Source organism: Lactiplantibacillus sp. C232 (genome assembly GCF_023806725.1).
Lineage (GTDB): Bacteria > Bacillota > Bacilli > Lactobacillales > Lactobacillaceae > Lactiplantibacillus > Lactiplantibacillus plantarum.
Window position 1 is genome coordinate 57,672 of record NZ_JAMSKZ010000007.1, and the last position, 115,343, is coordinate 173,014.

Sequence of the window (115,343 nt, forward strand, 5' to 3'; positions counted from 1 at the left end):
GCGGTTGTGCTGCTCGACGTGTGCGGATAACGAATCCCACAAGACCAATCATACCGACCACTAGCCAAGCCACAAAAATCAGTGGTTGCGTGGTAATCGTGGCTAACTTGCTAAATCCAATTGTAAAGCCAACGAATAAGAGGACGATCATCAGCCAACCGACCACATCAAATCCAACTTTAACTGTCGGCTGGGCTTGTCGAATCGCATATAGCCCTAACACAAGTGAAATCACGAGTACCGGGATTAGCAGTACGAAAATCCAATGCCAATCCATCCAACTAACGATCAAGCCCCCAAAAGTCGGCCCCAGTGCTGGGGCGATTGCGGTAATCAGCGTGCCAATTCCCATCAAGGTCCCTTTCTGCCGTGCTGGTGCCCAATCAATAATAATATTAAACATCAACGGTAAAGCAATCCCAGTTCCCATTCCCTGAATGATTCGTCCAGTGACTAAAACGGGAAAACTGGTCGCGGCCGCGTCAACGACCAATCCCAGTATAAATAATAAATTGGCAGTCACAAACAACGTTTTAGTGCGAAAGCGGCGTTTCAGAAACGCCGAAATTGGTACAATAATTGCGACTACTAACAAGTAAGCCGTGGTCATCCACTGGACCGTCGCCGTATTGAGTGCAAATTCTCGCATCAACTTAGGGAAAGTGATATTCATCGCAGTCTCCACGATCACCCCGCAAAATGAAAGTAATCCGGCAGCCACGATAGCGAGAATCAATTTGAGGTCAACACGTTTTTCCATACTTAAAATCAGCTCCTTAACCTATAGTTCGAATACGAACTAATTAACTATTTTAGCATACTATTCTAAAATTCAAAGTCCTATTTTAATTGACTTTTTAACAATTAGTTCTTATAATTCACTTTAGTTAGAACGAACCATAGCATCATTAAGGAGCCTACCCATGCAAGATTCATTAGGAATCATGATTAAGAAAGCGAACAATGCATTAGCCAGGGACTCAGACCATTATGCAAAATCACTGGGACTAACTGGCATGCAAATCAGTACGATCAACTTTATTGCCAACAATGAACAGCATCACGACCTCTTCCAACGGGACTTAGAATTAGAGTTCAATATTCGTAAAGCAACCTGTTCCAGCCTCGTTTCCAAAATGGAAGCCGCTGATTTACTCATTCGCGTGCCAGCAAAGGACGATGGTCGCTACAAACGACTACTCCTAACACCCAAGGCCCGCCAATTAGCCACCAAGATCGAACGTTTCTTTGAAACCAGTGAACAACGAATGGCGACAATTTTAGGGGTAAATACCGCCGAAACTTACGAAGCCCTGCGACAAATTGCCGTTGCTTTTTCAACACCGACCCATGCACCTGAAAATTGGTACTAACCATTCAAAGACCCGCTGACAGTCACTGACTGCTAGCGGGTCTTTGATTTTACGATCAATCAACACCGATTACTCGGCCAAAAAACGTGTAAACAGCTGTTGATAAATTGCAATAAAGTCATAAAACATCTGTTTTGGTAAACTTTCATTGACCTGATGTTGGGTCATATTACCCGGTCCATAAACCGCAAAGGGAAAATCGGCTGGTTGACGCTTAGCCAAATTAGAAGCATCGGTAATTCCCGGACTTGAGGCAACGACAACATCGCGGCCAGCATAGGGCTTGCCAATGGCCTGCACTAACTTTACTAACCGATTATCAGCCGTGGTTGCAATTGGTGACTCATTCATGATAGCGGTCATCTTAATGTCAGCACCTTGCTGATTATACGCTGCGATCAGGTCCGTTAATTTTTGGGTCACTTGGTCATTATCGTATTCCGGAATCGTCCGCACATTAACGAGTGCAGTCGCTAAATCGGGTAACGAATTTACTTGGTCCCCACCGTTTAACACGTCAATGTTAAATCTGACCGGTCCCATCTCGCCTGCCGGAATCGTTTCAAAATAGTCATTGGCTTCATTGAGTAATTTAATCAGCGGGACTAAAGCATTATAGCCGCGTTCGGGTGTCGAACTGTGTACCGCCTTACCCTTAGACGTCAATTTTAAGTCATAAGACCCCTTCTGCTCAGCCGCTGTTCCATAAACCGTTGAAGGTTCAGCAATCAGTAAACCAGCTGCATCTTGCATCGCCCCTTGTTGATAAAAGGCAGCTGAGCCAGCTTCACCAACTTCTTCGCCCATTGTCGCCAACAAGCGAATGGTGCCATGTTTAGGGCCACCTTGCTGCTGAATATTGATCATCGCAGCGACTAATGCGACTAAACCAGCCTTCATATCCGTGACGCCCCGACCAAATAACTGACCGGATTTTTCTACTAAGGTGAAAGGATCGGTGTCCCACGCCGCCAGGTCACCTGCCGCAACCACATCCATATGACCGGAAACCGCTAAAACAGGCTGCCCATGACCAATCTCTGCAACTAGATTTGCACGATCACCGGTAATGGGGTAAATCTTAGCTGAAATATCATACTTCGCCAACAGGGCTTGCAAATATTTTGCGACCGTCAACTCATGGTCGTTAACTGATGGAATCTTAATCACATCCGCTAGAATCTTAAGCGCTGCATCGTCTTCAATCGTTCGCATATTTTGCCACCAACTTTCTTATGATAATTTCAGTCTAACACTTCTGAACCTTCTATTTTACCCAATAGCCTCTGCTACGTTATCAAATTTTGTTGAAATTAATATCTTAGTTATCAATCATCATGTTCGTGTCAAAATTGAGGTTCGCCCCGTTGTCTGATCATTAAAATATTCATACTGAACTAGTTCGGCATACGACCCAGCAATGTTGACCACATTCGTATAGCCGCGCTGAAGTAACGCGCGGACCATATTGTAACTTCGCTGTCCAGTCTGGCAATGAATATAAACTGGCTGATTGGTCGGAATTTCCACTAAGCGCTGCCGAAACTGACTCAGTGGAATATTATGAGCGCCCTTGATGTGCCCATCAGCGTACTCTTGTGGTTCACGGGCATCGATGATAAACGCCCCCGCCAAGACCAGCTGTCGAACCTGCGTCACCGCAACCTGCTTAAATTCATCATTCAGGACGTTTTCCGCCACCAAGCCAACCATGTTGACGACATTTTTGGCGGTACTGACCCATGGCGAATAACATAATTCAACATCTGTCAGGTCACTGACTCGACCGTGCATCGTGATTAGACTAGCGATAATATCAATCGTTTTGTCAACGTCCGATTGACCAATGGCCTGCGCGCCCAAAATCTCACCGGTCGGATAACTGAATATCAACTTAAGAAAGACGGCTGTTGTCCCTGGCATCACGCTGACCCGATTCTGTGGTGCCACCGTTGCGAACCGATAATCAAGTTGCTGGTGCTCACACTCAGTAGCGTTCAGGCCCGTTGACGCCACGTTTAACGTAAAGACGTGAAGAACCTGCGATCCGATCACACCCTGATACTGTGGCGTCCGCCCGTATAAATGATCCACCATGTGTCGGGCCTGCATTTGTGCAGGAAATGCCAATGCTAGCCGCGTAGATTGACGTGTAAGCCGATTAGTCACTTCAATGGCATCACCCACCGCATAAATGTCGGCCACGGACGTCTGGTAACGATGATCAACCTTGATACCACCGGTCACGCCTAACGCACAACCCGCTTGAACCGCTAATTCAGTTACTGGTGTAACCCCGATTGCCACAATCACTAACTGGCTGGTCACGGCGCGTCCCGAGGCGAGCTGCACTTGTGTTGCATCAATGGCCGTCACTTGTTCTTGCAGTATCACCTGCACACCGTGATCGTATAGTTCCTTGTGTACTAGCTGAGCAAACTCGTCATCCAAAGTGCCCAAGACGTGTTCGGCAGCCTCAATGATTGTGATCTGATAGCCAGCCTGTTGTAAATTCTCAGCCATCTCTAGTCCGATAAAGCCGCCGCCAACAATCGTCACATCATGAACGTGTTGTTCAGTCAGATACGCTTGAATCGTTCGGACATCTTGAACATTGCGGACCGTTTTAACATTGGGCCGGTCGATTCCCGCAATCACTGCGGGTAATATCGGTCGAGCACCAGGTGAAAGAATCAGTGTATCATATGGGACGATCGTCGTTGCTACCTGTCCTTGCCGTTTGATCATCACTGTCTTAGTCTGCGCATCAATGGCGACAACCGTTGTATTCACTTGAACGTCAATATTGTACTGTTGCTCGAATTGCATCGGTGTCTTTAAAATCACGTCATCGGGCTGGTCAATCACATCACTGAATGTGTACGGTAAGGCACAATTGGAAAATGAGACATCCGGCCCCTTTTCAAAAATTGTAATCTGGGCGAACTCGTCCAATCGACGCACGCGGGCCGCCGCTGAAGCACCACCACCAACGCCACCAACAATGACCACTTTTTTCACTTTCATCTGAACCATCCTTTCGTAGGTATGCTGTAGCCCTGCCACTAATTAGCTTAATTTTAAGGGTTTCAAGGCGTAACCACAACATCAACGCCGATTAATTCAACCGTTTTCATTAATTGACGTCATTGGCTTTCTATTTAAGCTAAAATAAGTTAGTATGTGTTTAACACTTAAAAAAGCTTAAGGTGATCAATTATGAACCAAAAAACACGCTTAACATTGATTCTTGATGAATTAAAAAACCACCCATCACTGAGTTTAAAAGACATTATGCAATTAACGGGGACTTCACGCGACACTGCCCGGCGCGATATTGTCAAACTCGCAGCTCATAATTTGGCTGAACGAAACTACGGCGGCATTAGTCGGCCGAATACGTTTAATAAGCTAGATCAATACCTGGACCGGGATGATGACTTACTGCAAACTAAACGAGCCCTGGCCCACACTGCCAGTTCGTATTTACTAAATGATGCGTTATTATTTCTAGATATCTCAACCACCGTTGCCTGTCTACCACAATATCTCCAGTCCAAGCACCCCGGCATGATCGTTACGAATTCCCTTGACATTGCTGACCAGGCATTACGACATAGCAATTTTCAAACGCGTATCCTGGGTGGCACATTAGATGCACAACAACGGTGTGTTCAAGGCGCTGACAGCATTCTAGCACTACACAAATTTCGATTTACGACCACGGTCTTGAGTTGCGCTGGGTTGACCGCAGACGGCGTTTATTACGCTTACGAATCTGATATCGCTTTAAAGGAAACGTTACGCGCCCAAAGCGACCGGCTAGTGCTGTTGTTTGACCACACCAAGGTGAACGTCAGCCACAACTTCAACTTGCTAGCTCTCAGTGATTTTGATTACTTTGTGACTGATCAGCCACTACCGGATAACCTAGCTACTAAAATTGCACCTGATAAACTTATTTACCTTTAGAGGAGGATCATTAACATGCCATCTTCACTATTAACTACTCAACGAGCAATGTTAGCCCTGATTCAAAGCGGATTAGCCTACACGACTGACCCGTTCGACAAAGATCGCTATCAAAAGTTACAAACCTTATTGATTCAACAAATGGCCGCCGCTGCCAACGTCGCCACTGCTGACCTGACGGCTGCTCTAACTCAGGACTCTGGCTACATTACCCCCAAAATCGACGTTCGCGGCTTGATACGCCATGGTAATCAGCTACTACTCGTTCAAGATATTAAAACGAAACTATGGGCCTTACCAGGCGGCTTTGCTGACGTGGGCTACACGCCGACTGAAAATGTGCAACGCGAGGTGTGGGAAGAGACTGGCCGTCACGTCGCGGTTCAGGGGCTCATCACCGTTTTTGATACTGCTCTACGTGTCGATATTCCCCAACCATTTCAGTATTATAAATTGGTCTTTGCTTGTGAAATTACTGATGGCCAATTTGAGCCTAACATTGAGGTCGCCCAAACAGCCTACTTTACGCTCGACAACTTGCCACCGTTGTCCCAAAACCGGACAACCGAAGAACAGTTGGCACAGCTAATGGCATCTTCCACTACCATCACAGTCGACTAAATGACTGCTGAAGCGCCAAAAACATCCCGACTAGCCTGTCTGCTAGCCGGGATGTTTTTGTTTCTTTATGACGTCTTTCAATCAAGTTAGGCCGCTATTGGCATCAACAATTATGAAAAAGAGCGTCGGATTAACATTAATTTACATCAACCTAGTAATTACCATTTTCACAATATGGTGGACTTTAAGTCCCCTATCATTACATATCCACCAATCCAACTAAGGTTTGTTGAAAATTCAGTCGCCGAATATGCCGGGGAATGAATTGGCGAATATCATCATCATTAAAGCCTACTTGCAATTTATTACGACCAACAATAATTGGCCGCCGCAACAACTGGGGTTGTTCGCATAACAGCCGGAGCGTCTCATTGAATGACATATCTGGCAGCTTATCAGCAATTGCGGGATAACTTTGTGAACGGGTAGAAATAATATCTTCCAATCCATTCTCAGTTAGGCACAGAATTTGTTTTAACTCACTAACAGTAGGGGCTGCGCTACTAAAGTTCTTCTCCTCAAATGCAATATCATGATCCCGGAACCATTGGCGGGCCTTTCGCGATGAGTTACATCCTGCTTGCGTAAACAATTTAATCATAATTATTTCGCCTCCTTGATTAGTGTTTTTATTATGATAATTATAACTTGTTTATTATTGTATCAGGTTATTCATAACTTTGTAAAGACCTGAACGAAGTAATCGTAAAAAATTCATTGTTTTTTCATATTTATTATTGTTTAAATAATATAAATGTTATACGAATCACCGTTGATTTTCATGCTGATCAAACGCGCGCAGCAAGCGTGACGCCAGCAAATAAGCCACTTCGTACTTCACCGTCAACTGCCACAAGAACGGCCCAAGCTGATCGTGTGCCGGGGTTAAATTCGTTAGTAAATTCAAGTAACGTTGCTTCTCGGCCAGCGTACACTGCTTTTTAAAATAGCCCCAGACGTGCTGATAAGCCGTTGTCAACGTGGCTTTAGTTGGCGTAATTTGTTCGGCTTCTGCTAATAATTGTTGGTAGCGTTCCTGTTTTGCAGCTGACCAATCATTGTGCCGAGCTAATTGTCGGATGGCATTATAATGCTGCTGTGAGTGTGCCATGACCCAGTACTTTTGGTAAGCCCAATCTTGTTGCCATTGTGACATTGCTCCCATCTCCTCAATCTTTTGATGAATTTACAAATATTGTACCGTCTGGCTCAGAAAAATAGAACCAATTTACATTAGTACACTGGTAACAGTCGTAAGTTTTGAAACTTAGCACAAAAATGGCGATAGCCCAGTTACCCGTTGGTGCAACTTAGCTATCGCCATCAAAACTTATATTTTATGAGTACTACTGTTGTCAATTAAAGTTGATCAGCCAGAACTGATGTTACTTTTCGCCTGGCCGAGCTGAGATCATGAGCTCACGTTGCGGATAATCTTGTGGATGTTCCAACATATCGGTGATCAATGTCGCCAATGAGAATAGACTAAGTGGCCCACCGCTAACAGCATTTCCAGCTGGTTCAACAATTAATTGATCCGCTTCATCATTGTACTTGAAAAAATGACAGGCTAGCAATGTATAGTCCAAATCACTATTCCTGATGACTGCGGCCCCGGCCTTTTGCCCCGCCACATAGGTCGTCTCAACTTCACGACTAAACCCAAACTCGCGGTGGGCTAAGGTGTACATTGCTTCTGAAATCTGATCATAGTTGATTTGAAACTGGGTCGTCCAAAATAGCCGTTTGACCCCAACTGCATCCATCGCTTGCACCAATGCCGTGGCAAACTGCGCCGCGTGGGTAATGCCCACCGTTGAGAATACGACGTCAATCCCTCGCAGCGCACGTTTTAAATCATCAACATTGCTCGCATCCCCGATTAACTGCGTGGCTAACGAGACATCATGCTCATGTCGGTGATGATCCAACAAAGTCACGTGGTGCTGCGGCATCACGGCCACTCGACGATACACTTCATACCCCAATTTACCCGTTCCAATAATCAAAATATTCATTACTGATCACGTCCTCACATCACTCGCTAATTTATTCGTAGCAACGGCCGAACCACAAATGACGCCAACAGCGCATATCCACACCCTATGGTTAATCAGTTCGGTCGCTTAAGGCTTATTATACCGGTTCCAAGATGATAATTCGGTCATTATTTAAACTTAATTGTGATTCGATGACTGATTAGCCTTATTTTGAATAACAGGGTCAATGACAGCCACCGGTCAGCCCTGAGTACGGATAGCTATTAATAACTTTGAAATAAACTAATGTCCTACCATTTTATCTTGGCCAGGATGACCAAGGCCCAAAGACAATTTATTATGCCCGCAGTTGGCTATGAAAAAAGCACCGCTAAGTTTGGGGTAGGAACCGATCCTAAACTTAGCGATGCGACTTAACTCTGTTCGCGATTGCTGCGCCAACTAACGATCAATTACCAGTTTAGCCGCGAAAGCTCATCCATCATTGCTGAACGCCGCGGATATTGTTGCTGCCAATCATGTACAATCGCCTGCACGGTCGATTTACCAGCCGGGTAAGCAAGCATCCGTTTCAATATGCCAACTAATTGTTGATACTTTCGCCGAGTTCCAGTAGTAGTAGCCATTTTCCGCACTTCATGATCATATTTCGCTAATAGCAGATCTGAAAAACGTGGTTTCAATAACGGCTCATAGATCCGTAAATCCCAGAGTCCGTCTGCGGCCACGACCGCTTTTAATAGCGGGTTCAATAAGTTTTCTTGCACGTACAGTGGTTTCAATTCTTCGCGATCGCTGTCAACAGTTGCTCGCGAACCGCCGGCCAATCCGTGGTCGGGTAACTCTGCTTCAACTCTGAAAATAGCATCTCCTCCGCTGGCGCATATTCAGTCAGCAATTGCCATAATTCCTGACGATACAGTTGCTGTTCACCTAATTGCTGATAAGCGTCCTTTAGTTGGCGACTAAGTTTCGCTAACATGCTGGGATCGTCCGTGACCAACTTTTTACCATCCTTTAGCAATTGGACCGCGTGCGCCTCATCTTGATGTTGAAGACAGAACTGGCTATAAAACAAGCGAACTTGCGGTATCGCCAAGTTAGCGCCACAAAATTTAATAATTTGCTTATCAGGCACATGAGCCGCAGACATCATTTGTAAATAGTGCTTTAGCCATTTTTTTATCTGCCAGTCATAGTCCCAGAGATCCGGGTGTTTTTGCACCGCACGGAACCGCTTAGCGGTATACACCAGCTTTGCATCAATAAACGCTGGCGTCTTGAAATATGTGAATAATAAATCGTCAAGCGTATCTTCAATAATATTCAACGACTTCGTTAATTGTTTGCATAACCAATCAAACACCTGCTGCTGCACATCCGCGTCGGCTTTTGTTAAGACAGCTTCCCACAAGTCGTCACTAGCACTCATGATCATCATGATCTCACCATCGGAATCATCAATGTCGACGTGGTCGATTTTAAGCATCAGATGCGCTAAGATTTGAAATACCAAACCATACTCGCCGTGATCGACCAACGGTTGCACCTCTTCTTTTAGGAGAGTTAAGGCCTCATCACCGAAGTCCGTCGCCGCGTCATAATCGATAAAACCACCGCCATCCGCGTTTGTGTCAAATAAATCATCAACACTCGCGAGATATTCAGGTAAATCTGTCACAACATTAGTCTCACCCATGACCGTCCGGAACAGCTGGACGAGATGCTTGTCATGGGCCAACACCACACTCAAAAAGTCCCGGACTTGCCGATCAGTAGCCCGCTCAACCAGCTTAGTGGCAGTCTGTTCAAGACTGTCGAAACTAGTTGGTGCTTTGGAAACTTGCTGTTGACTGGCAGGTTTATCAGCCGCCATCGCTTGGTACAAAACGGCCGCCATGTGCTTGCAGTACGGATGACTATTGTCATACGGACACTCACACGCGCCACCGTGAAAGTCACCATTAGCGAGATCAATCACCACGCCATAGTCCTGCGTGCCCGTAACCATTGCCGTAATTTGTGTTTTGGTCCGTTTTAAATCAGTGACATACCCCTGTAAGTAATAATCGTACCCACGTTCAGCGATTGCCGTTGGAAAATAGTCTTCCCAGTCCATATTGTCACTCCCGTTAACTCGTTTGTCCTAACCATACTGCGGTATGGCGGATTGGGCAAGACCCGGCAAGCAATTTCTCACCATATCACTCAATACCGACCCTCATTTAGCATACGCCGTGTCATAACTTTATCTGTTGACACTAAAAAGCTTGTTTTTTCACCGTGGTTTGTGGCTCATTGGCCGCACCAATCCATGACCAAGTCGCCGTTGCAAGTAGACCCACAACTGCTCGAGCGAAGTAAACACGATCTGATCGCTGGCTTCAACAATTGGCTGATTAGGATCCCACGCCGCCGTCAAACATTGCACCCCGGCCGTATCAGCTGCTTCAAAATCTGAGCGAGTATCGCCAACGTACAAGAGTTCCGCGGCGTCTAACGACTTAGTGCGCATCAATTGTCGCAGATTGTCAGCTTTATTAGGTCGACACTCAGAACCATACAACCGCGTGGGGAAATAGGACGTCAGGCCAGTCACGTCCAAGGAAATTTGACAACTCTTAGCCGCCTTACCCGTAATCAGAGCTAGCGCCATCCCTTGCTGCTGCAACAGTTCTAAAAGTGTGACGATTCCCGGATACGGTGCTGACACCCGTAAATGTGCGCGAGCGTATTCTTGATAAAAGGCGGCCAAAGCGACCGGCCACCGTTGACCAGCCACTGCTTTGACCATCCCAACCTCATTTAGCCCAAACGTCTGGACGATAGCTTGCTTGGTCAGTTCGTGCTCAACGTACGGTGCAACGCTACGACGAAAGACGTCAATCACCATTGGAATCGTCGGCGCGAGCGTGCCGTCAAAGTCAAAGGCGATCATCTTAAGCATGCGGTTCACCTTGATTAATCTGCCGAATCACACGACAAGGATTGCCTACCGCCAACGAATTAGCTGGAATGTCTTTGACGACCACACTACCGGCACCAATCACGGATCCCCGACCAATTGTCACGCCGGGAATAATAATCACGCCACCGCCAATCCAACAGCCATCCTCGATTGTGACTGGCCGCGCTAACGTCTGGCAAAAATACTGATCACTATCTGGCTGCCAGTCCGCACGTAAACGTTCATGCAGTTCGACCGGATGGGTAGCCGTATAAATTTGAACATTTGAGGCAATCAAGACATTATTGCCAATGGTAATCCGATTACAGTCGATCAAGGTACAGTTCATATTGATTGAAACATTCTGACCAATCGAAATATTACACCCGTAGTCACAAATAAATGGGCTCCCCACCGAAACATTCGATCCAATCTTGGCAAACATAGCCTGCAATATCGTACGTTTCTCACTTTTTTGGTCATAGGCGAGCTGGTTATACTGGCTTAAAAGTTGCCGTGTACGCCGTTTTAGCTCTAAAAATACTGGTGCGTGTGCATCATAGGTCTGACCGCTCAAACTCCGCTGTCGTTCATCCATCATTAAGCACCCTTTCACTTCCAAGCTTAAAAAACGAATCGTTACTATTCAAGTCACGATTCGTTTCTTTAGTTATAGTCGTTTCGCTAAGGTCTCAATCACATAGACCACGGGGACCTGGGTCGTTATATTATAATTACCATTAATTCTCTGGTGAGCCAATTGATATGAAAAATTCCAATCGGAAAGCTTCGCTAGCGTGGATTGGGACTGGTTAGTAATGCTTAAGACTGCGCACCGGCGTTGTTGAAAATGCTGAACAAGTGCAATTAGTTCTGGGGTTTCGCCACTCTCAGATAACGCAAAAACGACCGTATCGTGAATCTCAAAAGTATTCACTGGATAATTACTATCCTCAAGTCCAAACGCAACCTTACCAGCGTTGGTAAAACAGCGCGCGGCATAGCGGGCCAAACTTCCTGAGGAACCAATGCCGACAAAAATAACCAGCGTGGCTCGACGCAAATACGTGAGCGCTGGCATCAACTTACGTTCATACGCGCTAGAATTAGTTTTTGCAAAAAAGTGTGCTAGCTCACTGACGTCGCTCTTGGGCTCGTAGGTGGACAACTGTTGTTGTTCACTTTTAAGAGCCCGTTTAAAATCACGATAACCTTCGAACCCATTTTTAAGACAAAAACGCAAAATCGTCGAGGTCGACACGTGCAACTCGTGAGCTAACTCACGAATGCTCATGTAGCCGACCCTATCCATATTATTAATAACGTACCTGTAAATTTCCACATCAGTTTCATTATATTTTTCGAGCTGCTCATAACTAAACATCCGCCACTACCCCCCACTCCAATAATCCGTTGCTTGGTCACCATAATGACCTGGTTTGTTCGACCCTCATTAGTCATACAATCGATTGGACGCGCGACTACTATCAATAGCCTACTATAATCAGCCACTCTGATCGCGCTAGCAAACGACCAACACCGTTACCAGTAATCAGTCTTTATCTATTTAAGCGCGAATACCCCGTCATTACAAGTTGGTAGCAACCAAAAAACTAGGCTAATCACTGACAAACGTCAGCTGACTACCCCAGTTTCTTTAACGTCAATTTTAAAAATGCGAACTCGCCAGTGCCTGTCCATCAGACTGCCCCACTTTAATGTGTGGGCCATAAAAAATCAATCAGTAACCGGTCGACCTGCGCATTTTCATGTAACTGGCTGTGTTGCGCATGTTTCCCAGTAATCTTAACCTCGCGATAAGAACGCGCACGCGCCGCAACTAAGTACCGTAAAGAGCGTGATGAAGCGTTACTGACGGACCCATCCGAATGCGTCCCATCGCCCTTATCGCCATAAATATTAAGGACTCGTACTTGCTGACGTGGATAAACCCGCCGCAATCCTAATAACTGGCGGTAGGCCGGTCGCAATTTATTCGGTCGTCCCGCAGCATTCAACGTCATCTGGTTAGGGCTGTCGTCCATGCCTAAAATACCATTGAAATGTCCAGCAATTGCGACTTGTTGCCTAAGCTGCGGCAACCGCTCATTTTGCGCATTCGCCAATAGATAATAGGTAATCGCCATATTACCCATGGAATGACCAACCATGTTAAACGACGTGATGCCATAAGTTCGTTGGAGCGCCACCACCACATTTTTTGCCCAGCGGCCCACGGTTGGATAATCTGAAGACCGGTTATTAGCAAAGTTCACTTCGACAATTGGTCGATAATCACCTGATCTAAAGTGGCCTTTCAAAGTCACCGTCCCGTTTTTAGCAACCATTGCGCGTACAATAGTTTGTGTTTTGCCGGCTTTAACGATGGCATCTGCCATGTGCGTCTCAGCATGGTAACTACTGCCCCACCCATGGAAAAACAGTGTTGGAATGTAGCGATGCCCCTGAGTCGTAACCGGTTTAGTCACCCCGGTCGTCTCTGCACGACCACAACCAACTAATAATAGCAACAGGCCTGCTATCAGCCCCCATAATCGTATTCTTTTCAATAACTTTCCCCTGAATTCTATTTAATAATCTATTCACTGTTAGTTCGTCATTTAAATTTGTGCTACCTCGCATCGGAAGGCGTTGTCGTCTGAGCGTTAACGCCTATTTTAGCATTCAATCAAGGCTCATGACAGGAATTACAACCAACTAGGCCGGTCACCCACCGTACCAGGTTTATCGACCCCTAAACTGACACGCTGATAATTTTCAGGATGCGCCATTAATTTAAAGACTAAATCGGCAACACTTGCTCGTGATACCTCAGTTCCTTTAAAAGGTTCTGCGCCAGTCGTCAATTCATAATCAATTTCGGCAACATCCGTTAGCCAGGCTGGTCGGATCTCCGTATAAACCAGTTTGGAAGCACTAAGCAACCTCGCTGCTTCTCGAAAACCGGGTAGGAAATCGGCAATGGCTTGTTCGTTCCACGCGCCAAATTTTCCTGGCACCTCATGATGGGCGCCGAGTGCGCTAATGAAGATCAACCGTTGCCGCTGAGTTCGGGCCATTGCGGCCAAAATGCTCTTCGTCTGGGTTGCTAGATCAGTCCCACCAACATTGGAATAGACTATGTCCACCGGTGCCATTGCTGTGGCAAGTTCATCCGTATCAAGCACGTTGCCATCAATCAGCGTGACCCGTGGTTGCTCCCGATACTGGGCTAAACGTTCCGCTCGACGTAAGAACAATACCAGTTCATCGTCAGTTTCTGCTAATAACCGTTGCGTCAGCTTCCTGGCAATCCCACCATTAGCACCAATAATCATTATTTTAGTCATTTCTATTCACCTTTCTTAGATATTCGTGGCATCACTTGGACCGTCGCCTGCCACGGCCCACTTGCCAACATCGGCATTAAATACGGACTACCGGCATATTTTTGTCGATAAGCTTGGTCAATCTGGTTATTTAACTGCTCATCACAAATGGGCACAAAATTCACCAGATAATTGCTCTCGGCCAAGTGAATCCGACCAGCCCTTTGGGTTACGGCCGATCGATACCAGCGTGAGCGCGGACCGTTCCAAGCACGGATAAATAGTTGCTGCCCTACCACGACCGACCAAATCCAGGTCGGCGTCCCGTATGTCTGCCCATCACTGTAAAATGGGGAGACTTGGAAATCATCCGCCGTGCTAAAAGCGGCTAACTGTGCTCTGGACCACTGTATCGTGGTTGCAGTGGTTGACACTACGGGCTGATTACTTTTGTTCATCGTTAACATTCCTCCATTCCGGCAAAATAGTGGTGCTTAATTCAGAGCATTTCGGTTAAATGGTGCACTACCTTGATGCTTTACACGTTGTTCTCTGAAAACCAACTATTCTGCACTAACCTCAAGCTTCATCTTAAAGCTTGACAGTGACCATGTCGAATGCTTATATGGTATCTGGAATTATACTTAATTGTAATAGAAAGAAGTGTTTTAGATGGAATTACGAGTTCTACGTTATTTTCAAGCAGTGGTCGCCGAGTTAAATATCAGCCGGGCTGCTGAACGCTTACACGTCTCGCAGCCAACAATTTCACGACAATTAAAGGATTTAGAGGATGAACTGGGCGTGACCCTATTTGAACGCAATGGCCGTCATATCAGTCTCACGAGTAGTGGCGAATACTTTGCCACGCAGGCGAACCAAATCATCGCCTTAGCCGATAAGACGCTTGCCAACATTAATACAGCCAAAGAAATCAGTGGCACGATTGAATTAGGGAGTGCCGAGATGCGCAGTTTTTTGACGATTGCTCAGTCAATTAAGAAACTACAACAACAGTATCCGAAAATCAGGATCAACGTGACGAGTAGTAACGCGAATCAGATTCGAACCAACCTCAAAACCGGGAACTTTGACTTTGGAATCGTCACGGAACCAACTGACAAACACGACTTAAACTTTATCCATCTGCCTGGAGAAAGTCGCTGGGGATTACTGGTTCCGCGGCATTCGCCGCTAGCTGACCATGATCACATTAGCTTAGCTGATCTTGAAGGCCAAAAGATCATTGTTTCTGCACAACACGGCACGATCAATCAACTTCAGGATTGGTATGGTGAAAGCACGCCCAAATTCACCATCGTCGCCACTTATAATTTACTCTACAATGCCTCGTTATTAGTTTCTGCGGGCGTCGGGTACGCGCTGGGGATTGATGGCATCATCAATACGAACCAATCCGATTTGATTTTCATCCCACTAACACCTCGAATAACTGCCCGCACTAGCCTAGTCTGGACTAAGGGCCAACGCTTGTCGGAAGCCGCCAAGACTTTTTTAACGCAACTGGCGACAGACCTGGAGCAACCAGTGCCTACTGACTGACGGTATTGTCATCAGCAACGACTCAGCTTGCACCAATAACCACAACACACTTCCCAATTGATGGCTGCTGAAGACGACGCACATCTATTTCACGCTAGTTCGAACTAAATAATTGAATTGAGCACAACTAAAATGCTAAGCTAGGTTATTCAGTTTCAGGGAGGAATTATTTAAAATGAAAGCAGTCATTATTAATCAGTACGGTGGGCCGGAAGAACTCCAGATGGCCACTATCGAACGTCCCAGCATTGATCAGGACGAGGTCTTAGTCGCTGTTCAGGCAACGAGTATCAACCCCATCGATTGGAAAGCTCGTCAAGGGTTGCTTAAGAGCATGTTTGACTGGCAAATGCCAGTTGTCCTTGGTTGGGACGTCGCTGGGACCATTATTGAGGCTGGCGCGGCCGTGACCAACTTTAAGGTTGGTGATGAAGTCTTTGCCCGCCCAGACATTTATGCGGATGGCCGGCGCGGGACCTACGCTGAATATGCCGCAGTCAAAGAAGACAAGTTAGCACTAAAACCAGCTAGTCTGTCCTTTGAACAAGCCGCTGCCTTGCCGTTAGCGGGGCTAACTGCTTACCAAGTCATACATGACCAATTAAAGATTCAAGCTGACGAGAAAGTCTTAATTCAAGCCGGTGCCGGCGGAGTTGGTTTAAATGCCATCCAGATTGCTAAGTACCTCGGTGCCGAGGTTGCGACCACTGCGAGCGCCAACCACCATGCGCTGTTGAAACAAATCGGCGCTGACCACGTCATTGATTATCACACGACGGCTATTCAAGATGTCCTTACAGACTACGATGCCGTCTTTGATACCATTGACGCCATTGATGAGGGCTTGGCAATCTTAAAGCCCACTGGCCGACTCGTGACGATTGACGGGCAACCAACGGCGGCTCAAAAGTCCCAAGGCCCCACTGTCTCCAGCTGGTGGTTACAACCCAACGGCCGGGAGTTAGCCATCTTGGGGCAGCTCGCCGTTAAAGGACACTTACAAGTCATCATCGACCAAGTCTTTCCGTTTAGCACAGCTGGTCTCCAAGCCGCCCACCGGTATAGCGAAAACAGCCATAGTGCTGGCAAGCTCATCATCAACGTCGGCACTGAAGCTTAATACGGTATCGGCTCCAGCCTCAGCCAATTGACCAATCGCCATATTGACTGTCAAACGACGCATTAAAACCTTAAAAGGGCGCTTCAAGAATCCACTACGAATTCTTGAAGCGCCCTTTTTTAAGCCCCATCGCCCGAATAACGCTAGTTGTCACCCCTGCATTTTCAGCCGCTTGTACCATATGTTCCTCAGCGTGATAACTACTACCGCCACCGTGGAAAAATAACGTAGGCGTATTTGACTGTACATACTTCATGCGGCGTTGTTGTGCCATACATCCACTGAGCCCCAGTACTAGCAAAACCACTAGCAACCCCGACAGCCATTTCACTTTTACTTGCATGTCCTGATTCCTACTTTTGACTGGAATCTATTATACAGGGTTCCTGTCAGCGTAAGTCAAGCTTTTTCACCAATTATGGGATGACGAACAGTGCTTTCATCATTTGGATGGCATAAAAACAGACTTGGGCAATGACCCCAAGTCTGTGATTTAATGCGCCTGTGCTGCTTTACGTTAGGTCAATGCTTATCACTACTATTCGACCAGTTACCACGAGCTGTAATTCGTGGTGTTTGATTGCCTCGCTGATATTCTTGTTTGACGGCTAGTTGCCCCACCAAGTTTAAATAGTTGAACGGTTGATTAAAATTCGGCTGAAAGAACATATCCACGTAAGCCAAATCATCAATCGTATTCTGATTTTGAATCATCACTGAAATCGTGTTCGCGGCTTGAGCAATGTGTGGCGGCTCCAGAACTGCGCGCCGAGAAGCTGTCTATCTTGATAATTATAAACTAATTCTATCGTGACTTTCGCCGTAGTCGGCATATAAGCTGGCCGCCAATCGCCTTGATAGACAACATGTCGTACTGGTAACTTCCGTTTTTGCGCTGCCACATAGGTTAAGCCAGTCGTGGCCATGGTGTGATCAAATATTTGCATGGCCGAAGTAGCCTGCGTTCCCATATAGGGCTGTAAATCTCCGAAAACATTGATGCCCGCTAGCGCCCCTTGTCGCAATGCGTTGGTCGCCAACGGTGTATACGCCGGCTGTCCCGTGGGATTATAATTGACCACACAGGCATCCCCAGCCGCATAAATATCCGGGTCAGAGGTTTGAACATAATCATTGATCAAGATAGCCCCATGGCGGTCCATGGCGACCTGTCCGCGCAACAACTCTGTATTCGGTATAAAGCCAGCACAAACGACGGCCAGATCAACCTCATAATCGCCTTGCGCGGTCTCAACGACTAACTGATCATTCGAACCGCTCGTGAACCCAGTCACCCGTTCATTTAGGTGGACATCGACCTGGTGATGTTGTAAGAGTTTAATGGCAGCATCCGCCATCTTGGGACCAAGATAATTATTCAAAATATGTGAATGCGAATGAAATAACATGACTTGTTGATCCATACTAGCATAGCTTTCCGCTAACTCGGTCCCCATATATCCGGCCCCAACAATTGCAACGCGTTGGTTTGCCTGTAGGGATTGGTAAAGTTGTTCCGCCTGCGCGTAGTTTTTGCAAAGTAATACTTTCTCATGATCAATACCCATAATTGGTGGCACAACAACTGATGAACCAGTTGCCATAATCAGCTTATCATAAGTATCATCAAAGACCTCACCAGTCTGCATATTGGCGACCTGCACCGTTTTATGGGCCGTATCAATTCGTAAAACATTATGGTGAGTCTTAATTTGAGCACCTAACTGTTTCAAGTCAGCTGGCGACGTATAAAACATGTCTTCCAAGTGCCGGATGATACCTGTTAAATACAAATAAATCCCACTCGAAACAAACGCAACGTTATCATTCCGCTCGTAAATCGTCACCGCCGTCTCCGGATGACGTGTTAAAATTTCGCGTGCCGCTGCCGTACCAGCATGGGTACTACCGATGATCATTACTTTCATCTTACCGGATCTTCCATTCTTTCAGATTTGCCACGTAATTAGTAATCGGGCTCAACATTAACCACCATTCAATTAATTATATCGCGCACCAAATCATTTGTATATGCACTGATAGAAATAAACCTGGTTTAGTCCTCGTCTAAACAGCGCTTGCTTTACAACCATTGGTTAGCCTTCGCCACGTGAATCGCTTCTAATCGATTGTGGACCCCCAGTTTACTAAAAATAGCAGATAAGTAATTGCGGGTCGTCCCCGCTGACAAGTATAAATTGGCCGCAATCGTCTTCGTGGGTAACCCCTTCTCAGCCTCGACCAAAACTGCTAGTTCCCGTTCGGTCAATGGATTGTTGTCTGCTGACAACATATTCGTGACTAGCTCGGGCGCATAGATGGTGCGGCCGGTCATCACAGCTCGAATTGCATCAATTAGGTCATCACTCGGACTATCTTTTAACAAATATCCCGCGACATTGGCTTTAACTGCTCGTTCAAAATAACGGCGTTGCGCAAAGGTCGTCAAAACAATTACTTTCGTGGCTAGCTGCGAACCGGCCAATCGATCAGCAACATCCAAGCCGGTCATCCCTGGCATTTCGATATCCAGAATTGCGACATCTGGTTGCAATTCTTGCAACTCCTGCCAGGCGTTTATGCCGTCTACTGCGCTACCCACCACGTGTAGATCATCTTCTAATTCCAGTAATTGGGTCAAGGCAGAATTCAACATACTTTGGTCTTCTGCTAAGTATAAAGTTATCATGCTGGCTCACTACTCCTTTGGTAAAGTTAAAATCAACTGGGTGCCGCGCCGACTACTCGTGATGGCAAAGGTGCCCTTTTTAGCTTGCAAGCGGGTTCGCATCCCGGCAATCCCGTTGGCGCCCTGACGCATCAAGGTTCCACCTTTACCGTCATCTTTCAGCTTAATCTGATAAATTTTTGCCGTCTCGACAAAATCAATCCGCACCTCGTGCGCGTGTGCGTGGCGCATCACATTGGTCATGGCTTCAACTAACACCGCCGCAAAACAACTTTGGACCGTTGTCGGCCACTTGGTTGCCTGTGTCTCACCAGTGGTCGTCGTCCAGACACCAACCACTGCTAGATTACGAGTTTGGGCCAATAGGACTTCTGTGAGCGATTGTTCATGCAAATTATTGACGATTTCGCGAACTAACTGTAAATTTTGGCGACTGGTTTGTTCGATTTCGTCCAATTCTGGTGCCACTTTCTCCGGTGCTTTGACGAGTAATTTTTTAGCTAATTCCGTTTTGAGTGTAATCATTGAAAAGCTTTGTCCAAGGGTATCGTGCAAGTCACGCGCGATTCGTTCACGCTCGTTACGTTCCACAATTGTTTTTAATCGGCGGTTAGTTTGGTTGAGTTGGCGCTGTCGTTCAACTGACCGCGAAAAGGTATACGCGAGTATGGGTGATAACAATGGAAAAACTAAGCCCATCATGTCACCATTATGCCACCCAAACACACCAGGATATTGTAAATAGTCTCGTATACAGCCACCAATTAAAAAGGCATAATACCCTAAAGCAAAACCATAAAATTCTCGTTTAGGACGACGACCAAGTAAAAAGCTCACTTGCCAGCCGGGAAAGATGATCATAAAATTGTTAGCCGCAAATACCGCAAACAGTCCCGTCACAACTAACTCCGCCGGCATCGTCACTGCACGCCAATGCGGCTTCTCAACAACCAAGATGTACAATACAAGAAAGCCACCAACTAACATTAGCCAAAACCAATCATGCCAAGATTTAACGGGTATATAAGCCGCAATTGTATACGGCAAATAGGCGAGCCACACGTAGCTCGTCCATTCAATCGTCTTCAATTTATTTTTATGATGCGTCAACAACGCCATTCCCCCGTTTAAGTACCCGCTGAATCACCCAACTAACAATCACTAATAGGCCGCACACCCACAGCCCGATACCAAGCAAATCGATTAATTTTAGTGTACCATGGGTGCCCCAGTTGACCAACAAATCGTTCACATAATATGTTGGCAGTCGTTTACCAATCACCTGTAGCCAGCTTGGTAATAGGCTAATGGGCCACCATAGACCACTAATAATGGCCATTGGAAAGGTAATTAAATTACTAGCGACACTCAACGTTTCGGCACGATTCAAAAATGAGAGTCCAACGCCCATAAGCAATGTCGGCAATTGACCAATCAGGGCAATTCCAAGTATCCCTAGCCATTGAAACACGGTTAAATCAACGTGGTTCACAACGACCGCAAGCGCGCCTAAAATAACGACCGTTAACGCATTCATTCCCAAACTCATCATGCCAATCGAACGATAGTACGGTACTACCCCGTGTGGCGTTAACCGTAGCCACCGTAATAGTCCCCGTTCCCGATCATGCATTAGAATCTGGGCAATACTGAACAGCGTACTGATCGTCCCACTATAAACGATCATACTGCCCATATAAGACCGATTAAAAAGTGCGATTTGAGCCGTTGTGCCACCGGTAACCATTACTTTTGTAAATAACAAGTAAAAAGCTGCTGGCATCACCAAGGCAAAAAACTGAAACGCTGCGTTTCGAATAATCAAACGCCGTGCATCAAATCTCAGTTGAGCCATTAAAATTTTCATGCTGAGACTCCCTTCGTCAGATGAACAAAAATATCCGTCAATGATTCACGACTAATTGAGACTTGATGCAACTCACTGATTATGGGCATCATCGCTTGCAGCGTAGCGTCACCGTCTTCACTACTCATGCGTAGTTCGTCGCCTTGCTTAGTAACCGCAGTTACTGCCGTTAAATTTGTAAACCGATCCGCTGGCAGTCTCGTTTGGCAACGAATCTCCACTTGTTGATATTGTTTTTGCAACACGGCAAACGAGCCTTGAAAGACAAAGCGCCCGTCCTTCAGCAACATAATTCGATCAGCGATGGCTTCAATCTCCGGTAGGTAATGACTGGTAATGATAATGGTTTTACCAGCGGCCTTCAAGCGCCTAATCTGTTGCCAAAATGTCTGTTGCGCATTGGTATCCATGCCAACGGTCGGCTCGTCTAAAAATAACAAATCGGGATCACCTACCAGTGCCAAAGCAAAGGTGACTCGTCGTAACTGTCCTCCAGATAACGCCGTCAAGCGTTGCTGGGCTATGTCTTGTAGTTTCAAGGTGGCTAATAATGCTTGCCAATCAAATTCAGGCAGACGTTGAGCCGCAGCTAGCCTTAACATATCACGCACCGTCACGCCTTGAATTGCCATATCACCCTGCATCATTGACCCAATCTTTAATCGCGCCGCCAGGCTACCGGCCGCTTGCCCGAACACCTTGAGATGGCCCTGCTGAACTCGTTTGATTCCTAATAACAAATTTAACAACGTCGTTTTGCCGGCCCCATTTTCACCAATCAAGCCAACAATCTCGCCCGGCATGATCGTCATATTAATATCAGTCAAAACTGACTGTTGACCATAACTAAATGCGACCTTAGTTGCTTCAATCAACGGTGTCATTATCCCCGCCTCCTTTAATGACTATAGTGTACGCCAGCGTAATCGGGTCGAGTAGTCGCGTTTGTCATAATGATCAGGTGACAAATGTCATTATTTCAACAGTATTGATAAGTTAGCATAATTCTTTAGAAAATAACCCAGACAAAAAGTGAGCTTCTGGATTTACATCAAAAGCTCATTTGAATCACAATTAATAACGCTAGTTACCGTGCTTTCAATACCCAATGTGCCAATTGCGAAACGATAACGATTCCAATAACACCAATGATACGCAAACTCAATGGCAGTGTTCGACCATAAATGAGCCAGGCAGCTAACACCAGTAATTCACCGCCAAAAATTACAAATTTCATTCCAACACATCCAATCCACTTTTCGCTAGTATACGAGCCAGCCAATACAATGTCGATTGATCTGCCATTCCTAACTGAGGGTGGTCGCTGATTAACTGTGATTTCACTTCGTTTAGTTGTTACTCGCCTACGTATGTATGTCTTTAATCCGCCATTCTCCAGTTGGAAAATGATTAGTCCATCAAAAGTTCAATACATTCAAAGGTCATTCCAACCGTTAAATTAGTTTTGGCACTGACACCGGCTCTTATGTTAAACTTAATCAATCACAACGAAAATAAGGAGGTCGACCATTGTTAATTAAGTCTTTCCCGCCTGCCGAGCGAACACCGCAATTGATTAGCCAATTAACTCAACTCTGGCGACAGTCCGTCGACGCCAGTCACCACTTTCTAACGCCCGCTGAAATCACAACCATTGAGCACGAAGTCCCCACAGCATTACGAACCGTTCCACAACTGCTCGTTGCAGTGGATGATCAAAATACCCCAACTGGTTTCATCGGTATTGATGGTTCACTAGTAGCCATGCTTTTTATCGCCCCAGCCGCTAGTGGCGCTGGTATTGGAACCGCCTTACTGCAAACTAGTATTCAGGATTATGGTGCCACAACGCTTACAGTGAATGAACAAAACCCACGGGCGCGTCAATTTTATGAACACCGTGGTTTCCAAGTCACTAATCGCCAACCAACTGATGATCAGGGCCGTCCATATCCACTATTAACTATGACTTACAACTGTGACCCATTAAACGACTGACTTGACAAGGTCGTTTTTTTTATAAATAATGGACTTGTCCACTATTTATAAAAAAAGGAGTGCTGACTATCGAGTATTTTAGTCTAACTAAATATATTGCGGGTATTTACCGCGAATCCAAAAACAGCATCAACACCCAACTACAGGCGCTGAACATTCGGGCGACCGAAAGTGACTTATTACTGGTTGTTTACGATCACCCGGCCCAAACTCAAAAGGACTTGGCTGCCAGTCTGATGCTCGATCCTAGTTTATTAGCTCGAACTGTTCGTCAACTTGAGCAACGCCAACTCGTCATCCGGTTTCGTGATCCTGCCGATCAGCGTAGTCTACGAATTAACTTGACACCGGCTGGTGAACAAATTGCTATCGCCATTAAGAAAACATTGATTGACTGGTGGCATGACTTCTTCGCTGCTCATCCAGAAGTCAACGAGCAAGTGTTTACGAACCAATTACAACAAGTTTACCTCGCCTTACAAGAGAAAAGAGATTGAAATCGTCATTGAAAAAATTCATTAAACACTTTGGAGTCCTCGTAATTGGTATCCTGTGCATGTCAGCTGGCGTCGCACTCTCTAAATTATCCTTATTAGGAACGTCCCCAATTTCAAGTATTCCGAATGTCATTAGCAATATTACGGCAATTCCAATTGGCCAGTTGACAATTGCTTTTATTTTCATTTTAGTTCTACTAGAAGCCATCGTTTTGCGCCGGCAGTTCTCCTGGCAAAACTTATTACAATTAATTCCGGGTAGCCTGTTCGGTTGGTTCATCGATGCTTTTGTGCGGTTTTTCCATAGTCTTCCTAATCAAACATACATCGAGCAACTCGGACTTGTCTTAATGGGAACGGTGCTCTTATCGTTAGGTGTCTTTTTAGAAGTCAATTCACACGCCATTATCATGCCTGGTGAAGGACTTCCGAACGCCATCGCACTGATGCATCAACTCAAGTTTGCCAAAGTCAAAGTTTATAATGATTTCATTCTGATTGGCATTTCACTAGTCCTGGCACTCAGCTTTACTCATTCTTTAGCGGGGGTTCGGGAAGGTACCCTCATTGCAGCCTTTTTAACTGGGCGACTCGTAAATTTCTTTACCGAACATGCAAATCGATTTGTTGATTGGATGACACCAGCCGCTGACGCGAACAACTAATTTCCAGAATTATCAAATAAAAACACGGTCACTGGCTAGTGATCGTGTTTTTTGGCTTGTGTTCACGCCAATTCGTTAGTCTACCAGTGCCCGAATTTTTTCAGCCACTAATGCAGGTGAACATTGGTGACTGGTAAGCCACTCAAATGGCCGCCTAACTTGGTACAATTATTTATTGAATATTTTGACCTGGCACTGCAATTAAAACTTAAGTTATCATCGATTATCTTTAGATATTGTCCTATTAATACTGGTGAATCCGAGTACCATCACGACTGAAAGTTGGCGCGGTAAGAATCCACCGAAAATTGGTGCAAACTCAAACTGTTTCCGGTTGATCCAAGCCGGCAGTTGCTGAATTTTAAAATCAAGACGCTTTAACCATAGTTATTGCTAAATAATAACGAGTACAACAAGTAATAATTAAGATTATATTAAATAGTGTAATACCACACTATTACTCTATGATTAATAGTATACTTTGTTTGTAAAATACCTTGAAGTGGTTATTATTAGCCGCTTAAGGTTTAGGGGGATTCCAATATGAACACACCACTACTGACCGTCACGCAATTAAATCAATACTTCAGTCACCAGCACATTTTAAAAGCCCTGACCTTCACCATTCAAAAGGGGCATATCGTCGCCTTAGTTGGTGCAAATGGTGCTGGCAAAACGACACTGATGAAATCAATCTTAGGGCTCACTTCCTTTACTGGTCAGATTTATTTAAATGGTCAGTCAATTACGCCATGCCATCACCAAGCTTTAAGCGCTGTGGGCGCCCTAATTGAATATCCCGGACTCTACCCATTCTTGACTGGCCGGCAACAACTCTCACTGTTCGCAACCGGTGCCAATCGTACAGCACGCGTTACCAAAATCATTGAAGCACTTAGCATGCAAGCATTTGCCGATATACTAACGAAACACTACTCACTCGGTATGCGGCAAAAATTGGGTGTAGCCTTGGCTTTGCTCAATCAGCCCGCACTAGTCATCTTAGATGAACCCATGAATGGTCTTGATCCACAGGCCACAAAAGAATTACGCGATTTAATTTTATGGGCGCAAGCTCAAGGCACCACCTTTTTAATTTCAAGTCATCTCCTGAGTGAACTGCAACGGGTCGCCAATGACGTCTTAGTTCTTGATCACGGGCAACTGATCGCCAATATGAGCATGCCAGCGTTTCTTGCCCAACAGCGCCCCACTTATGAATTAGTAACTAATCAAGATCAACGGGCTTATCAGCTATTGCGTTCTGCTGGATACCACCTAGTTGCAGCAACACCAATTCGTGTCTTAATAACGCCCGGATTTCAGCTTAATCCATTACTGCAACTACTTTTGACCAATCAGATTCAGTTACAGCGGATTCAACCCCACACTGAAGACTTAGAATCATCCTTATTAACCATGCTGAAAACGGTCAACCACTAAGGAGGTCAATCTAATGTTCACATTGTTACGACAAGAAAATCGAAAATTAATGCACTATCGTGTGATTCAACTGTTTATTCCATTTATAATGATTTTTCAATTCATAATTGCGATATATGCCGCTCACTACCCACAGCTACTAACGCCATATGATGCATTTGTAAACAACGACTACGGCTTTATTCCGATACTATTTTTGACAATCACAATTGGCAGCACTTATTTAACGAATGAACGGCAAAATGGCACGTTACGAGCGCTACTTTATCGCAGTTATTCGCGGACCCAAGTCTTAGTCAGCAAATGGCTCACGATACTCGGTCTGATGATTGGCTTATCTGGCTTTAGCACCCTCATGAGTCTCGGACTGAAGTTGAGCTTCTTTCGGCGCTTACCTAATTACGGTACAATTTGGCACACTTGGGGTCTGAACATGCTATCAACAGGACTGACCCTACTATTTTTAATGAGTGTCGTCTTACTATTGGGCACCCTATTCACCAGTTCAACACCAGCCATTCTGACCGGCATCATTGGGTACTTTATTGTGACCATTTTCAATCAACTTTGTTTTTATTTATACGCCAAAGTCAGCTGGTTAAAGTGGAATCCGCTCAACATGATCAATCTAGGCGAGCAAATCCAAACACCACAGCTACAACAATTAACCCGACTAAATCTATCCACGCTGACGATTGGTTATATCGCCTATCTACTGTTATTCTTAACACTTGCCAACTATTCTTTTCAAACTCGTAACGTTTAAAAGCATCCAGTCGGTCAAATAAGATTACTAACCAGCTGGATGCTTTATCGATTAATTGTTAATTTCATCATATTAGCGTAACTGGCGCACAACTTGCCAAAAATAACGACTCCAGCGTGGTTGATAAATCCAAGCAATCAGACCAATTAATGTTGCTGACCAAACTACTGCTACATATGACCAACTCGTCTGTGGTGCCAGCATAACGTCGGTAATCAATTTAGTCAGTATGATGCTCAACCCTATCAGCATTGGTACCCGCCAAGCCGGTAACAAAATCGCTTGGTGGTTACGTTCCGTGATTTGCTGGGCGCTCAAATACCGACCAAGTATCCCGCCCAAGCCCCAGACTAGACATCCAATTGCGATACCCAACAACCAGTGTTGATTGAGGAACGCCAACAAATAATTACCAGGTTGGCCGAATGACCGTATCAATACAAACCAACTGATTGGTTTAACGATTGCATAGCCGACGAGCATTGCCATTACCAGGTTAGGCGTGACCAATAACACTAATGCAGAAGCGGTCATCAAAATCAGTGCAACGAGCGTGGTACTGATTACATTGCCGCCCCAGACCCACCAATTGAATTGCGCGAAATAAATTCCGGGAATATTCTGTACCAGCACCAGCAGAACCATTAATTTCGCCAAACTATACGCAATGATCGTCGTTAAACTATAGCTCAAAAACGTCGCACCAAAAATAGCTGCTCGGCGAAATCCTAAGCTCTGTAACCACTCATTCTGATGCCGGTAACGTGGAATGGCAATGAGTGCTATGCCCACTAAAATACTGATTCCCCATAGAAAATCATTTGGTTCAACATTACTCCCAACGCGCAAATTCGCCAATAATCCCCGCCGATCAGCATGATAAACTTGTAAATATTGATTCAAGTACTGCTGTTTCGAAGGTGCTACTAAGCCATCTACATCCTGATACTGTTGCCGCCGGTGGTCGTATTTAAGACCTGAAATTAGCATGTCATGATTCTGATCTAGCATTTGCCAGTGTTGATTCATTCTGAAGCCAGTCCACGCCCCCAGTGCTATAAACAAAATCAGCATACCAATGAGAAGTGGCGCATGCTGCCAAATAATCAAGTGCCCCAATTTTTTATTCATCTCACAACTTCCCCCAGTTGATGGTAACGACGGCCAGCACGATAGACGAGCATTGCCATCATAGTCAGCACGATTCCGACCAATTCATACCACGGCGCAATTGTTCCCATCAAAGGCAGTAGTAGGATGTCCCCAAGTGTTGAGCCAATACTCAAACTAATCAAAGCACTGGCGATAACCCCATTAAATAGCGATTGTTGCCGCAATTGTGGTGATATCCGCTGACCATTGACGACAGGCCATCCAAGTTAATCCTAGTAGCATCAGCAAGCCCACTAATGCCATGATTGCCGCTACCCCGTAGTGAACATGTAACCAGATACTAGGCAACGACTGAATGTGAAACCACCGCAACCACATATTTGTCCGCGTTAACATTCCCGACGCCCAACGCCAGGTCAGAGTGCTGATCAGGATTGCTAACCATAACCGCTGATTAAAGCTCCCCACCAGCCAAGCAAGCATAATTAGGCACCCACTGACCATCGTCACTGCCACACTACTTCCCAAGAGGGCGGCCCCGTTACGGTATTGCTGATAAACTTGGGGGATTGCAGCCGTGATCCAGCCATAATAAATCACTTGACTTACAAAAACGGTGACCATTAATAGCAGCCCGAGCCGCAGCTGTTGCCACCAAATTTGCCAACGCGTAACACCTAAACTAGCCATAAACTCGAAGCGGTGTGTGCGACGACCCCAGAATGCAAGCAGCAAACCGCTGACGAGTCCCAAAACATAATACAAACGGTTGGGTTGTTGGGCCCGCACTGCCTGATTGGGATCCGTAGAAGTGTATTCGCCAGGCCAAAAAAACTGGTCAAGATGTTCATAATAAACATGCAGGCTAACCGCCGGACGACCGGCAACTTTATAGTCTTTCGGGTGTTTAACAAAATCCGCAGCGTTGATCCGTTCACCACGTACACTCCGGGCATGTTCCACCTGCCAAGTATGTGTCACATTAATTGCCATTAATAAGCTCACTAACAGACACGTTGCCGTCACAAGTCGCACCCAAGGCCGATTTTGTTGCCACCATAACCGTCTCAATTTTACAGTTGCCATTCTACACACCACCCCAAACAGCTTGCCGGTCGCCCAATTTAACTCGGAAAACATCTGTAATGGTCAACGGCTGGACGGCCATCATCAATGGTTGATTTTGTTGGAGCGCTGTCTCAATTGTCGGCGTGTAGTCCGCAAAGTACACTTCTAAGACCCGACCGTAAACTTTAATCAGCTGCCCATGCTCTTTCACAACCGCTGGTATATGCTTATCTGCAAAAACAAGCTGAAACTTGCGGGCCGTTGCCCGTAAACTTTCTAGGTCGTAATCAGCAACTAATTCATGATGTTGCAAAAACAGCACTTGGTCGCATAAACCGTCAAGTTCATCAAGATTATGTGATGAAATCAAGAAACTGACGCCGTGTTCGGCGACCTCCTCAACCATATAGGCTACAATCCGCTCGCGCACGATGATATCCAAACCATCAAACGGCTCATCCAAAATAATATATGGCACGTGACTCGCTAACGCTAGCAAGATTTGAAATAACATCTGCTGACCCTTTGATAACCGCTGGTAGTAGCTTTTGGTTGATAAATGCTCGGCCGCTAATAACGCTGTTAGTTGCGATTGGTCAAAGTCATCGTAAGCCAACGCGTATGTCGTTATGATCTGTCGCAACCGTTGACCACCAAAAAAGTGACGTTGTGTATCAATATAAAATAATTTTTGCCGACAGTATGGTTGCTGCAAAGTCGACTGCCCCTCAATCACTAATTCGCCTTCGTCCGCCAAATAGTGATCAGCCATCGTCCGAAAGAGCGTCGTCTTTCCAACGCCGTTCCGCCCGACCAACCCAACGATTCGACCTGGCTGCCAAGTAAAAGTAATCCCCCTTAATATTTCACGATTATCAATCCGCTTACTTAATGCTTTAACTTGGATACTCATCCCGTGACTCCCCCTTTTGATAAGCCGTGGTCACCCACGCCTGAACTTGCTGCGCACTGATTCCTAAAAATTGTGCTTCCGTTAACAGTGATTGTAAGCGCGTCTGAAGATCATCAACCGCATTCGAATCAGTTGCAATCTGACTCGATTCACTCACAAACGTCCCCCGACCTTTTACAGTATACACGGCTCGCTGATGCTCCAAGATTTGATAAGCCTTACTGACCGTGTTCGGATTAAGGTGCATTTCTGACGCCATTGCTCGAATTGAAGGCAATTGATCCCCTGGTCGTAAGACTTCCTGAACGATCTGCTGCTTAATCTGCATAACTAACTGTTCGTAATACGGTGCCCCATTAGTTGCAAACGGCATTTTATCACCTCGGTATTGTGTACTACGTGTATTACTACAACTAGTACACTAACACACTAATTTGAGTTTGACAACTCAACAATCATATTCCTGGCACAAAATGATTACCTCAAACGTGAGTGCGACATCATTACAGTATGCCAAATTACTGAAAAGAGTCTTAAATTTGGTTGCCAGTTCATCAGTGCTTGTTCATCCTATTCCGACCTCCGGGACCCCTGCTCGCATGACAGATGAACAGCCACTCAACTTAGTGCAATTGGTCGCCGAATTCAATTACTGCTTGGAACATTGAACAAACGTTAATGTGGTCTCAGTTGTTTGGAATCTCAGTCATAATATGGTGACTGAGAATTAATGAACGAATCACAGTTCGATTATCAAACTGACAGTTACTGATAAAATTGCTGTCTCTAAAATAGCAACGACCAAGCCAGCAAAAGTTGGGGACATCCCTGTCAGCCATTCGAATACCTTCCCAACTGGAAGGCATTTCGGCCAATGCTCAGCACTGCCAGAGTGTGTGGTTCAGACGGCTTGAGACTGAGGATTAGCCCAACTAAGGCGTTGAGCGGTAAACTCATCGCGTCGCTACCCGGAAGGCTCATCGGACCCGAACACGTTTCGTCAATATGGCATTAAGACGTGGGTTGCGGCTTAAATCAGTGTCCACCACGTTTTAACATTTACATAAGCAAAAAAAAACGCCTGACCAATCAGCACCTTTAGCTGGTTAGTCAGACGTCATCATCTGGTGATTATTCCAAGAAATCTTTTAACTGTTTACTACGTGATGGGTGGCGTAACTTCCGTAGCGCCTTGGCTTCGATTTGGCGGATCCGTTCACGGGTCACACCGAAGACTTTTCCAACTTCTTCCAGTGTCCGGGTCCGACCATCATCAAGTCCGAACCGTAAGCGTAAGACGTTTTCTTCCCGGTCCGTCAAGGTATCAAGGACACCTTCCAGTTGTTCTTTCAACAATTCATAAGCCGCGGCATCCGCTGGTGAGGTTGCGTCTTGGTCTTCGATGAAGTCACCTAAGTGTGAATCGTCCTCTTCACCAATTGGCGTTTCCAATGAAACGGGTTCTTGTGCGATCTTCAAGATTTCACGAACCTTTTCCGTTGGCATGTCCATTTCAGCCCCAATTTCTTCAGGAGTTGGTTCGCGCCCTAAATCTTGTAACAGTTGCCGTTGAATTCGAATTAATTTGTTAATAGTTTCGACCATGTGCACTGGAATCCGAATGGTCCGCGCTTGGTCAGCAATTGCCCGCGTAATTGCTTGGCGAATCCACCAAGTCGCGTACGTTGAGAACTTGAATCCTTTACGGTAATCAAACTTTTCAACGGCCTTCATTAGCCCCATGTTACCTTCTTGAATCAAATCAAGGAATTGCATTCCCCGACCCACGTAACGTTTGGCAATCGAAACGACCAACCGTAAGTTGGCTTCGGCTAATTCTTGCTTGGCAGATTCATCACCTTGTTCGATTCGGAGTGCTAAAGCGACTTCTTCGTCAGCCGTTAATAAGTCGACACGACCAATTTCTTTCAAATACATCCGCACGGGATCATTGATTTTAATTCCAGAAGCCGAGCCAGCATCACTAAGTTCCTTCTTAGAAACTTTTTTGACACTTTTGACCGCTCGAGCATCAGGATCACCTTTTTCATCAACAACACTAATCCCAGCATCTTCAACCTTTTGTAATAATTTATCAATGCCACTAGCATCTAGTTTGTAAGGCGCTGCTAATTTATCTGATAATTCATCATATTGAATGCTACCAGTTTTCTTATATTCCTTAATTAATGCTTTAACGGCTTTGTCGTATTCCGTCGTTGCTTTTGCCTTTGCCATGTAGTAGCCTCCTATTTAGTATGCATCTACCAGCTGATCGGTTGCAATACCGAGCCAACTTTAAGTATATCATTTTCACGCCTAGTTATCAGCTCGTTGGACCTGCTGTTGTTGCCGATATAGGTCAATTAATGCCAACGTTAACTGCTGAACCAAATCACGATTACCGATCTGCTTGGCTGCCGTTAACTCGGCCTTCTTACTGTTGATTTGTTCTACCAGCGGCTGTTGATTCATGATCACATTGACTAGATCAGCAATCTCTTCCTTGGAAGATTCATTGGCCACGTCCATAAATTCCAAACTCGTGACGACAGGCTGTAAATCTGAATCCGTCATAAAATCCGTAAAGTTGCCCAAATCAAATTGATTATGCGTTTTAAAATAAGCCTCCGCATACACCAAGATTTGTTGATACGAATCATGAACAAAATGAAAACCAGCAATCGCCATCACCCGTAACCAAACATCGTGGTCATTCAACAAACGGTACAGTAACAACCGCTCCGCTTTCTCTACCCGACTTAACGGACCACTGTTCGTACTGCCATCCACCGTGGCTGGGGGTGGCCCTAGCGGCGCAGGTGCTGGTGGCGGAGCTACTTGCGGTTCATCCGAGTGACCACCACGTCGAACGGCCTGCTGACCGACCAGTGATCGTAACTGTTGCTTTAAATCATCCTTATCAAGATCAAACTCCGCCACTAATTGGTTTAAATATAAATCCTGTTCGACACTAGAGGACAGTTGTGCTAATTGTTGCAAAACCGCCTGTAAATAAGTCAATTGATCGGGCGTGTTTTGCAAGTTCAAATCATGTTTTAAATACTGCATTTCAAATGCAGTGGGCGTTTGCTTACCATCTTCAAATACTTGGACAAACTTCTCCTGCCCCTGAGCACGCAAATACTCGTCGGGATCCATCCCATCAGGCATTTGGATTACACCCAGATTAAGGCGACTGTTACCACCTAGCAATTTCAGAGCACGATCAGTCGCCTTTTGCCCCGGCATATCGCTATCGTAACAGACATATAAGGTGTCGGTAACGCGCTCAAGCATGTAAATCTGCTCATCAGTTAAGCTCGTCCCCATTGATGCGACCCCGTTCTGAATACCAGAACGATAAGCCGCAATCACATCCATAAAGCCTTCAAACAGCACCACCGACTTTTGTTGTCGAATGGGGCCCCGTGCTAAGTCAAAGTTAAATAATACTGAACGCTTGTTGAACAGCTTCGTTTCCGGACTATTCAAATACTTAGGTTCATTAGGTGATTTTTTGAGGATTCGACCTGAGAAAGCAATCACCCGACCACTCGCGTCTTTAATCGGAAACAAGACCCGGTCAACGAAGCGATCACGTAAGTCACCCGCTTGATTTTCAATGAACAGTCCCGACTGCCGTAGTAGTTGGTAGTCGGTCTGGTGTTCTTTAAAAAAATCTAACAAGAGCTGATTAGCAGGTGCATAGCCGATACCAAACGTTTTAATCGTCTCATCATCCAGCCCGCGCTCGTGCAAGTACTTAAGCGCCGGTTCACCCAGTTCAGTATTCACTAAAATATGTTGATACATCTTAGCGCTATCCGCGTACAACTTTAACAGATCGGCTTGTTGCTGATCCTTAGGTGCGGCCGGTTGTGACTGCGCCGTATAGCTCGCCGGCAAGTCAATGTGCCCAAAATCGGCCACCTTGACGACTGCTTCCGGAAAAGACAAGTTTTCGAGATCCATAATGAAGCTGAACACATTGCCCCCACGGCCACAGCTAAAACAGTGAAAAATCTGCTTTTGCTCATTGACCGAAAAGGATGGCGTGCGCTCTTCGTGAAAGGGACACAGGCCAAATAAATTCTTACCAGCCTTCTTCAACTGAACGTATTGTCCAATAAAATCCGCAATGTTGACTGCTGAGCGGACTTGCTCAACCTTTTCCTCGGGAATTCGATTGGCCACTTTGCCACCCCATTTCTACTAACTAAAGTCTGACAAACCAACCAAATCATTGCCGCAATCAAAAGCCGCATCACGAAATTTGGATGCGACTTTGTGCGTGCAAACTTTTACAGAATATATATTACCACAAGTTTGACAGCAGTGCAATAATAAGTTGCCCTTATTAGACATATTTGTCAAATTTGTTTGTCAGCAAGCTAAAAAAGAAGCTACAGCGCGCTTGCTGTAACTTCTTTTGATTATCCACAGTCCGTGCTTATTTAACGATTAATTGATTCAAGTCACCCATCACGTTGATCATTTGGGCGATCGTCAAGAGTTGCTTCAAGTGATTATCCCGCACCTTTTCATCCTTACTCATCACCATCGTCTGTTCAAAGTAGTCGACGATCAATGGTCGTAAGGCGGCCAGGGCTTTGAAACGGTCCTCCATACTCATCGCTGGGGTAAATTGCTTTTGCAATTCAAGAACAGCATCGTACAAGTGTTGTTCCGCCTCATTTTCAAATAAACTTGGATCAACAGTCAAATCACCGGCTGCCAACTTAGCTTTCGCCGTGATCCGCAACAGACGAGTAAAGGCTTCAATTGTGTCCTTAAACTGCGGATCATCTTGATGCGCATTCAGCACATCGGCTGCTTTGAACATTTCACGGATATCCTGACGACTCCCTTTGATAACCGTATCGACGATATCGTAGCGAATCTTACGGTTGTTAAACCATTGTTTGACGCGATCCGTTAAGAAATCAGCAACTGGTGCCGTTTGCTTTTCGAAGTCTAAGTTGTACGTAGCATCATGGGCCACTAATTCCTTTTGAATATCGGCCTCGAGTTGACGAATTGGGAAATCCCAACCTTGTTCCCGTACGATCCGTACGATTCCAAACGCTTGACGACGCAAAGCAAACGGATCATTAGAGCCACTAGGAGTCAAGCCAACGGCAAAGAAGCTCGTAATGGAATCAACTTTGTCCGCAATAGCTAACACCGCGCCGACCTTGGACTTAGGTAAGTCGCCATCAGCGCTGATTGGCATGTAATGCTCACGAATAGCTTGACCGACTGCTGGATCTTCACCCTTCAAGACAGCATACTTGTCACCCATGACCCCTTGTAATTCAGGGAATTCGCCAACCATCCCTGTCACTAAATCAAATTTATAGATTTGCGCTGCCCGGTGGAGTTGGTTCTTTTCAGTCTCAGTCAAACCAAACCGATCAGCCAAAAAATCACTGATAACCATGACCCGCTGCATCTTCTCATACATCGTCCCGATTTTATCATGGAAGCTAACCTTTTTGAGTCGTTCCACATATTCTTGAATCGAGTGTTGTTGATCTTCATGATAGAAGAAAGCTGCATCTTCTAAGCGTGCCGTCAATACTTTTTGATTACCTAAAGCCACGTTTTCCAAGTGATCCGTGTTCCCGTTTCGAACGGAAACAAAGTGTGGTAATAAGTTATCCTCGGCATCCGTTACGTAGAAGAACCGTTGATGATCACGCATCGAAGTAATCAAGACTTCATCCGGGATCGTTAAGTATTTGGTATCAAAATCTCCCGCAAATGCAGTTGGATATTCCACCAAGTTATTAACTTCTTCCAACAAGTCTTCATTAACTTTGATTTGCCAGTCGCGTTCATTCGCCAAGGCCGCGATCTGTTCACGAATCGTTGCCTTACGCTTAGCGGCATCCGCAATAACTTGAACACTAGCTAAGTCAGCTTCATAGTCCGCAGCAGTGGCAATTTCAACGTCATGGCCCAAGAAACGGTGGCCCCGTGAAACACGGCCAGCCGCAACGTCCAGAATTTGAACCGGCACAACCTCGTCATCTAATAATGACACGATCCAACGAATCGGCCGAATATACTTGAAACTGTACGTCGACCACTTCATCATCGTTGGGAAATTCATCTTGGTGATAACATCCTTGATTCCGGCCGCCAACACTTCGGCCGCCGTTTTACCGGCCGTAAAGGTTTGTACAAAGACATACGGGGTACCCTTAACATCTTTAAAGACGATGTCATCAGTTGACGCCCCTTGGCCCTTAGAAAAACCAATCGCTGCCTTTGTCCAGTTGCCATCCGCATCCTGAGCAATCTTCTTAGCTGGACCCCGAACTTCTTTTTTCACATCAGCCTGCTTGTCAGCTAAGCCTAACACCTGAACCGTTAACCGGCGTGGTGTTGAGAAGGTTTTAACATCTTCAAAATCAAGCCGGGCATCCTTTAAGAACTTGACCATTCGTTCTTTAAGTTGCAACACACTCGGTGTAACGACGTGGGCCGGCATTTCTTCCAAACCAATTTCAAGTAAATAAGTTTTCGCCATTATTTCGTCTCCTCCTGTGCGTGTTTTAATAACGGGAAGCCACGTTTTTCACGTTGCGCCACGAATTCCTTGGCAATCGACTTCGCCATGTTTCGGATTCGATCTAAATAGCCGGCACGTTCCGTGACTGAAACCATACCGCGAGCATCCATCAAGTTGAAGGTATGACTACATTTAAGACAGTAGTCGTACGCGGGGTGAACTAAGCCGTTCTTAATTTGCCGCTTGGCTTCCTTTTCATATTCATCAAATAACATTAATAATAATTCTTCGTTGCTATCTTCAAAAGCGTACTTAGAATTTTCAAATTCTGGTTCCAAGAAGATGTCGCCATACTTCACGCCATCGCCCCATTCAAGGTCAAATACGGAGTTTACATCCTGAATGTAAGATGAGAGTCGTTCCAAACCATAGGTGATTTCAGAAGTGACGGGATCAACTTCAAGACCACCAACTTGTTGGAAGTACGTGAATTGGCTGATTTCCATCCCGTCGAGCCAAACTTCCCAACCAACACCGGCACAACCCATTGATGGGTTTTCCCAGTTATCTTCCACGAAACGAATATCGTGTTCTAGCGGGTTAATGCCAAGTTTTTCCAAGCTTTGTAAGTATAAATCCTGCACGTTTTCTGGTGAGGGTTTCATGACCACTTGGAATTGGTGGTGTTGGTACAACCGGTTGGGGTTCTCACCATACCGACCATCGGCAGGCCGGCGTGAAGGTTCAACGTACGCCGCGTTCCATGGTTCGGGACCGATTGCCCGTAAGAACGTGTAGGGGCTCATCGTTCCGGCCCCTTTTTCTGTATCATATGATTGCATTAACATACAACCTTGATCCGACCAAAACTTTTGCAAGGTTAAGATAATCTCTTGCACTGATAACTTTTTGCTCATTAGTATCCTCCCAAAATTAGTGACTGAACGGCTGATGGCTTTGAAACGGGGGCATCGCTATTCCCAGACTTATGGCACAAAAAAAGTCCCCTGTCGTCGACAATAACGACATAGGGACGATTGGTTTCGCGGTTCCACCCTACTTCTGAGTAACCTCAGCAGCTTAATTACACGGTATTAAAGCTCCGAAAGCGCCAATTAACGACTTTGACTGACCGTTTTTCACCATCACGGTCTCACTGTAAGTCGAATCCGTTAACCTTCTCTCATCAACACTTAACTATTCAGTTCTTCATCATCATAGCTGATGGTCGTTCGTTTGTCAATCCTCATTCTTCCGGGGCGCCAACGGTTGGTACCAACTGCCCATCTGATCGATGAAGCGTTTAGATTTCAATCGAACGCCCACTGAGTTCTGATAGATTTCATCCAAAATCCGGCGTAACTCCGCTGCTGTCCGCGGTTTGACCTTGATCGAATGAACCTTAGCCAAATCCAACACGGAAAACTGACGTAGATAAAAGATCGCTGCTGAACTAGCATGCAAGCGGTGGGGATCCAAATGCCAGTGCTGTTGACAGAGCAAACCGCCGTAACTTTCAGAATAATCTAACGGTAAATCACTTCGACCGCAAACCGTACACCAACGCAACTCTGGGGCCACCCCAAACGGTTGCAGTAACTGAATTTCGACCACGTTAGCCACCAACGCGGGGGCCACATCTTGATCAATCAGTTGCAGCGCACTGGTCAACTGTTGGTACCACCGCCCCACCGGTTGATTATCTGGAAAAGCGACGTCCATTAAGTTCATAACGTACGTGGCATAAGCGTTCAAAGCAATATCTTGACTAATATGTTCAAGATACTGTACTGACTTGACACTATTAATATACGAGAGACCTTGATCACGTAAATCACCAACGTATTCCCCCATCGTGAACGGCAATAACTCCGCCGCCATTTTGAAGCCACGCCGACGCGCACCGCGGATAAAAAACATCTTCTTGCCATACTCGGCAGTTAAAAACTTGATTAGCATATCGCGTTCCCGGTAGTCCCGGCGAAAGAGCAAAATGCCGTTAAAATTCGTGACCATTTGTTGGGCCATCCGGATCACCTAGCGATTCTAATAGTCATCTTGCCGATAGCCATAGCTGGCTAGCAAGTCTTGACGGTCCTTCCAGTTCTCTTGGACTTTTACCCAGAGCTCAAGGTAGACCTTATCCCCAAGTAAGTGTTCAATATCACGCCGAGCTAACGAGCCAATCTTCTTGAGCATGCTACCACCCTTACCGATGATGATGCCCTTTTGCGAAGACCGTTCAATAATAATCGTGGCCTGAACGTGAATTTTTTCTTCATCTTGACGTTTGATCGAATCAATCACGACCGCCGTTGAATGGGGAACTTCTTGACGAGTCAATTCAAGAACCTTTTCACGAATCAATTCAGAAATGATAAACCGCTCTGGATGATCCGTAATTTGGTCGGACGGATAATACTGCGGTCCTTCCGGCAATTGGCCCTTCAAGGTCGTCAGTAGTTCATCAACGTTATTTCCTTCAAGCGCGGAAATTGGATAAACTTCCTTCCACGGCAAAGCGTCTTTATACTGATCCATAATCTCCAAGAGATGATTTGGATGGACTTGATCAATTTTATTAATCACTAAATAAATCGGTTGTTTAACCGTTTTAAGACGATCGATAATAAAGTTATCCCCGGCACCACGCCGTTCGTCCGCATTAATCATGAATAGTACGGCATCCACTTCACCCAAAGTTGACAAGGCGGACTTGACCATAAAGTCACCTAATCGACTATGCGGTTTGTGAATCCCAGGGGTATCAATGAAGACCATCTGCGTATCCGCAGTGGTATAAATCCCCTGGATACGGTTCCGCGTCGTTTGGGCTTTGTCAGACATAATGGCGACTTTTTGCCCAACGACCCGATTCAATAGTGTTGATTTACCGACATTGGGACGACCAATAATCGCCACAAAGCCGGAATGAAATGCTTGTTGTTCTGCCATAATTAATTCCTTTCAATCTTGTCCAATCGTTAACCAATTACTAGTTTAACCAACTGACAATTAAGTTCCAAATTTTAGGTGCAAACAACACTAACCCAACTAAGACGGCAAAGGCCGCGGCAAACACTACCGCACCAGCCGCAATGTCCTTAATTTTTTTAGCTAGGGGACTGAAATTAGGCCCAGTGATCATATCGGACAGGTTTTCTGCAATCGTATTGTTAATTTCACATAAGATGACCAGAAAAATCGCTAATGCTAGCCACAGCCATTCGTTAACGCTCAAGTGAACCCACCAGCCAGCAAACAAGGCCACCGCCCCCAGTACAAGGTGTGTTCGCATATTACGTTCTTCAATCACAACCGTTTTAAGCCCAGTCCACGCGTGTAGCCAGGACTGCCAAAACGAGTGATTTTTGCCAACCTGTAGCCGATCTGGTCTATTTTTCGAGGCCATAAGCGTCCAAAATCTGGCGTTGCAATGTAAACATTTCGGTTTCATCCGCTGGCTGAAGATGATCATACCCATTTAAATGTAAAAAGCCGTGAACGACCAAGTAACCTAGCTCGCGCGCCTCCGAATGGTTCAAAAAAGCGGCTTGTTCGCTAACCTTATCAACTGATATCATAATATCCCCGAGATTTAGTGGCATTTCCGCCGCCATCTCCGGATCCATCACAATCAAATCATCCTCGTCATCGTCGTGCATCGCAAAACTAATAACATCAGTTGGACGATCGACACCCCGATACTGTTCATTGATTTTTTGAATAGCATCGTTATTCATCAGGGTCACCGAGACCTCGGTATCATCCCGTAACTTTAACGTCTGACCAGCAAGATCAATTAAATCCCGAATCAATTGCAACTGTTCTGGCTGCGCTCCCGTTGTTGTTTGGTCGTATAATTCTAAATCCATAAGTGCCCCCTAGCGTTGTTCCACACGGTCGTACGCCGTAATAATCTTGGCAACGACCGGATTTCTGACCACATCATCCGCCGTAAACTTAACGAACGCGACATTGCTAATGCCGCCCAAAATCTGTTCGGCTTGAATCAAGCCACTCTTAGTATGGTGTGGTAAATCAATTTGTGAGATATCACCATTAACAATCATCTTGGCACCGAAACCTAGCCGCGTCAAAAACATCTTCATCTGGGCATTCGTCGTATTCTGTGCTTCATCCAAGATGACGAACGCATGGTCAAGCGTCCGCCCCCGCATATAAGCCAGCGGTGCGATTTCGATGATACCACGATCCATTAAGCGCTGGGTATGTTCAGCGCCATAAATATCGTACAACGCATCATAAATTGGCCGCAGGTACGGATCGACTTTTTCCTTTAAATCACCAGGTAGAAAGCCAAGACTCTCACCAGCTTCAACCGCTGGCCGCGTCAAAATCAGCTTCTCGACATCGCCCCGTTTTAAAGCTGCAATTGCCATCACAACGGCTAGATAGGTCTTCCCAGTCCCGGCTGGACCAATACCAAACGTAATATCACTTTTAGCAACGGCTTGCACATACTGCCGCTGACCAAAGTTTTTGACACGAATGGGCCGTCCACGATTGTCCTTAATTAAGGTCTCTGAATAGAGGTCTTTAAAGTAATCCAAAGTCCCCCGGTTGACCATCTTAATAGCGCTAATAACATCTGGCGCCCCAATCTGAATACCTTGTTTAATTAAACTCGTTAAATTATCTAGTACTGCTTGCGTATTATGAACAGCAACCTCGTCATCACTGCTGATCGTCATTTGATCCCCAAACACGTGCAATTGAACGTGTAACCCATCCTCAAGCAAAGCTAAGTGGGCGTCTTCTGGTCCTAATAACGCGACTGACTGGGCCGGATCAGCAATGAGAAATTTTTGTTCATATTTTGAGTTTTCGGTCAAAAACATGGACTCCTTTATTGACAGATTTAATCACCATTATTTAATAATGGCACCCGCAGTTAGCGTGATAACCACGCTGATTTCAGCAGGTATTTGTTAGTTAATCATAGCATAAAAGCCCCCATCGAACCAGTACAAGGACGCCTCGGCATTCGACAACGATTTTCTGAACAGCATTTTTCTTTCGAGCGATTAAATTGGCACGCTATCAATCAACGTAAGCCCAGTTAGATCAGTCCCTGCACCCATTGCTGATACTTAATCTGAACAACCGGTACTGCATTTCTGATCAACCAGAAGAAACAAAAAAAACCGGAGAAAAATTTCTCCGGTTAACCGTTAATTCAATAATGATTTAACTGTTTGGTTGATCAGCTTGCCATCTGCCTGACCTTTAAGTTTTGGCATCACTGCCCCCATCACCTTGCCAAAGTCACCTTTACCAGTAGCTCCGACTTGTTGAATGGTGTCAGCAACAATCTGTTGAACTTCTTCGTCCGACAATTGTTTTGGCATGTACTGCTCAACAATTGCAATTTCTGCTTTAACGCCGTCGACTAAATCTTGACGACCCGCATTTTCGAATTCACTTAATGATTCGCGCCGTTGTTTCAGTTCACGTGAGAGCACGCTTACTTCCTCATCAGCCGTTAAATCATGGCCAACATTAATTTGTTCATTCATCAATGCTGACTTAAGCATCCGTATAACGCTGAGGGCTTGCTTATCGCGTGCCTTCATCGCAGCTTTTAGATCACCATTGAGTGTATCGATTAAACTCATTGGTTTTCCCTCCTCGTTAGGTCATTAGTAATCAATACTAATTACTTGAAACGACGACGGTTCTTACGCTTACGTGCTGCTTCAGATTTTAACTTCTTCTTCACACTTGGTTTTTCGTAGAATTCCCGTTTGCGGTATTCTTGTAAAGTACCACTCTTTGAAACGGTACGCTTAAAGCGACGAAGAGCATCATCAAGAGATTCGTTTTTACGAACGACTGTTTTTGCCATGTTAAATTCCCTCCCTCCGAGCTCAAAAAGTAACCGTTAAATTATGCATACTTACACATAACGCAACTGTTCTAGTAAATTATACATAAATTGAAAAAGGCCGTCAACCAAAGTTTACAATTTCCTTAAAATAAATCGTTAAGAGCAACGTCAGTTCGGACAGTAAATCGTTTTCATCCCCCGCCAGCTATGCTACACTAAGACTATTATCGAACCGAAATGAGGTTATTCTATGTCAGCAATTAAAGTCTTTATTTTATCTGATTCTATCGGTGAAACAGCTCATAACGTGGCCTTAGCTGCCGCTGCACAATTCTCCGACTATGACATTCGCTATCAGCGTTTCCCATTTGTCCGCACCGACTCACTGCTCCAGACGGTTTTGTCGCAGGCACTGAAGGAACACGCCGCCATCTTTCATACGTTTGTCGATCGCCGGCTCAGCCAAATCGTTAACCAATTTTGCGAAGCGCACGAGTTGCCTTATTATGACGTCATTACACCAGCTTTAGATACTTTTTCACAGATTACGCACGTCCAACCGTCCAATCACCCCGGTACCGTACACGCGTTAAACACCAACTACTTCGACCGGATCAACGCGATCGAATTTGCGGTCACTTACGATGATGGTAAGAATCCGAGTGGCTTTTTAGAGGCCGACGTGGTCTTACTGGGTGTCTCCCGGACCTCTAAGACTCCCCTGTCACTCTACTTAGCTAATCGTAACCTGAAAGTCGCCAACTTGCCACTAGTTCCTCAGGCTCAAATTCCTGACGAAATTTGGAAAGTTGATCCGAAAAAGATTTTTGGCCTAACTAACGATCCTGAAAAGTTAAACGATATTCGACGGCAGCGAATGGTCCAATATGGGCTTAATCCCGACACCATGTATTCCAACACGGATAAAATTAAAGCCGAGTTGGAATACGCCGACAAGATCTTCAAAAAGATTGGGTGTTTAGTTATCAATGTCGCTAATAAGTCAATCGAAGAAACCGCCACTTTAATTACCGAAAGCTTGAATACTGACGACACTAACAATGGCTAGTATCACTAATTGCCAACTCACCGATGCCGCCTAAGTTTTCCTGACAATCAGCGCGTGCCACCTTCTAACGGTCAGCGCGCGCTTTTTTGCATCATTTTTCTTATCATTAATTAGGTCAGCTACTAATCATCAGTCGTGTCACTCACACGAGCTCGACACCACCGTCAACGTGCAACACTTGCCCAGTCATAAACTCATTTTGCATCAAATAAACATACGCCGACGCGACTTCGGCGGGCGTTGCCACGCGTTTCAAGGGATTACCAGCACTGACGGTCGCAGCCTGGGCCGCCAATTGTGCGTCCGATAGTTGGCGCCAAAGACCAGTCGGCGTCCAAGTCGGTGCAACTGCATTGACGCGATAGTCAGGCGCCAACTCTACGGCAAGTCCAACGACCATCGTATTAATGGCTTGATTGCCAACAATCGCTCCGGAGGCATTATCTGGCCGCCCACCAGCACCCGAAGTAAAAATCAGCGAACCGTGTTGGTTAAGATGGTGGCTGGCTAATTGGGCCACTTGCAGATTTGCAAAAAATTTATCTTCAACCGTCTGCCGAATCGCTGCAATCGAATTGTCCAAGAACCCCCCACCCATTGCACCACCTAACATTGAGACGACGTGGTCAAATGCGGGCTGAGCTGCAAAAAAAGTTTTTAGTTGCGCCAGATTTTGTGCGTCTAACGCCGTTCCAGTCAAATGGTCTGATGGGCCTAATTGGGTGATGGCAGCTGTTACGTGCGCCGCCGTATGACCGATAATATGGACATCGGCGCCTTCCTGTAAGGCTTGGCGAGCAATTGCCATGCCGAAACCCGAAGTACCACCAATCACTAATAGCCGCTGTTTTTTCAATTGCATCGTCATTTTCCTCCTTCTAAAACAAAAAACGACAACCGACTAGCGATTATCGTTCAATTCTCATTAACGTTGCTGTTCAATATCTTCAATCAAATGCGGATTAAACTGCCCGGCCCGAAGCATTGCAATCTCATACTTATAAGGTGGCAATTGATGTTTCTTATCTTCCCCGACATACGGCGTTTCTAAAATCTTGCTGATGTCTGGCAATTGCGGATGATGGGCGACCTTATTCAAAGTATCAAAGCCAATCGTTCCCATACCGATATTCGTGTGCCGGTCCTTGTGAGCACCTTGAGGATTCTTAGAATCATTGAGATGGATCACTTTCAAACGATCCAGCCCAATCACATGATCAAATTCATTCAGGACACCGTCGAAATCGTCCTTAATCGCGTAACCGGCATCACTAGTATGACAAGTATCAAAGGTAACCGATAACTTTTCATTATAAGTCACCCCATCGATCATCTGCGCGAGTTCTTCAAACGTCCGGCCAACTTCAGTTCCTTTGCCAGCCATCGTTTCTAGCGCGATTTGAACGTGCTGCTCTGGCCGAATAACCGCGTTCAGTCCCTTGATGATCTGCGTAATGGCAACATTCGCTCCGGCACCAATATGTGCTCCCGGATGGAGCGTTAATTGTGTTGCGCCAACGGCATCTGCACGCTGGATCTCTTGATAGAGAAAGTCCGTTGCAAACTCAAAATAACCCGGCTTTTTCGTATTACCTAAATTAATGATGTATGGGGCATGTACGACGATCTGCCGGAGGTCATGAGCCTCGATTATCGGCTGTGCTTCGTCAATTTTCAGTTCGTCAATTGGTTTACGCCGTGTATTTTGGGGTGCGCCCGTATAGATCATAAATGTGTTGGCGCCGTAACTTGCCGCCTCATTGGCAGATCCGAGCAACATGTCGGGTGCCTTCATCGAAACATGTGAACCTAATCTAAGCATTGTAGTCCCATCCTTTTCGCAAGTTTACTAATTCCTGTCATACCTTAAAGTTGCCGGATACATATGATACCGGCATGATCACTCATTATCCAAATAAATCTGTCAAGTTATTCTAAGCGGTTGTGGTCACCCGTGGATAAAAGTACGCCAAGGTCCGCTCAATCGCATGACCGTCATTACGCGTATTCCATAACTGATTAAACTGGGTTAACTGTAACGGCGCACCCGGCATTGCTAGGACATGATTCAAGTCCACCACCGTCCGGACTAATGGTCCCGGCGCCCAGTCCCTAAAATCAGCTTGCAGGCCCACTTCTTGCTCATAGTGGTTCCAGTCAAAGACATAAAAAACGATTTTTTGACAATTTGGTAACAACGCGTAGTCAAACACAACTGAGGAGTAGTCACTGACCAAAGTATTAGCGACCGTCAACAATTCATCGGTACTAAACTCAGGTACCAATGTCACTAGGTCCGGGTAACGGGCTTGCAAATCACGTTCCTGCTCGGCCAAATGGGGATGTAACTTAATAATCAAGTGTTGATCGGGCCGCAACTTTAATTGCTTAAAATCAGCCGGCAACGCAAATTGAACACCGGCTCGATAAGTCGGCGCATACAAAATAACTTCCTGTTGTTTAAACGCCGGATACTTCTGATAAATGGCCGTTGCGGTTTGCATCACCCAGTCGGACTTACAATACCGATCCGAACGAGGATATCCCAAGACCCGCATCCGCGTCTGTGGGACGTGATAACTCGCTGCAAAAATCGTTCCCATCTTCTCAGAACCAACCACGTAATCAGTAATCTGATCATACACGGTCTGAAACCGACGCCGATCATCTGCGGGCCGCTGTGCCGTCTGTGGATCACCCCAACCAAATGTTTTGACCGCGCCAGCAGCATGCCAGAGTTGAATCAGTCGTTGTGGGGACTGCCGCGTCAAGCCAGCGGTAAAGCCATAATAATTATCAAGATAAACGTCCGCTGCCCGGGTAATGACGGGAATTCCCGTCAAGGCAAATCGAACTGAATCATGAAACGGCCGTGTCGCAATTCCCGCCTGTGCCAGTTGTGCCGCCCCGGTGGCTGCACTCGGCAAGTAATAAACAGTCAAGCGCCCGGGAACGCGCTGGTTCAACTGCTGAATAAAATCCAAATTGTCCGCAAAGCTCATCAAATAAATCACCTGATCATTTTTGCTAAAGTGCGCTAGCCACGATACAACTCGCACCAGCCAGACATAAATTACTTTCTTCACACTGGCCATCCTTTCATTTCATCATTAATTATTGTAAAGCGTGCCCTACGTGACAATCAAAAATGTGCCAGCTCAATTACGCTTAAAAAGTTCAGATTGGCGTCAACTTACTTGAGCCGTCTGCCTTCGTCCACTAAATATAAACAACTATTTTTCAAGTCTGTTCCCCATTAGTTGTTCATTAGCTCTGGGTCTAACTGATATGGACTTATGATCCAGCAATAACACAATGCTTGTATTATATAACAGATGCCCACACTTCGGCTAGTCGGGTCACTATTAATAGTGGTATAAAAGTCGTCCCCGAACGCCTAATCAAAAAGTGCTTGCAAACAAGTCCCGAAAGTCCTGTTTGCAAACACTTTTAATCTGATAAATTCATCAAGGCTTCGGTTCATAAAAGTGACCGAGAATCTTGACCGTATCTGAAATACTAACGAAAGCGTGCGGGTCAGATTCGGCCATGGCCGCCTTCAATTCGCCCATTTCGTAACGCGTGATGACTGTAAATAAAATCGTTTTATCATCATGTTGATAAGCACCTTCAGCGTTGTGTACGATGGTAACGCCACGACGAATCCGATTTTGAACGCTATCAATCACCGTTTTAGGGCGACTCGTAATAATCATCACTTGCATCTTCTGTTGGCGCGTATACGTCATATCCATGACCCGACCATTTACAAACAACCCGAGTGCAGAATAAAAGGCATATGGCCACCCGTAAACAAAGCCAGCCGCAATGACAATGATCGAGTTGAACGCCATGTTGATCGTCCCAATACTGCGACCCGTTTTACGGCGTAACACGATACCGATAATATCGAGGCCACCGGTTGAAATCCCATTTTTGAGGGCCGTTCCGGTCCCGAAACCATTAACAGCACCCCCAAAAATCGCACAAATGATGGGGTCATGGGTCAAACCAACTGGGGCAATCAGTTTGATCATAATACTAGATAGCGTAACAGCTAAGAACGTATACAACGTAAACTTATGCCCAATCGATCGCCACGCAATAATAAACATTGGAACATTCAAAATAAACAGTAACGCCGCAGTTGAAATCTGAACGGGAAGAAACTTGCTCATCAAACTATTAATCAATTGTGCAAGCCCAGTGATCCCTGAAGAATAAATATGCCCCGGCGTCCAAAAGTAGTTCATGGCAATGGAAACTAAAATGGCGTATATAAAAGCAGTTGACGCTTTCACAACATCACGATGGTGTTTGGATAACTGCTGAAAATCATCCATGAATTAAGTGTGCTCCTTTACGTTTTTGCTTTCGTTATTGTAACACGCCGATTCGCAAACGGCCGGTCTTTTGCAGTATTCTGCTAAAAGTCTCACGTTTCTCAGCAAACTCCCATTAATCAATCCGACTAATTTCCAGAACGAGCCCCGCTACGATAGTTATTATTAGATCACACCTATCGCGATGACCAGCAACTCACGCTTAGTCCACTTTAGGTGCATCGGCCCACTGCTCGGCGATAAAATCAGCGCGGCCACCCGCTTCTTGTTCCGCAAATACCACTGGATTATTTTTATAAAAGCGTTGGTGGCGTGCCTCGGCTGGATAAAATGGTTTGGCATCCTCAATCGCCGTTACGATTGGTTTACTAAATCGTTCGCTCACCTGTAATGCCCGTTTAGACGCTTCCGCGATCCGCCGTTGTTCCGGACCATTCACAAAAATGACCGGCCGATAATTATCACCACGATCTTGAAATTGCCCCATTGCATCGGTAGGATCCGTTTGATGCCAATAAATATTGACTAATTCCGTGTAACTAATGATATCGGGATCAAACGTAATTTTGACAGCTTCAGTATGACCCGTCGTATGCGCTTTGACGTCTTCGTAAGTGGGATTTTTCGTGTGTCCACCAGTATAACCCGAGACAACACTGTCGATTCCGGGTTGACTATCAAAAGGCTGAACCATGCACCAAAAACATCCACCCGCAAAAATTGCTGTTTCCATGAGAATTCCTCCAATTAAATATTAATATAAATTTAACACTAATTAAAAAGAACGTCCATTTCTGGACGCTCTTAATATTTTTATTCGGTTGGTTCATCATCCGTTACGGGATTGGTAATATTCAAATCCAAATCAGCTAATTGCTGGTCAGAAACCCGCGATGGTGCATTGGTCATTGGTTCTGACGCCTTGGAATTCTTAGGGAAGGCGATCACTTCACGAATGTTGTCGTTACCTGATAATAACATCGCGAACCGGTCTAACCCGATTGCTAAGCCACCATGAGGCGGAAAGCCCATGTCAAGGGCATCCAGTAAGAACCCAAATTGTTCTTGGGCTCGTTCCTTAGTGAAGTCCAATGCCTTGAACATCTTTTCTTGTAATTCGCGGGTATGAATCCGGATCGACCCGCCCCCGAGTTCATAACCATTCAAGATGATATCATATGATTGTGCATGGGCTTTGTGTGGATCTTCGCCATCATTCAAGTAATGAACATCTTCTTCATTGGGCATTGTGAATGGATGGTGAGCTGGTACCCAGCGCTCGATGCCTTCATCATATTCAAACAATGGCCAGTCAACGACCCATAGGTAAGCGTATTGATCTTGATCAATCAAGTCAAGTTCCTTAGCAATCGCGGTCCGTAAGTAACCCAGCGTGTCAGAAACTACTTTGAAACTGTCGGCAGCAAACAATAATAAGTCGCCTGGTTTAGCAGCAGCAGCACTCGTAATGGCTTCAAAGTCACCATCGTTCTTGAAGAATTTCGCAACGGGACCACTAAAGCCGTCGTCAGTGACCTTCATCCAAGCTAAGCCCTTAGCCCCAAACCGTTTAACGTACTCCGTGTACGCATCGATTTGCTTTCTAGAATATTGATCAGCACCGCCAGGAACTGCAATCGCCTTGACCAGGCCACCATTAGCGAGTGCATTATCAAAGACTTTAAAACCGGCGTTAGAAACGGCCACGCCCATGTCTTTGAGTTCCATACCAAAGCGCACATCCGGCTTTTCAGAACCAAAACGGTCCATAGCTTCTTGCCAAGTCATCCGCGTAAACGGCGTCTTGATGTCAACACCTTTGACGTCCTTCATGACTTGCTTAATCAAGCCTTCAGTATAGGACTGAATCTCTTCAGCCGTTAAGAAGGATGTCTCCATATCAATCTGGGTAAATTCAGGCTGACGGTCACCCCGCAAATCTTCATCACGGAAACAGCGTGCAATTTGATAGTAGCGATCAAAACCGGCCCCCATCAGCAATTGCTTAAAGAGTTGTGGTGATTGTGGTAACGCGTAAAAATGCCCTTGATAGACCCGCGAAGGCACTAAGTAATCCCGGGCCCCTTCTGGCGTCGACTTCGTTAAGAACGGCGTTTCAATATCATAGAACCCGTTGGCATCAAAATAGCTATGAACTGCTTGGGTGATGCCATTACGAATTTTCAATCCACGTTGCATTTCTGGCCGACGCAAGTCCAAGTAACGGTACTTCAAGCGCAATTCATCTGATACGTTAATGTCATCTTGAATATAAAATGGCGGGGTTTTCGCCTTATTTAAGATTTTGGCATCGTGAATCTCAACTTCAACTTTACCAGTCTTCATGCGGTCATTAACAGCGTCAGCATTCCGATTAACAACGGTTCCTTGCACTTCAATGACGTATTCGCCCCGTAACTGATCTGCTACCGCCAAAGCATCCGCTGAAAATTCCTGACTAAAGACTAATTGCACAATTCCTTCACGGTCCCGTAAATCAATAAAAATCAAACTCCCAAGGTCGCGGCGTTTTTGTACCCAACCTTGTAAAGTGACCGTTTGGCCTAAATAATCCTCATTGATGAGACCCGCATATGTGGTCCGTTTCATAAACGCTTCCTCCTTATAAATCGGCAAACTTGCCGTTCACACTACTTATCTAAAACTTGATGAGCATCTTGATAGATGTCCGCCATCGCAACCTTGGTTTCCTCACCAGTAGCCATAGCCTTCAAGTTAACGACCTGATCAGCCAGCTCGGTTTCGCCCACCGTCATCGTGTAACGGGCATTCAAGCGATCAGCACTCTTGAACTGAGCTTTAGGCTTGCGATCCAAGTAATCCCGTTCGGCCTTATAACCGGCTGCCCGTAATGCCTGTACCAGCTTCAAAGTCGTAGCACTAGCAGTGTCGCCAATTCCCACAACATAGACGTCCAACTGATCATCAGTTGGTACCGCAATGTTTTCAGCATCCATCAACACTAATAGTCGTTCAACACCCAGGCCAAAGCCAACACCCGAAACTTCAGGGCCACCTAATTCCTTAACCAATCCGTTGTAACGACCCCCAGCACAGATCGTCGTGTAGCCCTTGCCTAACGCTTTTGAGTGGGTCATAATTTCAAAAATCGTATGGTTATAATAATCTAATCCCCGGACCATCGTGGCATCAATCTCGTACGGAATTGCTAATGCATCTAAATACGTCTTAGTTTGATCAAAATGCGCTTGAGCTTCCGGAGACAAGTAATCTAAAATCGATGGTGCATCGGCCACAAATTGTTGATCTTCCGGTGCCTTACTATCTAAAACCCGCAATGGATTCTTGTGTAACCGTTCCTTGGAGTCATCACTCAATTCATCAAAGTGTGGTTCCAAATAATCAATCAAGGCTTGTCGGTAATCATCACGCGTTTGTTGATCACCCAACGTGTTGATGACCAGTTTCAAATCAGTCAAGCCAAAGGTTTTAAGTAAGTTATAGCCCATTGCAATTACTTCAACGTCTAGGGCGGCACTTTCACTACCAAAAGCTTCCACGCCTAATTGGTGGAACTCACGTAACCGACCTGATTGGGGCCGTTCATAACGGAACATTGGTCCCATGTAATAAACCTTGTATGGTTTGAGAACTTGCGGACCGTACAACTTGTTTTCAACAAACGCCCGGACGACGCCGGCAGTTCCTTCTGGGCGGAGCGTAATGTGCCGGTCACCCTTGTCATGAAAATCGTACATTTCCTTCGTTACAATATCAGAAGTATCCCCCGCTGAACGTGAGAAGACCTCGAAGTTTTCAAACATCGGTGTCCGGATCTCTTTGAATTGATAAGTCTTGAAGACGGCACGAGCCGTTGCTTCAACGTATTGCCACTTTTCACTATCGCCAGGCAAAATGTCGGCGGTGCCTTTAGGCCGTTGATATCTCATTAATAGTTCCTCCCTTGATTGCAATCGACAAAAAAAGCGCCCTTGATTATTTACCAAGGGCGCTATTAGCGCGGTACCACCTTTTTGAGTACTAATTGATAACGTCTGTAATCACAGGCGGAACGCTGCCGTTCACCTCAAAAGCGTCTCCTCATTGCGCACTATCCGGAATTCTCAGCACTTACCGGTCTCTGGTTATAGTGGCGTACAATGCTCTTACTTTCTCTGCGGTCGATTGATTAATATATGGTTAAAGTTACACGAAAATCACTTAAAAGTCAACGATTCTAGTTAAAATTATCTCAAGATTTCGTCGGCCAGCTGTTTTTTTGGTATACTATTTGCAGCACTTCAAATTGTAATTATCTTAAATCTAGTTGGTGACAAAGCATGCAAGTTTTAAAACAATTTTGGCGTCAAATCACAGTCACGGTTATTTTTATTGGCCTAGTGATTGGCTTTGTAGTGCTATTAGCGACTAATAACACTGCGACTGTTAACATTGCCAACGTCAATATTCGTAGCGGTCCAGGCATGAGTTACGCGATCGAGGACGCTACGTCTAAGGGCACCAAGGTCCACATTATGAAACGCAAAAATAATTGGCTATACGTCCGTTATGCGGATCATAAATTCGGCTGGATTGCTAGTTGGTTAGTCAACGAACATAACAGTCAGTTGACTAAAACCACCAAAATCTCTGAAGCCACCATCGTTTTAGATCCCGGACACGGCGGTTCTGATTCCGGGGCGCTCTCGAGCAAGGGCAAGATGGAAAAAACGTACACGTTACGGGTCGCTAAAGCTGTAGCTAAAAAGCTCCGGGCTGCTGGCGCACACGTTGTTTTAACCCGTGATTCAGATGAATACGTCGGCCTGAGTGCGCGTCCCGCAATCGCAAACAAGCTTCATGCAGACGCCTTCATCAGCTTCCACTTTGACAGCTCACCAGAAAAAAACACGGCTTCTGGGATCACGACCTATTACTATCATAAGTCAACCTCACTAGCACTAGCCAAGGCGTTAAACAATAACGTCTCGACCTTGCCAATTCCTAGTAAAGGAACGGACTTCGGTGACTTTCTGGTCATTCGTGATAATTCACGACCATCCGTATTGATGGAACTGGGTTATATTAATGATAAGTCGGACTTCAAGACGATCAGTTCTAAAAAGTACCCTCAAGAAGTAGCGCACGCGGTTTACGCCGGATTGAGTACCTACTTCGCCAATCAATAATAATGCAGTCAGCATGAAGTCTTTGAAAGTGGCCGTTATTCCAGTGACTGGGATAACGGCCACTTTTCGCGACTATTCAATCGATGAATCGCATATCAACTGACGCGGTTTACCTAAATAACCGTCTATTTGCCTGCACTTTAGCTCCGTACCGGACGTCTAACCTCATTTCACACTCTTACGGATCAACGCCACTAATTGTTAATAACAATTAATTGCGTTACAGTGATGGTAACCGTATTTAACATCGCAGCAAGGAGGAGTTAACATGCACTTAACAAAAACTTGGCTCGCACAACTACCACTCACTGACATTCAGCAAGTGCAACCAGTGAGCGGTGGCGACATCAACGCGGCCTTTCAAATCATCACCCGTCATCACCAATATTTTTTGAAGGTTCAGCCGCACAACGACGTTACTTTCTTTGACCACGAAGTCGCTGGATTGCGACTACTTGGTGCAGTGACTAAGACACCGCGTGTCATCGCCAGTGGCACGATTGCCACAGACGGTTATCTCTTATTAGATTGGCTAGCGACCGGGACTGGCAGTCAGTCCGCACTGGGAGCGGCTGTCGCCAAAGTTCACCATCAACACCACGCCCAATTTGGTCTTGACCACGACTTCACAGCTGGCAAGTTACCGAAAATTAATCATTGGCAGACTGATTGGGCAACTTTCTATACACAACAACGTTTAGATGTATTAGTCAATTTGGCTAAGGAACACCATTTATGGTCAGAAACGCGTGAAATGCATTATCACCGCTTACGACAACAACTGTTGCAAGATTCCCACATGCATACGGTAAAACCAAGCCTGTTACATGGCGATTTGTGGTCAGGTAATTACTTATTTGACACGACCGGTACGCCCGTTTTGATCGATCCCGACGTGTTTTACGGTGACCGAGAGATGGATCTGGCCATGACGACGATTTTTGGTGGTTTTGATACTGATTTTTATCAGGCTTACCAAGCAGCCTACCCGGTTGCGCCCGGTATGCAAGACCGCCTACCAAGCTACCAACTCTATTATTTACTGGCCCACCTGAACCTGTTTGGTGAAACATACGGACCAGCCGTTGACCGAATTCTCATGCAATATTAATACAAGCCTCGCGACCCGTGCAGCTCATTGAGAGGACTCGGTCGCGAGGCTTGTATATAATTTTTTAGCTACAATCATCAGTTATCACAATATTTCGAGTGTCTAGACTAGTCGACAAAGGTCAATAAGTCGTTTAAATCCGTAACTTGAACTTCCGGAGCACTAGTCACCGTAATCAGGCGGTCAATATCAAATAAATATCCGGCAATCCCAGCATTGTGACCGGCATCGATGTCCAAGTTGCGATCACCCACCATAACGGCGCGTTGACAGTCGACCTGGTGTTTATTCAATAAATAATTCAACGCAGCTGGATCAGGTTTACGTGGGAATGGCTGAGCAGCCGTGACCGCATCTGTGAAATATTGGGCTAAAACCGCTCGTTGTAAATAGGCTTGTGCGCTTTCGTCACGATGGGTCATCAAATAATTGTGACCACCAACTGCGATAACTTTTTCAAGCACCGCTTGAGCACCCGCAAAGGCGGCCGGTGCATGCTGTAATTGTGGCTCCCAACGTTGATAGCCCGCCCGTAAATCATGCCAATCCCAACCATACTGAGCCGCAACCATTCTTTCCGCATAACCAACTGACTGTTGCCGCATCAGCTGGTACGTTGTATCAGCCGGAATAGTCCCACCTAACTCGGCAACTGCTTTTTGGAAAGCTTGGACCATGGCTGGATAAGTATCTAACAAGGTTCCATCGAGGTCCCATAAAAACTCACGCATCTCATTCACTCCCGCTAATAATTGTAATAGCCAAAAAGCTGAAAGTACCGGATTGGTCTTTCAGCTTTTACTTCAACGTTGATCAGTATCATAACAAATCGTGACCGGCCCATCGTTAACCAAGGAAACTTGCATATCGGCACCAAATTCACCAGTCGCAACGGTCACGCCACTGGCAGCTAATTGCTGATTAAATGTATCATACAATTTGCTAGCCAATTCAGGATTACCCGCCGCTGTAAAACTTGGTCGATTACCATGGCGCGTCTCCGCGTATAACGTAAACTGCGATATCGACAAGATTGCTCCACCGACTTGTTGAATATTCAAATTCATTTTTCCATCTGCGTCACTAAAAACGCGGAGGTTTAAAATCTTATGCGCGATGTAATCCAATTCGGCTTGACCGTCGCCATCTTGAAAACCAACCAATAGGACGAAACCGTGGTCAATCGTGCCTCGAACTTTCCCATCAATACTAACTTGTGCCTGCTGTGACCGCTGAACAATGACTCGCATAGAAGCCTCCTAAAACATTTTCCGTTCGACAACGTAAAGATCCTGAACATTTTTCAGACTGTCAATGATTCGTTGGAGATGTTCCAAGTTGCGAACCCCCAACGAAACACTAATAATGACCATCTTGTTGTGATCGACCTTACCGTTGACATTGGTCAAAAATTTCGTGTGATTATTGATAACTTTCAACACATCGTTGAGCATGCCATTACGGTTATAACCTTGAATTTCCAAATCAGAATTGTAGTTCGTTCGGTCACCCTCGGGATTCTCCCACTGAACATCAATCAACCGTTCACCATTTGCTTCTGCGCTCTTAACGTTCGGACAATCAACACGGTGAACCGAAACACCGCGCCCCTTCGTAATATAACCAACAATCTCATCACCCGGAATTGGAGAACAGCAATGACTTAGACGTACGAGTAAGTTGTCGACGCCTTGAATAATCACCCCACCAGAAGATGAGACCTTTTGCCGCTTCCGATCCTGCTTCTCCTGATCCTCATTATGATGATCTTTCGATTTCTTCTTCGCTGGCGCTTCCGTAGAGTCTGCCAAAATGGCCTCCTCACGTTCACGCTGCCGATTAGCCTCGCGCTGTTTACGAACATCACTCGTTAACCGGTTAGCAATCCCTACCGGTTGGACGTCACCAAACCCCAAGGCCGCGAACAAATCATCCTCACTACCGTAGTGCATCTTTTGAGCGACCGCCGTCACCTTGTCCTTAGTCATGATTTCTTTTGGATTAAACTCTAAATCACGTAGCTGCTTCTCAAGCAAATCACGACCCGTAATGATGTTTTCCTCACGGTCAGCATTGCGGAAGAACTGTTTGATTTTATTACGGGCCCGCCGCGTATAGACTAATTTCTGCCAATCACGGCTAGGACCAGTTGAACTAGTGGACGTTAAAATATCCACGATATCACCATTTTTGATTTGGTAATCCAATGGAACGATCTTGCCATTGACTTTCGCACCAGTCGTATGGTTACCCACTTCCGTATGGATCGAATATGCCATATCCAGTGGTCCAGCGCCCTTTGGTAATTCTGTCACGTCACCCTTGGGCGTAAAAGCATAGACCCGGTCACTAAAGAGGTCGCCCTTGACGCCCTCCATAAAGTCGGCAGCGTCCTTACTTTCATCCTGTAGCTCAATGATTTCTTTGACTAAGTTCAACTTGTTGCCCGACTGAGTCTCTTGGACCTCGTCGCGTTTACCTTCCTTATACGCCCAGTGTGCTGCGACCCCGTATTCAGCGACCCGGTGCATTTCAAACGTCCGGATCTGTATTTCGAGGGGCTTACCTTCAGGACCGACCACCGTGGTATGCAAAGATTGATACATATTGGCCTTGGGCATCGCAATATAATCTTTAAAACGCCCCGGCATGGGCTTCCATTGTGTGTGAATCGCACCTAAAACTGCATAACAGTCCTTGATTGAATCCACGACCACCCGAATTGCCAGCAGATCGTAAAGTTGGCTAAACTGTTTGTGTTTGTCCCGCATCTTCTTATAAATTGAATAGATATGCTTCGGACGACCATAAATTTCAGCTTCTGGTAGTTCCAGATCATGGAGCGCCTTTTGAATGTCTTGAATGGCAATCTCGATGTACTTTTCACGGTCCTCACGCCGCGAATTCATCAAGTGGACAATGCGATAATACTGTTGAGGATTCAAATAACGTAGTGAAATATCTTCTAGTTCCCATTTAATTGTGCTGATCCCTAATCGATCGGCAATGGGGGCGTAAATTTCCAACGTTTCATTTGCAATTCGCCGCTGTTTATCGGGCCGCAGATGCTGCAATGTCCGCATATTATGCAAGCGATCAGCTAATTTGACAATCATGACTCGAATATCTTTAGACATCGCCAACAGTAATTTACGGTGATTTTCAGCAAGCTGTTCTTTGTTGGACTTGTACCGAATCTTACCCAGCTTGGTGACCCCGTCAACAATAACGGCCACGTCATGACCAAACAGTTCTTCAACGTCTCCTAAAGTAACACCAGTATCTTCCACAACGTCGTGTAAGAAACCCGAAGCGACGGTTTCAGGGTCCATCTTCAATTCAGCTAAGATACCAGCAACTTGAATCGGATGCATAATATACGGCTCACCAGATTGGCGATACTGATCCTTATGCACATAAGTTGCAAAATCACACGCCCGTTTAACTAACGCGACGTGATCACTATTCATATACTTTTGAACCATGTCCAGGACATCCTGGGCAGTCCAGGTAGGTTGTTTGGGCATTTTATCACCACGACTTCCACAAAGATTCTATTTAATAAAAGGCACGTGAGGTTCCCACCCAACGTGCCTTGACAACCGTTTTAACGCAAACTCGCGCGGGGACCAGTTAACCCATATGCTAAGTAGGATATGCCTAAATCAACTAACGCTAAGTAATAGACATACGTTGGGAAAAATAGATAGAGCCCGACAAAACAGCCCACTGGGAATAGCCAGACTAACCAGCCCGTCCGTTCAGTCCGACGAATCCACCAGCCAACGACTGCTGCCAGCACAAAGTCAACTACAAAGAGTAGCCATACAATCTGATGAAACCGGCTAATACTCGTAAATCGTAGCAACCATGGTATCATCACCCCAACGACAAGCGCAATCAGCCAATACTGGCCATTAAACTTACGAATTTTTTCCGTCAAACTAACTCCCTCGCTTACGCTTTATTGCTAAATGACTATGATTATTTATTGTACACCACCGACCGCAAAATTACACTAGTTCGCACCAAAAAGAAACGCTACTTAGTAAGTAGAGGGGTGCCGTTTCGGCCCGCATGATTCGTGGACCCAGGCCCACTGCCGCGATACCAGCAGTTTGTAATGTCGCCACTTCTTGTGGTGCCAAGCCCCCTTCAGGACCAAAAATCGCCAGCAGTCGTTGTGGTGCGGTCATCGTTTTTAACGTCTGCACCAGTTGGCTGCTCTCACCTTGTTTGGCTGATTCCTCCCACGCTACGACCCCGGTATCATATGACACGTGTGCTAACAACTGGTTTAAATCCGTTGCGTAGCTCACACTAGGAATCATCGTCCGGTGTGACTGTTCAGCCGCGCCCTGCGCAATTTTCGCCAAGCGGGCCAACTTGCGGGCCCGCTTATTCGCTGCCCATTTAGCCACTGCCCACTGACTATCGAAAAACACGAAGGCGCTCGCACCTAATTCAGTACCACGTTGTACGATCTGTTCGGGTTTATCGCCTTTAGACAACCCACAAGCAATAGTCACTGGCAACGGCAATTCAACATGGGGCGTCGTAACGGCCGTGATTGTCGCTGTAGCTGTTCGACCATCGCTTTTCACCAAATCCGCCAGCACGACTTGATGTGTCGTCGTAACAAATTCCGCAGTGTCCCCCGGTTGTGCGCGCATCACCTTGACCCAGTGTTTGACCGTCTCACCCGTGATAGTGAACGTTTGCCCAATCGTTGTCGTAATCGGTGTTGATAAAAAGTATCGTTGCATTTCAGTCCTCCACTAATCTTCAGCTGTTGGTAGATAAGCCACGATACCGTGCCAGTCACCCATTTGCGTATGTTGTGTAATTTGGAAGCCCGCTTCCTTAATTGTCGTCATGACGACCTGGAACTTATCATCGATGATGCCAGAGGTAATGAAATAGCCGCCCCGTTTTAAGTTTTGACGGGCTTGTGGTACCAACGGAATAATAATTTCAGCCAAAATGTTGGCAACGATAATATCAGCCTGCGTGTCAATCCCAGCTAGTAAATCATTGGCAGCCACGTGAACATCTTTGGCAACTGGATTCAAGTCCAAATTCGTTTGAGCTGATGCCACAGCGACATCGTCAAGATCGTAAGCTTCTACTGCACCGACGCCCATCGCTTTGGCCGCAATACTCAATACCCCGGACCCAGTACCCACATCGATCAAGTGTTCACCACCATTGATCACAGTTTCAAGCGCCTGCAAACAGAGCTTGGTTGTCGGATGCGTTCCGGTACCAAAAGCCTGACCAGGATCTAGTCGCAACACAAGCTCACCTGATTGCACTGGTTGGTACTGTTCCCAACTTGGCACAATCGTCAAATAGCGCGTAACCCGGACGGGGTGATAGTATTTTTTCCAGGCCGTCGCCCAGTCTTCATCCGATAAAGCCGTCATACTGACTTCATTAGGTGCTGGATTCAACCCAAAATCAGTCAGCTGACTAACCCGCTGCTTGATCGTTGGAATGACTTCCGGTACAAACACCGTCTCAGGATAATAAGCAGAAATCTTCGCCCCACTGGTAACGTGTGGAATCGTCGCCAAATCGATGATCTCACCATACCGATCAGGCTTTAAATTCTGATAATCCAAGGCATCATCAATTTTGACGCCACTGGCCCCGGCTTCCATTAAAATGTTTGCCACCGCTTCGACAGCTTCATTAGAAGTACTGACCGTTACTTCAGTCCATTTCATATCTTTATATTTTCCTCCCATCGAAAGCTAGAGCGCCAAGCGCCATCGCTTAAGACTATCACGTTTTTCTTAGTAACAATTATATAACAAGCCTGATTAACTTGACAATCACCTGGTCATCCAACCATGATGTTCATGATCGATGGTCCGGCGAGAAATCTTGGATACGAATGGATTGCCGGCCACAAAGTACCGCAATGGTGCCGTTGTCCATTCACCCTTGTTGACAATTCCAATTCGCGGAGTCGCCACAACTTGTTCCGGTTGGCGATAATGACTCAAATCCAATGATAAGGTCGCCGGTTGCAGCGTTTGTCCATTTAACGTTTTATCTAACCCAAGCGCCTGCATTAGCTTGCCCGGTCCGTTGGTCAAGTTCGCAATGGGCACTGGCCGCTGCTGTTGCATTCGTTCAAGCCCCGCATCTGGTTCAATTCCGCGAATCAAGACACATTCTGGCGTACCGGCAGCTTGTGTCACAATATTCAGTAAGCACCAGGCCCTCATTTGATAAATATAAATTGTTCCCGCTGATTGCCAGAGTGCGCGATTGCGCGGCGTTTGGTGGTTCTGATACGCGTGAGCTCCTGCATCACGGGCACCAAGATACGCTTCTGTTTCTGTGATCCAGGCGGTCAATACACCGCTAGATGTCTGTAAGCGCAACTGTTTACCCAGTAGGCTCACCGCAATTTCAGGTGTCGTACGTGTGCTTAAAAATCGTTCGATTGCTATCATAACTTGTTTTACTCGCCCCTAATAGAAAACGGACTAGCCACCTTGCTAGTCCGTCCTCATGTTCATTTAATCATTATTTGCGGTCTTTTTGGTTAGATGCTTATTCAAATACTTAATCATGTCGGCTTCATGCTTAAAGATCCGCGGGTGCTTTTGCTTGTGCAACCGAACCGCGATCTCATTGATTTTGATTCGCCCGGTCCAAGTATGACTGTACTTAACGACCACCCGATTGTTGCGATGGTCCTTACCGAATTTCAACACGTAAACGCTGTCGGGCACCATCAGCGGTCTAATATATGTTTTATCGTAGTCATAATGTATTGATCGCAGAAACTGTTTCGTGCGTTTTAACATGTCGTTGATCTCTCCTTCACAATGTGAAATTGATTAAATAATAAATTAATTTATCGTTAGTATATTTTCATATCTAGCTATTATTATAGCAGACTTTAAACAAGTAGTGTACCAATTTGCCATTGGTTTAGCAAGTATCGAACTTTAATTCTTATAAATTTGCTAACCATTTCAGAATTGTTTTTGCCGCGTATCCGAGTATGGTAAAATATGATTAAATTAGTAAGGTTATCAATATTAGGGGGAATTTACTGATGATACTCATCGAAAGAATTTATCGTCGTGGTCATGAACAGTTGACAACGGTCGACCAAATCGAAAAATTTCAAACCAATGACGGTTATGTCACATCCAACGAAGTCCTCGCCCGCGAAATCGGTGCGGATAGTGAAAACTGCTTCTACAAAAATCAAGAAGGCAAACGCAAAAAAGTCGTTGCGACCAAGGACGATCAGGGCACTTGGCATTTAAAGACCATCGGCACAACTGACCCGACTAGCGATGGCTTATTACAACTACCGCATATGGATGATGTTTGGGGTTAATTGGTGCTTACAACCATCTTAATCAGATTACAATTGCATCTAAACAATAACGCAAAAAATGGTAGTGACATCAATCGATGTCGCTACCATTTTTTATAAACTTAATCAGTTCGGCTTTTCGTCTTCGTCGGTTTTCAGAACAGCCATGAACGCTTCTTGCGGGATTTCGACTTTACCGACAGCCTTCATACGCTTCTTACCAGCTTTTTGCTTTTCAAGTAGCTTCATCCGCCGCGTCCGGTCACCACCGTACAGATGGGCCGTCACGTCCTTACGGTAAGCTTTAATATTCGTCCGAGCAATGACTTTAGAACCAATCGTTGCCTGTACCGGAATTTCAAAGTTTTGCCGGGGGATAATCGTCTTGAGCTTGGCGGCAATCTCGCGTCCACGCGCAGGTGCAAAGTCGCGATGTGCGATAAAACTCAGAGCATCAACTTGGTCACCGTTTAATAAGATATCGATCTTAACGAGGTCACTGGCACGGTAGCCGTCTAAATCATAATCTAACGAGGCATAGCCGCGCGTGTTCGACTTTAATTTATCAAAGAAGTCAAAAATGATTTCGGACAACGGAATGTGATAAACCACGTTGACCCGATTACTATCCAAGTACTCCATCGTATCAAACTCGCCCCGTTTACGCTGGGCTAATTCCATGACCGCACCAACGTAATCATTAGGCACCATAATCTGAGCTTTCACATACGGTTCACGAATTTCCTTGATTGCAGACGCCTCAGGCATTTCAGCCGGGTTTTCCACCTTTTTCTCCGTGCCATCAGTCATCCGCACATGATACGTTACGGACGGCGCCGTGGTAATTAGTTCAAGATTAAATTCCCGTTCGAGGCGCTCCTGAATGACGTCCATGTGTAGCAGTCCCAGGAATCCACACCGGAACCCAAAGCCCAGTGCTTGTGATGATTCCGCTTCAAATTCCAATGCGGCATCGTTCAATTTTAATTTTTCCAACGCTTCCCGTAAATCGGTGAATTTGGCATTATCAGTCGGATAAATCCCAGCGTAGACCATCGGATTCATTTCACGGTAACCCGCCAATGGCTTTTCGGCCGGATTTTTCGCGTTCGTGACCGTATCACCTACTCGGGTATCCTGAATATCCTTGATGCTAGCCGTAATGTAACCAACATCCCCCGCCATCAAATAATCCCGTGCTAACGGTTTCGGTGAATTAACGCCGACTTCCGTCACTTCATATTCACTACCACTGTTCATCAACCGGATCCGATCTCCTGGACGAACGATGCCTTCATGAATCCGAACACTCAGCACCACGCCCCGATAATCATCATAGACGGAATCAAACACTAGGGCCTTGAGTGGCGCATCAAGATCCCCCTGAGGAGCCGGAATCTTATGCACGATTTGCTCGAGCAGATCTTCGATACCAATACCGGCTTTCGCTGAAGCTAGAACAGCATCTTCCGCATCAATCCCAATGTCATCTTCAATTTCTTTGCGCACCTTTTCAGGTTCAGCCGATGGCAAGTCAATCTTGTTGATCACCGGGACAATTTCCAAGTCATCATCAATGGCTAAATACACGTTGGCTAGCGTCTGGGCTTCGACCCCTTGCGCCGCATCCACGACTAAAACCGCCCCTTCACAGGCTGCGAGGCTCCGTGAGACTTCATACGTGAAGTCAACATGTCCAGGTGTATCGATCAAGTGGAAGATATAAGTCTCCCCATCCTTTGCTTGATAGTGTAACTCTACCGCATTCAATTTGATCGTAATCCCACGTTCACGTTCCAAGTCCATTGAGTCCAACACTTGGTCTTGCATCTCACGTTTGGAAATCGTATCAGTTAGTTCCAGAATACGATCCGCCAACGTCGATTTGCCGTGATCAATATGGGCGACGATTGAAAAATTCCGAATATGTTGTTGTCGGTCTTGCATTGTCGCTTTATCCATTGATTTTCCTACTTTCTTCCTAAATCCTAATCCCTACAATTATACCAAGTTAGTGGCACAAGCACAATTTTTCTATCAGACCGCTCCAGACACCCCGCTGCGCCACTGAATAAATGACGTAACAAAAAAGTACAAGCCAATATGGCCTGTACTTTTTAGTAGGTTATTCAAAATCCTTGATTTCACTGGGTTTGAGTAATTGCCATTCTTTTGAATAGAAGTCGTCATTAATCTGATAATGAACCGGCTTCGTCTTCTTAGTCAAGAATGGATCAACCTTTTGATCCACGGCTAACCAACCACGCCAGCCAAGATGAATCGTATCAGTCATGAAGTAGTCCTTACCACCGTCCTGGGTCAGGTCCAAGACGTTATTAAACCCTTGACTCTTCAACTGGTACTGAATCTTCTTGTCAAACTGAGCAATCATCTTCATTGACAGTCCGGTATAAGCAGACCAGCGCTGATTGATTGGTGGAATGATGAACAAGACATCGGTGTGTGTCTTTGCAAACTGATTCAAAACCAGTTGAAAATCGGCAAATTCTGGTGACTTCGTGTAATTCAAGTGTCGCTGTGAATCTTTGAGTCGCTTGTAATTACGTTTTAACTTCGTGTTCCAAAATTGATTGCTGATTTCAAGACTGTTCGAGTCCGTTTGCGCCGCACCGATTTTACCGGCTAATTGGTTTAACTGATTAAAGTTATATGTCGCTGGTAACTTGTTAGCTTGCGCATTGACAGTCCGTAAATTTTTGCCCGCAATTCCAAAACGTGAGAAGAACTCATCCTCACTGCCAAGGACACGTGCCTTATAGTTAATATACGTCATTTGTGCGCTCGTTGGTTTAAACCCAGCTGCCACACGTGCCAGGGCGCCTTCCAAAATGCGATCAGAAGAACCTGATGGCATCTGTAACAAACGTTGAGCGGCATACCGGTCCATTGCCGTATTCTGCTCATCCTGTAACCAATCAATGGTCTGCAGTGGTGAGTAATAGTACGAAAACGCATCTTTCCGCGTTCCTTGTGGCACAAACCATTGTGGCGAAATTACAAAGACGGCCTTCTTATTTGTAATCTGCTTTTTCACCGATTGCATCGCGAAATACTGCGTCAACGACTGGGTCCCCCGCGCACCGAGTAGAAATGGTCGGTAATTGCGGTGATATTTTGTTGCCAGTACGGACGGATGCATTGGATCAAATCGTGACCATTCTGAAGAACCAAAGAACGGGACATAGCCATCATCCAGCGCCTGTCGTTTAACTAACCGACCTTTTAATACGTTGGCTGACAAGGAAACGGCCGCTTTTTTCTCAGTATCCTTAGAAATATGGTTTAATCCAAATGAGAACGGTGAAAGCAGTACGGCCAATAATAAGACGGCTGCCAAAATAATTGGCCCAAAAATCTTAAAAAGGCGTTTGGCAACGTTCATTGCAAGTTCTCAACCTTTGCAACAATCTTAGCCGGTGTATCCCATTCTGACCGTTGAAATTCAGAGACCGGCACTTCGATTCCTAATTGATTTTGAAGTTCCAATAAAAGTTGGACGGAACCCATTGAATCTAAGATTCCTTCATCAAACAGGTTAACGTCCATGTTACTGGAAACATCTTCCCCCGTTAAGTCTGCTAAAATTGATAAAACCGTTGCTTTTGTATCATCCATTGTCATTACGCTCCCTTATTGTAATTATATTATGGCCGGGCTCCAAAGAATAACGTGTTCAAGAATCCTGAGAAGATCAAGAAACTGAAACAAACGACGTTAAACGTTAGGAAAATCGCAAAGTATTCCGTAAATTTATTAGACGGCAACTGCGCTTGATGTTTCTTCTTGTACCGTAACCAAGCATCGTTGACAACCATTGCTAAACCATGGAATAGCCCATAAACGATGTAATACCATGTTTCCCCGTGCCAAAACCCCATGATCAACATATTAATAACGTATGCCACGTTGGCCGTTGTGATCCGGCTCTTAAAGACCTTGTGTTTCATCATAAAGAATACCAACCGCATGTAGATGAAATCACGGAACCAGAAGGACAACGTCATGTGCCAACGATTCCAGAAGTCTTTGATGTTCTTTGACTTAAACGGTTGATTGAAGTTCATCGGAGTTTCAACACCCATCAGGTAACTGATACCGACGGCAAACAAACTGTAACCCGCAAAATCAAAGAATAAATCCATACTATAGACGTACATCACACCGACTAACGCCCATGACATGCCGTGAGCTTGCAAGGCCGCGTGTTCAACGACAGGTAGCATCCGCGTACCAAAGATATAAGCCAAAATGAACTTATATAAGAATCCCAAGAAAATGTAGCGGACCCCTTTTTCAACTAACCCGAGATACTTTTCACGGGTCGGGACACTATCGTAATCCTTAACGAACCGCCGATACCGGTCAATCGGCCCAGACGAGATCGTTGGGAAAAACAGCAAGAACTGGCCAAACAGTACCGGATGGAATTCTTTAATCACCCCATCACGGGTCTCCATGATCATCTGGACCACTTTGAAAGTCAGGTAGGAAATTCCTAAGAAACCAATAATTGAATTAGCACCATGTGCCACGGCTGGTGTGATCTTAACGACAGCTAGTGGAATAATCGCTAAAATCACACTGACAACGAAAACCCAGCCCTTATTAGGTGAATCTGGTCGTTGTCGATACTTTGAGTACAACCAAACTAGTGTGATCTGATAGACCAAATAGATAATTAACGCGATCCCAGTGCGCCACTTAACACCGCCAAAGGTCAGCATTAAGAAGATAAACGATATCAATGATTCATACCAATGGGATCGCCGACCATATAACAGACCAATCATTAACGGTAACAACGCGATAAAGAGCAGCACAAAGTACGTTGGGTTACCATATGGGTCAAAAGAAATCATTCTGGGTTAACCTCTTTAATGATCGACTTGACATCAATCTTACCGTTAGGCGTTAATGGCAAGCTCGTTTGATAGACGAACCGTTGTGGAATCATGTATTCCATCATCATTCCTTGTAGGTCCTTTTTAATTGCAGTGGTCAAAGCAAAGTCACTTTCGAAGTCATTCGGCTTTGGTACCACGTACGCAATCATTTGCGTTACTTTGTGCTCTTTATCGTATTTTGGAACGGCAACGGCTTGTTTAATATGCTGTTGCTGTGCTAAGAAGTGATCCACTTCTTCTAGTTCGATGCGGTAACCATGCATTTTAATTTGAAAATCAACGCGGCCACGATAACGGAACAGACCGTCCGCATCCATCGTGCCAATATCACCAGAATGATAGGCGGGTTGCCCGTCTAATTCAAAGAAAGCCTTGGCAGTTTTTTCAGAGTTGTTCAAATACCCCTTCGAAACGGATGGTCCGGCGATAATCAGTTCACCTTCCGTGCCATTTGGAACCGCCTCACCATTTTCATCAACCACAAGTATCCGCGTATCAGCTTTGGCATAACCAATTGGTAGCCGATCATACTGCGCTAATGCGGCATCCGTAATTTCAATTTGAGTTACCGCGACGCAGGTTTCAGTTGGCCCGTACGTATTGAAGATCCGGGCATCTGGGAACCGTTTCTTGAGTGTCGCCGCCGTCTTATGTGTGAGTTCCTCACCACAGAACAAGAAGTGCGTCAAAGTTGGCAAGTTTTCAGCATTAAACTTTGGTTCTAGCAAACAAATGTCCATAAATGATGGTGTTGAGACCCAAACGTTGATTGGTAACGTCGGCAACGCAGCAAATAATTGTTTGAAATCATCTGTCACGGCCTTCGGTAATGCGTATAGTGTCCCACCTAACGCTAAGGTTGGGTAAACGTCCATCACGGATAGGTCAAATGAATATGGTGGTTGCGACAGCGAGTTCGGCTGGTCAGGCAATCCGAAGTCATCACTCAACATCCAGTCAACGTAACTGACCAAGTTATCATGACTAATTTGGACCCCCTTTGGCATCCCAGTGGTACCAGAAGTAAAGATAATATAGTAATTATCATCGCCACTAACGACATGATCCGCTTGATAATCAACGGGAGTCGCAAAGATAGCCGCCAATTGATCTGGTGTAATCACGGGGGTTGTCCCGACACCGGTTGGCAAATCAGCAACAGCAATAACGGCAGCTGGCTTAGCAATCTCATTAATCATTGTTAACCGCTCATTTGGTGAATGTGTATCGATTGGAATATACGCCCGACCTGACTTAACAACTCCTAAGAAAGTCGCAATCATTTCAAACGTCTGACCACCAAACACGATAATTGGATCCTTGGCTGGTAAATCGAGCGTGTCAAGATGCGCCGCCAAGGCATCTGAATAAGCTTTTAATTCCGCATAAGTGTGCGTTACACCTTGCACATCATAAACCACGTTATTGGGTTGCGTCCGTGCATAATCATCAATCGTTGTAATGATGTTCTTAATCATAATTAAAACTCCCCCCAAACAATAGTGTTACTGCATCCATTTTTAAAATTCGTTGTAAATAAACTTCGCTTGGTTGATCCCACTATAACCGTAAAGATAAACCAAGGCGAGCATGACAGCAAAGTAAAATACTGTAAGTGCAATGAATTGAACGACCGGACGTTGAAACCAGCTTTTCAACTTTGCAAACATGCCATCACCTCCTCCACTAACCCAATGTCAGTTACTTAATATCACCCTTCATTAATTCCGTAAAAATCTTGTTGGCTGTTGCTTGAATACCAGCAGCTTTGCGATAGTAGTTACTCATTAATACAACACCAGTCTTCCCATCCGGTGAGAGGAAGATGCTGGATTCATAGCCATAACCAAGTCCGTGTGACCGAATACCATTACTCATGTTATAAACACCACCGCCATATTCACCTGTGGCTGTGCGCGTGTGCAAAATTGCAACGTTCTTTTTTGACAGCAACTGCCCTTTAAGAATGGCACTTTCAACGGTAAATAAATCCGCGGTACTCATATAAACTTGCCCAGTACCTAACTCATTGGCCATTTGTGATTTGCTTTCTGGCATTGTTTGATCATAATTCGGAAGTGTTTGGTCTGCAAGCGCTCGGTAACCAGTTGTCGCATCTTGACCTTGACCATGAATCAAAAAGCCCGTTTCATTCAGATTCAACTTGTCAATAAAATGTGTTGTAAAGAAGTGCTGATATGATTGACCAGTTACCTTGCGAATAATGCCAGCTAGCAACAGAAAATTAACGGATGAATAATTATAAATTCCATTTTTATCTGGGTAGTAAAAAACATTGTGAGCCGCAAAATCAATCACTTGATTTTCTGGTAAGAATTCTTTTGAACCGCTCTTCAAACGGAACCCTGTTGTCATATCTAACATTTGGCGAAGCGTTGTCTGACGCCCATGCTTTAAAGTTGGATAATACTTCGAAATCGGATCAGTCAGCTTAACTTTCCCCGCCTGCACCAACTGCATAATGCCAACCGCCGTCATTGACTTTTGAATCGATAAAATTTGATACTTTGAATTGACTTTATTACGTTGATTTTTAGCCTTGTTTGCGTAACCAAAGGCACGATTATAAATGACATGGTCATTCTTAACAACTAATGCTGACCCCACAAAATGGCTTAGGTTTAAAGCCTTAGTCACTTGCTCATCCGTGTTCTTATTATTCGAAAACGTTGTCTGGTTAATCTTACGACTAAGCTGGCTATTTTTTAATGCCGCTTTCTTATTCAATGCTTTGTCAGTTTGACGCTTTTTAGCAATCGCTGCTTGCCGCTCTGTATGATAAACATAGTAGCCGCCACCAGCACCCACAATCAGCAGTCCAAGCAAAACTGTTACTAAAAGTTTGCTTTGCTTCACAATGATTGACCTCCCCATTAGCTATCAATTACGAACCGATTGGTGATATTAGCTACGCCGCCAATAGGACGTAAGTTCAAGTTATAGTGTAACAACCTACCGACCAATAACGGTTAGGCCGGCTCAAAAAGATCAAAATCCTGCATTTTCGTTCGCTGATACGACATATTTGTAACGGTTTTGTAACATCAACGTTACGTCCCCCGTAAGCTAGCAGCGTATTACTTCACCTCCTTGACTAATTCTAGCACTCACTAATCCCCGGACGACAGGATAACGAAACAGTTTGCACAAAAACCGCGTTACTGAAAGGTCACTTAATAAACAGGCCAGAGTGCTTGATTGACACTAAAAAAAGCTGAACAATCCTCATCACATTTTTGTGATGGGCATCGCCCAGCTTTTTGTATATTTCTGGAATTAGTTCGCTCGGTTAAACACCCCGGAGCTTGTCAAATAACGAACTCTTGCCATTGCCAGCAACTGATTTGCCGCTAGCTTTAGCAAAGGTCTTCAAAGCTTCTTTTTGACCCTTGTTCAAGTGCGTTGGCGTTTCAATATTAACGGTAACGCGTTCGTCGCCGTTGCCATTGCCACGTAATCGTGGTGCACCTTTACCACGTAACCGGAAAGTTGTCCCCGTCTGAGTACCAGCTGGGATCTTCAACTTAACGTCCCCGTGAACCGTCTTAACTTGAACTTCATCACCAAGAGCGGCCTGAACGAAGTCGATCGGCAACTTGAAGTAAATCGTCGCGCCATCCCGTTCAAAGTCCTTACTTGGCTCAACTCTGAAGATAATGAATAAATCACCATAAGGGCCACCATTCGTTCCCGCTTCACCTTGATTTTGAAGCCGCATTTGTTGGCCTTCTTCAACTCCAGCAGGAACCGTCACTTTGATGGAATGACTTTGTTCAGTATGACCAGAGCCACCACAAGTGGCACACTTGTCCTTGATTTCTTTACCAGTTCCATGACAAACGTCACAAACTTGTTGGCTCATCATTCGACCGAGTGGCGTATTAGTCTGTACCTGAATATAGCCAGCACCATGACATTTCGAACAGGTCACTGGTGACGTTCCTGGCTTGGCACCAGAACCACCACAAGTCTCACACTGTTCCTCACGATTGTAGGTGATGGTCGTCTTCTTACCAAAGATCGCATCTTCAAACTTCAGTGTCATCTCATACTGTAAGTCTCGGCCTTGTTGCGGGGCCGTTGGGTTAGAACGCCGTGAACCACCAGCGCCACCACCGAAGAAGGAACTGAAAATATCTTCAAAGCCGCCACCGCCGCCGAAGCCACCAAAGTCTTGACCGCCGAAACCGCCGGCGCCACCGAAGCCTTGTTGGCCACCAGTCGATCCGAATTGATCATACTGTGCCCGCTTCTGGGCATCGCCTAACGTTTCGTACGCTTCATTGACAGCTTTAAACTTTTCTTCCGCGCCAGGTTCATGATTCAAATCAGGATGATACTTCTTCGAAAGCTTGCGGTACGCCTTCTTGATTTCGTCCTGACTGGCATCCTTTTCAACACCCAGAACCTTATATAAGTCTTGCTCTGCCATTGTAACCTCCTAATGAACCTTAATTAAGTCTCATTAATACTAGCATATTTAAAGCAAAAAGGCCAAAGCCACGTGGCCTTGGCCTTTTTGTTCTGCCGGTGCTACTTCTTATCCTTGTCTTTATCCAAGTCTTCGAAATCACCGTCAACCGTGTTGTCATCACTGCCCTTGGCTGAGTCGGCATTGCCAGCAGCATTACTGTCGGCACCGCCTTGTGCACCCTGAGCTTCTTGAGCTTGTTGATACAACTTAACTGATAAGTCCTGAACGATCTTGTTCAAGTCGTCCTTCTTGGCCTTCATTTCGTCAATGTTGTTATCATCTTGAGCTTTCTTCAAAGCATCACGAGCATCTTTGGCTTTCTTAACTTCATCTTCTGAAACCTTGCCTTCAAGATCTTTCAAAGTCTTGTCGGTAGTAAAGATCAATTGGTCAACTTCGTTCTTCAAATCAACTTCTTCTTTACGTTTCTTATCGGCTTCTTCGTTTTCCTTGGCTTCCTTGACCATTTGATCAATTTCGTCGTCAGAAAGACCCGATGAACTCTTGATGGTAATCTTTTGTTCTTTATTAGTTCCCATATCCTTAGCAGATACGTTAACGATCCCGTTCTTATCGATGTCAAACTTAACTTCGATTTGAGGAACACCACGAGGTGCAGCCGGAATATCCGTTAATTGGAAGCGACCTAACGTCTTGTTATCCGCTGCCATTGGCCGTTCACCTTGGAGCACGTGAATGTCAACAGCTGGTTGGTTATCAGCCGCCGTACTAAATACTTGCGACTTGCTGGTTGGAATCGTCGTGTTACGGTCAATCAACTTAGTGAAGACCCCACCCATGGTTTCAATACCAAGTGAAAGTGGCGTAACATCGAGCAAAACAACGTCTTTAACATCACCAGTGATCACACCACCTTGAACAGCGGCCCCTAAAGCAACCGCTTCGTCAGGGTTGATAGAATGGTTAGATTCTTTGCCAGTCCACTTTTCAACAGCTTCTTGAACAGCTGGAATCCGAGTTGACCCACCATTCAAGATGACAACGTCTAAGTCACTAGCCGATAAATCAGCATCCTTCAAGGCATTTTCAACAGGAATGCGCGTCTTTTCAACTAGGTCAGCAGTTAATTCATTGAACTTAGCACGTGTTAACGTGGTTTCCAAGTGCAATGGGCCACTAGCACCAGCGGAAATAAATGGCAAACTAATTTGAGCTTCAGAAACACCTGAAAGGTCCTTCTTAGCCTTTTCAGCAGCATCCTTTAACCGTTGTAAGGCCATCTTGTCTTTTGATAAATCAACACCGTTGTCAGCTTTAAAGCCATCAACTAACCAGTCGATAATCTTTTGGTCAAAGTCATCACCACCAAGGTGGGTATCACCATTTGTGGATAATACTTCGAAGACCCCGTCGCCTAATTCCAAGATGGAAACATCAAAAGTCCCACCACCAAGGTCATAGACTAAAATCTTTTCATCTTTGTCGGTCTTATCCAAACCATAGGCTAAAGCTGCCGCCGTTGGTTCGTTAATAATCCGTTCAATGTTTAAGCCGGCAATCTTACCAGCATCTTTAGTTGCTTGCCGTTGGGCATCATTAAAGTAAGCTGGAACAGTCACAACGGCCTTTTCAACCGTGTCACCCAAGTAATCTTCAGCAAAGCCCTTGATATATTGCAAAATCATTGCTGAGATTTGTTGTGGGGTGTAGTCCTTACCTTCGATGCTAACTTTGTAACCAGCTTCACCCATGTGACGCTTGATTGAAGCTACCGTATTCGGGTTAGTAATTGCTTGCCGCTTGGCAACTTCACCAACTTGAGTTTCGCCATCTTTGAATGCCACAACTGAAGGAACCGTCCGGCCACCTTCAGGAGTGGTGATAATCTTAGGTTCATTACCTTCAAGAACCGCTACCGCAGAGTTAGTAGTCCCGAGGTCAATCCCGATAATTTTATTACTTGCCATAAATTAACAAACCTCTTTTTAATTTAGTATTTTTATTGATTAATTACTGTGCCACAACAACCATTGCTGGACGGAGGGTCCGGTCTTTCAATAGGTAACCCCGTTGTAAGACTTGTACCACCGTATCAGCTGGATGATCATCATCAACTGGCACCGTTTGAACAGCTTGGTGAATATTGGGATCAAACTTTTCGCCCGCAGCCGCAACTTCGGTGACCCCATGTTTTTTCAAAGCATCCTGTAAATGGCCATAGACCATTTCGACACCCTTCTTCAACTGTTGGGCCGCTTCATCGTCAGCTGGCGTTGCCAAAGCCCGTTCCAAGTTATCCAGAACTGGTAAGACATCCTTTGCAAGTGCTTGACCGTCATATTTCAACAGCGCCGCTTGTTCTTTTTTGTTGCGGTTTTGCATGTTGACGATCTCCGCCTGTGCACGCAATAACTGGTCATCTTTCGCATCTAATTGCGCTTTGAGATCAGTAATTTGTTGTGTCGGATCGACCGCTGTCGTTTGCTCAGCTTGATCATCAGTCGTACTCGTCGCTGCCTGTGTCGCTTCACTGGCAGTTGACGTTGCTGCTGAATCAGTTGTTGACGCTTGTGAATCTTCCGGCGTCGTCCGCGTTGATTTCTTTGCCAATGTTTTCATCTCCCTGTCCGTCACTCGTCAAAGTACCGGTAATAATCTAATAATTTGCGGGCTAATTCTCGTTGGAACGCACCCATCAGTCCAATCATCCGTGAATACGGCATGGCGGTCGGCCCGAGCAAAGCAATCACACCTTGTCCGTGTTGATCAACATCGTAAGTCGCGGTAATTAAACTGTAGTTCTTCAACAAATCGTTGGTGATCTCATTACCGATTCGGACTTGAATCCGTTGACCGGGTGGACCAATCACGTTAGCTAACCGGTCCGTTTGGTCGAGTAACGAGTACAATGACTGTAACTCTTTAGGGCTCTGCTGGTCCGTATAGTTGAACAAATTCAACTTACCACCAACATAAAAGCGCTCGGAAGCTGCCTTGGACAACACACTGCCAAAAATATCTAAGAAACCATCTGGATCTTGCAAATACTGTGCAAGTTTTAACGGAATCTCATGCGTTAATTGGCGGAGGACGTCTTGTAACGGCAGGCCAACCAGTTGATCGTCAATGAAACGAACGACCGGTTCCAGCTCATCGCCGGTAATGTCACTAGGAATAGTAAACGTCTGGTTTTCAACGTCACCATTATTCGTCACTAGAATCGCCATTACTTGATGATTCCCCAACGGAACGAGTCTGAAACCACTCAACCGACTATCTTTAAGTTCAGGTCGCAATGTAAAGGTCGTGTAACTTGTCAGTTGCGACAAGATATCCGCCGACTGAGCAACGATCTCATCGATCTTGTGAAATTCACCGCCTAATGAATGTTGAATCACCTTCAAGTCTTTGCCATCCACCTTTTCAGGCTTTAGGATATGGTCAACATAGTACCGATACCCCTTAATCGATGGAATTCGCCCTGAAGACAAATGCGTTTTGACGATTAATCCTAAATCTTCTAGTCGGGCCATTTCATTACGAATCGTCGCTGAACTGACCTTGATCGGTAGTTCTTGAACTAGCGATTTGGATCCAACTGGATTACCGCCCTCGGTATAGTCACGGACAATGGCCTTTAAAATTAGGCTTTGTCGTTCAGTTAACGTGATCATCACCTCTTTTTAGCACTTAACTTAATGGAGTGCTAACACAATTACTAATATAACAACCACCCTGATGAAAGTCAAGGAAAGACAAAGTATTTCTAGAAAAGAATGCTTAAATTATTAGGACACCAGTCCCACTATGACTGGACTTAATTGACCGTCGCCCCCAATTAGCACTCCTTACTTACGAGTGCTAATATACACCCTCACCCTTCACAATGCAAGCATGGTGCCTAGCAGACTACTCGCTTTTCTGCTGCCATTACTCAGCACACCAGCCACAACAAAAAAATCTCAAGAGTTACAGACTCTCGAGATTTTTGACTAGCCTGATGTACATTGCCAACAGACATTCTAGTGAAACCTGGCCTTAACGGTAATCAGCTTTCAAACTAATCAACGTTCAGCTTTATTAATGGCATGATCAATGGTTTCATTATCAAATTGTTCTTGTAAGTACGCTTCATTGTCGATTGGCAAGTGCACATGAAAGTCAGCAAAATGTTGAACTTTCAGCGTCGCTTGTTCGACTTCAAACCCCAGCAAGTGTCCACCTAATTGATGGTCTTTACTTAGAAAGTGTAAGTGAAAGCCACCGACCGTAGCGCCTTGGAACAAATGCGGTGCGTAGTAGCCAATAATCGTTCCGTCAACATGTTCACCGGTGAATTCCGGTTGTGTTGCCGTTGCCGCGACTAATGTTTTGTACGGTGGCTCCTGACGAGGCGCGACTCGCGTCTTGACTTTTGCAAAGGTCCCATCGACGCGAATAGCCGCAAACACGTTGGTCAAACGATAGTCATGAACCACTTGTTGCTCGAAATCAGTTTGTGTGATTGCAGCTAATTGCGCACTAATATCAGGCTTTTCAAAGTGCACCGATGCAAATGGTAACGTCTCTTCGGGCTGAATTTCCCGAATTTGACCATCCTCACGTGCTTGATAGGCGTGACCTCCTAGAATAATCACTTCACCATTGAGACCGTCTAACGTCCCAATACCCGTATCACCATGGGTTAAGAGTTCACCAGCCGTAATCGTCCCGTCAAATAATCCGGGAACAAGTAAGCCTAATGTGCCGTGTTGAAAAATTGTTGTTGTGTCCATTCATTGTGCCTCCAAACGATTTGATTGTTGTGCAACTTGAATCCGGGGTGTGACCACAAAGGGATGCGCCACATAATAGTCACGGGTGTTTTGTTCATCCCGCTTTAATTGCGCAACCAAGGCATCCGCCCCAGCAAATTTAATTTCACCGCGCATCCGGTGCCCCCAACGCACCGTTAAATTGTGGCCATAAAGATCTCCTTGGAAACCTAATAAGTATATTTCAACCGTGATTGGTCGGTGATCACCAAACGTGACATTTCGTCCAACTGAGGCCATTCCCATAACCCAGCGTGTCCCAATCTGCACCATCGTCGCGTAAATGCCAATTCCGGGAACCCGGGTATTGGGCCCGTGAGCAACGTTGGCCGTTGGAAAGCCGAGCGTTCGGCCCCGCGCTTCACCATGAACTACTTCGCCGGCAGTTTCATATTGATAGCCCAGTAACCGGTTAGCCGTATCGATATCTCCCGCGTCCAAAGCGCGGCGAATCCGCGTGGAACTGATCTTTTCAGCATCTAATTCCGCCTTAGGAACTTCAATGATTTCAAACCGGTTATGACCATAGTCATTCAAACGCTGCATATTTGCAATTTCAGCTGGCCCGTACGTGTAATCAAAACCAGCAACCACCGTTTGTGCGTGTAATCCAACAATTAACTGATCGACAAACGTTTGGGGTGGCATGGCACCGACCGTGGCATCAAAGTGAAGTACATATAAGATGTCAACGCCGAGCTCACTCATCAATGCCGTTTTTTGATCAATTGTCGTTAAATAACGGACTTGCTGCGGATCAGTGTGTTTAAAAACAACTGACGGATGCTGGTCAAACGTCATCACCGCTAGTTTGGCGTGTTGCGCCTGAGCGGCCTGGCGTGCCGTTGCAACGACTTGCTGATGTCCACGGTGAACGCCGTCAAAAAATCCTAAGGCCAATACGATTGGTCCTTCGGGAATCTGACTCAACGCCACGGGATACTTTAAATTAATCACCTGCATGACAAAAACTCCTTAATTGACCGCAAACATTTTGAACGGCTTGTACCGCTGTTCGTCCGGTCGATAACTATATAGACATTTTAGGCTGTTTTGGTAAACTAACGCAACCATCGTGTTCGCATCTGGATCAGTTTGTTGCCCTTCTGCCGCCGTAATAAAGGCCCCATTTTTGACCCGTTGCCACTGCTCATCCGTTAACGTGACTCGCGGGTACTGACTTAAAGCTTTATCAATTGGCGCCAATAATGCTCCGGCCGTTCCAGCATCGACGTGGGCCGCGATTTCCTCAAAGGTCACGGTTTCATCTAAAGTAAAGCCGCCACTCTTTAATCGGGTCAAATCACTCATCACAGCGGGTACCCCGAGCACTTTGCCGACATCCACCGCTAGCGTGCGAACATAAGTCCCTTTACTACAAGCGACCGTAAAATAGATCGTCTGAGTCTGGGTTGCCGAGTCATAGGTAGATGCCTGCCGTTGCTTGAAGCTGCTAATTGTGATATGCCGTTCTGGGCGCTCGACAGTTTCACCACTGCGCGCATAGTCATATAAACGCCGCCCATTTACTTTTACTGCTGAAAACATCGGTGGAATTTGCGTAATGGCCCCCGTCATCTGTGCCAGCGCAGCATCAACTTGGTCACTTGTGAACGGCTCTGTGACCGCTTGGCGCGCAATCTCCTCACCATCTAAATCTTCAGTAGTCGTTGCAAATCCGAGGGTAATGCTCCCTTGGTATTCTTTGCCAGAAGCCACTAAAAATTGCACAACTTTAGTCGCATTCCCAATACAAATCGGTAAAACGCCATCCACATTTGGGTCCAGTGTCCCTGAATGACCTACTTTGCGGGTCTGATAGAGTCGTCGGATTTTAGCGACACAGTCAAAGCTCGTCATCCCACGAGGTTTATATAATGGTAGAATCCCGTTCAACATAAAAAACGCCTTCAATCATTTAAATTCGGTTTCTAGTGGCAGCCAATCGCCGTGCCACGGATTCGATCGTTCTTAATCGACGGTTTTCAGTATACCACACCTCACAAATATGTAAGCGGATTATCACAGAATTCAAGGCCCTGAGCACCGCAACTAAGATACCCCAAATCGACACGCTGGTCCGGTGCCACTGACGACCACGTATGTGCCTGGCAAAGCTGTATTTAACTCATTGATCCAGAAAACCGTGAGCTTAATCCCTATTAGTCAAATAAAACGACTGAAAAACAAGAATCGCACAAATTAGTCCCCTTATCAAAAGGATACCGCGCGGGACCGTCCCTAATTACGCCGATGACTTTCAACATATGCTGCCATCAAAAAAGCGTGCAACGGCCTTAGTGTGGCTGATGTACGCTTATTCAATGTTATCGTCTTAAAATGCAACCGGCACGCTAACCACAGTTACATGGTTCTTCAAGCCTGGAGCGCAACTGGTTGCTGATTCAGCCACTGCTGAATTTGGCGGGCAATCTGCTGGGGTGTCAGTTGATCGGTTGCGATCGTCAAATCGGCCGCAGCGGCATATAAGGCTTGGCGCCGTTGCTTCAACGCAATCAGTGCCCCTGTATCCAATTCATTGACAAGTGGTCGGCTAGTATCATTTTTAACACGGTTAATAGTGGTTTGATCACTAGCCGTCAACCAGATAACTGGCACCGTGCTTTGTTTCAGACTAATTGCATTCATTGCAATGGTCGGAGTACCACCACCGGTCGATAAAATCCCGGGTGTTTCGAGTGCTTGGAGCAAAGTCTGATGCTCCAATTGCCGGAAGTACCCCTCTCCTTGCTCCGCAAAAATAGTCGTAATCGACCGTCCCGCCCGCTGAACAATCAAATCATCTAAATCAGCATGTTTAGTTGCTAACCCGGCCGCCAAAAGCCGACCGACCGTTGTTTTCCCACTACCCATAAATCCAATTAAAATTGCTCGCATTCTTAATTCCTCCTTACAATCTGATAACCCGCATCAGCTAACAACGACGATGCTTGCGTTCTCGTCTTTAGATCACTAAATGTCAGTTGCAAGACACCATCAATCTCTTCACGAATCTCTAAAATATGAATATTGACTAAGCTCAGCTGAGCCTGTGCGAGCCGCTGAGTGACATCCGCGAGAGCGCCAACACGGTCGGGGACGTTCAAAAACAAATCATAAAAGTTTGGTAGTCCTCCCAACTGTTCCGGTCCCAAGTGATCACGCGTCACCTTAGCTGTCGCAAAAAATTCGTACAATGTTGCTTGATCATGCACCCTAATGGCTGTCTTGATGCGCAACAGTTGGTCAATATAACCCTGCAATTGATTGGTTATTAGTTCAGCATTAGTCATCAGGATGGCCGCCCACATCGTGGGGTCCGAACTGGCAATCCGAGTAATACTTTTAAACCCACCAGCCGCTAATCGCAACCCGAGTGCCGAATCTGCCAAAGCCACCTGAGTCTGATCAACTAATGCCGCAGCGACAATATGTGGCAAATGACTTAACTGTCCTACAATCCGGTCATGCTGTATTGCAGTGACCGTCAACCATTTGACGTGAGTCGCTTGTAACAATGCTTGCAGCCGTTGAACGGCTGCTTGATTAGTCCGGCCCGGCACTAACAAGTAAAAGGCGTTCTCGAATAAGTTGGCGCGGCCAGCCGTCACACCCGATTTATGTGAACCCGCCATTGGATGACCGCCGATGAAAGTCACACCGTGCTGTTGTATGGCAAGCGCGGCATGCATCACCACTTGTTTAGTACTCCCGACATCCGTCACAAGCACCCCTGCCTTGAGTGGCATCATAGCCAGTCGGTGCAAATCAGCAACGATCAAATCAACTGGCCCCGCTAAAATAATCACATCAGCGTCGCTCGCGACCGCGGCCAAATCAGTGCCACTAGCATCGATCATACCCTGTTGACGCGCATAACTCAGGCTGACATCGTCACGATCAATCCCAATAATGTGCACCGTGGGATGGGCCTGCTTAATGCTTAGTGCCAACGAACTGCCAATTAGCCCCAAACCTTTGATCAATACAGTTGTCATCTTCACACCCCCTGGCTTAAACGTGCTAAATCTTCAAAGAACGTCGGGTATGAAATGTTCACAGCTTCGGCGGACTCTAGTTCGGCGGGAGCGGCTAATCGCAACGCTGCAATTGCCATCATCATACCGATTCGGTGATCGCCATGGCTGGCTAATGGCTCGGTCGGCTGCCGCCAAGACTTGCGACCATCAATCACGAAGCCATCCGGTTGCGAAGTGATCTGCACACCAAGTTTTCGAAGCTCGGTCACAATCGTTGCAATGCGATCGGTTTCCTTGACTCGTAATTCAGCAGCCCCACTGATTGTGCTAATACCATTCGCAGTCGCAGCCAACAATGCAACTAGTGGCAGTTCATCGATTACGGCAGGAATTTCAGTAGCAGTGACTTGGACCGGATGCAGTTGTGCAAACCGCACGTCAAGCGTGCCAACTGGTTCGCCCATCCGGTGTTCATGATCGACCGTCACTTGACCACCCATCCGTCGTAAAATGTTTAAGAAACCCGTTCGTGTCGGATTCAGTCCCACGTTCGTTAACCGGACATGTGAATTTGGAATAATCGTCGCGGCTGTCACGAAAAACGCAGCCGAGGAAAAATCGCCAGGAATCGTTAGTGACTGACCAACCAAGGCTGGCTGCGGTTGGACCGTGATTGTTCGTTGATCAGGCGCCGTTTCAATTTGACCACCAAATTGTTGCAACAACCGTTCAGTGTGGTCACGAGTCGGTAATTTTTCAATAATCGTACTTGCTTGATCGGCTTGCAGGGCTGCTAAAATCAAGGCGCTCTTAACTTGTGCACTAGCGACCTGCATCTCGGTACGACTACCATGTAAAGTCCGACCAGTGATCGTCATCGGTAAGTGCCCGGCTGTTAATTGTACCTGCGCCCCCATGGCTTGTAATGGTTGACGCACTCGCTCCATCGGCCGTTGACTAAGGGACGTATCGCCGACCAAGGTCGTCTCAAACGGTTGACCGGCTAACAACCCAGTTAATAAGCGAGTGGCCGTCCCCGCATTCCCCATGTCTAATGGTTGTTGTGGTTGGGTCAACCCACGTAAGCCGCGGCCACTGATCGTAACGGTCGTATCGACACGCTTGATTGGCACCCCTAACTTTTGCAGCGCCGTTAAAGTCGATAAGCAATCGGCGGCTGGCAAAAAGTGGTGCAAGGTCGTCGTCCCTTGACTAATTGCCCCTAAAATCAAGCCTCGATGTGAGACACTTTTATCGCCTGGTACACTTAAGTCACCTTGTAACCCACTAGCTGGTTGAATACTTAGTTTTTTTATCATTAATCATCATCACCTAATTTATTTGATAGACGCACCACACCATCGAAGGTGTCAAACGTGCAAGTTCACGTTCATGAGTCGTCAGTGTCACGTTTTTCTCATTAGTTAGCACGTAGGCCGCCTGATTACGTTGATAAGCCTGATACGCTAAATACTTACTGGCGACTGTTTGCACCACGACCTGATGCACGACCCTCGTCAACAATTGGGCGGTCGCTGCATGCGTGTAACCAATTTGATTATCGGCATTTACTCGTTGGAGCACGACAAGTGGATCGAGCTGGGTCATAAAACAACTGCTCAACGTTAATTGGGACAATAATGCGTAATGTATATCCCCCCAGCTGGCATTCAGTGTGTCTGATTTGAAAGCAGCTGGTATCACCAGTTGGTCACCAGAATAGGCCGTTAAATCAGTTAAAATGGTTTCAAAGCTCGGGTGTTCGACAATCACCGCTTGGTCCTGCCAGTTGCGATGATTATAAACTTGCGCGGCCGCGTAACTATCCGTGGCGGTCGGGCCTAAAGTATGAATCTGCATAGGCCCTCCTAATATTGTCGGAGTTCTTCGCGGTATGCCGTCACTGTTTGCTGGAGGCGAGCTAAGTTACTCCCGTCAAACGTTGCCGTCAATGCTCGCGTTAATTCAATCGCTACCACACTTTCAACCACAATCGAGGCAGGGACGATGGCCGTCGTATCTGAACGCTCTACGCTTGCCTTTTGGCTGACTTTGGTCGCGATATCCACACTTTGTAATGGTTTGTAAAGTGTTGGAATCGGCTTCATGGCGGCCTTAACAACAATCGGCATTCCGTTAGTCATGCCACCTTCAAAGCCGCCCAAATGATTGGTCAGCCGTGACCAGCCGGCGTGTTCATCCCAACTAATCTCATCCATTACTTGGCTACCATAATGGCTGGCAGCCGCAAATCCATCACCAATTTCAACACCTTTCATGGCATTGACTCCCATCACTGCTGCGGCTAACTGTCCATCTAATTTGGTATCCCAGTTCGTGTAACTGCCCAAACCAGCCGGCACATTTTCGGCAACGACCCGGATAACACCACCCAAGGTATCCCCGGCCTTCTTCGTTGCTGTGATCAGCTCATGGATTTCGGGAACCAAGGCCGCATCTGGTAATCGCAAATCATTTTGCGCGATTTGGGCTTGTAATTGATCAACGGATAGTGTTAAATCGGCCGTCACTTGCTTAGGGCCAATTTGTTGAACGTAGCCAACTAGGTGAATATCTAGCTGCGCCAATAATTGCTTACAAATCTGACCGATAGCCACTCGCATGGCTGTCTCACGAGCTGAGGAACGTTCTAGCACGTTTCGTAGATCGCGATGACCATACTTCATTCCGCCTACTAAGTCAGCATGCCCCGGACGTGGACGAGTGACTTGCCGCAACGTATTGGTTGCCGTAGCTGGACTTACCGGATCCATGATTGCTGCCCAGTGCGCGTGATCGCGATTCATAATCGTTAATGCAATCGGGGAACCTAGCGTAACACCGTGCCGCACGCCACCAGTGATTTGGACGGTGTCATGTTCGATCTGCTGGCGATTGCCGCGGCCAAACCCACCTTGCCGGGCTGCGAGGCCTGTATTAATGGCATCAATGTCTAGCTGTAAGCCAGCCGGAATACCGGTCAGCACCCCTGTCAATTGAGGCCCGTGCGATTCGCCTGCCGTAACGTAATTAATCATGATCAATATCCTCCTTGTGTAAATTCGTGTGTAAATCCGTCTGATATGCGCGTGAGTTATGCATAATTGCTTGATAAATAGCTTGTAAATAAGGGGTATGCGCGGTCTGGGTACTCTTCACCGCAACTTGTTGTAACACCCATTGTTCACGTTGCTGGTCTAATACCGGAAGTTGCTGTTGTTGCTTCAACTCCCCGATGGCTGTAACCGTCTCAAAACGTTGATTGAGTAATCGGACGATTTGCTGGTCAATATGATTGATACGTTGGCGTTCTTGACTAAGTGTGGTTGGGACATGTAGCGCCCATACAGCTAGGCCGACAAAGGCGAGACCACTGACAGCAATAACTAAATCAAAGCGCATCGCGGTCGCAATATTTTGCTTTGACAGCCACCCAGTCACGAGCGGAATCGTGAAGGAAGCAATACTGCCAAACGTGAAATAAATTCCTGTGATTCGGCCCTTGATGTGGGGATAGCCTTTGATAAATAAATTGAGGCCGACCTGCATCACGCCACCCGCAGCAGTAAACCCAAACCCGAAAGCAGCCAGCATGGACAGCCCAGCCGCTGGACTATAACAGATAACCGCTAACGCCAGCAGCGAGCCGCCATTCATTGCCAACAACAATTTGGTTTCTGCCACCCCACGACGTAACAACCAGAAAATCACAATAACGCCGGTGATTGACCCAATGCTGTAAAGTGAAAGCAACCAGTGCGCTAACACTGACGAAAAATGCAACGTCGTAGTGGCAAACAAGCTGACCCACTGCGTGTAGAGGATCATAAGTGCCATCGAAGTATACCCATAACCAGCTAAACCAACTGTCGCCAACCAGCGCCGGTTCTTAAGTGGTTGCTGGGATACGCCCGTTCCGGCTTGAGCAACTTGATTTTTTAGTGGAAACTGCTGCCGGTTCAACAGGATACTGTTGACCACTAGGATTGCCGCGGCCAGGATAAATGACCAGCCATACCAGATTCGTTGTGCTTCAAAGTTGGCAACGAGCAGTGGTAATAAGAATTCACCGGCAGACATGAAGGCCTTTAACAAGACATTGGCTGAGCCTTGCCGCCCACCCATTTCAATAAACGTCGTGTAGGTTCCCGCATCCAACGCGGAGTTCGCAATACCGGCCAAAATCGCCAAACCGTATGCCAGCTGAATATTAGTGACCAATGCCATCCCCACAAAGAACGTGAAGTAGCAAGCCATACCAAGATTGACGAAGACTTTACGGCCAAAACGATCTGATAAATTTCCCAGAATAAAGTAGGCTAGTAAGCGACCAATGCCAATCCCAGAAATGACATAGGAAACCGTCGCTAACGGGGTCTGCCAGTGTTGACCTAACGCTTGCATGTTTTGCGTTAAAATAATTAAGCCAATACCATGAATAAAGTAGTTTAAGTAAAGACTGATTGATAATTGGTGCTGACGCATGAATAACAACTCCTTCGTGAAAATAAAAAAAGCCGGCTAGATTTTCACAATCTAGCCGGCTCATCAAAATTTAATCCTAATTGATGATATTATTCCAGCTAGACTCACGGTGTCTAGCTGGCCAAGATGAATTGACTCCGCTTAGACACGAACGTAGGTGCCGTCCGTATCTAAGGTTCCAACACGGGCGCTACCTAAAATAAGCAAAGCCATAATAATAAGTTGCGTTGAATGCTAACGTCGTCATAATCATCTATCCTTTCCGTTTCATTGATTGTTTATATTAAAACATTCTCATTTTGATTCGTCAACCCTAATTTCATTTTAATTTTGCAATTAAGAAATCATTTTCGCTTGTAAAAGCGCCACGATGCGTAATTCGCCTCATCCTACTACTATTTACAAAAATCGTCTTCAGTACGACTACTCATTCAACCAATTGTTTGCGACGGTCGCGAGCAGGCTACCTTGATTAGTCAGTCTACCGACAACGTTCAAGCAGTGTGTGAATGACTAGTGTGACCCTACAATCAGCACCATCTAAACCGCTGAATCTCAGTGATTGACAGCGAACGGCTCCATTCAATTTGAACACAAAAATAGTCGCTGTCAATCCATCTGGATTCACAACGACTATTTTTCCAGCGCCTAATCTTGACGCTTTAAGTTATTAATTAATTCATCAATCCGGCTACCGTATTGAACCGAGTTGTCGCGTTCAAAAGTTAATTCCGGGGTTTTATAGATGCTAAGTCGTGAGCCTAATTCACTACGAATTAATCCCGTCGCCTTAGTCAATCCAGCCGCCGTCTTTTCACCATCGGATGCCTTATCTGACAAAATACTGTAGTAGATGGTCGCTTGTTGAAGGTCGCCAGTTACCGTTACACCGGTAATGGTTACACCCGCAACCCGTGGATCACGAACCCGTTTTAACAAAATATCATTAACTTCGCGTTCGATTTCCTGTTCCAAACGACCAACTCGATAATGTTGTGCCATCTGCTAATCCCCCTTTTAAAGGTTATTCAACTGGAACTTCCTTCATCACGTAAGCTTCAATGACATCGTTGACTTTAATATCGTTGTAATCTTCGATTCGAAGCCCAAGTTCAAAGCCTTGTTTAACTTCCTTAACGTCGTCCTTGAAACGCCGTAAGCTAGCTAACTTGCCATCATAAATAACGACACCATCACGAATGACCCGCACACCAGAATCCCGGTGGATGACACCATCAGTGACCATCCCACCACCAATCGTACCGATCTTAGAAACCTTATAGATTTCACGGATTTCGGCTTGACCAGTGATTTCTTCTTTATAAGTTGGTTCGAGCATTCCCTTCATCGCGCTCTCGATTTCATCGATCGCGTTGTAGATAACTTGATGCAAGCGAATATCAACATCGTCAGTATCGGCTTGGGCTTTGGCTTGTGGTGTTGGCCGCACATTGAACCCGATAATAATCGCGTTACTTGCTTCCGCCAAGGCCACGTCACTTTCGTTGATCGCCCCAACCGCTGTATGGATGATATTGACCCGCACACCTTCAACGTCGATTTTACGTAAACTACCAGCTAAAGCTTCAACAGAACCTTGAACATCAGCCTTAATAATCACGTCAACTTCCTTAAGTTCACCTTGTTTCATTGAATCAAACAAGTTATCCAAGGTGACGTGAGCAGTTTGCTTCCGTTCTTCCATCAATGCCTGCTTAGCACGTTGTTCACCAGCATCACGGGCCGTCTTTTCATCATCAAAGACCACGAAGCGATCACCAGCATCCGGCACATCATTCAAACCAGTGATTTCAATTGGCGTCGATGGCACGGCTTCCTTAATCCGCTTACCATGGTCATTGGTCATTGTCCGGACTTTTCCGTAAGTATTCCCCACAACAATTGGATCACCAACATGCATGGTCCCTTGTTGAACAAGTAACGTTGCGGTAGAACCTTTTCCACGGTCAAGACTAGCTTCCAATACAGATCCCGCAGCATTTTGCTTAGGGTTGGCCGTTAATTCGAGCACTTCTGACTGAAGTAAGATCATATCCAACAATTCATCTAGGTTCTTACCGAACTTCGCTGAAATCTGAACAAAGATCGTATCGCCACCCCAATCTTCAGGAATCAGACCATATTCAGTCAATTGTTCCATCACGTGGTTAGGGTTGGCACCCGGCTTATCAATCTTGTTAACGGCAACGATGATTGGTACTTTAGCAGCCTTAGCATGGTTGATGGCTTCGATTGTTTGTGGCATGACCCCATCATCAGCAGCAACAACTAACACGGTGATGTCGGTGATGTCAGCACCACGCGCCCGCATTTCAGTAAAGGCCGCATGTCCTGGCGTATCCAGGAATGTAATAACCTTACCATCATGCTTAACTTGGTAAGCCCCAATAGCCTGAGTGATCCCACCGGCTTCGCCCTCTGTAACGTGAGTATGCCGCAATTGGTCCAATAGGGTCGTCTTCCCATGGTCAACGTGTCCCATGACCGTAACAACCGGTGCCCGTGGCGCCAAATTGTCGGTATTATTAACTTCATCATCAAAGAACTTGTCCAAATCGGTCACATCAACTTGGACCTTTTCTTGCGCATTGATCCCGTAATCAGTGGCTAAGATTTCAATCGTATCTTTATCCAAGGACTGATTTTGGTTAACTGCAACACCTAACATGAATAACTTCTTGATAATTTCAGCAGGTTCACGGTGCAATAATTTACCCAAATCCTGGGCATTCATGCCGACCGTGTAAACCAGTGTTTCTGGCAACGGCTTGTCCTTACGAACTGGCGCTGGCTTATTATTGACCTGGCGGATCCGTTGATTCTTATTGTTCCGGCTCTTATTGTTCCGGTTGTTACGCCGACGGTTATTGTTGTTACCGCCACGATAACGACCACCACCGTTATTGTTGCTATTCAAACTACCACCAAAGCGGCCGCTGCCATTACGCGAACTATTATTCGACCCATTGCTCCGGTTACTGTTGTTATTATTGTTGTTCATCGTAGTCCGGTTGTTGTTCCGGTTCTGACCACCATTATTGCTTCGATTACCAGTATTGTTGGTGCGGTTGTTACTCGTATTTGAGCGATTGTTATTATTAGACCGGTTATTATTATTATTGTTGTTAGACCGGTTCGTATTGCTCCCACCGTTATTACGAGCACTGTTGCTCCGTGAAGCATTGGCCGAACGATTGCCGTTATTACTGTTAGTACGGTTACCGCCGTTATTGCTTCGATTACCGTTACTATTACGACTTTGACTATTATTTTGGTTATTATTACGATTATTATTCAAAGAATCACCACTCTGTTGATGACGCGAGTTGGATTGCTGCTGATTAGCAGTTCGTGTCACATTTTTTGCTACGGCTTGCGTAGCCCGACTCGTTTTAGCTGGAGCCGGTTGAGATTTAGGATGGGTAACTGTGGTCGTGCCTTGTAACTGGCGCGCCTCACTGTCACCGAGTGTCGACATATGATTTTTGACGGAGAATCCCAACTGCTGTGCTTGCGCAATCAGCTGTTTACTTGGGACGTTGAGCTCCTTCGCTAACTCATAAATTCGCTTTTTCCCCATATCTTCACCCTCCTTTACTGTGTCATGATCGCCACCATTTTCTTGGCAAATCCGGCATCGGTAATTGCATAAACAGTGCGCTTATTACCAGTAGCCGTATTTAATTCTGCTTTAGTAAAGGTATCGATCACTGGAACATCATAAGATTGGGCCTTATCATGAAACTTTTTGGCAGTCGTGGAACCGGCATCGCTGGCAATAAAGACCAGTTTAGCCGTCTGATTACGAATTGCAGCCAGGGCTAGCCCTTCGCCTGCAATTTGCTTGCTGGCACGCCGTGAAAGGCCCAGTAGGTTTAAACAAGCTTGCTTAGGCGTCATTTCCGAAGAGTTCCTTTCGGGCTTGTTGATGATCAACATAAGCCACTAACTCATCGTAAAAGTCTGCACCCACTTTGATACCAAACGCCTTATCAAAAGTCTTTTCTTGCTTGGCACGTTGTGCAACTTGTACGTCTAAGGCAATGTAGGCGCCGCGTCCCGGCTTTTTACCAGTCGGATCAACGGACACTTCATCCTGCTTATTCTTAACGACCCGGACTAAGTCTTTTTTGGGATGCATTTCACCCGTCACAATGTCCTTTCGTAACGGCACTTTTCTTTTTTTCATAATCCCAGACCTCCTTTAGTTACTTCACTCACTTAGTGACGAACTTATTCAGCGTCACTTGCTGATTCATCCACAGCAGTTTCTGAGGCAGGCGTCGCCACGGCTGCGTCGGACGTTGCTGGTTCCTCATCTTCGCCGGTATCGGACTGCACTGCCGCGTCTGATGCTGCTTCAGTCGTTTCCGTTTCGGCAACTGCAACATCATCAGGGTTTGCATCCATTATATCAGAAGCTTCGGTTTCCGATTTAATATCGATCTTGAACCCGGTCAATTTAGCAGCTAAACGAGCATTTTGACCACGCTTACCGATTGCCAATGATAATTGATAATCTGGAACGACCACGGTACAACCCCGCTCATTTTCAGGATCAAAAATAACATCCAAAACTTCCGCTGGGTTCAATGCATTCGCGATAAATACGGCTTGATCATCCGTCCATTCCACGATGTCCATATTTTCGCCGTGTAATTCATTGACAATCGTTTGAACCCGTTGTCCCTTGGGACCGACGCAGGTACCGACTGGATCAACGTTAGGATTGTTTGAACGAACAGCAACTTTCGCCCGATCACCGGCTTCACGTGCAATCGAAACGATTTCAACGATGCCATCGAAAATTTCAGGAACTTCTTGTTCAAACAAACGTTTCAACAAATCTGGTGCAGTCCGCGAAACGAATACTTGGGGGCCCTTCGTTGCGTTTTCAACTTTCGAGACGTAAACCTTAATTTTGTCATGAATCCGATAAACTTCACCAGGTAACTGATCAGAACGACCCATGACCGCTTCTACTTTGCCCAAACTAACGTAGACAAATCGGTTATCTTGGCGCTCAACTTCACCAGTGACGATTTCATTTTCATACTGGCTGTATTCGTCATAAATAATGCCACGTTCTGCTTCACGAACTCGTTGCATGATGACTTGCTTAGCCGTCTGCGCTGCAATTCGGCCGAAGTTCTTCGGTGTTACTTCAAATCGAATATCATCACCGATTTCGTAGGCTCGGTTGATAGCCAATGCATCTTGCAAACTAACTTCTAAACGTGAATCAAAGACGTCTTCAACCACTTCTTTAACGGCATAAACGTGAATATTACCCTTAATTTGGTCAAAGTCAACTTCAACGTTTTGAGCCTGGCCATAATTACGCTTATAGGCTGAAACGAGTGCCGCTTCTAAGGCTTCGATGACAACTTCTTTTTTAATGCCCTTTTCTGATTCGAGGGTGTCTAAGGCCCCTAATAATTCCTTGCTCATGTGTAGACTCCTTTACTTATTTAGAACTTTACCGCTAAGCGGGCTTGTGAGATTTGTTCTCGGTTGATCGTCACCGTCTTGTGACGTGTCTTATCCAAGTAATCGATGGTCAAAGTGGTCGGCGTCACCGCTGTCAAATCACCTTCAAAAATTTTCTTGCCATCCAACTTCTGGTATAAGCCAACGTGCACGTACTTACCAATAGCATTTTGAAAATCTGCTTCCTTCTTCAATGGGCGTTCCGCACCAGGAGAAGAAACTTCCAAAAAGTAAGCTTGGGGAATGGGATCAGGCTCCATCGCATCTAGCTTTTCACTAAGTTCATCACTAACCATTGCACATTCTTCAATATTAATGCCGCCCGGTTTGTCAATGTATAATCGCAAATACCAGCTTTGACCCTCGCGAACAAATTCAAGATCCACGAGTTCAAACTGGTGAGCACTGACAATGGCTGCGGCCACTGGCTGAATGGTTTCAACAACATTACTACTCAAGGCTGCGCCTCCTATTCAGATTAGTCCAATAAAAAGAGTGAGCATCGCTGCTCACTCGTTAACGAGTTTTAAATTACAACCCATATATTAGCACAATTATGTTGAAACCGCAAGTTTACGCCATTTATAGCATTTAGCCGTTAGCTTTCAAGTCACAGTAAACTTCCGCTTCAACAGCCTGACAATTGCCGGTGTATCAACATTACAGGCCCTAAATCAGATAAATCTGTCTGAGTGCTGTTAAATGCATCAACCACCGCAAAAATTCATCAAACTTTAACAATTGTCGTGTTTTCTAGAACAACGAGAGTTGGTTTTCATCTGGCAAATCACTTAACACACCATTTTCAGTCATAAAGTCGATCAAACTCTTCGACACTTTTCCACGCTTAGACAGGTCTTCCTTCGACAGGAACGGCTTGTCCGCTCGGGCAGCAACGATTTGCTTGGCAACGTTCAACCCTAACCCCGGAACTGCTCGGAACGGCGCAATCAACGTATCACCATCGATCAGCCAATCCGAAGCATCAGATTTGTCAAGGTCGACCATGGAGAATTTAAAGCCCCGCTCCAACATTTCGTTGGCTAACTCTAAAACGGTCAGTAAGTTTTTCTCCTTGGCGCTAGCATCCATCCCTTTGTCAGTGATCGCCTTCATTGACGCTTTGACAGCATCTTTACCATGGGCCATCGCAACCAGGTCAAAATCGTCAGCACGGACTGAGAAATAAGCCGTGTAATAAATCAACGGGAAGTACACTTTAAAGTAAGCCACCCGCAACGCCATTAAGATATAGGCTGCCGCATGGGCCCGCGGGAACATATACTTGATCTTTAGACAAGATTCAATGTACCAGTCGGGAACGTTGGCATCCTTCATTGCTTGTTGCCATTCATCCGGGATCCCCCGACCCTTCCGCACGTGTTCCATAATTTGGAAAGACATATCAGATTCCATGCCGTAGTGAATCAAGTCGGTCATGATGTTATCACGACAACCAATAACTTCGGCCAGCGTAACCGTGCCATCCTTGATCAATTCTTCAGCATTTCCTAACCACACGTCAGTCCCGTGTGAAAGTCCTGAAATCTGAAGTAATTCGTTAAACGTGGATGGGTGAGTCTCTTCGAGCATCCCACGGACAAACCGCGTCCCAAATTCTGGAATTCCCAGCGTCCCCGTTTTCGAGAAAATCTGGTCTTCTGTGACTCCTAAAACTTCAGGACTGGAGAAAATCTTCATGACGTGCGGATCAACTGGTGGAATACTCTCAGGTTGGACACCCGACAAATCTTGTAACATTCGAATCATCGTCGGATCATCATGTCCCAGAATATCAATTTTCAAAATATTATCATGAATCGAATGGAAATCAAAGTGGGTCGTTTGCCAGGCCGCACTCTGATCATCAGCCGGATACTGGACGGGCGTGAAATCATAAATATCCATGTAATCCGGCACAACGATAATACCGGCCGGATGTTGCCCAGTCGTCCGTTTGACGCCAGTCGTTCCCTTTGCTAATCGGTCAACTTCCGCCGAACGAAGTGTTTGATTCGTATCCCGTTCATACGCCTTGACATAACCATAACCAGTCTTATCAGCGACCGTTCCAATTGTCCCGGCTCGGTACACATTTTTCTCACCGAACAAAACTTTGGTGTAATTATGGGCAATGGGTTGGTAGTCCCCAGAGAAGTTCAAATCAATATCCGGCACCTTGTTCCCATAAAATCCTAAGAACGTTTCGAAGGGAATGTTTTGCCCATCACGCACCATGTCAGTCCCACATTCAGGGCAATCCTTAGGTGGTAAATCATAGCCCGATCCATACTCGTTATTCGTATAAAAGTGCGAGTACTGACAATTTGGACACCGATAATGCGGTGGCATCGGGTTCACTTCAGTAATCCCAGACAGCGTCGCTACGATACTCGAACCGACTGACCCCCGAGACCCAACCAAGTAACCATCTTTATTACTCTTAAATACTAGGCGTTGGGCAATTAAGTAAATGACCGAGAACCCGTTACCGATGATACTCTTGAGTTCTTTATCCACTCGTTTTTGGACGATTTCTGGCAACGGATTACCGTACCACGCATGGGCACGATCCATCGTCAGTTTTTCGATTTCCGCTTCGGCACCCTTCATCCGCGGAGTATACAACTTATCCTTGACCGGTCGCACGATTTCAAATTGGTCAGCAAGCGCGCGGGGCGTGTCAACCACGACCTCATGTGCCGTCTCCGTACCTAAGAAATCGAAATCTTTAAGCATCTCATCCGTTGAGCGAAAATGCACGTCTGGCCGTTCAGTCCGATTTAACGGGTTACCGGGCTGTGAATGAATCAAAATCTTACGATAAATCTTATCCTCAGGATTCAGATAATGCACATCCCCCGTAGCAGCAACCGGGATATTCATCTCATGGCCTAGTTCCACCATGTTGCTGATAATTTCTTCCAAATGATCCGTATCAGCAATCAAACCACTCTCGATCAGCGCCGAATATGCCGGTTTCGGTTGTACTTCCAGGAAGTCATAGTAGCCGGCCTTTTGTCGGGCCTCTTCCTTCCCCTTTTGCATCATTGCAGTAAAGACTTCACCACTAGAACAAGCCGAACCGACCAGGATGCCATCCCGATATTTGTTTAAAACACTGCGGGGTACACGGGGCACGCGGTAATAGTACTCAACATTCGACAAGGAAATAATTCGGAAGAGATTTTTCAACCCCGCTTGGGTTTGCGCATACAATGTCGCATGAAATGGCCGGGCATGGCGGTAAGCCGCATTTTCATTCATATGATCATTCAGCTGATCGTGGAATTGAACCTGATAACGGTCCTCCGCATCTTTCAAAAACAGGTGGTTCAAATGACCAGTCGTCTCAGCATCATAGATGGCGCGGTGATGGTGCTCCAAATTAACGTTGAATTTTTTGGCTAGGGTGTTTAAGCGGTACCCGCGTAAATTCGGATACAGCCACCGCGCCAGCGTCAACGTATCAATAATTGGATTTGTAATCGGCCCCATGTGATGCCGGGCATAGCCCGTATTCATAAAGCCAATATCAAAGGTGACGTTATGACCGACCACGATTGCATCACCATAAAATTCGCGGAAAAGTTTAAACACTTCTTCTTCCGATTTAGAGCCCCGCACCATATCATCGGTGATACTCGTCAAATTAGTGGTTGTTTCCGACAAGTGAAAACCAGGGTCAATAAATTCCTCAAACTGATCAACGACGTTCCCCTTGACCATCTTAACCGCTGACAATTCGATGACCCGGTCATAAATGGCGGACAACCCCGTTGTTTCAGTATCAAAAATAACGTAGGTGGACTCTTTCAAATCAACGTGGGCGTCATTATAAGCAATCGGCACCCCGTCATCAACCATGTTAGCTTCGACACCGTATAAAATTTTGATATTATTTTTTTCACCAGCCGCAAACGCTTCTGGGAACGCCTGTGCCCCCGAATGATCCGTAATCGCAATCGCCGGATGGCCCCATTTAGCGGCTTGTTTGACATAATCACTGACACTGTTGGTTGCATCCATCTGACTCATATTAGAATGCAAGTGCAATTCAACCCGCTTCTCATCTGCCGGCGCCGTGTCTTGCCGACTGGCATGCGACGTTTCGTTAATATCATACGCATTGATCGTTAAATCGCGCATAAAACTATCTTCCTGCACAGAACCACGTACACGTACCCACATTCCAGGCTTCAGTGCCGCGAATTGTGCCTCGTCATCAGCATTCCGTGAGAACTTCTTGACGACCATTGACGAACTATAGTCGGTCACCTTTAGAATCAATAACTGCCGCTGGGAACGCAACGTCCGCACTTCCATATCGAAGACATAGCCTTCCACGACGACCGACCGTTCTTCTTCAGTAATTTGGACCATCTGTTTAGCCGGCTCTTGCGGGTTGATCTGCTTGCCTAATTGGACAGGACCATCAATTGGTGCTGGTGCATCCGCCTGCTTTTGCCGTTTCTCATTGGCCTTTTTGATAGCCGCTTCCGCTTTTTGAGCCAACGCTTGATCAGACTTCGCTTTTTGTTCATGAAATTCCTTGATCTTCGCCTGTGAAGCACTCTCATCAATCATCGTGTGGACGGAGAACTTCGGGAAGCCCAAGCGATGATAGGTACTCTCAATCGGCCCTAATGCTTGGTTAGTTAGAAAATTTTGAATAACTTCATTTTCAGCCAACAAAATGACCCGACCATCTTCATAAGTCGGCACGTTGCTGTTACACAATGATTGGACCAGGGGCGACTTGATCCCACTGTGCTGAACGATCCATTCCCAGTATTCAGCTAGTTCACGACCATTGACCTCGGTATCATCAGTCACGATCGTAAAGGTCACGCGTGCAATTTCTTTAAAGGCGATTTGGAGTTTGTTTTGAAAAGTCATAAATTGTGTATAAGGTAAAACATGTTGGAAATGCAAATGAAATTCCCAAACCTTGGAAGCTTGATGAACGGTCAATTTATCGATCGCTGCTTCTGTAAATTCAGGACCCGTTGGCATTTCAATTTGTTCGAGTAACTTCTCGAACATTTCTTGTTGGTTTAAACTCACCAGTGGTCCTCCTTTTGTTGATTACAATCAGTTAGTAAGACACGCACCGTACTTGTTAATTTGCGCTTGCATATATATTAAAGCAAATCCAATCTTAAAATCAAAAGCTGCTAACCGTGACCCACTAGAAACAGAATCCCGTTTCAACGATGACTTAGTCGCTAACAACTAACCCAACGCCAAGCAAGACTTTTAATATTAACTAGAACCCCAATTAAGTGCTCAGGGCCGCGGTCCACAGTTGGCACTACTTTGTCAGTTTGCTTAACCGAGACCGTGATGCCTCGGCGATTAACGGCATCTGAAATAATCTTCAGTGAACGCACAAATCGTTCACTTGAAACGTTACTATTTTATCACAGTCTGACCGTTGAGCCACGTGATTAATCGGCAAACAAAAATCACCCAGTCAACGGAATCTAACCAGGTGATTGTTGTTGGCGACTATCAACGGGTAGTTGCCATATTTTTATTAACTTAGTTTTGCAGCATTTTAATCGATATTCTTGAGCAGAACGGCCAAGTTGTTGGCGATTTCTTCCTGTTTAACTTCCAAAGTCTCACCAGTCTGGCGAAGCTTGATCTCGACGATTCCTTCGCTGGCCTTTTTCCCAATGGTAATCCGAGCAGGAATGCCCATTAAGTCGGAATCAGCAAACTTCACACCAGGACGTTCCTTCCGATCATCATACAAAACGTTGTACCCAGCGGCTTCTAATTGTGCTTCAACTTGGTCGGCAACCTCAACCTGGTCCGCTTTCTTCGGGTTAACCGGAATCACGTGCACATCAAATGGTGCAATTGCTTTTGGCCAAATCAACCCATTTTCATCAGCGCGTTGTTCAGCGATGGCAGACAACAACCGTGAGACACCAATCCCATAGCAGCCCATAATTACCGGAATATTACGTCCATTGGCATCCAAGACTTCTGCGTGCAAGTCTTTAGAATAACGGGTGCCAAGTTTGAAAATATGTCCAATTTCGATACCCTTGGTGAACTTCAAGACGCCCGCACCATCTGGTGATAACTCACCTTCCTGAACAAAGCGAATGTCAACGTAAGCTTCCGCGTGGAAATCACGTTCAGGGTTGACGTTCGTGAAGTGATGACCGTCTTCGTTAGCCCCGACCGTAATGTTGACCATGTCCTTCACATACTGGTCAGCGACAATTTTAACGTCATCATGAACGTTAACTGGGCCGAGTGAACCAAAGCTAGCGCCCAAATATTGTTGGGCTTGTTCTGGCGTAGCCATTTCCAAGAAATCCGCACCAAGGTAATTCTTCAACTTAACATCGTTGACTTCATGATCGCCACGAACCAGTGCCATTACTGGCTGATCGTCTGCAATAAACAGAATACTCTTAACCAGTTGGTCAGCACCAACTTTTAAGAACTCAGCCAGTTCGTCGATCGTGCCCACTCCGGGAGTATCGATCTTTTCCATATCCTTTAACGAAGCATGTGACTTCTTTGGGACGTATAAACTCCGAGCCATTTCAAGATTAGCCGCATAATCACTCGCATCCGAATAAACAATTGTATCTTCACCAACCGGTGCGATGGCCGAATATTCACGGGAATCCTTTCCACCCATCGCCCCACCATCACCAATGATTGAACGAAACTTCAAGCCGACCCGCTCAAAAATATTCTGATAAGCTTGCGCCATATCTTGGAACGTGTCATCTAATGAGGCCTCATCCGCGTGAAATGAATAGGCATCCTTCATGATGAACTCACGCCCACGAAGTAACCCATAACGTGGCCGATCTTCATCACGATACTTAGCCTGGATTTGATACAAAGTCAATGGCAACCGTTTATACGATTTGATTTCATCGCGAACAATTGACGTAAACGTTTCTTCGTGCGTGGGGCCAAGGATAAATTCTCGGTCATGGCGGTTCTTCAGCTTGAATAGTTCTGGACCGTATGTCTCATAACGCCCAGTTGCTTTCCACAACTCAGCTGGAATGACTGCTGGTACCAGCATTTCCGCTGCATCAATTTTTTCCATTTCTTGCCGAATGATTTTTTCAATATTCGTCAATACGCGGTAAGCCAATGGCAAATAAGCGTACATTCCGGCTGAAATTTGTCGGATATAGCCCGCCCGTAACATCATTTGATGACTCAAGGCTTCGGCATCATTAGGCACTTCCTTGAGTGTTGGGATTAACAATTTCGACTGTTTCATCTACAAATCTTCTCCTTATTGTTCCAAATTAAATATCACTTAGAAGAAATATCGCTGAATATCATTCCAAGTTACTAGAATCATTAATAACATCAGGAGGCCAAAACCAATCAAGGTAATGACACTTTCCGTTTCCACCCGTAGTGGTTTACCCCGAATGCCTTCAACAATGTTTAATAATAGTTTACCACCATCAAGTGCTGGAATCGGTAATAAATTAACAATTCCAAGGTTGATCGACAGCACGGCGAGCAAATATATCACCGTGCGCACCCCGGACTTAGCGGCTTGCGAGGTCGTGGCAAAGATTGCCACCGGCCCACCTAAATCGTTCAAACTGAACCCGTGAGTGACCATCCGACCAAGCACTTGAAAAATTTGTTTGGTAATTCCCCACGAACCAGTAAAGCCGTATGCTAACTTGGCCCCCAGGCTCGTGTCGGTCTTAGTCGCCCATTGGACCCCGATTTGACCGATTCGATTACCAGAGACCGTCTTGGCAGCAGGGGTAACCGCAATTTTTTTAGTCTGACCGGCCCGGTTGATGGTCAAAGTCAACCGTTGCTTCGGGCTGTCTTGAATCAACAGCGAAATCGATTGGGCACTCGTCATTTTTTTACCGTTAACCGCCACGATTTGATCGCCCTTTTGAATACCGGCCGTACGGGCAACTGAGTCTGCTGTCGTCGCCGCTACGTGGGTCGTTGTACTCGTAACACCACCCTGCATAAAGGCAAGAATTGCAAATGTAATGATGGCCAAAATGAAGTTATTCATCGGTCCGGCAAAATTCGTCAACATTCGTTGCCATAACTTGGCCGATTGAAATTGGACGTCGACCGGTGCAATTTGAACTTCGGTACCATCGCTTTCAACGATCGTAGCGTCATGATCGACGGCGTAGTGTTTAACTTCACTTTCGTCCCCGTTCTCATAACCTTCGATCCAGAGTTCTTTTTCGAGATCAGTCGCCGTCACTGACAGTGGAATTCCATTGAACAACGTTGTCTTCTTACTAGCATTGATTGAATGAACAATACCATCCGGACCAATTTGCAAACTAACTGGCGTTCCGGGCTTGAGTTCTTCATCTTCATCATCGGCCACCCCGGCCATCCGTACGTAACCACCGATTGGCAGAAACCGTAACGTATAAGTTGTTGCATTACGACGAAACGCGACCGCCTTGGGCCCCATCCCGACAGAAAATTCACGCACTAGAATCCCAGCCTTTTTGGCAAAGTAAAAGTGCCCAAATTCATGGACGATGACCAAGATTCCGAAAACGATAATGAACGTAATAATTGTAACGATCAATTAAGCGCTCCTTTCTCCCGCGTTTCGGGTACTCAGCTTAAAAGAGGCCGAATAAATGTGCAATTGGAAAAACTAATAACATACTATCAAATCGATCTAGGATACCGCCATGTCCCGGCAAGATCTTACCAGAATCCTTAACACCATAGTAACGCTTCAACGCGGATTCTACTAAATCGCCAAACTGGCCAACTACTGATAAGACTAAAGTAATCAGTACCATACTGATGACGCTAGCATAGCCGACGTGAAACCCAATTGCAAAGGCACTGGCAACGATCACACCAATCACGCTACCCCCAATACAACCTTCCCATGTTTTATTGGGGCTGATCGGTGTGACTTTATGCCGACCCAGTTTGCGTCCGACCATGTAAGCCCCACTATCTGTCAGCCAGACAATGAACATCAGGAAGAGTAACATGTAAACACTGACACCCCGCGCAGCCGTGAAGTAGTTGAAGCCCATCCCGATGTACAGGACGCCTAACGTCAACATTCCGGCATCATCAAATGAAAAGCGATTCCGCGACCACACAGTGTGTAACAGTAGCAAGATAACTAAGAAGTAAACCACGTACTCCTTGTTTAATTGGTCTGGTAAGCCATTGAACCAGTTATTCGGTGCAATTTGAATCATAACTGCAAGCATGCTTACGATTGCTTCAAATGAAATCAATAATTTTTTACGCATCACGAGTAACTCGCTCATCGCAACGGCCCCTAACAGCATGGCCACAATATCTAAGGTTACCCCGCCCACAAAAATGACTGGGATAAATAAAATTAACGCAACGACAGCCGTAATGACTCGTTGTCTCATACCAAAAACTCCCTTTTATTTATGATCCGACAACCCACCAAAGCGCCGATCACGGCTCTGAAAATCCGCGATACAGGCTTGAAGGGTAGCCGCTGTGAAATCCGGCCACTTCACATCAGTAAAGACCAGTTCACTGTAGGCAATCTGCCACATTAAGAAATTTGAAATGCGTTCTTCACCACTCGTGCGAATCAGCAAATCTGGATCATTGTATGGCGCAAGTGGTGCCGTCATCAGTGCTGCGTCGATGGTTGCATCATCGATATCACCAACCGCCAATTGACCATCTTGCACTTGCTGGGCAATTTTTTGCACCCCGGTCACGATTTCGGCCCGTGAACCATAGTTGAGAGCAAAGTTCAGCACCATCCCATCACAATCTTTGGTATCTGCAATCGCATTTTGGACTGCTTTTTGCGTTGCTTCTGGCAAGTGATCAACGTAGCCCATGACTTGCACCCGCACATTATTTTTTATCAAGTCCGGTACGAAAGTATCAAAGAAACTCACTGGCAGTTGCATGAGGTAATTAACCTCATCAGTTGGCCGCTTCCAATTTTCAGTTGAAAACGCGTAAAGCGTCAGGACTTTAACGCCCAAATCACTTGCGGCAATCGTAATCTTTTTGACCGTGTTCATACCTTCCTTATGGCCAGCAACCCGTGGTAAATGCCGTGCTTTGGCCCAACGCCCATTGCCATCCATAATAATGGCGACATGGGCTGGAATACGTTCAGGATCCAATTGCACGTCGGTGTTATCTGCAGGATCATTCTTATTAAAAAAAGCGAACAAGGCGCACCTCCATAAAAATAGCTTAACTATGCACTATTTTACCAAAAAAAGCACTAATTAACTATTCGTCAACAAAAAAAGGCTTGAATTTCTCCAAGCCTTAATAAATTGGTCGGTCATTAACCTTCCAAAATTTCTTTTTCTTTGTCCGCAACGATCGCGTCGACGTCCTTACCCGCTTGATCCGTTAACTTTTGGGCTTGGTCTTCTAACTGATGTAACTGGTCGTCAGTGAATTGACCATCTTTATGGCCCTTCTTCAAGGCTTCCATTGCATCACGACGCACGTTTCGAACGGCGACCTTGGCACGTTCACCTTCCGCCTTAACGTCCTTGGCAAGTTCTTTACGCCGTTCTTCCGTTAATTGTGGAATAACTAACCGAATCGCAGAACCGTCGTTAGCTGGGCTAATACCGAGGTCTGACGCTAAAATAGCCTTTTCGATTTCTTTAAGGGCACTCTTATCAAATGGGGTCACCATTAAGACCCGTGGTTCGGGTACCGTAATTGCCGCCATCTGATTAAGTGGTGTTTGCGCACCGTAATAATCTGCAGAAATCCGATTCAATAATGATGCGTTAGCCCGGCCAGCCCGAATATTACCGAGCTCGCGTTGTAAAGCAGCTTCCGCCTTCTTCATCCGTTCCTGTGCTTCTTTTAAAATTGGTTCCGTAATTGCCATATTATTTCCCCCTGACTGTTGTCCCGATGTGTTCACCGGCGACGACTTTCCGAATGTTTCCAGGTTCATTCAAGTTAAAGACCACGACAGGAATGTCATTATCCATCGATAAGGAACTTGCCGTAGTATCCATCACTTGTAACCCTTTGTTGATAATGTCGAGATGGGTAAGCGTATCAAATTTAACTGCACTAGCATCCTTGTTAGGATCAGCCGAGTAAACACCATCGACGCCATTTTTGGCCATCAAAATCGCATCCGCATTAATTTCAGCGGCCCGTAATGCGGCGGTCGTATCCGTTGAGAAGTATGGACTCCCGGTACCACCGGCAAAAATAACGATCCGGCGTTTTTCAAGATGGCGCATTGCCTTCCGCCGAATGTATGGTTCCGCGATTTGTCGCATTTCAATGGATGTTTGAACCCGGGTCGGCACACCAATTGATTCGAGATTATCCTGGAGTGCCAAGGCATTCATAATCGTGGCTAACATGCCGATATAATCAGCTTGGGCCCGTTCCATACCCATCTGGGCACCAGCTTCGCCACGCCACATATTGCCACCACCAACGACGATTGCAATTTGTACGCCCATGTCATAGACGTCCTTAAGTTCCTCTGCCACCGTTTTAATGACGGGGGGATTGATTCCAAAGCCCTTCTCACCAGCTAAGGCTTCCCCACTCAGTTTTAGGATTACACGCTTATATTTAACTTCCGACATCGTTTTGTCCTCCTCGAAATTATCTGTCTATCATTTTACCATATATTTCAATAAGCGTTTGGTATCCAGCCGTAATCCGGCGCAAAAATTAACCGAATTCTCTTTTTAAAGCGGCTTCAACCCGTTACTTTACAAAAAGGGACTACGCCGAAAATTGCTTTCCGTCGTAATCCCCAATTAGCTAATCCCTTAGTCAGTAATTAGTCTTTAATTTGGTTCATAACTTCATCGATGAAGTTATCAGCCTTCTTTTCGATTCCTTCGCCAACTTCAAAACGAATGAATGAGCTAACCTTGCCACCCTTTGATTCGACAAAGTGCGCAACAGTTTGATCAGAATCCTTAACGAATTCTTGGTCATCCAAGCTGATTTCTGAAAGCCACTTGTTTAAACGGCCTTCAACCATCTTTTCAACGATCTTTTCAGGTTTACCTTCATTCAAGGCTTCCTTAACAAGCACGTCTTTTTCATGAGCTAACCGGTCAGCAGGAACTTGTTCACGGTTAACATACTCAGGATTGATAGCAGCGACGTGCATGGCAACGTCCTTAGCAGTAGCACTGTCAGCACCGTCTAAGACAACTAAGGCTGCAATTTGGCCACCGTTGTGGATGTATGAACCAAAACTTTGGTCAGCACCCTTTTCAACAACTTGGAAACGACGAAGACTGATCTTTTCACCAGTTACTTGAGTCGTTTCGATGACGTCATCTTTAACCGTCCCGTTAGCCGTCTTCAAAGCTAAGGCGTCGTCAACGGAAGCTGGTTCTTCTTCAGCGATCTTGTCGGCAACTTCAGTTACCAAGTTTTTGAACTTGTCAGTTGAAGCAACTGAATCAGTTTCACAGTTGATTTCAACAATGGCAGCTTTGTTGTCCTTGATTGCAACAGCAGCAATCCCTTCGGCAGCAACCCGGCCACTCTTCTTTTCGGCCTTAGCAACCCCTTTTTCACGTAAAACGTCAACGGCTTTTTCCATGTCGCCTTCAGTTTCAACTAACGCCTTTTTAGCGTCCATCATACCAACACCGGTTTTATCACGAAGTTCTTTAACTTGTGCTGCAGAAATCTTTGCCATAGTTTACTCTCCTTTGAGTATCTTGATTTTAGATAAAAAGCTGCCCGCAAAATCAGGCCGTAATGGTCCGCGATTTTTAGGCAGCCTAATTATTTCAATTAATTATTTGTCAGACTTGGCGTCGTTGTCGCCTTCAACAGCTTCAACGATGTCTTCCAATGAGTCAACGGACTTCTTAGCGTCCTTGTTGTCCTTGAAAGAATCTTCAGTAACATCTTCGTCTTCACCTTGACGACCTTCAATGACAGCATCAGCCATCTTAGAAGTGATCAAACGAACGGCACGGATTGCGTCATCGTTTGAAGGAATAATAACGTCGATGTCATCTGGATCAGTGTTCGTATCAACCATCGCAACGATCGGAATGTTCAATTTTTGAGCTTCCTTAACGGCGATTTGTTCCTTACGAGGATCAACGATGAAGATTACATCTGGAATCCGAGGCATGTCTTCGATACCGCCCAAGAACTTTTCAAGCTTGGCACGTTGCTTCATTAATAATGAAACTTCCTTCTTAGGTAACCGTTCGAAGGTGCCATCAGCTTCCATCTTCTTCAAGTCTTTAAGACGCTTGATCCGTGTTTGGATGGTGTTCCAGTTAGTCAAAGTCCCACCTAACCAACGATGGTTAACGTAGTATTGACCTGCACGGGTTGCTTCTTCTTCGATTGAATCTTGGGCTTGTTTCTTAGTCCCAACAAACAAGATAACACCATCATCAGCCGCAGCATCCTTAACGAAGTTGTAAGCTGAGTCGATCATCTTGACCGTCTTTTGTAAGTCAATGATGTAGATGCCGTTCCGTTCCGTAAAGATGTATGGTTTCATCTTTGGGTTCCAACGACGAGTTTGGTGACCGAAATGGACACCGGCTTCAAGCAATTGTTTCATAGAAATAACAGCCATAATAAATGTGCCTCCAAAAAATTTGTTTTATTCCTCCCCACCGTTCAACTAATCATGGCACTCTCCCGAGCACCGCCATGATTATCGCAGTAGGTGTGAATTGGTTTTAACACCGAAAATTAGTATACCGAAAATTACTAGTGCTTGCAAGCAATTTCATCAAGAATTTGTGAATTCCTGAAAGTGTGTTAAAATACAATCTCGCATAGGGGGCTCACTTAATAATGATAAAAGCCATCATTTTTGACCTTGACGATACGTTGTATGATCAAAAATCACCGTTCACTGCTGCCTTAACTAAAACTTTTAACCAGGCTTTGAGCAGCACTGAATTGGCACAAATTTTTAACCGGTTCCATGATTTTAATGACCGTACCTTTAACCAGGTCACTGATACAACTATGACGCTGGAAGCGTGGCAAACCGCCCGTATTCGACACGCGTTAGCACCCAGCAAAGTCCACATCAGCACTGATCGGGCTATCCAATTTGAAATGGCCTATCAGCAGGAACTAAATCAGATTTGCCTTTTCGATGGGCTGAGTGCGACGCTGACCAAGCTCAGTCACGCATTTAAAATTGGTATCATTACCAACGGGCCAGCGCCGATTCAGCATCAAAAGTTACATCAATTACAAATTGAACATTTCGTGCATCCGGATAACATCTTTATCTCAGAAGAATTGGGTATTGCTAAACCCGACCCATCGATTTTCACGACGTGGGCCCATCAGGTTGGCATCAAGGCCAACGAAGCCGTTTACGTTGGTGACAATGCAGCACTCGACATGACCAGTGCCAAACACGCTGGGTGGCAAACTTTTTGGTTTAATCACCGGCGCAATGACCAGGTGACACCGAGCGTAATTCCTGATCAAATCATCCAGAGTCCAGCGGAACTAAATGAACTATTGCTAGCACTTCTTCAAGCCGCCAGCGCTTCATAGACGCATACTGGCGTTAAAGCTACGAGCAACTTATGCTGGTAACAACCACGGTAAGTACGTGCTAGCAAGACCTTTACCTAGCAACACTTAATTGTGTTATCGCTAACAAAATCGCTTACTTGTGAAGCCCACAGTCGTGCAACCAGCTCGATTGTGGGCTTTTTGTTATGGATAATAACAGCATTGAAAGTACGCTTGGGGTTAACGCTTCAAAAAGGCCCCATTAGATGAAAGTATAAAAAATGGCGTCACTCAGATGAGTGACGCCATTTTCAGTGATAATCGAGATTAGTCAAACTTAACTTGCGTATCAGCTTTACCAGTTTCGATGAATTGTTTGTTACTGTTCATTGAAACGTGCACCATGTTGTGAACGGCAGTTTCAGTGTAGAAAGCCGTATGTGGTGTAATCAAAACATTGTCGCGGTTGAACAAGTTCATGAAGACCTTGTCATCAATCGTTTGACCTTCAAGGTCTTTGTTGAAGATCTTAGTTTCGTATTCATACGTATCAAGAGCGGCACCGGCAACTTTGCCACTGTCTAAGGCTTTGATCAAGTCTTCTGAATCGATGAGTGTCCCACGAGCAAAGTTCAAGATGTAGGCGCCATCTTTCATCTTGCTGAAGGCATCCGCATTCAACATGTGGTAGTTATCCTTCAATGCAGGAACGTGTAACGTGATAACATCAGCTTGGGCGTATAATTCGTCCAAGGTGTCAACGTACATGCCTTCCTTTTCAAGTTCAGCATTCCGGTAAACATCGTAACCGATAACCTTAGCGCCGAAGCCTTTGAAAATATCGATGGCAGCACGGCCAATCCGACCAGTACCGATAACACCAACAGTCATGGTGTTTAATTCCTTGGCAATATCTGGTGCCCAACGGAAGTCTTGCTTAGCTAACTTCTTGTTGAACAATGGGGTTTGACGTAATAATTGCATCAATTGCGTTACTGATAATTCAGCAATCGCATTTGGTGAGTATGCAGGTACGTTAGAAATGTTTAAGCCACGTGCTTTAACAGTAGGAACGTCCAAGTTATCAACACCAACGTTACGAAGAGAGATGTTCTTAACCCCTTCGTCGGCTAACTTGTTCAATACTTCAGCAGTATAGTCCTTTTGTTGGTATACATCGGCACCGTCGAAGCCTTTAGCTAAGTCAACGTTGTCTTCAGTAAGTAATTCTGGAACTAATTTAACTTCAACATCTGGGTTTTCTTTCATCCAAGTATCGAAGAATGGACGTTCGTCATCACGTACAGCATATGCAATAATTTTCATTACAAAAATTCCTCCTATATATTGATACAGTAAATATTATAACAGTAAATGCGAGAAATAGAATCATAAATTGTGAAAACTTCGCTAAATTTTCACATCGTGAGCTGACAAGTATTTTAGCTTGGCAGCTCGCGATTGGTGTTTGAAGGCATATTCAGCCTTTAACGCACTTGATTTGTCAGTGAAAGTTTCATGATAAATTAATTGCAAAGGCCGCCGTGATCTGACCCGCGTATATTTAGCCCCTTTGCCCGCATTGTGCGTTGCTAATCGTCGCTGCAAGTTATCCGTAAAACCACCATACAACGTTTGATCAGCACATAATAGTACATAAAAATAATATTTTTTGATTGCCGTCGTGGACGCAGCCGGCTTACTTGTGCTTGCCATAGAGTAACGTGTGCACCTCTTCCCCGTATTCACCATCATCACGATAAACGACAAGCGGCGGCATGATTCGAACACCGTTGCGTTTCCCGTCCTTGATCATTTCGATTAGAACCATGTTCGCTTCCCGTTGTGCTTTCGGGTGGACGAACCGCATCCGTTTGGGTGCCAACCGATTGGCCGCCATCGCACTGAATAAATCATCCAAACGTTCAGGACGGTGCACAAAATAGGCTTTACCATTCATTTTCAACAAATCACTAGTTACCGCTAGAATCTGATCTAAATTAGCGGACAATTCATGGCGGGCAATCGCCAAATGAGGATTTGGATTTTTGACACTCTGCGGTTGATCTTTAAAATACGGCGGGTTACACAAGACGGTATCCACCGAATCCTTCGGTAATTGGTGCGTAATTGCCAATAAGTCTTCGTTCAGAACTGTCATTTGCTGGGTTAAATCGTTCAAAATAACACTGCGTTGGGCCATCTCAGCCAACCGGGGCTGGATTTCGACCGCCGTAATATGACCTTGAGTTTTGGCACTGGCGAATAGACCTACTGCGCCAGTGCCAGCACAGAGATCCACAATCTGGCTCTTAGCACCCTTCGCAACCTGGGCAAAGTCACCCAATAAAACCGCGTCCAGTGAGAACGCAAAGACTTGGGAACTTTGAATGATTTGAATATCTTGACTATATAATTGATCAATACGCTCATCGGCGTGTAACGTGACGTCTGCCATATTCGGCCACCTCTCCATTCAATTCGTCGCACAGCTATCATACAATTAACTTGCAGAATTTGCCAAATTTCGTCATACTGTGAGCAGTTATTAAACGAAAGGAAGATCGTGATGTTTTATTCATTTATGCGCGGACTAGTCCGGCTAATCATCACCATTATTAACGGTCGGCCCCGCTATCAAGGACGGGAAAACCTACCAGAGGGGGCCTATATCTTAGTTGGGCCACACCGCACGTGGTTTGACCCGTTGTACTATGCACTGGCTGGCAGTCCAATGAAATTTAGCTTTATGGCCAAGGAAGAACTATTTAAGAATCCCGTTCTGCGGTTCATTCTCGTTCATGCGAACGCCTTTCCTGTCAATCGGCAACATCCAGGACCTTCAGCAATCAAGACCCCCGTCAAATTTTTGCGCAGCGGTAAGCTTTCACTAATCATGTTTCCATCAGGAACGCGCCACTCACAAGAACTTAAGGGCGGTGCAACCGTCATCGCTAAGATGGCCGGTGTTCCACTAGTCCCAACCGTTTACCAAGGCCCATTGACCTTCAAACAACTCTTTAGCCGTCAGCGGGTTACCGTCCGTTTCGGTCAACCGATTGATATTGATCGTAAACTGAAATTGGATGAAGCTGGTCAAAAACAAATTGAGACTAAAATGTTGCACGCTTTTGACGACTTGGATCGTCAAATCGACCCAACGTTCAAATACGTTGATCCTGCTACAACCCGTCAGAAACATTAAGTTCGATAATAAAAAAGTGTCGGTGATCGCAATTTAAAGCGAGCCGACACTTTTTACTACTTGTTATCGTTTTTAGATGCAGCTTTCATCGAATTCAACATCTGATGTAACTTCTTTTCGGATGGGCGTTGACCCATTTGCATCATCATACTACGAAGCATCTCTTCACTAATTGGTGGATTTTGCTTCAAGTAATTTTGCATATAGTGCCGGGCACCGAAGAAACCACCAGTTAACCCAACCAATACGCCGATAACGACGATTAAAATCCAAATTCCTGTAGACACAGTCATTCCCCTCCCTTATTACAGTCTTCATTAAACTAGTCTACACAAATTAATAATAAAAGAAAAGGAAAATTTGTCAGTTGACAAATTTTCCTGAAATCGGTTAATCATCTCGAAGACCGCGATCGCGTTGCACTTGACGGACCTTTTCTGGCGTAACCTCTTTACCATCTTTATCATAAACCTGAAGCATTTCAACTTGTTGCCGAAAACCGGCGCGAAATTCCTTCAAGTATTTTTGCCGCAACTCTTGACGTTCGGCTTCTTCTAGCTCGGTGAGCCCCTCGGCTTTCGCCTTATGAGCTAACTCATTGATCCGAGCAAGCAATTCTTTTGAAATCAAATCAGCAGCCCCTTTCACTCTTGAAATATACACGAAATTAGACCCTAAATCAATTAATAGTGTTTGTCAACCGAACATTTGTTTGAAAGCTATGAAACGCTATGCTACAATTGGTTTAACCAATAATGAAAATAAAAAATGAGGTGCCAAGATGAGTAAAACATCGGAAAGCAAACAAATGGCCGTTCTTCGCTTTATTTATGAACGTGTCAATGAAAAAGGATACCCGCCAACCGTTCGTGAGATTGGTGAAGCCGTTGACTTATCTTCGACTTCGACCGTTCACGGCCACATTTCACGACTAGAAAAAAAAGGTTACATCCAAAAAGACCCAACTAAGCCACGTGCCATTGAGGTAACGCCAGCCGGTTTCGAAGCACTGGGCGTCGAAACTACGCCACATCAAATTCCGGTACTTGGAACGGTAACCGCCGGCCAACCAATTCTTGCCGTACAGGAAGCGACGGATTATTTTCCAATTCCTAAGGAACTTGAATCATTCGGTGGCGACCTTTTCATGCTCACCATCCGTGGCGAAAGTATGATCAATATCGGTATCATGAATGGTGATCAAGTCATTGTTCGGCGTCAAAGTTCCGCTGACAATGGTGATATCATCATTGCCATGACCGATGAAAATGAAGCGACTTGCAAGCGATTCTTCAAAGAGGCCGATCACTACCGACTACAACCTGAGAACGACACGATGGCGCCAATTATCTTGAACAACGTCTCTGTATTAGGCAAAGTTGTCGGTTTATATCGCGACATGCTGTTTCAGTAAACTATCACCCACAAGATGACAATTCAATTTGTCATCTTTTTTATTCGCCAGTTTTTAGAGCAGGTTGATGGCATGCCTACAGATTCCACTCACAAATATTTACACCCTTCCCGCCGTGCCAGGGACGAGAGCACGTTATTTGCGACAAAAGCACGCCCCCATTCCGGATTCACCTTGCCATAATCCCGTAGTGCCCAACCGATTGCCTTCTGAATAAAAAAGTCATCATCACCCCGATTCGTTAGTATCGCCGTTTGTAAATTGGCAATCCGTCCTCTTTCAAGCCTAATCGAAGCGCGATACCTACTCGTCGCACCTATTTATCGGTAGCTCGTAAATATACCACCCGCTTGTTGTAAACAACCGTGCGCTGAGAGATACGCTGCAAGAACCTTGCGCCAGGCATCAACACTATCCCACTGTGGCGTTACTGTGATTTGGTGGTAGCACCATTGCTATTGAATCAGCGGCGCCTGATTCTCCCGATGTATCGACAGAAAAAGTGCTGGCGTCAAATTGGTTATTAGTCGGATCTCTTTTCAAAATATTTCAAATCTGTGACGAACAGCCAATAGTTCAATGGTATAATGATTATACTATTTTAAACATTGGGAGTTGGTTACATGTTGTTCCTAGCCATTATGGGCTTGATTGTTTTTCTATTAGCATTATTTTCCGTGATTTACGCACGTCAAACCGGTGGTGGTTGGAAATTTCTAACACTAATTACGGTCCTCAGCGCCCTGGTCACCATCTACGCGGTCGTTAAATTGCCTTACTGGCCATACAACCAGTCACAGCAATCGGCGCGCAAAGCATCATCTAGCACGAGTACTAGCGCTAGTACCAGCAAGTCCAAATCAACGAGCTTGAGTTCCTCACAAGTCGTTTTTAACGAAGCCAGCACCAAACGCGCGGCCGCAACGACTAAGTTGAATGAAGAAAATATCCTTAAACAATTACAATCTAACTATCAATCGATTGGTACCGTTGCATTCACCAAGTCAACGAAAACATATACGATTACGCCAACCAATAAAAAGTACGTTAAATCTTTGAAGACGATTAAATCATATCCATCTCAAAACCAAAAAGCAATCACCACGATTACTTCGAATTTTAAATCGTTGTCAAAATCGCTCCAAAAGAATCTTGCCGCTGGTTACACGATTCAGTTGCTACAACCAGATACCACTGACAAGACGCTGTTGAGTGTCCAAGATGGTCAAATTATGACCAATAACTTCAAATAGGAAAAGTCACTTGTCTAGCAAATTTGCTAGTAACAAGTGACTTTTTTGTTTAAACTTGTTGATCCAAATATTGACGTTGTTCGTTCTTTTGACCGGTCAATACGAATCGATGGGGATCATCAGCATAGCTGACCGACTGATCATCGGCCCGCCATTGCAATTGATGACTGAATAAGGCTTCATACTCCGCCACACTAACTCGGCGACGACGAGCCAACCGTTGTGGTAGGCCATGATCTAAACCGGTCTGATAATCCGGCTGAATAACCCCGGTATAAAATTCACCCTCGGCACCCGAGCCATAACTGAATAATCCGAGTCGATTCCCTGGTTGTAACTGAGGATCAGTCAGTAACTGCGATAACAAGCTCAAATAGAGTGAACCAGTATACAAGTTACCAACTTGTCGATTTAGCTGACGCGCATGTTCGAAGTGCGCCAACCACTGGGCTTGTTTCTCGGCATCAACTAATGGTAACACGCTTCGAAGCGCTTTAAGTCCCATCTTTGTATATGGCAAATGAAAAACCAAGGCCGTCAGTGCGTCTGGACTAGTTTGAGTCGTTTGCAGGTAATTCTTAAACACATCTTGAAAATAATCAATATAGATATTAGACGAGTATTTGCCGTCAACTAGGGCTTCTGTATGATACAACGGTCGCCAAAAGTCCATCACATCTTCGCTCAGTAGACTTGACTCAGTACCCAGTACTAATACTTTAGGATCCGCACTAATTAACATAGCAACCGCCCCACCACCTTGAGTTGGCTCGCCCGGTGTGTTCAATCCGTAGCGTGCCACGTCACTACCAATGACCAGCGCCTTTTTATCTGGATGAACACGCACGTGATCTTGGGCCAGTTGGACACCAGCCGTCGCCGCATAGCAGGCTTCTTTCATTTCAATTGTTCGAACCCGCTGACTCAAACCGAGCAACTTAGCGACGTAAATCGCACTCGCTTTGGAATTGTCGATCCCCGACTCGGTACCGACGACTAATAAATCAATAGCCGCAATGTCAGTCGCTGTCAGCATCGGTGCGGCAGCATTAGCAGCTAACGTCACTACATCCTGACTCGGCGGAATCACCGCCATTTTAGACTGACCAATACCAATCAAATACTTATCAGGTTCTGCCTGGCGAGCTGTCGCCAGTTCCGCCATGTCTACGTATAAATGTGAAGTTGCAAAATGCAACTTGTCGATTCCAACTTTCACGTCTTTTCCTCCAATTTGTTAATGACAATAAGGGATTAATATGCACGTCCGCGTGGCCCTAAGTAATGAAAATCAGGGTCAGTTCCGACCCGATAGCAGCTGAAAGCCCGACTAATTTCATTATGAAAAGTCACAACAATTGCCGGTGTCGCCCAAGTAGACGCCGCCCAAAAAACGGTGTCATCAAACGCCCGGTTGTCATTCGGGTAGCGGTGATAGCCTTGTACATTGTCCCAAATGGTGCCGTGCGTATTCAACCAATCTTCAGCAAGTCCGGCGTCCACCTGCATCATCACGTCTTGATTATCAGCAATCAAACTACTTAGTTTTTGCCAATCGAGTTGCCAATCATGAATATGGGGATTCGGTCCGCGTGTGCCAAGCGGTGTATGCCCCAATGCGATCGGTGTCAATTCTACAAAATCCATCTTGACCACCCCGTTCGTTAACCATCCTAAGATTTCTTAACTATTATAGCATTTCACGACAAAAATACTGCCCGCAATTGCTTGACCTGGGACGGGTTCCATAATTTATGCTGTTATTAAATAAGGCGATTAAGACAAGCACCAAGTAAGGAGCGCGGTAAACATGTGGTTCTCACATCATCAAAAACGAAATAGTCTTCAGGCACCCGTCGCCGGTACTTATACGGTGATTCCCACTGCCACATCACCCCAACAAATCGGGCTATTAGCCATACAACCGACCAGTCCGGTGATTAATGCCCCGATTGATGGTGATATCATTAGCCTGTCACCCTCGCGTCTCGTTATCAATTCGCTGAGCAATCAACATATTGAACTGCGTATCGACCGGCCGAACTTCCACAACAAGTGTACCTGGCAAGTACGCGTGGGCGATTCCGTTTCACCATTAACAATTGTAGGGACACTTTATGGATCCTTAAAAGACGTCACCATTGCTGTCTATCGAATTGATACCATTCAGGCCACTAATTGGGTTTCGCTCGCAAATAATTAGCTGTTTACGGCTATAGATTCATATCCGCTAATTGGGCATTTCGGTTGTCAAAATATAAATTTGACGGTTGTGAATATTTCTAAGTCCACCTTGACACCCATCGCCCAATCTCAAAAAGATAAATCACAATAATCACTTTTCCAACAGCTTCAACGGGCCATGCTACTGTGCCCAGTTGGAGTTGTTTTTTTGCAAACTACTCAACACTGCCAGGTGTGAAGTTTGAAATAACATGGCGCATCGCTGTCGACATAATTGATTGGTGGTGTAATTGACAAGCTATCGTGACATCATTACAATTTTTGTGGTTTGATATTTGATTGCTTTATACCTTAATTCAAGCTATGATATTCATACTGGTTTAAAATTCCTTTCTTTATTAATCAGTAGGAGCCCTAATTAATAGATCAATCTAAAAATTATAAAAAGGTCGGATACAATTATTATGAAAACCATGAGTCTTGTTGTTCCATGCTATAACGAGGAACCAACGATTGAAATATTTTATAACACCGTTGAAAAAGTCTTGGCAGATAATCCAGAGTCGTTCAAGGATATCACTACTGAATATGTTTTCGTTAATGATGGCTCATCTGACGACACTTTGAACGTACTACGAACTTTAAACGCCGCCCATCCTGACACTGTCCACTATGTCTCCTTTTCGCGAAATTTTGGTAAGGAGGCTGGTTTATTAGCCGGTTTGGAGCACACCATTGGCGATTACGTCGCCGTCATGGACGTTGATCTACAAGATCCACCGACTTTATTGCCTAAAATGCTGGCAATGCTTCAAACCGGTGACTATGACTGTATCGGTACAATGCGGGAAAATCGCGTTGGTGAACCAATGATCCGGTCATTCTTATCACGCTCGTTTTACTCAGTTGTCAACAAAATTTCAAAAGTACAAATTATTCCAAACGCCCGCGATTACCGGTTAATGACACGTCAGATGGTTGATGCTATTTTGGAATTGCCTGAATATAACCGATTTTCAAAAGGCATCTTCAACTGGGTCGGTTTCCGAACAACTTATTTGAAGTTCGAAAATCAGCCCCGTTCCGCTGGCGAGACACACTGGTCAATTTGGCAATTATTCAATTATTCAATGGATGCCATCGTCGACTTCTCAGATGTACCCCTGAAGATTGCGACCTTCACCGGCGGCTTGCTCTCACTAATCTCCATTATCAGTATATTTGTCGTTATTATTCGTAAAATATTATTTGATAACAGTGTCAGTGGTTGGGCCTCAACCATCACGATTATGCTCTTAATCGGTGGCATTCAGCTGTTCTGTCTGGGGATTATCGGCAATTACATTGGTAAGATTTATATCGAATCAAAACACCGGCCCCACTACATCGTGCAGGAAAAGAAGTAAACTTTTCAACCTAAACTGAGACGCATACGACCATATCGGGAAACTGGTATGGTCGTGTGCGTTTCGGCATCTGGATGAAGTTAAAGGTTATGAATGAAATTATTATTTAAAAGCTCTTTTGGGGACATCAGTCCTTGTCAAGTTGATGAATGAAATAATATGATTTTTAATTACTTTTCAAACGGCTTCATCGCGGTATTCAAATGCGGTAGAGCCGTTTCTTTGTACTATTCGTATGATTTCATTAAAGTATCAAAAGTCTTAAACGTGTAAGTTAACCCACGATCAGTATGAGCCATCAGTTGGACATCACCAGCGTTCTTAAAAGCCTGGGTAAAGGCGCCAACCACCGCCTCGCTGGTTGGCTGGACTTAAGCCGTAAATCGGGCTTTGTGCTTGTTATTAGCCCATAAACGACTTCGGTGGAATCGGATAATCCTACTTGGTTAGACTGAGTTACTTGATTTAATTTCTTACTTAGTTTGTTTGATGCGTTGAGGCCGCTTAATACAACTTTAACATTTTAGATGGAGTACAGATACAGATATCAAGTGTTTAACTGAAAACCCAAAACCAATCGATTCATGATGAAGCCACTTATTATAGACTGAGCGCGACAAACCTGGCTTGCTAAACAAGGTGGCCTGAACACCATGAATATCCGAGCCGACGGTTTTGATTCCTTGATAGGCTAATTTATGTTGTGCATTCAATCTTTGTGCTGTATTTTTTGGACTTTTTTAAAAAGAAGTCAAACCTCCTGCTCCTTGATTTGAATCTTAAGTTGACGTTTCTTGAGCCTTAGTCGTTCAACCTCAGTCATTTTTTCAATTGGTTTCGTCCATCCAAACCGGTCTTTAAGTGCGATGTAACCATTGGTGGTGGTTTTGAGCATCCAGAAACGGATTTGCTGATAAGATACATTGTAATGTTTCGCTGCTCGGGAATATGCATGTTCACTCACCGTAATGTATTCAACGATTCTAATGCGTTCTTCAAAAGTTATTTTTCTACTCATAATGTGGACCAGCAATTCACTGATCCGGTCCTCCAGCCGTCTAGTACTTCTAAGGCCAAATCTGATTTGAATATCCCACAAACTACTTTCATCATTCAAGTACGCTGATATGGCCTGCCGCTTAATCTCTGAGATATATCGAATCCAATTGTGCTGTTCTTTTAATCCTTCCAGACCATCCTGCATATAAAAATTTTGACATCTGATGAAAGTACTTCGAGCGATACCACACGCTTTAAAACACGTTGATTTAGTCAGGTTAGTTTTTTCAAGACCCAGAATAATAGCTAATTTTTCTGTGACCATAAAATTGGTTCTAGATATAATAAAATCTCCTTAAAATTGATAGATGAAGTATATCATTTCATCTATCAACCTTAAGGGGACTATAGCACTTAAAACTGTCTGGCTCGTTTTGGTTACTGAATAGTGTCCACTTGCTAACGATTATCGGAATCTAATGTACCGTGTACATCGTTTCAGTCCTATCTGAAACTCGGAAACCATTTTTCAACGGCACCGCTGCTGGTAATTTACCAATAGTAGTATTACCAGCATGACCTACGTACACATGCGATTGGCCATAATGCGTATCAGCCTTAGCTTCATCAGCCTTACTTTCAACGCTTTCATCGCTGGCATACCGATAATGTCCATTGGTTGTAAAGGTCTGCGAAGGCAAGTCTGGCCGTAGCCCAGCGGCGGCTTGTAGTTGCCGACTCACCTGTACGCGACTGTCCGGATAAACCTCTACCATACTACGGCCAGCAACATCAAACGTTCGCCACTGAAATGTCAATCGTTTTACTCGATATCGCTTAAAAGTTTTA

General features: G+C 45.5%; 116 protein-coding genes and 1 pseudogene (2 of these 117 cut by a window edge). 20 read left to right on the forward strand and 97 right to left on the reverse strand.

All coding sequences use genetic code 11. The features are described 5' to 3' along the window. Positions 1-760 carry the 5' portion of a DHA2 family efflux MFS transporter permease subunit gene (locus tag MZO41_RS08245; RefSeq protein ID WP_013355579.1) on the reverse strand. Its footprint begins 635 nt before the window's first position, so only the first 760 of its 1,395 coding nucleotides appear in the window; its start codon is at positions 758-760; the stop codon falls past the left edge of the window. A 163-nt stretch (positions 761-923) separates the two neighbouring features. Here MZO41_RS08245 and MZO41_RS08250 point away from each other — a divergent pair, with 163 nt between their 5' ends. Beyond that, positions 924-1,373, forward strand: a complete 450-nt coding sequence (locus tag MZO41_RS08250; protein ID WP_003640626.1) for a MarR family winged helix-turn-helix transcriptional regulator — start codon at positions 924-926, stop codon at positions 1,371-1,373. 69 nt (positions 1,374-1,442) lie between these two features. Here MZO41_RS08250 and MZO41_RS08255 read toward each other — a convergent pair whose 3' ends face one another. Next, complete coding sequence (locus MZO41_RS08255) at positions 1,443-2,588, reverse strand: ArgE/DapE family deacylase (RefSeq protein WP_013355580.1); 1,146 nt, start codon at positions 2,586-2,588, stop codon at positions 1,443-1,445. 120 nt (positions 2,589-2,708) lie between these two features. After that, positions 2,709-4,400: an FAD-dependent oxidoreductase gene (locus MZO41_RS08260; RefSeq protein WP_022637980.1), complete on the reverse strand. Its 1,692-nt coding sequence runs from the start codon at positions 4,398-4,400 to the stop codon at positions 2,709-2,711. Positions 4,401-4,592: 192 nt separating this feature from the next. Here MZO41_RS08260 and MZO41_RS08265 point away from each other — a divergent pair, with 192 nt between their 5' ends. Continuing rightward, a complete protein-coding gene (locus MZO41_RS08265; RefSeq protein WP_003646015.1) occupies positions 4,593-5,345 on the forward strand; it encodes a DeoR/GlpR family DNA-binding transcription regulator in 753 nt (250 codons plus the stop codon). 15 nt (positions 5,346-5,360) lie between these two features. Beyond that, positions 5,361-5,966 carry an NUDIX hydrolase N-terminal domain-containing protein gene (locus MZO41_RS08270; protein ID WP_003640631.1) on the forward strand — a complete coding sequence of 202 codons (606 nt, stop codon included), beginning with the start codon at positions 5,361-5,363 and terminating at the stop codon, positions 5,964-5,966. 199 nt (positions 5,967-6,165) lie between these two features. Here the strand turns inward: MZO41_RS08270 and MZO41_RS08275 are convergent, their stop codons facing one another. The 11 genes from MZO41_RS08275 to MZO41_RS08325 all read right to left on the reverse strand — a co-directional run bounded on the left by MZO41_RS08275 (position 6,166) and on the right by MZO41_RS08325 (position 14,700). Further along, positions 6,166-6,567, reverse strand: coding sequence for a Spx/MgsR family RNA polymerase-binding regulatory protein (locus MZO41_RS08275; RefSeq protein WP_003640632.1), 402 nt, complete (start codon positions 6,565-6,567; stop codon positions 6,166-6,168). A gap of 165 nt (positions 6,568-6,732) precedes the next feature. Then, positions 6,733-7,122: a YbgA family protein gene (locus MZO41_RS08280; protein ID WP_003644450.1), complete on the reverse strand. Its 390-nt coding sequence runs from the start codon at positions 7,120-7,122 to the stop codon at positions 6,733-6,735. A gap of 229 nt (positions 7,123-7,351) precedes the next feature. Continuing rightward, positions 7,352-7,984, reverse strand: coding sequence for an SDR family oxidoreductase (locus tag MZO41_RS08285; protein WP_013355583.1), 633 nt, complete (start codon positions 7,982-7,984; stop codon positions 7,352-7,354). A 434-nt stretch (positions 7,985-8,418) separates the two neighbouring features. Next, positions 8,419-8,733 carry a hypothetical protein gene (locus MZO41_RS08290; RefSeq protein WP_252129670.1) on the reverse strand — a complete coding sequence of 105 codons (315 nt, stop codon included), beginning with the start codon at positions 8,731-8,733 and terminating at the stop codon, positions 8,419-8,421. Between the two features lie 11 nt (positions 8,734-8,744). Further along, on the reverse strand, positions 8,745-10,085 hold the full coding sequence (locus MZO41_RS08295; RefSeq protein ID WP_252129671.1) for an SWIM zinc finger family protein: 1,341 nt from the start codon (positions 10,083-10,085) through the stop codon (positions 8,745-8,747). Between the two features lie 159 nt (positions 10,086-10,244). Further along, positions 10,245-10,913, reverse strand: coding sequence for an HAD family hydrolase (locus MZO41_RS08300; protein WP_013355585.1), 669 nt, complete (start codon positions 10,911-10,913; stop codon positions 10,245-10,247). Then, entirely contained in the window at positions 10,906-11,514 is a 609-nt protein-coding gene (locus MZO41_RS08305; protein ID WP_003640644.1) for a sugar O-acetyltransferase, read from the reverse strand. The genes MZO41_RS08300 and MZO41_RS08305 overlap by 8 nt, the downstream gene beginning before the upstream one ends. Positions 11,515-11,583: 69 nt before the next feature. Beyond that, complete coding sequence (locus MZO41_RS08310; protein WP_013355586.1) at positions 11,584-12,297, reverse strand: MurR/RpiR family transcriptional regulator; 714 nt, start codon at positions 12,295-12,297, stop codon at positions 11,584-11,586. A 331-nt stretch (positions 12,298-12,628) separates the two neighbouring features. Further along, the gene (locus MZO41_RS08315) at positions 12,629-13,483 is read right to left on the reverse strand and encodes an alpha/beta hydrolase (RefSeq protein WP_013355587.1); all 855 of its coding nucleotides are present in this window, start codon (positions 13,481-13,483) and stop codon (positions 12,629-12,631) included. Between the two features lie 138 nt (positions 13,484-13,621). After that, positions 13,622-14,263 (reverse strand): NAD(P)H-binding protein, encoded by a 642-nt coding sequence (locus MZO41_RS08320; protein ID WP_013355588.1) that lies wholly within the window; start codon positions 14,261-14,263, stop codon positions 13,622-13,624. Between the two features lie 2 nt (positions 14,264-14,265). Beyond that, a complete protein-coding gene (locus MZO41_RS08325; RefSeq protein ID WP_013355589.1) occupies positions 14,266-14,700 on the reverse strand; it encodes a DUF2255 family protein in 435 nt (144 codons plus the stop codon). 214 nt (positions 14,701-14,914) lie between these two features. Between MZO41_RS08325 and MZO41_RS08330 the strand changes: the two genes are divergently transcribed. Both MZO41_RS08330 and MZO41_RS08335 read left to right on the forward strand, forming a co-directional pair. Further along, the gene (locus tag MZO41_RS08330) at positions 14,915-15,805 is read left to right on the forward strand and encodes a LysR family transcriptional regulator (RefSeq protein WP_013355590.1); all 891 of its coding nucleotides are present in this window, start codon (positions 14,915-14,917) and stop codon (positions 15,803-15,805) included. A 175-nt stretch (positions 15,806-15,980) separates the two neighbouring features. Beyond that, positions 15,981-16,925: an NADP-dependent oxidoreductase gene (locus MZO41_RS08335; protein WP_013355591.1), complete on the forward strand. Its 945-nt coding sequence runs from the start codon at positions 15,981-15,983 to the stop codon at positions 16,923-16,925. A gap of 94 nt (positions 16,926-17,019) precedes the next feature. On the opposite strand, the gene MZO41_RS08340 is transcribed toward MZO41_RS08335, so the two are convergent. The 7 genes and pseudogenes from MZO41_RS08340 to MZO41_RS08370 all read right to left on the reverse strand — a co-directional run bounded on the left by MZO41_RS08340 (position 17,020) and on the right by MZO41_RS08370 (position 22,718). Further along, on the reverse strand, positions 17,020-17,268 hold the full coding sequence (locus tag MZO41_RS08340; RefSeq protein ID WP_022637978.1) for an alpha/beta hydrolase: 249 nt from the start codon (positions 17,266-17,268) through the stop codon (positions 17,020-17,022). Positions 17,269-17,447: 179 nt separating this feature from the next. Continuing rightward, positions 17,448-18,853 (reverse strand): annotated as a pseudogene (locus MZO41_RS08345) (FAD-dependent oxidoreductase). A 155-nt stretch (positions 18,854-19,008) separates the two neighbouring features. Continuing rightward, positions 19,009-19,614: a response regulator transcription factor gene (locus tag MZO41_RS08350; protein ID WP_013355594.1), complete on the reverse strand. Its 606-nt coding sequence runs from the start codon at positions 19,612-19,614 to the stop codon at positions 19,009-19,011. Between the two features lie 9 nt (positions 19,615-19,623). Further along, positions 19,624-20,733, reverse strand: coding sequence for a sensor histidine kinase (locus MZO41_RS08355; protein ID WP_049787991.1), 1,110 nt, complete (start codon positions 20,731-20,733; stop codon positions 19,624-19,626). Next, positions 20,711-21,481 carry an ABC transporter permease gene (locus tag MZO41_RS08360; RefSeq protein WP_003644463.1) on the reverse strand — a complete coding sequence of 257 codons (771 nt, stop codon included), beginning with the start codon at positions 21,479-21,481 and terminating at the stop codon, positions 20,711-20,713. The genes MZO41_RS08355 and MZO41_RS08360 overlap by 23 nt, the downstream gene beginning before the upstream one ends. Then, the gene (locus MZO41_RS08365; protein ID WP_003640656.1) at positions 21,478-22,365 is read right to left on the reverse strand and encodes an ABC transporter ATP-binding protein; all 888 of its coding nucleotides are present in this window, start codon (positions 22,363-22,365) and stop codon (positions 21,478-21,480) included. Before MZO41_RS08365 ends, MZO41_RS08360 begins: the two co-directional genes overlap by 4 nt. 203 nt (positions 22,366-22,568) lie before the next feature. Beyond that, the gene (locus MZO41_RS08370) at positions 22,569-22,718 is read right to left on the reverse strand and encodes a hypothetical protein (RefSeq protein WP_003640657.1); all 150 of its coding nucleotides are present in this window, start codon (positions 22,716-22,718) and stop codon (positions 22,569-22,571) included. A 293-nt stretch (positions 22,719-23,011) separates the two neighbouring features. Here MZO41_RS08370 and MZO41_RS08375 point away from each other — a divergent pair, with 293 nt between their 5' ends. The 5 genes from MZO41_RS08375 to MZO41_RS08395 all read left to right on the forward strand — a co-directional run bounded on the left by MZO41_RS08375 (position 23,012) and on the right by MZO41_RS08395 (position 26,850). Further along, the gene (locus MZO41_RS08375) at positions 23,012-23,479 is read left to right on the forward strand and encodes a GNAT family N-acetyltransferase (RefSeq protein ID WP_003640658.1); all 468 of its coding nucleotides are present in this window, start codon (positions 23,012-23,014) and stop codon (positions 23,477-23,479) included. Between the two features lie 59 nt (positions 23,480-23,538). Further along, the gene (locus tag MZO41_RS08380; protein WP_003644466.1) at positions 23,539-23,976 is read left to right on the forward strand and encodes a MarR family winged helix-turn-helix transcriptional regulator; all 438 of its coding nucleotides are present in this window, start codon (positions 23,539-23,541) and stop codon (positions 23,974-23,976) included. Continuing rightward, positions 23,973-24,641, forward strand: a complete 669-nt coding sequence (locus tag MZO41_RS08385) for a YczE/YyaS/YitT family protein (protein WP_003644467.1) — start codon at positions 23,973-23,975, stop codon at positions 24,639-24,641. The genes MZO41_RS08380 and MZO41_RS08385 overlap by 4 nt, the downstream gene beginning before the upstream one ends. A gap of 543 nt (positions 24,642-25,184) precedes the next feature. Next, positions 25,185-26,084, forward strand: coding sequence for an ABC transporter ATP-binding protein (locus tag MZO41_RS08390; protein WP_003640665.1), 900 nt, complete (start codon positions 25,185-25,187; stop codon positions 26,082-26,084). A gap of 13 nt (positions 26,085-26,097) precedes the next feature. Further along, complete coding sequence (locus tag MZO41_RS08395; protein ID WP_003644468.1) at positions 26,098-26,850, forward strand: ABC transporter permease; 753 nt, start codon at positions 26,098-26,100, stop codon at positions 26,848-26,850. Positions 26,851-26,922: 72 nt separating this feature from the next. Here the strand turns inward: MZO41_RS08395 and MZO41_RS08400 are convergent, their stop codons facing one another. The 16 genes from MZO41_RS08400 to rpsU form a co-directional block, all read right to left on the reverse strand. Further along, positions 26,923-27,981, reverse strand: coding sequence for an ABC transporter permease (locus MZO41_RS08400; RefSeq protein ID WP_003644469.1), 1,059 nt, complete (start codon positions 27,979-27,981; stop codon positions 26,923-26,925). Beyond that, entirely contained in the window at positions 27,978-28,187 is a 210-nt protein-coding gene (locus MZO41_RS08405; RefSeq protein WP_252129672.1) for a hypothetical protein, read from the reverse strand. Before MZO41_RS08405 ends, MZO41_RS08400 begins: the two co-directional genes overlap by 4 nt. Next, complete coding sequence (locus MZO41_RS08410) at positions 28,165-29,049, reverse strand: ABC transporter permease (protein ID WP_252129673.1); 885 nt, start codon at positions 29,047-29,049, stop codon at positions 28,165-28,167. The genes MZO41_RS08405 and MZO41_RS08410 overlap by 23 nt, the downstream gene beginning before the upstream one ends. A 1-nt stretch (position 29,050) precedes the next feature. Beyond that, positions 29,051-29,944, reverse strand: coding sequence for an ATP-binding cassette domain-containing protein (locus tag MZO41_RS08415; RefSeq protein ID WP_003640669.1), 894 nt, complete (start codon positions 29,942-29,944; stop codon positions 29,051-29,053). Beyond that, on the reverse strand, positions 29,928-30,317 hold the full coding sequence (locus MZO41_RS08420; protein WP_003645984.1) for a GntR family transcriptional regulator: 390 nt from the start codon (positions 30,315-30,317) through the stop codon (positions 29,928-29,930). Before MZO41_RS08420 ends, MZO41_RS08415 begins: the two co-directional genes overlap by 17 nt. A gap of 758 nt (positions 30,318-31,075) precedes the next feature. Further along, positions 31,076-32,182, reverse strand: a complete 1,107-nt coding sequence (gene rpoD / locus MZO41_RS08425) for an RNA polymerase sigma factor RpoD (protein WP_003640674.1) — start codon at positions 32,180-32,182, stop codon at positions 31,076-31,078. Between the two features lie 81 nt (positions 32,183-32,263). Continuing rightward, the gene (gene dnaG, locus MZO41_RS08430) at positions 32,264-34,141 is read right to left on the reverse strand and encodes a DNA primase (protein ID WP_003645983.1); all 1,878 of its coding nucleotides are present in this window, start codon (positions 34,139-34,141) and stop codon (positions 32,264-32,266) included. 256 nt (positions 34,142-34,397) lie between these two features. Beyond that, positions 34,398-36,482 (reverse strand): glycine--tRNA ligase subunit beta, encoded by a 2,085-nt coding sequence (glyS, locus tag MZO41_RS08435; protein WP_013355598.1) that lies wholly within the window; start codon positions 36,480-36,482, stop codon positions 34,398-34,400. Then, a complete protein-coding gene (gene glyQ / locus MZO41_RS08440) occupies positions 36,482-37,381 on the reverse strand; it encodes a glycine--tRNA ligase subunit alpha (RefSeq protein ID WP_003640677.1) in 900 nt (299 codons plus the stop codon). The genes glyS and glyQ overlap by 1 nt, the downstream gene beginning before the upstream one ends. A gap of 322 nt (positions 37,382-37,703) precedes the next feature. Further along, positions 37,704-38,480 (reverse strand): DNA repair protein RecO, encoded by a 777-nt coding sequence (gene recO / locus MZO41_RS08445; protein ID WP_013355599.1) that lies wholly within the window; start codon positions 38,478-38,480, stop codon positions 37,704-37,706. A 30-nt stretch (positions 38,481-38,510) separates the two neighbouring features. Next, positions 38,511-39,419: a GTPase Era gene (gene era / locus MZO41_RS08450; protein WP_013355600.1), complete on the reverse strand. Its 909-nt coding sequence runs from the start codon at positions 39,417-39,419 to the stop codon at positions 38,511-38,513. 40 nt (positions 39,420-39,459) lie between these two features. Further along, on the reverse strand, positions 39,460-39,876 hold the full coding sequence (locus tag MZO41_RS08455) for a diacylglycerol kinase family protein (protein WP_003640680.1): 417 nt from the start codon (positions 39,874-39,876) through the stop codon (positions 39,460-39,462). Continuing rightward, positions 39,860-40,339, reverse strand: coding sequence for an rRNA maturation RNase YbeY (gene ybeY, locus MZO41_RS08460; protein WP_003640681.1), 480 nt, complete (start codon positions 40,337-40,339; stop codon positions 39,860-39,862). Before ybeY ends, MZO41_RS08455 begins: the two co-directional genes overlap by 17 nt. A 9-nt stretch (positions 40,340-40,348) precedes the next feature. Then, entirely contained in the window at positions 40,349-41,326 is a 978-nt protein-coding gene (locus MZO41_RS08465; RefSeq protein WP_003644473.1) for a PhoH family protein, read from the reverse strand. 333 nt (positions 41,327-41,659) lie between these two features. Then, a complete protein-coding gene (locus MZO41_RS08470) occupies positions 41,660-42,103 on the reverse strand; it encodes a GatB/YqeY domain-containing protein (protein ID WP_003640683.1) in 444 nt (147 codons plus the stop codon). A gap of 41 nt (positions 42,104-42,144) precedes the next feature. After that, positions 42,145-42,333, reverse strand: a complete 189-nt coding sequence (rpsU, locus tag MZO41_RS08475; protein ID WP_003638914.1) for a 30S ribosomal protein S21 — start codon at positions 42,331-42,333, stop codon at positions 42,145-42,147. Between the two features lie 232 nt (positions 42,334-42,565). On the opposite strand from rpsU, the gene MZO41_RS08480 reads away from it, so the two are divergent. Further along, a complete protein-coding gene (locus MZO41_RS08480) occupies positions 42,566-43,384 on the forward strand; it encodes a pyruvate, water dikinase regulatory protein (RefSeq protein WP_003640684.1) in 819 nt (272 codons plus the stop codon). A 142-nt stretch (positions 43,385-43,526) separates the two neighbouring features. Here MZO41_RS08480 and MZO41_RS08485 read toward each other — a convergent pair whose 3' ends face one another. The 7 genes from MZO41_RS08485 to hisS form a co-directional block, all read right to left on the reverse strand. Next, positions 43,527-44,252 carry an SDR family oxidoreductase gene (locus tag MZO41_RS08485; protein WP_003640685.1) on the reverse strand — a complete coding sequence of 242 codons (726 nt, stop codon included), beginning with the start codon at positions 44,250-44,252 and terminating at the stop codon, positions 43,527-43,529. Positions 44,253-44,309: 57 nt separating this feature from the next. Further along, positions 44,310-45,206, reverse strand: a complete 897-nt coding sequence (locus MZO41_RS08490) for a deoxyribonuclease IV (RefSeq protein WP_011101610.1) — start codon at positions 45,204-45,206, stop codon at positions 44,310-44,312. Between the two features lie 112 nt (positions 45,207-45,318). Beyond that, the gene (locus tag MZO41_RS08495; RefSeq protein ID WP_013355601.1) at positions 45,319-46,479 is read right to left on the reverse strand and encodes a CDP-glycerol glycerophosphotransferase family protein; all 1,161 of its coding nucleotides are present in this window, start codon (positions 46,477-46,479) and stop codon (positions 45,319-45,321) included. A 372-nt stretch (positions 46,480-46,851) separates the two neighbouring features. Then, entirely contained in the window at positions 46,852-47,727 is an 876-nt protein-coding gene (locus MZO41_RS08500) for a YitT family protein (protein WP_003640688.1), read from the reverse strand. Positions 47,728-47,929: 202 nt separating this feature from the next. Further along, entirely contained in the window at positions 47,930-48,460 is a 531-nt protein-coding gene (msrA, locus tag MZO41_RS08505) for a peptide-methionine (S)-S-oxide reductase MsrA (protein ID WP_003644477.1), read from the reverse strand. 80 nt (positions 48,461-48,540) lie between these two features. Then, on the reverse strand, positions 48,541-50,337 hold the full coding sequence (gene aspS, locus MZO41_RS08510; RefSeq protein WP_011101612.1) for an aspartate--tRNA ligase: 1,797 nt from the start codon (positions 50,335-50,337) through the stop codon (positions 48,541-48,543). Between the two features lie 41 nt (positions 50,338-50,378). After that, the gene (gene hisS, locus MZO41_RS08515; protein WP_003640691.1) at positions 50,379-51,659 is read right to left on the reverse strand and encodes a histidine--tRNA ligase; all 1,281 of its coding nucleotides are present in this window, start codon (positions 51,657-51,659) and stop codon (positions 50,379-50,381) included. Positions 51,660-52,049: 390 nt separating this feature from the next. Between hisS and MZO41_RS08520 the strand changes: the two genes are divergently transcribed. Both MZO41_RS08520 and MZO41_RS08525 read left to right on the forward strand, forming a co-directional pair. Beyond that, complete coding sequence (locus tag MZO41_RS08520) at positions 52,050-52,898, forward strand: N-acetylmuramoyl-L-alanine amidase family protein (RefSeq protein ID WP_003640692.1); 849 nt, start codon at positions 52,050-52,052, stop codon at positions 52,896-52,898. Between the two features lie 268 nt (positions 52,899-53,166). Next, on the forward strand, positions 53,167-54,009 hold the full coding sequence (locus MZO41_RS08525) for a fructosamine kinase family protein (protein ID WP_003644479.1): 843 nt from the start codon (positions 53,167-53,169) through the stop codon (positions 54,007-54,009). 107 nt (positions 54,010-54,116) lie between these two features. Here the strand turns inward: MZO41_RS08525 and MZO41_RS08530 are convergent, their stop codons facing one another. From MZO41_RS08530 to MZO41_RS08565, 8 genes are all read right to left on the reverse strand, one after another. Continuing rightward, complete coding sequence (locus MZO41_RS08530) at positions 54,117-54,740, reverse strand: HAD family hydrolase (protein ID WP_058906870.1); 624 nt, start codon at positions 54,738-54,740, stop codon at positions 54,117-54,119. 72 nt (positions 54,741-54,812) lie between these two features. Next, positions 54,813-55,259 (reverse strand): D-aminoacyl-tRNA deacylase, encoded by a 447-nt coding sequence (gene dtd / locus MZO41_RS08535; protein ID WP_003640695.1) that lies wholly within the window; start codon positions 55,257-55,259, stop codon positions 54,813-54,815. A gap of 9 nt (positions 55,260-55,268) precedes the next feature. After that, on the reverse strand, positions 55,269-57,536 hold the full coding sequence (locus MZO41_RS08540; RefSeq protein WP_003640696.1) for a RelA/SpoT family protein: 2,268 nt from the start codon (positions 57,534-57,536) through the stop codon (positions 55,269-55,271). A gap of 80 nt (positions 57,537-57,616) precedes the next feature. Beyond that, positions 57,617-57,952: a hypothetical protein gene (locus tag MZO41_RS08545; RefSeq protein WP_003640697.1), complete on the reverse strand. Its 336-nt coding sequence runs from the start codon at positions 57,950-57,952 to the stop codon at positions 57,617-57,619. Positions 57,953-58,022: 70 nt separating this feature from the next. Continuing rightward, positions 58,023-58,775, reverse strand: coding sequence for a 16S rRNA (uracil(1498)-N(3))-methyltransferase (locus MZO41_RS08550; RefSeq protein ID WP_003640698.1), 753 nt, complete (start codon positions 58,773-58,775; stop codon positions 58,023-58,025). A gap of 12 nt (positions 58,776-58,787) precedes the next feature. Continuing rightward, on the reverse strand, positions 58,788-59,738 hold the full coding sequence (gene prmA / locus MZO41_RS08555; protein WP_003644481.1) for a 50S ribosomal protein L11 methyltransferase: 951 nt from the start codon (positions 59,736-59,738) through the stop codon (positions 58,788-58,790). Positions 59,739-59,846: 108 nt separating this feature from the next. After that, complete coding sequence (locus tag MZO41_RS08560; protein WP_003640700.1) at positions 59,847-60,476, reverse strand: DNA-3-methyladenine glycosylase; 630 nt, start codon at positions 60,474-60,476, stop codon at positions 59,847-59,849. A gap of 66 nt (positions 60,477-60,542) precedes the next feature. Further along, entirely contained in the window at positions 60,543-60,833 is a 291-nt protein-coding gene (locus tag MZO41_RS08565; protein WP_003640701.1) for a hypothetical protein, read from the reverse strand. A 254-nt stretch (positions 60,834-61,087) separates the two neighbouring features. Here MZO41_RS08565 and MZO41_RS08570 point away from each other — a divergent pair, with 254 nt between their 5' ends. Next, the gene (locus MZO41_RS08570; RefSeq protein ID WP_003640702.1) at positions 61,088-61,378 is read left to right on the forward strand and encodes a hypothetical protein; all 291 of its coding nucleotides are present in this window, start codon (positions 61,088-61,090) and stop codon (positions 61,376-61,378) included. 105 nt (positions 61,379-61,483) lie between these two features. Here the strand turns inward: MZO41_RS08570 and lepA are convergent, their stop codons facing one another. From lepA to rpsB, 35 genes are all read right to left on the reverse strand, one after another. Further along, the gene (gene lepA, locus MZO41_RS08575) at positions 61,484-63,319 is read right to left on the reverse strand and encodes a translation elongation factor 4 (protein ID WP_003640703.1); all 1,836 of its coding nucleotides are present in this window, start codon (positions 63,317-63,319) and stop codon (positions 61,484-61,486) included. 163 nt (positions 63,320-63,482) lie between these two features. Then, positions 63,483-64,760 (reverse strand): D-alanyl-lipoteichoic acid biosynthesis protein DltD, encoded by a 1,278-nt coding sequence (dltD, locus tag MZO41_RS08580; protein ID WP_003640704.1) that lies wholly within the window; start codon positions 64,758-64,760, stop codon positions 63,483-63,485. Further along, entirely contained in the window at positions 64,757-64,993 is a 237-nt protein-coding gene (gene dltC, locus MZO41_RS08585; RefSeq protein WP_021730825.1) for a D-alanine--poly(phosphoribitol) ligase subunit DltC, read from the reverse strand. The genes dltD and dltC overlap by 4 nt, the downstream gene beginning before the upstream one ends. Before the next feature lie 29 nt (positions 64,994-65,022). After that, on the reverse strand, positions 65,023-66,237 hold the full coding sequence (dltB, locus tag MZO41_RS08590; protein WP_003640706.1) for a D-alanyl-lipoteichoic acid biosynthesis protein DltB: 1,215 nt from the start codon (positions 66,235-66,237) through the stop codon (positions 65,023-65,025). Then, entirely contained in the window at positions 66,234-67,760 is a 1,527-nt protein-coding gene (gene dltA / locus MZO41_RS08595) for a D-alanine--poly(phosphoribitol) ligase subunit DltA (RefSeq protein ID WP_003640707.1), read from the reverse strand. The genes dltB and dltA overlap by 4 nt, the downstream gene beginning before the upstream one ends. A 42-nt stretch (positions 67,761-67,802) precedes the next feature. Further along, on the reverse strand, positions 67,803-67,952 hold the full coding sequence (locus MZO41_RS08600) for a teichoic acid D-Ala incorporation-associated protein DltX (protein WP_003640708.1): 150 nt from the start codon (positions 67,950-67,952) through the stop codon (positions 67,803-67,805). A 31-nt stretch (positions 67,953-67,983) separates the two neighbouring features. Next, a complete protein-coding gene (locus MZO41_RS08605) occupies positions 67,984-69,177 on the reverse strand; it encodes a serine hydrolase domain-containing protein (protein ID WP_003640709.1) in 1,194 nt (397 codons plus the stop codon). Between the two features lie 415 nt (positions 69,178-69,592). After that, complete coding sequence (gene dnaJ, locus MZO41_RS08610) at positions 69,593-70,735, reverse strand: molecular chaperone DnaJ (RefSeq protein ID WP_003640710.1); 1,143 nt, start codon at positions 70,733-70,735, stop codon at positions 69,593-69,595. 101 nt (positions 70,736-70,836) lie between these two features. Further along, positions 70,837-72,705: a molecular chaperone DnaK gene (gene dnaK / locus MZO41_RS08615; RefSeq protein WP_003640711.1), complete on the reverse strand. Its 1,869-nt coding sequence runs from the start codon at positions 72,703-72,705 to the stop codon at positions 70,837-70,839. 43 nt (positions 72,706-72,748) lie between these two features. After that, positions 72,749-73,348, reverse strand: a complete 600-nt coding sequence (gene grpE / locus MZO41_RS08620) for a nucleotide exchange factor GrpE (RefSeq protein WP_013355604.1) — start codon at positions 73,346-73,348, stop codon at positions 72,749-72,751. A gap of 20 nt (positions 73,349-73,368) precedes the next feature. Beyond that, positions 73,369-74,412: a heat-inducible transcriptional repressor HrcA gene (gene hrcA / locus MZO41_RS08625; RefSeq protein WP_003640713.1), complete on the reverse strand. Its 1,044-nt coding sequence runs from the start codon at positions 74,410-74,412 to the stop codon at positions 73,369-73,371. Positions 74,413-74,802: 390 nt separating this feature from the next. Further along, positions 74,803-75,513 carry an acetolactate decarboxylase gene (budA, locus tag MZO41_RS08630; RefSeq protein WP_003640714.1) on the reverse strand — a complete coding sequence of 237 codons (711 nt, stop codon included), beginning with the start codon at positions 75,511-75,513 and terminating at the stop codon, positions 74,803-74,805. Next, positions 75,514-76,515, reverse strand: coding sequence for a riboflavin biosynthesis protein RibF (gene ribF, locus MZO41_RS08635; protein WP_003640715.1), 1,002 nt, complete (start codon positions 76,513-76,515; stop codon positions 75,514-75,516). It abuts the gene before it with no gap. Positions 76,516-76,527: 12 nt separating this feature from the next. After that, complete coding sequence (truB, locus tag MZO41_RS08640) at positions 76,528-77,451, reverse strand: tRNA pseudouridine(55) synthase TruB (RefSeq protein WP_003640716.1); 924 nt, start codon at positions 77,449-77,451, stop codon at positions 76,528-76,530. Positions 77,452-77,928: 477 nt separating this feature from the next. Beyond that, a complete protein-coding gene (locus MZO41_RS08645; RefSeq protein WP_003640717.1) occupies positions 77,929-78,450 on the reverse strand; it encodes a shikimate kinase in 522 nt (173 codons plus the stop codon). A 2-nt stretch (positions 78,451-78,452) separates the two neighbouring features. After that, on the reverse strand, positions 78,453-79,550 hold the full coding sequence (locus MZO41_RS08650; protein WP_013355605.1) for a prephenate dehydrogenase: 1,098 nt from the start codon (positions 79,548-79,550) through the stop codon (positions 78,453-78,455). Between the two features lie 2 nt (positions 79,551-79,552). After that, entirely contained in the window at positions 79,553-80,851 is a 1,299-nt protein-coding gene (gene aroA, locus MZO41_RS08655) for a 3-phosphoshikimate 1-carboxyvinyltransferase (protein ID WP_013355606.1), read from the reverse strand. A 13-nt stretch (positions 80,852-80,864) separates the two neighbouring features. After that, positions 80,865-81,392 carry an amino acid biosynthesis protein gene (locus MZO41_RS08660; RefSeq protein WP_003645964.1) on the reverse strand — a complete coding sequence of 176 codons (528 nt, stop codon included), beginning with the start codon at positions 81,390-81,392 and terminating at the stop codon, positions 80,865-80,867. 8 nt (positions 81,393-81,400) lie between these two features. After that, positions 81,401-82,570, reverse strand: a complete 1,170-nt coding sequence (gene aroC / locus MZO41_RS08665) for a chorismate synthase (RefSeq protein WP_013355607.1) — start codon at positions 82,568-82,570, stop codon at positions 81,401-81,403. Continuing rightward, positions 82,563-84,017, reverse strand: a complete 1,455-nt coding sequence (locus MZO41_RS08670) for an MFS transporter (RefSeq protein WP_022637969.1) — start codon at positions 84,015-84,017, stop codon at positions 82,563-82,565. The genes aroC and MZO41_RS08670 overlap by 8 nt, the downstream gene beginning before the upstream one ends. Before the next feature lie 648 nt (positions 84,018-84,665). Then, positions 84,666-85,019, reverse strand: coding sequence for a 30S ribosome-binding factor RbfA (rbfA, locus tag MZO41_RS08675; RefSeq protein WP_003640723.1), 354 nt, complete (start codon positions 85,017-85,019; stop codon positions 84,666-84,668). 22 nt (positions 85,020-85,041) lie between these two features. Further along, positions 85,042-87,618 (reverse strand): translation initiation factor IF-2, encoded by a 2,577-nt coding sequence (gene infB / locus MZO41_RS08680; RefSeq protein WP_022637968.1) that lies wholly within the window; start codon positions 87,616-87,618, stop codon positions 85,042-85,044. 14 nt (positions 87,619-87,632) lie between these two features. Next, positions 87,633-87,938 carry a L7Ae/L30e/S12e/Gadd45 family ribosomal protein gene (locus MZO41_RS08685; RefSeq protein WP_013355610.1) on the reverse strand — a complete coding sequence of 102 codons (306 nt, stop codon included), beginning with the start codon at positions 87,936-87,938 and terminating at the stop codon, positions 87,633-87,635. Next, positions 87,928-88,227, reverse strand: a complete 300-nt coding sequence (rnpM, locus tag MZO41_RS08690; RefSeq protein WP_003640726.1) for an RNase P modulator RnpM — start codon at positions 88,225-88,227, stop codon at positions 87,928-87,930. Before rnpM ends, MZO41_RS08685 begins: the two co-directional genes overlap by 11 nt. 44 nt (positions 88,228-88,271) lie before the next feature. Continuing rightward, the gene (nusA, locus tag MZO41_RS08695) at positions 88,272-89,489 is read right to left on the reverse strand and encodes a transcription termination factor NusA (protein WP_003640727.1); all 1,218 of its coding nucleotides are present in this window, start codon (positions 89,487-89,489) and stop codon (positions 88,272-88,274) included. 20 nt (positions 89,490-89,509) lie between these two features. After that, entirely contained in the window at positions 89,510-89,986 is a 477-nt protein-coding gene (gene rimP, locus MZO41_RS08700) for a ribosome maturation factor RimP (RefSeq protein WP_003640728.1), read from the reverse strand. A 295-nt stretch (positions 89,987-90,281) separates the two neighbouring features. Next, complete coding sequence (locus MZO41_RS08705; protein ID WP_003640729.1) at positions 90,282-94,595, reverse strand: PolC-type DNA polymerase III; 4,314 nt, start codon at positions 94,593-94,595, stop codon at positions 90,282-90,284. A 493-nt stretch (positions 94,596-95,088) separates the two neighbouring features. Further along, positions 95,089-96,798, reverse strand: a complete 1,710-nt coding sequence (locus MZO41_RS08710; protein WP_003640732.1) for a proline--tRNA ligase — start codon at positions 96,796-96,798, stop codon at positions 95,089-95,091. Between the two features lie 39 nt (positions 96,799-96,837). Further along, positions 96,838-98,115, reverse strand: coding sequence for an RIP metalloprotease RseP (gene rseP, locus MZO41_RS08715; RefSeq protein ID WP_003640733.1), 1,278 nt, complete (start codon positions 98,113-98,115; stop codon positions 96,838-96,840). Between the two features lie 37 nt (positions 98,116-98,152). Next, positions 98,153-98,938 (reverse strand): phosphatidate cytidylyltransferase, encoded by a 786-nt coding sequence (locus MZO41_RS08720; RefSeq protein ID WP_003640734.1) that lies wholly within the window; start codon positions 98,936-98,938, stop codon positions 98,153-98,155. A 15-nt stretch (positions 98,939-98,953) separates the two neighbouring features. Further along, entirely contained in the window at positions 98,954-99,733 is a 780-nt protein-coding gene (gene uppS, locus MZO41_RS08725) for an undecaprenyl pyrophosphate synthase (RefSeq protein ID WP_003640735.1), read from the reverse strand. A gap of 119 nt (positions 99,734-99,852) precedes the next feature. Then, a complete protein-coding gene (gene frr, locus MZO41_RS08730; protein WP_003640736.1) occupies positions 99,853-100,416 on the reverse strand; it encodes a ribosome recycling factor in 564 nt (187 codons plus the stop codon). A 1-nt stretch (position 100,417) separates the two neighbouring features. Beyond that, positions 100,418-101,140, reverse strand: coding sequence for a UMP kinase (gene pyrH, locus MZO41_RS08735; RefSeq protein ID WP_003640737.1), 723 nt, complete (start codon positions 101,138-101,140; stop codon positions 100,418-100,420). Positions 101,141-101,340: 200 nt separating this feature from the next. Next, the gene (gene tsf / locus MZO41_RS08740) at positions 101,341-102,219 is read right to left on the reverse strand and encodes a translation elongation factor Ts (protein WP_003644498.1); all 879 of its coding nucleotides are present in this window, start codon (positions 102,217-102,219) and stop codon (positions 101,341-101,343) included. A 102-nt stretch (positions 102,220-102,321) separates the two neighbouring features. Then, positions 102,322-103,125, reverse strand: coding sequence for a 30S ribosomal protein S2 (gene rpsB / locus MZO41_RS08745; RefSeq protein ID WP_003640739.1), 804 nt, complete (start codon positions 103,123-103,125; stop codon positions 102,322-102,324). 224 nt (positions 103,126-103,349) lie between these two features. Between rpsB and MZO41_RS08750 the strand changes: the two genes are divergently transcribed. Then, positions 103,350-104,072 (forward strand): HAD family hydrolase, encoded by a 723-nt coding sequence (locus tag MZO41_RS08750; RefSeq protein WP_003640740.1) that lies wholly within the window; start codon positions 103,350-103,352, stop codon positions 104,070-104,072. A 288-nt stretch (positions 104,073-104,360) separates the two neighbouring features. Here MZO41_RS08750 and MZO41_RS08755 read toward each other — a convergent pair whose 3' ends face one another. The 3 genes from MZO41_RS08755 to MZO41_RS08765 form a co-directional block, all read right to left on the reverse strand. Then, on the reverse strand, positions 104,361-105,359 hold the full coding sequence (locus MZO41_RS08755; protein WP_003640741.1) for a D-2-hydroxyacid dehydrogenase: 999 nt from the start codon (positions 105,357-105,359) through the stop codon (positions 104,361-104,363). A gap of 84 nt (positions 105,360-105,443) precedes the next feature. Next, positions 105,444-105,749 (reverse strand): GIY-YIG nuclease family protein, encoded by a 306-nt coding sequence (locus MZO41_RS08760; RefSeq protein ID WP_003640742.1) that lies wholly within the window; start codon positions 105,747-105,749, stop codon positions 105,444-105,446. Then, positions 105,733-106,491: a tRNA1(Val) (adenine(37)-N6)-methyltransferase gene (locus MZO41_RS08765; RefSeq protein ID WP_013355612.1), complete on the reverse strand. Its 759-nt coding sequence runs from the start codon at positions 106,489-106,491 to the stop codon at positions 105,733-105,735. The genes MZO41_RS08760 and MZO41_RS08765 overlap by 17 nt, the downstream gene beginning before the upstream one ends. A 111-nt stretch (positions 106,492-106,602) precedes the next feature. Here MZO41_RS08765 and MZO41_RS08770 point away from each other — a divergent pair, with 111 nt between their 5' ends. Next, positions 106,603-107,238, forward strand: a complete 636-nt coding sequence (locus MZO41_RS08770; RefSeq protein ID WP_003645630.1) for a lysophospholipid acyltransferase family protein — start codon at positions 106,603-106,605, stop codon at positions 107,236-107,238. Positions 107,239-107,294: 56 nt separating this feature from the next. On the opposite strand, the gene MZO41_RS08775 is transcribed toward MZO41_RS08770, so the two are convergent. Further along, positions 107,295-107,531: a YneF family protein gene (locus tag MZO41_RS08775; protein ID WP_003640745.1), complete on the reverse strand. Its 237-nt coding sequence runs from the start codon at positions 107,529-107,531 to the stop codon at positions 107,295-107,297. A 97-nt stretch (positions 107,532-107,628) separates the two neighbouring features. Then, positions 107,629-107,868, reverse strand: coding sequence for a DUF896 domain-containing protein (locus tag MZO41_RS08780; protein ID WP_003644501.1), 240 nt, complete (start codon positions 107,866-107,868; stop codon positions 107,629-107,631). 151 nt (positions 107,869-108,019) lie between these two features. Here MZO41_RS08780 and lexA point away from each other — a divergent pair, with 151 nt between their 5' ends. Continuing rightward, on the forward strand, positions 108,020-108,652 hold the full coding sequence (gene lexA / locus MZO41_RS08785; RefSeq protein WP_003640747.1) for a transcriptional repressor LexA: 633 nt from the start codon (positions 108,020-108,022) through the stop codon (positions 108,650-108,652). 89 nt (positions 108,653-108,741) lie between these two features. Here the strand turns inward: lexA and MZO41_RS08790 are convergent, their stop codons facing one another. Beyond that, positions 108,742-108,972 carry a DNA alkylation repair protein gene (locus tag MZO41_RS08790; protein WP_089178220.1) on the reverse strand — a complete coding sequence of 77 codons (231 nt, stop codon included), beginning with the start codon at positions 108,970-108,972 and terminating at the stop codon, positions 108,742-108,744. 303 nt (positions 108,973-109,275) lie between these two features. On the opposite strand from MZO41_RS08790, the gene MZO41_RS08795 reads away from it, so the two are divergent. Further along, the gene (locus MZO41_RS08795) at positions 109,276-109,905 is read left to right on the forward strand and encodes a hypothetical protein (RefSeq protein WP_003645631.1); all 630 of its coding nucleotides are present in this window, start codon (positions 109,276-109,278) and stop codon (positions 109,903-109,905) included. A 49-nt stretch (positions 109,906-109,954) separates the two neighbouring features. Here MZO41_RS08795 and MZO41_RS08800 read toward each other — a convergent pair whose 3' ends face one another. Both MZO41_RS08800 and MZO41_RS08805 read right to left on the reverse strand, forming a co-directional pair. Continuing rightward, the gene (locus MZO41_RS08800) at positions 109,955-111,124 is read right to left on the reverse strand and encodes a hydroxymethylglutaryl-CoA synthase (protein ID WP_013355614.1); all 1,170 of its coding nucleotides are present in this window, start codon (positions 111,122-111,124) and stop codon (positions 109,955-109,957) included. Positions 111,125-111,159: 35 nt separating this feature from the next. Further along, positions 111,160-111,552, reverse strand: coding sequence for a hypothetical protein (locus tag MZO41_RS08805; protein WP_003640750.1), 393 nt, complete (start codon positions 111,550-111,552; stop codon positions 111,160-111,162). Between the two features lie 163 nt (positions 111,553-111,715). Between MZO41_RS08805 and MZO41_RS08810 the strand changes: the two genes are divergently transcribed. Then, a complete protein-coding gene (locus MZO41_RS08810) occupies positions 111,716-112,108 on the forward strand; it encodes a hypothetical protein (RefSeq protein WP_003644503.1) in 393 nt (130 codons plus the stop codon). Between the two features lie 445 nt (positions 112,109-112,553). Continuing rightward, the gene (locus tag MZO41_RS08815; RefSeq protein ID WP_003640752.1) at positions 112,554-113,495 is read left to right on the forward strand and encodes a glycosyltransferase family 2 protein; all 942 of its coding nucleotides are present in this window, start codon (positions 112,554-112,556) and stop codon (positions 113,493-113,495) included. Between the two features lie 751 nt (positions 113,496-114,246). Here the strand turns inward: MZO41_RS08815 and MZO41_RS08820 are convergent. Then, positions 114,247-114,819, reverse strand: a complete 573-nt coding sequence (locus MZO41_RS08820; protein WP_013355616.1) for a helix-turn-helix domain containing protein — start codon at positions 114,817-114,819, stop codon at positions 114,247-114,249. 151 nt (positions 114,820-114,970) lie between these two features. After that, positions 114,971-115,343, reverse strand: the 3' end of a protein-coding gene (locus MZO41_RS08825; RefSeq protein ID WP_015380460.1) for an LCP family protein. 716 nt of this gene lie beyond the right edge of the window; the window shows 373 of its 1,089 coding nt (coding positions 717-1,089); its start codon lies off the right edge, out of view — the gene reads right to left on this strand; the stop codon is at positions 114,971-114,973.

What these genes read in the sequence shown, in the direction of transcription:
- MZO41_RS08250 (WP_003640626.1), top strand. Translation starts at nt 924, where the DNA reads ATGCAAGATTCATTAGGAATCATGATTAAGAAAGCGAACAATGCATTA.
- MZO41_RS08255 (WP_013355580.1), bottom strand. Translation starts at nt 2,588, where the DNA reads ATGCGAACGATTGAAGACGATGCAGCGCTTAAGATTCTAGCGGATGTG.
- MZO41_RS08260 (WP_022637980.1), bottom strand. Translation starts at nt 4,400, where the DNA reads ATGAAAGTGAAAAAAGTGGTCATTGTTGGTGGCGTTGGTGGTGGTGCT.
- MZO41_RS08265 (WP_003646015.1), top strand. Translation starts at nt 4,593, where the DNA reads ATGAACCAAAAAACACGCTTAACATTGATTCTTGATGAATTAAAAAAC.
- MZO41_RS08270 (WP_003640631.1), top strand. Translation starts at nt 5,361, where the DNA reads ATGCCATCTTCACTATTAACTACTCAACGAGCAATGTTAGCCCTGATT.
- MZO41_RS08275 (WP_003640632.1), bottom strand. Translation starts at nt 6,567, where the DNA reads ATGATTAAATTGTTTACGCAAGCAGGATGTAACTCATCGCGAAAGGCC.
- MZO41_RS08280 (WP_003644450.1), bottom strand. Translation starts at nt 7,122, where the DNA reads ATGTCACAATGGCAACAAGATTGGGCTTACCAAAAGTACTGGGTCATG.
- MZO41_RS08285 (WP_013355583.1), bottom strand. Translation starts at nt 7,984, where the DNA reads ATGAATATTTTGATTATTGGAACGGGTAAATTGGGGTATGAAGTGTAT.
- MZO41_RS08295 (WP_252129671.1), bottom strand. Translation starts at nt 10,085, where the DNA reads ATGGACTGGGAAGACTATTTTCCAACGGCAATCGCTGAACGTGGGTAC.
- MZO41_RS08300 (WP_013355585.1), bottom strand. Translation starts at nt 10,913, where the DNA reads ATGCTTAAGATGATCGCCTTTGACTTTGACGGCACGCTCGCGCCGACG.
- MZO41_RS08305 (WP_003640644.1), bottom strand. Translation starts at nt 11,514, where the DNA reads ATGATGGATGAACGACAGCGGAGTTTGAGCGGTCAGACCTATGATGCA.
- MZO41_RS08310 (WP_013355586.1), bottom strand. Translation starts at nt 12,297, where the DNA reads ATGTTTAGTTATGAGCAGCTCGAAAAATATAATGAAACTGATGTGGAA.
- MZO41_RS08320 (WP_013355588.1), bottom strand. Translation starts at nt 14,263, where the DNA reads ATGACTAAAATAATGATTATTGGTGCTAATGGTGGGATTGCCAGGAAG.
- MZO41_RS08325 (WP_013355589.1), bottom strand. Translation starts at nt 14,700, where the DNA reads ATGAACAAAAGTAATCAGCCCGTAGTGTCAACCACTGCAACCACGATA.
- MZO41_RS08330 (WP_013355590.1), top strand. Translation starts at nt 14,915, where the DNA reads ATGGAATTACGAGTTCTACGTTATTTTCAAGCAGTGGTCGCCGAGTTA.
- MZO41_RS08335 (WP_013355591.1), top strand. Translation starts at nt 15,981, where the DNA reads ATGAAAGCAGTCATTATTAATCAGTACGGTGGGCCGGAAGAACTCCAG.
- MZO41_RS08340 (WP_022637978.1), bottom strand. Translation starts at nt 17,268, where the DNA reads ATGCAAGTAAAAGTGAAATGGCTGTCGGGGTTGCTAGTGGTTTTGCTA.
- MZO41_RS08350 (WP_013355594.1), bottom strand. Translation starts at nt 19,614, where the DNA reads ATGATAACTTTATACTTAGCAGAAGACCAAAGTATGTTGAATTCTGCC.
- MZO41_RS08355 (WP_049787991.1), bottom strand. Translation starts at nt 20,733, where the DNA reads ATGGCGTTGTTGACGCATCATAAAAATAAATTGAAGACGATTGAATGG.
- MZO41_RS08360 (WP_003644463.1), bottom strand. Translation starts at nt 21,481, where the DNA reads ATGAAAATTTTAATGGCTCAACTGAGATTTGATGCACGGCGTTTGATT.
- MZO41_RS08365 (WP_003640656.1), bottom strand. Translation starts at nt 22,365, where the DNA reads ATGACACCGTTGATTGAAGCAACTAAGGTCGCATTTAGTTATGGTCAA.
- MZO41_RS08370 (WP_003640657.1), bottom strand. Translation starts at nt 22,718, where the DNA reads ATGAAATTTGTAATTTTTGGCGGTGAATTACTGGTGTTAGCTGCCTGG.
- MZO41_RS08390 (WP_003640665.1), top strand. Translation starts at nt 25,185, where the DNA reads ATGAACACACCACTACTGACCGTCACGCAATTAAATCAATACTTCAGT.
- MZO41_RS08395 (WP_003644468.1), top strand. Translation starts at nt 26,098, where the DNA reads ATGTTCACATTGTTACGACAAGAAAATCGAAAATTAATGCACTATCGT.
- MZO41_RS08400 (WP_003644469.1), bottom strand. Translation starts at nt 27,981, where the DNA reads ATGAATAAAAAATTGGGGCACTTGATTATTTGGCAGCATGCGCCACTT.
- MZO41_RS08410 (WP_252129673.1), bottom strand. Translation starts at nt 29,049, where the DNA reads ATGGCAACTGTAAAATTGAGACGGTTATGGTGGCAACAAAATCGGCCT.
- MZO41_RS08415 (WP_003640669.1), bottom strand. Translation starts at nt 29,944, where the DNA reads ATGAGTATCCAAGTTAAAGCATTAAGTAAGCGGATTGATAATCGTGAA.
- MZO41_RS08420 (WP_003645984.1), bottom strand. Translation starts at nt 30,317, where the DNA reads ATGCCGTTTGCAACTAATGGGGCACCGTATTACGAACAGTTAGTTATG.
- rpoD (WP_003640674.1), bottom strand. Translation starts at nt 32,182, where the DNA reads ATGGCAAAGGCAAAAGCAACGACGGAATACGACAAAGCCGTTAAAGCA.
- glyS (WP_013355598.1), bottom strand. Translation starts at nt 36,482, where the DNA reads ATGGCGAAAACTTATTTACTTGAAATTGGTTTGGAAGAAATGCCGGCC.
- glyQ (WP_003640677.1), bottom strand. Translation starts at nt 37,381, where the DNA reads ATGAGCAAAAAGTTATCAGTGCAAGAGATTATCTTAACCTTGCAAAAG.
- recO (WP_013355599.1), bottom strand. Translation starts at nt 38,480, where the DNA reads ATGGTCACGAATTTTAACGGCATTTTGCTCTTTCGCCGGGACTACCGG.
- era (WP_013355600.1), bottom strand. Translation starts at nt 39,419, where the DNA reads ATGGCAGAACAACAAGCATTTCATTCCGGCTTTGTGGCGATTATTGGT.
- MZO41_RS08455 (WP_003640680.1), bottom strand. Translation starts at nt 39,876, where the DNA reads ATGGCCTCGAAAAATAGACCAGATCGGCTACAGGTTGGCAAAAATCAC.
- ybeY (WP_003640681.1), bottom strand. Translation starts at nt 40,339, where the DNA reads ATGGATTTAGAATTATACGACCAAACAACAACGGGAGCGCAGCCAGAA.
- MZO41_RS08465 (WP_003644473.1), bottom strand. Translation starts at nt 41,326, where the DNA reads ATGTTTTTGACCGAAAACTCAAAATATGAACAAAAATTTCTCATTGCT.
- MZO41_RS08470 (WP_003640683.1), bottom strand. Translation starts at nt 42,103, where the DNA reads ATGAGTTTAATCGATACACTCAATGGTGATCTAAAAGCTGCGATGAAG.
- rpsU (WP_003638914.1), bottom strand. Translation starts at nt 42,333, where the DNA reads ATGGCAAAAACAGTCGTTCGTAAAAACGAATCTCTTGATGATGCTCTT.
- MZO41_RS08480 (WP_003640684.1), top strand. Translation starts at nt 42,566, where the DNA reads ATGTCAGCAATTAAAGTCTTTATTTTATCTGATTCTATCGGTGAAACA.
- MZO41_RS08485 (WP_003640685.1), bottom strand. Translation starts at nt 44,252, where the DNA reads ATGACGATGCAATTGAAAAAACAGCGGCTATTAGTGATTGGTGGTACT.
- MZO41_RS08490 (WP_011101610.1), bottom strand. Translation starts at nt 45,206, where the DNA reads ATGCTTAGATTAGGTTCACATGTTTCGATGAAGGCACCCGACATGTTG.
- MZO41_RS08495 (WP_013355601.1), bottom strand. Translation starts at nt 46,479, where the DNA reads ATGGCCAGTGTGAAGAAAGTAATTTATGTCTGGCTGGTGCGAGTTGTA.
- MZO41_RS08500 (WP_003640688.1), bottom strand. Translation starts at nt 47,727, where the DNA reads ATGGATGATTTTCAGCAGTTATCCAAACACCATCGTGATGTTGTGAAA.
- msrA (WP_003644477.1), bottom strand. Translation starts at nt 48,460, where the DNA reads ATGGAAACAGCAATTTTTGCGGGTGGATGTTTTTGGTGCATGGTTCAG.
- aspS (WP_011101612.1), bottom strand. Translation starts at nt 50,337, where the DNA reads ATGAAACGGACCACATATGCGGGTCTCATCAATGAGGATTATTTAGGC.
- hisS (WP_003640691.1), bottom strand. Translation starts at nt 51,659, where the DNA reads ATGAGATATCAACGGCCTAAAGGCACCGCCGACATTTTGCCTGGCGAT.
- MZO41_RS08520 (WP_003640692.1), top strand. Translation starts at nt 52,050, where the DNA reads ATGCAAGTTTTAAAACAATTTTGGCGTCAAATCACAGTCACGGTTATT.
- MZO41_RS08525 (WP_003644479.1), top strand. Translation starts at nt 53,167, where the DNA reads ATGCACTTAACAAAAACTTGGCTCGCACAACTACCACTCACTGACATT.
- MZO41_RS08530 (WP_058906870.1), bottom strand. Translation starts at nt 54,740, where the DNA reads ATGCGTGAGTTTTTATGGGACCTCGATGGAACCTTGTTAGATACTTAT.
- dtd (WP_003640695.1), bottom strand. Translation starts at nt 55,259, where the DNA reads ATGCGAGTCATTGTTCAGCGGTCACAGCAGGCACAAGTTAGTATTGAT.
- MZO41_RS08540 (WP_003640696.1), bottom strand. Translation starts at nt 57,536, where the DNA reads ATGCCCAAACAACCTACCTGGACTGCCCAGGATGTCCTGGACATGGTT.
- MZO41_RS08550 (WP_003640698.1), bottom strand. Translation starts at nt 58,775, where the DNA reads ATGCAACGATACTTTTTATCAACACCGATTACGACAACGATTGGGCAA.
- prmA (WP_003644481.1), bottom strand. Translation starts at nt 59,738, where the DNA reads ATGAAATGGACTGAAGTAACGGTCAGTACTTCTAATGAAGCTGTCGAA.
- MZO41_RS08560 (WP_003640700.1), bottom strand. Translation starts at nt 60,476, where the DNA reads ATGATAGCAATCGAACGATTTTTAAGCACACGTACGACACCTGAAATT.
- MZO41_RS08565 (WP_003640701.1), bottom strand. Translation starts at nt 60,833, where the DNA reads ATGTTAAAACGCACGAAACAGTTTCTGCGATCAATACATTATGACTAC.
- MZO41_RS08570 (WP_003640702.1), top strand. Translation starts at nt 61,088, where the DNA reads ATGATACTCATCGAAAGAATTTATCGTCGTGGTCATGAACAGTTGACA.
- lepA (WP_003640703.1), bottom strand. Translation starts at nt 63,319, where the DNA reads ATGGATAAAGCGACAATGCAAGACCGACAACAACATATTCGGAATTTT.
- dltD (WP_003640704.1), bottom strand. Translation starts at nt 64,760, where the DNA reads ATGAACGTTGCCAAACGCCTTTTTAAGATTTTTGGGCCAATTATTTTG.
- dltC (WP_021730825.1), bottom strand. Translation starts at nt 64,993, where the DNA reads ATGGATGATACAAAAGCAACGGTTTTATCAATTTTAGCAGACTTAACG.
- dltB (WP_003640706.1), bottom strand. Translation starts at nt 66,237, where the DNA reads ATGATTTCTTTTGACCCATATGGTAACCCAACGTACTTTGTGCTGCTC.
- dltA (WP_003640707.1), bottom strand. Translation starts at nt 67,760, where the DNA reads ATGATTAAGAACATCATTACAACGATTGATGATTATGCACGGACGCAA.
- MZO41_RS08600 (WP_003640708.1), bottom strand. Translation starts at nt 67,952, where the DNA reads ATGTTTGCAAAGTTGAAAAGCTGGTTTCAACGTCCGGTCGTTCAATTC.
- MZO41_RS08605 (WP_003640709.1), bottom strand. Translation starts at nt 69,177, where the DNA reads ATGGGGAGGTCAATCATTGTGAAGCAAAGCAAACTTTTAGTAACAGTT.
- dnaJ (WP_003640710.1), bottom strand. Translation starts at nt 70,735, where the DNA reads ATGGCAGAGCAAGACTTATATAAGGTTCTGGGTGTTGAAAAGGATGCC.
- dnaK (WP_003640711.1), bottom strand. Translation starts at nt 72,705, where the DNA reads ATGGCAAGTAATAAAATTATCGGGATTGACCTCGGGACTACTAACTCT.
- hrcA (WP_003640713.1), bottom strand. Translation starts at nt 74,412, where the DNA reads ATGATCACGTTAACTGAACGACAAAGCCTAATTTTAAAGGCCATTGTC.
- budA (WP_003640714.1), bottom strand. Translation starts at nt 75,513, where the DNA reads ATGGACACAACAACAATTTTTCAACACGGCACATTAGGCTTACTTGTT.
- ribF (WP_003640715.1), bottom strand. Translation starts at nt 76,515, where the DNA reads ATGCAGGTGATTAATTTAAAGTATCCCGTGGCGTTGAGTCAGATTCCC.
- truB (WP_003640716.1), bottom strand. Translation starts at nt 77,451, where the DNA reads ATGTTGAACGGGATTCTACCATTATATAAACCTCGTGGGATGACGAGC.
- MZO41_RS08645 (WP_003640717.1), bottom strand. Translation starts at nt 78,450, where the DNA reads ATGCGAGCAATTTTAATTGGATTTATGGGTAGTGGGAAAACAACGGTC.
- MZO41_RS08650 (WP_013355605.1), bottom strand. Translation starts at nt 79,550, where the DNA reads ATGACAACTGTATTGATCAAAGGTTTGGGGCTAATTGGCAGTTCGTTG.
- aroA (WP_013355606.1), bottom strand. Translation starts at nt 80,851, where the DNA reads ATGATAAAAAAACTAAGTATTCAACCAGCTAGTGGGTTACAAGGTGAC.
- MZO41_RS08660 (WP_003645964.1), bottom strand. Translation starts at nt 81,392, where the DNA reads ATGCAGATTCATACTTTAGGCCCGACCGCCACGGATAGTTACGCGGCC.
- aroC (WP_013355607.1), bottom strand. Translation starts at nt 82,570, where the DNA reads ATGATTAATTACGTTACGGCAGGCGAATCGCACGGGCCTCAATTGACA.
- MZO41_RS08670 (WP_022637969.1), bottom strand. Translation starts at nt 84,017, where the DNA reads ATGCGTCAGCACCAATTATCAATCAGTCTTTACTTAAACTACTTTATT.
- rbfA (WP_003640723.1), bottom strand. Translation starts at nt 85,019, where the DNA reads ATGGCACAACATTATCGAGTTGGTCGTTTGGAACAGGAAATCGAACGC.
- infB (WP_022637968.1), bottom strand. Translation starts at nt 87,618, where the DNA reads ATGGGGAAAAAGCGAATTTATGAGTTAGCGAAGGAGCTCAACGTCCCA.
- MZO41_RS08685 (WP_013355610.1), bottom strand. Translation starts at nt 87,938, where the DNA reads ATGACGCCTAAGCAAGCTTGTTTAAACCTACTGGGCCTTTCACGGCGT.
- rnpM (WP_003640726.1), bottom strand. Translation starts at nt 88,227, where the DNA reads ATGAAAAAAAGAAAAGTGCCGTTACGAAAGGACATTGTGACGGGTGAA.
- nusA (WP_003640727.1), bottom strand. Translation starts at nt 89,489, where the DNA reads ATGAGCAAGGAATTATTAGGGGCCTTAGACACCCTCGAATCAGAAAAG.
- MZO41_RS08710 (WP_003640732.1), bottom strand. Translation starts at nt 96,798, where the DNA reads ATGAAACAGTCGAAATTGTTAATCCCAACACTCAAGGAAGTGCCTAAT.
- MZO41_RS08720 (WP_003640734.1), bottom strand. Translation starts at nt 98,938, where the DNA reads ATGAGACAACGAGTCATTACGGCTGTCGTTGCGTTAATTTTATTTATC.
- frr (WP_003640736.1), bottom strand. Translation starts at nt 100,416, where the DNA reads ATGGCAATTACGGAACCAATTTTAAAAGAAGCACAGGAACGGATGAAG.
- pyrH (WP_003640737.1), bottom strand. Translation starts at nt 101,140, where the DNA reads ATGTCGGAAGTTAAATATAAGCGTGTAATCCTAAAACTGAGTGGGGAA.
- tsf (WP_003644498.1), bottom strand. Translation starts at nt 102,219, where the DNA reads ATGGCAAAGATTTCTGCAGCACAAGTTAAAGAACTTCGTGATAAAACC.
- rpsB (WP_003640739.1), bottom strand. Translation starts at nt 103,125, where the DNA reads ATGGCTGTTATTTCTATGAAACAATTGCTTGAAGCCGGTGTCCATTTC.
- MZO41_RS08750 (WP_003640740.1), top strand. Translation starts at nt 103,350, where the DNA reads ATGATAAAAGCCATCATTTTTGACCTTGACGATACGTTGTATGATCAA.
- MZO41_RS08755 (WP_003640741.1), bottom strand. Translation starts at nt 105,359, where the DNA reads ATGAAAATTATTGCATATGCTGTACGTGATGACGAACGTCCATTCTTC.
- MZO41_RS08760 (WP_003640742.1), bottom strand. Translation starts at nt 105,749, where the DNA reads ATGGCAAGCACAAGTAAGCCGGCTGCGTCCACGACGGCAATCAAAAAA.
- MZO41_RS08765 (WP_013355612.1), bottom strand. Translation starts at nt 106,491, where the DNA reads ATGGCAGACGTCACGTTACACGCCGATGAGCGTATTGATCAATTATAT.
- MZO41_RS08770 (WP_003645630.1), top strand. Translation starts at nt 106,603, where the DNA reads ATGTTTTATTCATTTATGCGCGGACTAGTCCGGCTAATCATCACCATT.
- MZO41_RS08775 (WP_003640745.1), bottom strand. Translation starts at nt 107,531, where the DNA reads ATGACTGTGTCTACAGGAATTTGGATTTTAATCGTCGTTATCGGCGTA.
- lexA (WP_003640747.1), top strand. Translation starts at nt 108,020, where the DNA reads ATGAGTAAAACATCGGAAAGCAAACAAATGGCCGTTCTTCGCTTTATT.
- MZO41_RS08795 (WP_003645631.1), top strand. Translation starts at nt 109,276, where the DNA reads ATGTTGTTCCTAGCCATTATGGGCTTGATTGTTTTTCTATTAGCATTA.
- MZO41_RS08805 (WP_003640750.1), bottom strand. Translation starts at nt 111,552, where the DNA reads ATGGATTTTGTAGAATTGACACCGATCGCATTGGGGCATACACCGCTT.
- MZO41_RS08810 (WP_003644503.1), top strand. Translation starts at nt 111,716, where the DNA reads ATGTGGTTCTCACATCATCAAAAACGAAATAGTCTTCAGGCACCCGTC.
- MZO41_RS08815 (WP_003640752.1), top strand. Translation starts at nt 112,554, where the DNA reads ATGAAAACCATGAGTCTTGTTGTTCCATGCTATAACGAGGAACCAACG.
- MZO41_RS08820 (WP_013355616.1), bottom strand. Translation starts at nt 114,819, where the DNA reads ATGGTCACAGAAAAATTAGCTATTATTCTGGGTCTTGAAAAAACTAAC.